Below are 115,343 nucleotides of genomic sequence, written 5' to 3'. Positions count from 1 at the left end.
GATGGTCTCTTTTTTTGGCTTCTTCGATGAGGAAGGTATATTCATCTAACTGTTTTTTGGTGGGAAAAGACACACCGTAAATACGAGTGAGTTGTTTGTTTTTGGAATCTCCCTTCCAATAAGCACCAGAAATCGCAGTCAGTTTAAAAGCCTTCAGTTGGCCGGTTCTTGCGACGTGAGGTCCGCGGCAAAGGTCATACCATTCCCCTTGTCCGTATAACGAAACTGATGCGGAATCGAATCCTTGGATGAGTTCTACTTTATAAGGTTCGTTTTCTTTTTTAAACTTTTCAATGGCTTCTTCTTTGGAAAGTTCCCAACGTTTGACAGTTAGGTCTTCCTTTACGATTTTTCCCATCTCCGCTTCAATTTTAGGAAGGTCTTCTGGGGTTAAAATGGTAGTGCCAAAATCGATATCATAAAAGAAAAAACCAGGGCCATTTTCAATGACGGGACCTACTGTTAGGCGAGCCTCTGGCCAAAGTCTTTGGACAGCCATACCGAGTAAGTGAGCAGAAGAATGGTGAAAAACTTCTTTTCCTTCTGTGTCATCGAAAGTGAGAAATTTTACCGTGGTGTTCGTCGTAGGAATATAAGAAAGGTCAACGGTGCGACCATCAGACAAAACAACGGCAAGAGCTTTCTCTTTCAAGAAAGGCAGTTGGGCTTGGATGAAATCAGAAAAGGATTTACCGGATTCTAGTTCCTTGGAACTTCCATCAGGTAGTGTGATTGTAATTGCTGCCATAATTCTATACCCAGGTTTTCGGAGACACATTCTCCCGAAAAGTAAAGTTTTACCAGAGTCTGCCAGATTCCAATGATTCTGTTATTTTCTTAAAACTTTCTTCCACAGATTCCTTTCGGCCAAATCCACCTGCCTCTTCCAAAACAATAAATCCATGCAGGAGGGAACGTAAAATTCGAATCCTATGCACAGCGGTTTCATCCAAGTTCTGGAAACGAAACACCTCCATACAAATGGTCAAAATACGATCACCCAAGATTTTTAATTCTGGATCGGATTCTGTGGACTCAATGGTTAAGGGATACATATGGGGATGGTTCTTCGCAAAACTTCTGTAAGTATTCAAAAATTCAAAAATCCGTTCGGATGTTTGGTTTGTATTTTTTGATTTGAGAGCCAACCGATCACCTAATATTCGCAAGGATCTTCTTTTCATTTCCCGGCGAACATCTTCTAAGTCCTGGATATGGTTGTAAAGGGAAGGTGTCCGAATTCCTAAATTTTCGGCAAGTCCTGCCAAACGAAATTCGGAAAATCCAAGTTCCATAATTAAATCCCAAGCCGCATCCAAAACAAATTCTCTAGTGATTTGTGTTTGGCCTTTTTTTGGGCGGCCTGGTTTGTGTTTTAGTTTTTTTGCCATAAAAGTTTTACGTCAGAAAAAAAACGAGTGGGATCTTCTACAAAAGGATAGTGACCAACATCTTCATAAATTTTGTAAGATCCATCTAAGGTTTTTGTTATCCACTGGGCTTCCTCTTTTGGGGAATCAAAGTCAGGGTCTTTAGAACCCATGATGACAATTACGTTTCCTTTTGCAAGTGGCAACATGTCCTCACAATCTTTTTTGGAAGCAAACATCATAGATCTAACAGCTGCCATTCGACCATCTTCTTTTAAATTGGTTTTTAACTTTTCAGATCTTTCCTTTAAATCTTTGGGAGGATGAACCGGAAATAATGATTCATAGAAAGAAACCCAGGCACCCGCACCCCAGGGGCCTCGAAACACAAAATGGATTAAAGTTTTCATTCCGAAAGACATTGGTTCTTTATCTCGGACAAAAGGACCAGAAAGAACCAAACCCAAAACTCTAGATTTTTCTTTGGAACGAATGTAAACCGCCGATGCCGCAGTCATGGAATTGGCTATGACATATACATTCTGCAAATTTTTCTCGCGGATAAATGCTAAGATATCCTCTGCAGTTTCTTTGGGGCCATAAGAAGAAAAACTGACATCGGATTCTCCCATCCCTCGTAAATCAAAACGATAAACCGTATTGTCCTTTTCAAGAAGGAAAGCAAGCTCTGCATAACTTTCTTTGCGATCGCCAATCCCAGGAAGTAAAATCAAATTCCGTTTTCCCTTTCCGGTTTCTAAATACGCAATACGGCCTTCTTTCGTATGGAAATAGGATGTTTGTTTGGAAGGTTCCTTCGTTAGGTCTTCTCCCATAAGGAGGAAAGGAAATAGGAAGGAGAAAATGATAAAAATCGTGTGGTAGGTAGTTTTCATAAAACTAATACTATTAGTTTATTTAACTAATGCAATTAGTTTTTTAGCACTTTTGTCTGAAATAGATTTTTTTTCCTGATTTTTCTAATTTTCCGACTTGCCCTACCCTTTCTTAGCTCAGATCATTCAATTACCTGATACGAATTGGTGATCCATGTCCATTGTTACCTTCGAAGACAAAGAAAACTTCCCTTTAGAAACAAATAAACCGGGAGCCACTATCCTGGAAACTGCCCTAAAACATGAATATCCTCTCTACCATCTTTGCGGGGGAAATGCCAAATGTACAACCTGCCGTGTATTTGTGACAGATGGACTTCAGTTTCTTAGTTCTCGTAATGACAGAGAACAAACTCTTGCCGATAGAAAAGGTTGGCCATCCGAGATACGACTTGCTTGCCAAACAGAAGTGTTTGGAGATATATCACTACGTCGGATTATAAAAGATAATAAAGATTTAAAAACAGTAACCAGTGAATCGAAATCTTCCAAAACAGGTGAAGAGTGTTATGCGGTGATTCTTTTTCTGGATATCAAAGGTTTTACCTCTTTTACTGAATCAAGTTTACCTTATGACGTGGTTTTTGTTTTAAATCGATTTTTTCAAGAAATGAGTGAACCTATTTTGAATAATGGTGGGGAAATTGATAAATTCATTGGCGATGGGATCTTAGCTTTTTTCCAATTAAAAAATAAAGACGAAGTTACTAAAAACGAAGAAAGTTTAGAAAAAGCAAAACAAGAAACCATTCGTTCGGCTATCCGCGCCTGCCTTCGTATGTTTGATCAATTGAAAAAATTCAATTTAGAAATGAAAGATAGGTTTAATTTTACTTTTGACATTCGGATTGGGTTACATGCAGGAAATGTAATTTACGGAGACATTGGGCATTCCGAATACAAAAGCCAAACTGTGCTTGGTGATACAGTGAATGTGGCAAGTCGCCTTGAAGCCTTAAATAAAAAAACAAATACAAACTTTTTAATCTCCGATGAAATTTACAACCTAATCGGCGAAAACCTATCTGTGGATAAAAAAGTCATCACAAGACTTCGAGGGAAGTCTGAAAAAATGGCAGCGTATTCGGTTCTTGGATTTAAAAGTTCAGATCCTATTCTGCGCATTCAAAAATCTTTTGATCATGTTTTAGAAAACAATCCCCATTGGATAGAGAATTATATAGACAAATTAAAAAGTTTTGTGGAAGAAAATTTGGATAAAAAATTAGGGGAAACTGAAAACTCAATCACTCCACATGAGTTCTTAAATGCCATCGAATCTATCATCGAAAGATTAGGAAATCCTATATCTTTAAAAAAAGAAGTATCTAAACTGGGAAAGATTTATGAATCCCTTGGTATTTCTAAAAAAGAATTTCCAAAGCTAGTTCCTATCCTCATTTCCTCGATCAGAGAAAACCTCCCTTCACAATGGAATGCGGATTTAGAATCGATCTGGAATCAAGTATTAATGGATCTTACGATAGAAACAATCGAATCATAAAAACCTCCTTGCATTCAGTTTGAAACTCTGTTTCGATAAAAACTAAGAAATGCCTTTAGATAAAAACAAAAAAACATCCCAAAATTTGGCACGTTTAACAAATACCATACGGCAGTTAATTCAGTCTAAACAGGGCCCGGCCGCCATCCGTTATGGTGTTACCTTGGTAATACTTGTGATTTCCTTCAATGTATTTAATGTTTTGGGTAGTTATGTTGGTCGTGACTTTATCTCTTCTATAGAACAAAAAAATGCAACAGCATTTTATACGAATCTTATCCTCTATTCTATAGTCTTTATCATTTCATCAGGGATAGGTTCCGTCAATCGATATGCAGAAGAAAGACTTGGGATCCTATGGCGTGAACAACTTACTTGGAAATTTACTGCCAATTATTTATCGGAAAGAATTTTTCACCAAATCATTGGGAGTCCTGGAATTCAAAATCCTGATCAAAGAATTACTGATGATGTCAAAACTTTTACAACAACAACGATTTCCTTCACCTTACTCTTTATCGGTGGTATCTTTTCTGCGATTTCCTTTTCCGGAGTTCTTTGGAGTATTAACCCTATTTTATTTTTAGTCGCAGTAACTTATGCTTTTACAGGAACCTTATCTACCATCTTTCTTGGAAAATCTCTGATACGCCTCAATTACGATCAACTGGACATGGAAGCAAGTTATAGGGCAGATCTTTTACACATCCGCCAACATGCAGAATCCATAGCAGTCACTCATAGAGAAGCACGAATGTCCGTGAGATTAAAATCAAGGCTTCGTAAATTAGTGAATAATTTCCGGAAACTCATATCGGTAAACTTGCGACTTAGTTTTTTCACGAATAATTACAATTATTTTATTCAAATCATTCCAATGGTCATCATTGTTCCGAGTTATATGAGAGGCGAAATTGAATTCGGTGTAATCACACAAAGTGCTCTTGCTTTCACAACTCTACTCAATGCCTTTTCACTCATCGTCACACAGTTTCAATCCATCTCGGCCTTCTCTGCTGTAGTCAAACGTTTACACTCTTTGGAAACGGCCATGTTACATGCAGAGGCCGACGCAAAACAAAATAGAGAATCTAATTTTAGCTCTGATGAGATTAGTTTCGAAAACTTTACCCTGTATTCAAATGATAGATCCAAACTTTTAGTAGACAATTTAAATTTAAAAATCCAAAGAAAAGAACGCTGGCTTTTTACATCTCCCGATGAAATCGTAAAACTTAGTTTATTTAGATCCATTGCTGGGATTAGCAATCATTCAGAAGGCAGGATTAAAAAACCCAACTTCGAAGAAATTTTATTTCTACCCGAACAAGCGTATCTTCCTCCGGGAAGACTTCGAAATGTGATTGTGCCAGCATATTTAAACCTGGAAGTGTCAGACTCAGAAATCCTGGCAGAATTACAAAAAATGGGACTAGAAACTTTAGTTCGTAGGTATGGGGGACTAAGAACCTTGAAAGAATGGAACGAAGAACTATCGTTAGCTGAAAAATATAAAATAGCAGTCATCCGCGTTTTATTTTTAAAACCCAAATTTTTGGTTTTGGATCGACCAGGATCTAGTTTGGGTAAATTTGAAATCTCTAAAATTCTAAAACTCTTTCACAAATTGGATGTGACAACGATTGTCATTGCCAAAGACGAAGAAACTGTTTTGGAGTATGACTACCATCTCAATATTTCCCATTTTGGGAAATGGAACTTAAGTTCCTCCCATAAGGTTAACAAAGAATGATCCAATCAATCCAAAACGAATCTGGGCTCAAATTTCAATTTTTATCGAACGGGAATGTACATTCCATTCGTTTGAATGACTTACTTGTCAATTTGTATCTTGGGAACGAGATGGAACCAAGTATTAGTAATCTTTATTTAAGAATCCATTCTCAAGGTGAGTTGGTTTTACATCCATTGTTTGGGCCTAAATCCAATTCCCATTTTCAAATTTTAGAAACTTCTTATAGTTGCCAAGGAAGTTGTTTCGGCCTAGATTATACTTTGTATTTGGAACTTCATCCAAACCTATATGCATGGCGATACAAAATCCAAGTCACAAGCAAAACCAAAGAGACTTTGGATTACGATTTAGTATATATTCAAGATATTGGAATTTGTGATTACGGCGCAGCAAGGTTAAATGAATTTTTTGTTTGCCATTATATCCACCATGAACCAATTCTCACAAAAGAATTTGGTTATGGAATTCTTTCCAGGCAAAACGAACCTGTAAGAGAAAAACATCCCGCCACTTTCTTATTTAGCTCAGATTTCATCCAGTCTTATGCAACAGATGGTTTGGATTTATATCCACATGGTGTGTATCAACCGCTTGCCACAAAACGAAGACAAGGTGAACATTCCGTTTTGGGTCTTGAAAGAAAAAAGCAAACTCTATCTCCGAACGAAATGTCAGAAACATTTTTTTATGGATATCTATTTCCCCATTTGGAAACATTAGGTTCTTTTCCTGAGGTTCAGGGCCTCATCCAAAAAATTTCTACTGGTTGGGACAAAACTCCCAAATGGGGAACAAACATTTCCCAAACCCAACAGAGCCTCTTTTCTAATGGTAGCAAGAAGGAAGGTGATATACTAACAAATGATAGTTTAAAAATTCTTTTTCCCAACGAATGGAGAGAAGTCGAATTTTCAGCATCCGGAGAAATCCTTTCTTTTTTTACAAATAAGTCCACCCATGTGGTGCTAAAAGAAAAAGAGTCTCTCTGCCTCCGCCCACATGGACAAATCATAAGGACTGGGAACTCTAATGTTCCTGACGAATCTTCGCTGACTGCCACCTGTTACTTTAAAGGCATTTTTCTATCCCAACTCACAGAAGGCCATACAAGTATCAACCAATACATATCACGTAACCATAGTTACCTGAATTTCTTTCATTCTTATGGATTTCGTATCTTTATAGAAGAGAATTCTGTTTTTAAACTTTTAGATTCACCTTCTTTACTCCGAATGAAACCAAACCTTGTAGAGTGGATTTACCAATGGGGACAAGAAGTTCTACGAATCCAAGTGGAAACAATCGGAAACCATAAAATCCAGTTCCAACTCTCCACAAACAAACAGAAGGTGCAAAACTTTCTTTTATCCTTCCACATTGCTCTCGACGGAGATAACGGTGCTTTGGAAATGCCACCGGTTATCACCCAGGTCGAGTCAAAAATAGAAATCCAACCAAACCAAAACTCTCCTTTATTCAAAAGATTAGAAGGAAGGGGATTTCAAATTCATCCAGATGATCTTAAAATATGGAAAGTTTCGGATGATCGGATTTTATTTGCTGATGGAATCTCAAGAAACCAACCCTATCTCACGGCAGTTGTGCCTGTAAAATCGATTTTGCAATTTTCCATCCAAGGAAATTTTATATCTTCCCCTACTGAAAAAGAAACCAAACAAGAACAAACATCAATTGTATCTCACATCAAAAATCATTATAAGGCAAAGATTGAAAACTCTGCATCACAATCCATTAGCCAAATCATAGAAATCCTTCCTTGGTTCGAACAAAATGCACGAATTCATTATTTGAATCCAAGAGGGCTTGAACAATATTCGGGAGGAGGTTGGGGAACAAGAGATGTATGCCAAGGTGCCTTTGAATATTTACTTGCCATAGGTGAAACTGAATCTTGCCGATCCCTACTTTTTAAGGTCTTCGAAGAACAAAATGAAGATGGGGATTGGCCACAGTGGTTTATGTTATATCCCCGAGATAAAGAGATTCGGGCCGGTGATTCCCATGGAGACATTCTCTATTGGCCACTACTCGCACTCTCTACTTATTTAGAACGAACCAAGGACATCAATTTTTTAGAGGAAACAACAAAAGGAATTCACCGGAACAAACCAAGAACCATAAAAGAAGCCATTGAAAAAACCGTTTCGCTCATAAACAAACGTTTGGTGGAAGGAACAAAACTTCCTACTTACGGACATGGAGATTGGAATGATTCCTTACAACCAGTCAAAGATGAATTTCGGACTCATGCAGTCAGCACTTGGACTGCTGAATTACAATCTCTCACCTATGATGCTCTGATTCAAATTTATCACTTAATTGGCGATTTAGAAAAAGAAACACTCTATCAAAATGAATTAAAAATCATCAAACAAAATATCAAAGAACATTGTATGGCTGACGGAACCCTAACGGGATTACGTTATTTCGGAGAGGAAAAATCTTTAAAATTTTACTTACATCCAAAAGATTCCAAAACAGGAATTCATTACAGTGTCCTTCCGATGATTTATGGAATTTTATCTGAAGTTTTAGATTCTAAAGAAGCAGAAACACATTTAACCATTATCAAAAATTATTTAACAGGCCCCGATGGAGTCCGCCTATTTGATGCACCCATTCCTTATACAGATGGAACTAGCAAAGAATTCAAACGAGCGGAGACTGCTAGTTACTTCGGCAGAGAAATTGGACTTATGTACACTCATGCCCACTTACGTTATTGCGAAGCATTGGCTTATATGGGTAAGTCCGAAGAATTCTTTTACAACTTAAACTTAGTCAACCCCATCGGAATCCAAAAAAAAATCCCGGCAAGTCGTCGAAGACAATCAAACTGTTATTATTCAAGTTCTGATGGTTTGTTTTTGGATCGTTATGATGCCGGAAAAAATTATAAAGAATTATTGGTAGGAAACATTCCTTTAGAAGGAGGATGGCGGGTGTATTCCAGTGGCCCCGGAATTTATCTCAAACTAGTTTATGAATCTTTGTTTGGAATTCGTTTTTTTCTGGATGAGATGGAACTAGATCCGATCCTTCCCCAAGGATTAGATGGTTTAGAATGGATTATCCGTTTTAAGGAAATAGATTTTCGAATCCTCTATCATGTGGAATCAACAAATGCAAGTCTAGAATCAGTGTTACTGAATGGTATCCTTATTCCTTTTCAAAGAAAAACGAACCATTATCGTAGAGGTGGTGTAAAACTGAAATTTAGAGATTTTGAATCATACCTAAAAGACGGAGAAAACCATTTAACATTAATTTTGCGATAAACGTAAAAAACGTGTAGGGAAAAATTCCCCCACACGTTTTCCGATTTTTCCTTTGATAAAGGAAGTTTTAAATGGCGCTTTTTCCTTTCTCGCCAGTTCTAATTCGAATCACTTCTTCAAGAGGAGTGATGAAAATTTTTCCATCACCGATCTTTCCGTCGCCACTTTTTGCTGCTTTCAAAATAGCATCAACAGTTGGTTTTACGAATTCATCGTTTACGGCAATTTCCAATCGAACTTTTCTAAGTAAATTTACAGTGTATTCGTGACCACGAAATACTTCTGTTTTACCTTTTTGTTGTCCGTAACCTTGAACGTCAGATACTGTTAGACGATAGATTTCGTTTTTAGTTAATTCAGCCTTAACTTCTTCCAACTTATGTGGTTGGATGATTGCAATGATCATTTTCATAATGTTATACTCCTATTCCCTTAACCACGAGCTCGGATATTGAAATCAGGGTAAGCTTCTGCTCCGTGTTCCCCAAGATCCAAACCACTAAGTTCTTCTTCTTCACCCACTCGGATTCCACCAGCAAGTTTCAACACATACCACAATGCAAAAGAAACTACAAATGTGAAACCACCGATGGCAAGGATTCCATAAAGTTGAGTTAAAATGGAAGGAACTTCGACTCCAGCAGGGGCACCTTCATATCCGAAGATTGCAACTGCCAATGTTCCCCAAATACCACAAACTAAGTGAACAGAAGTTGCACCTACAGGGTCATCAATTTTGATTTTGTCAAAGAAAAGAACAGATAATACAACGAGAATTCCTGACACGGCACCAATGATGGCAGCAGAAGTAGGACTCACGATTGCACAAGGTGCAGTGATACCAACAAGACCAGCAAGTGTTCCATTTAAGATCATACCAAGATCAGGTTTTTTCAAAATAACCCAAGCAGTTACAGTAGATGCAAGTGCACCAAGAGCTGCAGAAATGTTAGTAGTTACAATTACGTGAGCCATAACACTTCCGTCACCAACTCCCATAGTAGAACCAGGGTTAAATCCAAACCAACCGAGCCAAAGGATAAGTGTTCCAAGTGCTGCAGATGTCATATTGTGACCAAGGATTGGTTTAATTCTTCCGTCTGGTAAGTATTTCCCTTTTCTAGCTCCAAGAACTATGGCACCAGCAAGAGCAGCCCAACCACCTACGGAGTGTACTACGGTAGATCCAGCAAAGTCATGGAAACCAAGTGCTGAAATCCATCCACCACCCCATACCCAGTGACCAGTAAACGGATATAAAAATGCTACTAGAATGAAGGAGAAGATAAGGAAGGAATGAAATTTAATTCGTTCTGCCACAGCTCCAGATACGATGGTTGCTGCTGTTGCGGCAAAAACCAATTGAAAGAAAAATTTCGCAAATAGAGGAACACCAGTCCAATTCATAGATGAATATACACCTTGGTATGCATCACCAATTGCTGGTGAATTATCAGCTCCACCTAAGAAAAATAGACCTTCACTTGCTAAATAAGGAGATCCATCACCAAACATCAAACCCCAACCGATTGCCCAATAGGAGAAAGTTGCTGCAGCAAAAACAATAAAGTTTTTAGCGAGGATGTTCACGGTGTTCTTTGACTGAGCAAAACCCGATTCAACGAGAGCAAAACCGGCATTCATAAAGAATACCAACATACCAGCGACTAAGACCCATAAGGTGTCTAAACCAACTGTTAAAGTTTGGATTGCGTTTGCGGTTTCCTCTGCTGGAGTTGCGACGGTTGCAGCTTCATCTGCAAAAAGGAACATCGGAACAACCAGGAGCAGGAAGGCGATTGATTTGAAATACTGTTTCATATTACCATGTTTCCTTTCCATGTTATTTGTTTAGAAACAGTGCAAGATTGGTACCCGGAGTGAATTCAAGGGCAGGAGAAATGAAAAAAAATCATATAATGCCTAGAAACCCTCCATTTTGTATAAATTTATTATGAAATGGGAATGAATTCTTAGGAACCAAGCTCACAGTCCTACAACATTTTGCTCACAATGAGGACATATAGTTCGTTTTTTAAGCATGTCCTTTCCTGGAACTCAGCAATCTCGATAAAAAAACCCAATCCAATTTCCAGGAAATCCCCTCTAATAGAAGTGACTGAAGAAAGAATTCGGCCCTGCAATGAAAAACCTATAAATCCTAGCGGACAGTATGTCCTCTATTGGATGCAAGCTTATCGTCGTTTTGATTCTAACCATGCTTTTAGTTATGCCGTAAACTTAGCAAAAAAACATAACAAAGAACTGATTGTTTATGAGGGACTACGTTCTGATTATCCTTGGAATTCAGAAAGAATCCACAGATTCATCATCGAAGGGATGTATGACAACCAAACAAGGGCAGACGAACTAAATATCAACTATTGGACCTTTGTAGAATCAAAATCGAATCCGGCACGTGGAATTTTAAAAGAAATATCCAAGAATGCAGTTGCCATAGTCACAGATGACTTTCCTTGTTTTATCATCCCAGAACAAACTGCCAAACTTGCTAGTAAGGTGGGATGCCCCCTTTATGCAGTGGATAGTAATTCCCTACTCCCACTCTCTCGGTTTGCCAAAGAAGCCAGTGCCGCAAGGATTCTACGAATTTGGATTCATAAAGAGTTTTTAAAAGGTATACCTGAAAAGGCCAAACCAAAATGGAGAAAAGAAGATTTGGCGGACTTAAACCAAAATTCCAAACCACCAAAGGGATTTGGTTTACCAAAAGATTTGGATTCATTTTTAAAAACTTTTGAATTTAAAGATTTGGTGCCTCCCGCCAAAGGAATGAAAGGTGGTCGAAACGAAGCACTGAAAATTTTAAAAACCTTTGTCACAAAAAAACTAGACGAATATGAAACAGGTCGTTCCAATCCCAATCGCCCTGATTTAACAGCCACCAGTGGGCTCTCTCCCTATCTCCATTTTGGACATATTGGCATTGAAGAAATTTTCGACTTAGTATTACAAACTGCAACAGAAGGAAAATGGAATCCGGAAAGGATGAGCCACCAGAAACCAGGTGATCGTGAACATTTTTATTCAGAGTCCTCGTCCGTAGGTCACTTCCTAGATGAACTGATTACCTGGAGAGATATAGGTTATCTATTTTTTTGGAAGGACAAACCACATCATATCAATTTAGAAAATCTTCCGGATTGGGTGAAAACCAATTTCAACAAACATAAATCCGATACAAGAGAATATCTTTATACCTTAGATGAGTTTGAATCTGCAAACACACATGATGAACTTTGGAATGCAGCACAAACCGAACTTGTGAAAACAGGAAGGATGCATAACTATATGCGAATGTTGTGGGGTAAAAAAGTAATCGAATGGACAAAAACCTACGAAGAAGCCTTTCAAATTTTGGAACATCTGAATAATAAATATGCTTATGATGGAAGAAATCCCAATTCTTATACAGGGATTTTATGGTGTTTCGGATTATTTGATAGACCTTGGTTTCCTGAACGAAATGTCTTTGGAAACGTGAGGTTTATGTCCTCCGATTCGACAAAAAAGAAGTTTAAAATGAAATCCTATTTGGAGTATATTGGTGAACTGAGCGGAAACTCCGACTCACTTTTCCATGACTGAAGAAAACTTACCGACTACATTTGAAGAAACAAAATCTAAGTTCGATTCGATTTACTTCTACTTTGTAATTTTATTCAATGATTCCATTCATGAATTTTCCTATGTAGAAGATTGTTTGATGAAACTTTGTTTCAAAACAAAAAAGGAAGCCAAAAAAATTGCAATGGAAGCACATACCAACGGTAAGGCTGTTTGTTTTCAAGGGAGTATGGAAGAATGTGAAACGGTTGCTGAAAATATGACAACTGCCAACTTAACTGTCATACTAGGCGTATAAAAGTTTCGTTGGCAAACGCCTCATGATTTAAATTAAAGGCCAGGTCTTGGTTTTACCTTTGTAACAAAGTACACTTTGACCGGTTCCGCTTTCCCTTTTAGGATCAGTTCTTTGGTGTCTTCGTATTCAATGTATTCACTCCCACCCGCAGCAAGAAAGGCAGCTTCTGAAACCGCAACTTTTCCAGGAATTCCATGACTTTCGAGCCGAGCCGCAGTATTCACCGCATCCCCAATCACAGTGTAATCCATTCGTTTTACTGAGCCAATGTTACCGACAATGGCTTCTCCAAAGTTGACACCAATGCGCAGACGAAAGGTTCCCGATGGAAGGCCAAGGTCACGATTGATTTCTTCCATTTTTTTCTGCATATCCACAGCGCAGGCCACAGCTTTATATGCATCTAGTTCTGTTTGTTTAGGTGCACCCCAAAATGCCATAATAGCATCCCCGATGAATTTATCCAAGGTAGCTGAATAATGAAAAATTAAGTCTGATAAGGATTCAAAAATTGTATTTAGGTTTTGAAGGACAACACCTGGTGGATTTTTTTCGGCAAAGGTAGTAAACCCAACAATATCAGAAAATAAAGTAGCAATCTCTCTTTCTTCGCCACCTAACTTTATATTGTCGGTAACTATGGTTTCCATGACAGCGGGTGAAAAATAACGAGAAAGCCTGTCTTTTTCTTCTCTTTGTTTTTCCACAAGCCTTCTAGAATCAATCATGTTTTTAACAATGGAAAGTGCTACCGAAACAGAAAAAGCGGCAAAGGCATAATCTTTTAAGAAGGTATGACTTGGATACCATTCCCATTGCATTTCCACAAAGATGTCATTCAGAATGAGAACAATAAATGCAAAAAAACCAAGAGAAACGGTTCCCATAGAAGGAACCTTTCTTCCAAGGAAAATAACATAAAACAATGCTCCTCCAAGTAAAATAGTAACAAAACTCCAGTAGAAGAAAAACTTAGAAAGAAATAGAAAGTTTGGAGATAGAAGGACCATGATAATGGAAATTAAACCAGCGAAATCAATGTATCGATTGGTAATTTTGATCCAACCTTGTCTGACATGGGCAAACCTAACGATAAAATTAAAAAGTAAATGAACAAGACCAATCCAACCTACATACTCTATTTTTTTAATCCAAAATCCATCACCTACCACTGAATAAATGATTTGACTTTGAAACAAAGTATTTAGTGCCATAAAAATGGAACCTAATGCGAAATAAACGGTCGCATCATCTTCATTTCGAAACAAAAACTGCCAATACAAATAAAAACTTCCAAGTAACAAAGTGAGTACGATGACAAAAATCTTTTTGAAGTCATTCCAATACTCAGCTCGTTCAGAATATTTCACAGATGATACGTAAAACTTATCGTGGGAAAGTCCAGGGCTCAGTGGATATTTAGCATAAACTCTAACAGCAAGGACATTGGGTTCATCTGTTTTTAAACTGTCGATGGGGATTTGGTAAAAACGAATTTTATCACTATAGAGAGATTTGTCTTCTAATTGGCTGTTTTCTTCTGTATCCAAAAGAAGACCTGTTCCACCGATAAACTTTCCATTCCAATACACAGCATCTGCTTGGCTGATTTGTCCTAATCGCACAGTTAGGTTTCGCGATTTAAATTTAGTGCGTATGTCTTCTTCTGAAATTTGAATTTCTGTCCGATACCAAGCATAACCTTTGTAAGTTTCCATATACTTATGAAAGTCAGGAAAATATAATTCTCCATCCCCATCCTTCACTTTGTTCCAGGCGGTTTGAATTTGAAACCCTGAGATCCATCCATTTCGAACCGATTCCCCTAAACTATTTTGCGCATGGGCAAATCGTAAGGCTCTTGTTTGTCCGTTTTCTTCATCCAAATACAGATCGTCTTCCTTTGATTCTGTGACTAGGGGGGAGTCACCTGGTTTGAAACTCCATTTATGGACGGATTGGCCAAAGGAAGTTTCTGACCTTAGATCCAAAATTTGGTTGGTGAGGAGGACTTGGGCCGATAGGCTTGAGAGAAATCCCGAAAGAAAAAGGAACGTATACAGGAAACAAAAGAGTCTTTTCGAAAAAACCATGTCGGAAATCGTATAAAAATCAAAAGGAACTGGCAAGTATAAAACATTGGATAAAGTCATCGTGGAAAGTTTAGATTCTGATTTTTCTGGAATCGTCACTGCACCTAACGGAAAAAAGGTGAATATTTTTTTTGCTTATCCCGGAGACGAACTCACAGTTGAGTATGTCAAACGTAGGCCAAGACAAAGATCTTTACGAATCCATGAAACCATCCGTCACCACGATTGGAATTTAGTGAAGTGTGATGTGTTTGGAGAATGTGGAGGTTGCACCGGCCAACATATAGACTACGAAAAACAATTAGAACTTAAATTTTCACCCATCCTCGAATCCTTCAAAAAAGATTTGGGAATTTCCATCACTCCCCTTCCTAGTTCTAAAATTTACGAATACCGCTCGCGAATGGATTTTTCTGTTTTCCCCGGACCAATCATTGGGCAAAGACAAAGGGGAAATTTTAGAAAAGTAGTTCCTATTACTTCCTGTTCTATTCAATCCCAGTGGGCCAACGATGCTCTAAAAGATGTACAATCTGTACTCAACCAAATCCCTGACGTGATCTGGGACAGGAGAAGCGAAGAAGGTGGACTCAAATACCTCACCATTCGGAAAGCACAAAATACAGATGACGGAATATTAATTTTTACTTTTACCGAAGGATATGAATCTCATCCATCAATGGAAAAATTTCGTAACCTTTGTTTGGCGTCTTTAAAACAAGAGTCCTTACTTTTTTGTTACAATAGACCCAAGTCAGAAGTTTCTGCTTCCGGTAGAGCCGAGGTTTTAAGAGGTAAATCTACATTTACGGAACAAGTCCTGGGGGAAACTTTTCAGATTCCTTTTGATTCTTTTTTCCAACCTAACCCATCGGGATTTTTACCTATCCTTTCCTTTATCAAGGAACGATTGCCACAAGCGGGAAAAAACCTAATCGATTTGTTTTGCGGGAATGGATTCTTTTCTTTGTTATATGGTGGTTCATTTCAGAATGTGGATGGTTATGAACTGACTGAGTCCTCCATCGCCATTGCATCCAAAACTTTTGAAGGTCGTTTTCCAAACAAATCTCATTCGTTCCAAATAACAAACCTCTTTATGTCCACAGACCTTCTAAAAGAAAAAGAAGATGCCACTCTCATTTTGGATCCGCCAAGGGCTGGGGCAGGAAAATTGGTAAGCCAATGGATTCGTGATTTTGGACCCAAACATTTGTTCTACGTCTCCTGTAACCCGTATTCCCAAAAGGAAGATGTATCTACTTTCCTTCCCAACTACGATTTTATGGATGGAATCCTCATTGATCCCTACCCACACACTCCCCATACGGAATCCGTACTTTTCTTTCAAAGAAAGTCGATATAAATCCCTTCACCAATTTCGAATTTTCTCCGAAATTAGAAAAGAGGGTACTATGAAGATTCAAAAATCGATTTTATTTTTATGTTTGGCCATTTTAGGGCAAATCGGTTGTGCGAGTGTGATGGTTACCAACTGGACACCGGAAGATTCTGGTTTTAAAACGAAACCAGTTCGTGTATTACTTGGTCATGCAACAGATGAAGAAGTATTTAAGTCCTCAGGGGAAATCATAGTAAGAGATGCAAACGACCTCACTATCAAAAGAGCATATGATTTTTTATCTTTAAATCCCACAGTTTTGAAAGCACCCATTTCAATTCAAAGTAATTCCGAATGGATTGAATACAAAGGTGTGAGTTATCGCGGAACCATCCTACTCAAACCTATCGATGGAAAAGTTTATATCATCAATTTAGTTCCTGTGGAAGCTTATCTGTTATCAGTCGTTCCTTCAGAAGTGAGTGCCTCTTGGCCCAAAGAAGCACTGAAAGCCCAAGCCATCTGTGCAAGAACCTATGTAGTCAGAGAAATGTTAAATCGCAAAAAACAAGAGTTTGATGTGGATACTTCTACCAATACACAAGTTTACAAAGGAAAAAACAAAGAACACCGAAATACTTCTGAAGCAGTATTTGAAACAGAAGGTCTTATCCTCATTCACAAAGGCCAACCCATCCAAAGTTTTTTCCATTCGAATGCTGGTGGTTACACTGAAGACCCAGCCAATGTTTGGGGAAGCCCAGTGGAATATTTAAAACCAGTTCCATCAGAATATGATAAAGATGGTGACCAGTATTCCTGGGAAGAAAAATGGAAAACAGATTTTGTAAATACAAACTTACGCGACTTAGGTGTAGGTGAGATCCAAGATATTATTGTTAGTAGTCGGTTTCCCTCTTCACGTGTGAATGAAATTGAAATCATCGGAGCTTCTGGATCCAAAAAAATCAAAGCAACTGAGTTTCGAAAAAAATTGGGAGCAACAAAATTAAAATCCACTCGGTTTGGAATTCGTAAAGAAGAGTCGGGTGATTTTTATGTGAAGGGACTTGGTTCTGGACATGGAGTTGGTATGTCACAATGGGGTAGTTTTGCTATGGCAAAAAGTCAGTTCAATCACAGGGAAATCCTACAACACTACTTCAAAGGAATCGAATTCGCAAGGATTGTGGCGCGGTAATTTTCACCGTTTTTCGGTTTCCCTCGGTTCCTAGTTTTAGAATCTGACTTTAGGTTCTAAATCCTATGGCTACAGTTGAAGAATACCTCTCCCAAATCAAAGACCTGACGATTGTACCGCCGGTCTTACTTTCCGTACTTTCCCTAGATGACGACAACGAACTCTCCTTTGGGGAATTAGAAAAAAAAGTCCAATCAGACCAAGTGTTAGTAGCAAGACTTTTGAAACTTGCAAACTCACCTTTTTTCTCTAGAGGAAATCCAGTAGCTAACATGAAACAGGTGATCACTCGCCTGGGTTTCAAAACAGTTAGGAGTATGGTGGCGATGTCTATGACAGACTCGTTATTCAGCCAAGGTAATTATAAAAAATTTCGAGATGAAGTTTGGGATCATTCCGTTGCCAAAGGAATATTTGCTCAAATTCTTTGTGAAGAGAAAAAATTCAAAAAAGAGGCAGAACTTGCCATCACTTGCGGACTCATGCAAGATCTCGGACGAATTGTACTCAATACCATTGATCGAACAAAATATGTAGAAGTGCTTACCGAATTTCAAACTTCCGATCTCAGTTTGATTTCCTTAGAGAAAAAATTCTTTGGAGTAGATTCTTTTGAAATTGGAAGTGCGGCAGCAAAACTTTGGAAGATGCCAAGTATCATCATTTCTTCTATTGAAGATTTGTCCAAACCTGCTGCAGAACAATCAACACTCGGCCAAATCATTGGATTTGCAGGAGTGATCGCAAAACTCACGGGTCATGGCAAACAAGAACCAGGAACAACAGAGAAGTTTGAGGAATACAAACAAATCCTAAACCTTGAAATAGAAGACCAAAAAGTATTTTTAACAGCTAAAGACGAAAAACTGAAAACAAACGAACTGTATCAGTTTTGTAGTACACTTTAAAAGTTTTTCCGGGAAACTAAACTTATCTTATGCGAGGGGTTTTACACTGAGAATTCTGTGTAACCCTTCTTTTCCTTTAATTTTTACAGGTTCCAATTCTTCATAACGGTATTTATTCGCATAATCTTCTGGAAGGAAATTGTATAAACCTTCTGAAACATAAACATGCATTGGTTTGGCAATGGATTCCAGTCGGCTTGCCATATTCACGGTGTCTCCAACGGCTGTATAAGAAAGTTTTTGAAAGGAACCAACGTTTCCAACAATTGCTTTTCCTGAAGCCAAACCAATTCCGATTTCCGGAGTGAATCCATAAATCTGTTGCCATTTGGGTTGCCAAAGTTCAAACACTTGCACCATTTCCACGGCACAATCCAAAGCATTTTGTCTATGGTCTTCCTGGAAAACAGGAGCACCAAACAAACACATGATGGAGTCACCGATGTATTTATCGATCATACCACCATATCCCAAAATGACTTCTGTCATTGCAGTAAAGTATTCATTTAAAAAAGAGATAACCTGTTCAGGTTTCATTTTTTCAGAAAGAGTCGTATAACCACGAATGTCTGAAAATAAAACTGATACTTCTTGTTCCTTTCCTTTTTGATCCAGAGAAAGAGTGTTATTCATCAAACTCTCAACAATGATGGGATCAACATACATACCGAAAACATTTTGCATTTTCTTTTTTTCGGTTTCTAAATTTAACTTTTCTTCGTATTCTTTTTCTAATTCCTTTTTGAATTTTTTAACCATCGTATTCAAATCTTGAATTTCAGACTGGTTCATTCCATACAAATCCTGGAATCGTTTCAAACTATCATCCATCTGGATGGAAACTACTTTTTTGCGGTAAATTTCTCGGAACAAATTTCTGAATCGATGTTCCAAAACATTTTTCTTTAACCGGCGTTTGCTGAAGTATTCATTGATTCCCAGTTGGAAGGCATGGATTGGAAGTTGTTTTCCTTCGGCTTTTGTAAAGACAACGACAGGAAGTTCCGAGGGACCAGCTAAATCCATAATGGTTTCCAAAACAGATTCAGAGGAATCCTCTACTTCGGGAAATTGAATTTCAGTAATGAGTAAATCGTACTCGGCTTTTTTGATTTCTTCGGCCCCGTTTTCAAAAACGGAACGCCAAACGAGTTCAATATAATCACCAAACCACTCCACAAGTAGTTGGGAAATGGTATCATACGATTTTTTCTGAGGCTCTAAAACCAGGACACGAACGATTTCTTCTTTTTCTAAATCCACGCGCCTTATTATCCATTCTCTAAAATTTTGTGAAGCGCCTCTTGAAACCGGAAAGAAAATCTTCCCATTAAAAGTCGAAATCCTTGCAAAATCACGTCAGGCCTAGGGGGATCTCCTGAAATATAGAGGTCTGGCTCCGCAGGCCTTTTGCCCATGGGATACAATCCCCCACTCACAGCCTCTGTCCCACATGCAATGAGTGCTTTTGGTTCTGCGATCACATCCCAAGCCGTTTCCAGTGGAGCCACCATATTCTTTCCTACTGGCCCTGAAAATACAATGGCATCGGCATGTTTGGGGCTCGCGACACAACGAACCCCTTCTCTTTCCGAATCAAAAACCGAATTAAAGGAAGCATTCAATTCCGATTCCACAGTGTTGTTTCCTGCGGCCGCAACCTCTCTGTAAAGGAATCCTCTTTTTTTGGTTAATTCCCTGAACTTCTCTTGGTTTGCTGTCAATGGAAAAGGTAAGTCACTTACTTTTTCCATTCGCCCAGAAATGTAAGTGACTTTCAATTCCTCACGATTTAAGGCAAAGGTATAAATAAATCCTGAGTTCCGTAGTTTCCCATCCGAACATTCTGTACAAAGTCCACATTGCAAACATTTACCATAGTCAAACTGAACTTCTGAATCCGATACAATGCGTATGGCCTTTGTTGGACATACTTCTGCTGATTCCGATAAGGAAGTACTTCCCTCTTTCAATTTAGCCGTAGGAACGGGAATCCCTCGACTTGTGGGATGGACTGGAGATGCTGTATTAAAATTTAATACATTTTTAGGAAAAATAAAACTTTTAAGTTCATATAAAAAATTCATAAATCAAACCCAACATAACTAAGATTAAACGATTTATTGTTCAAAGGAAAATCACCAATTTGTTCCCCACGAACAGCAAGTTCCAAAGCATGCCAATTTAATACAGATGGATCGCGGATATAAGAATTTTTTACCAATCCATTGGTATCAAAAGCCAATGAAACAAGGACTGGGCCTCGCCATGCTTCTACACTAGCCGTAAATATTCCCGCTTTTGGTTTCCATTTTTTCCACTCATTTGGTTTTATAGCAGAATTTTTTTCCGACCATAAAAATTCAAAATCCAAATCATCTAAATGTGTTTCCATCCATTTTAAGGATTGTTCAATTTCCGTATAACGAATGTACATACGTGCCCAAACATCACCATTATAATGATGGTGTTCTTCCTGAAGTGGTAAAGGAACCCAACCTGGATAATCGGGGTTACCTATTCTTAAATCATCACCCACTCCCGCCATCCGAGCAACCATACCAGAAAATCCATGTTTTTCTACATCCAACTCGGAGATAAAACCACAACCTTGCATCCTTTCTTTTAAGGTAGAAACAGAAAGTGCTCGTAAAATTTGAGGACGGATTCGTTTAAAATAAACTTTTTTTAGATTAAAAAAAGCATCTTTTGCTTGTTTTGCGGTGATTCGTCCATTGACACGAACTCGTCCTGGGCGAACCGCTGCTTTTCCAAATCGGTTCCCTGTCCATGTCTCCATAAGACCAAGGGCTGCCCCACGATCCGTCACACAAACACCATACAGCGGATAATATCCTATATCTTCCGAGATACCACCTAAGTCACCGATGTGAACAGCGATTCGCTCTAATTCCACTAAAAATGATCGAAATAAGGTAACATCTTTTGAGATGGGTATTCCATACATTTCTTCGTAGATTTTGCTAAAGGCAACCGCATAACCAACACTAGTGTCACCAGAGATAGTTTCAGAAATGGGAAGAATGTCCATAACAGACTTACCAATCATTTTTTCACGAATGGCTCTGTGTTGGAATCCCAACCGAATCGTTAGATGACGAATGACTTCTCCTTCCACCACAAATCGGAAATGTCCAGGTTCAATGATCCCTGCATGGATTGGACCTACTGCATGAGAATAAGTTCCCTCATGAAAAGGAACATGTAAACCGTGATAGGCCAAGTCCCTAACTACGCCTGTTTTTTGATGGAGTGAGAGAGTTTTTCCTCTGTTATCAGATAAATAATCTTCTTCTTTTAGTTCAGAATAATCCTCAAGTCCCATATCTTGTCCAAAGGCATGACGGACAAGCCACACTGGATAAATAGGATCTAATAAAAAATCGATATTACTTTTTTTAGAAACAACTTCTTCCCGAATCATTTTTTGATCACGGATTACATACTGGTGATAAACACCATCAAAGTTAGTAATGCCTGTTATTTTTTCCATATATATTCTGCCATTAAATAGGTTAATCCGTATGTCCCAACAGATACGGTGAATAAAAAACTAAACCAAAAGAATACCAAACGTGTTTGTAAAATTCCATAAAGACTTGTTTCAAAATTTCGATTTGGCAAACGAACAAGCGTTAACACTTTATTTAGAGCTATAAAGAAAAAAATAGCTCCCATGATTGGAAATAGAAACAAAAAGAACATCTTCTGTTTGATGGCAATCTCAATGACTTTTAAATCCAAAACAAAAACTGGTGATAGAGGGAATACAAAAGCAACAAGGAGTGCCAGTAAATACATATACAATGCTTTATGACTGAGAGAAGATGTTTCCAAAATCTGAGAAATATTTCTTTTACCAGCATCCATTCGCAAAATTCCCATGGAGATAAAAACCAAAAGTTTTACGAGAACCGTTGTTGATAACAAAAAATAAAACATATCATCAGATACATCTAACCATAAAAACAAAGTTAACATCCCTGTATGAAATAGGGCCACTTTTGCCGATATCCTGCGAATGTCTTCCCTGGAAAACAACATCAAAGTTGAATACAGTATGGTCAATACCCCAATAAATAGAATTCCATTGGCTGCATTGATCATATGTGGGTTAATTTCCCTTTCCAACTGGATGAGAGGTCGAATGGCAAGAACCACACTCACTGGAACAAAAGACGCGATGAGAGATGATATTTGACTTGGACTTTCCGCATACGTATCCCCCACCCAAAAGTGGTTTGGCACAAGCCCGAGTTTGCCACTATAACCATAAACAGTCAGTAAAATTCCCGTTTCGATCAGTAGCCCACTTTGTCCCACTAACCCTTGTTTTAAGGATTCAAAATCTAAGTTTTCTAATGGTGTTGATGCAAAAAGTAAAATCACAATTCCTAAAAATGCCAAACCAAGTGCATAGGAATTGATGAGTAAAAACTTCCAACCTACATGAAAGGATCTTTCCGTTCCGCTAGAGGAAATGAGTAAGGCACCAAACAAAGTGGAGGCTTCTATCAAAATCCATTTAAGGACAATATTGTCAGTAAACCAAGAATAGAATAAAGAAACAAAAAAGCCAATTTTCAAAAGACTCCATAACCAAATTCGAGTTTGCCCTTTTGTCGGAGCAAAAATCGAAACAAAAAAGATTACCAAAAAAGCAATTACACCGGAAAGATAAAACAATTCCTTCATCATAGTTTTCTCTCCTTAGTATGCATATGTGGAGAAAGTTGCAAAATTCCACCGGAAACAATCACAAGAATTGCATCTAAGAAGGAACCAAACTCAAGCCCAACAGGAAGGCCTTTATCCAAAACCATGGTTAGAACAAAAATTCCATTTTCAAATACACAAAATCCTGCAATGAGGGCAAGCCAATTCCGCCTAACAACAAAACAAAGAATACCAACATACACGAGTAAAATTACATAAATTAATCCAATTTTATGGACAGGAATGGAAAGAACAGACACTCCTTCTGTAATTTTTACAGCAAGTACAAGTCCAAGTACCATAAAAAGTAAAGTTGCCAAGTAGCCAAATCTTGGGGCCGTACTTTCATTCATTTTGGATTTATTTGCTGTCCAATTCAATACCCAAGGAGTGAGGATTCCTTTAAACAAAACAACCATTACAATCAATGAAATTGCATGTTTTAATTCTCCCTCATGAGTTTGTAACACAGGAAAAATTAATAAAAAACCTTGTGCGCTTAGAAAGAATATAATCCGACTGAGCCGGTTCTCAACGAGAACAACAACACCAGTGAGGAGTAACAATAAATAGATAAAATCGTATGCCATATTAACCCCTAAGACAATTTAACCAATGTACCCAATATCAAAATTGCGATGAAGGTAAGGCCCATAAATTCAGGAATCCAAGTCCATTTCCTTCTCACACTATTCGATTCCCAAAACCCCAGAATGATCGCAAGTAGGATCACTATTGGTGCGATCAAAAACTCCCTAGCATAAATATCCAATACTTCGTTTTTAAATAACTTTGAATGTTCCAGCGCCAACTTAACCAAAAAAACGAGTAAAGTTGATAGTTTGATTGAACTTGCCAAATCAAAAAGGCCTAACTGTTTTCCTGAAGCCTCTAAAATCATAGCTTCGTGAACCATTGTTAATTCTAGATGTGTTCTAGGATCATCAAATGGAGGTTTTGCGAGCTCAGCAAGTATGGCAACAAAAGACAATGAGAGGAATAGTAATCCAATGAATGCACCTTGCAAACTAACGGAAATTTCAATATGAGACTGGGCTGCAAGAATCATCAAAATAAAAGTGGGCTCAGCCATAACAGAAAGTAAAATCTCGCGACCAGATGCCATACCTCCAAAAGAGGATGCCCCTTCCATCGCAAAACTTACATAAGCAAACCGGTAAAGTGCTAGGAAAAAAGGAATTAAAATGAAGGGAGCCCATTCAAAAAGTACGATTGTCCAAACCATCATTGCTGAAAATAACGCCACTCTCGGAGCCAAATGGGTAAAATCAGATAAATTAGTGTGTGAGATTGTAGTTTTTCTTAATGATTTTTCCACTTCCCAGAAAAATTGAATTAATTTTGGCCCACGTCTTCCCTGGGCATAAGCCCTTACCTTTCGAATAATCCCTGTTAGAAGAAATGGAAGCACCAGAAACAAAATGACCAAATAGAGATAATATAATGTTATTTCCATCTATAAACCCCCAAAATCACCTAATATCAAAAGTGAAAATATAAAAATTAAAAACATAGAAGAAATAGCCAAGTATTTACTCACATCTTCATCTTTCGGATGGTTTGTTGCTGAAACAAATCTGGTTCCGAGAGTAAAAAAATAAGTGATCCCCTTGATTAAAAATGTATCTACCTTGGATTCCCCAAGTTTATTTAAAAAATAACGACCTAGAGAATTTCGTAAAGGTTCCGAAAAGACTGTGGTTGGAATCGAAAGTTCATGACCGCTGTATCCCCCACCACAGTCCCAATTTTTTGTTTTTGGTATTCCATTCTTTTTAAGTTGGTAAAAATCAAAAATTCGAAAGCTAAATATAACACCAATAGTAATATAAGACACTATGGAAATTGTCCAAAACCATTCGTTTAACATTTTGTCTACGAACGGACTTAACATAGGCAATCGAACAAAATAGGGTAATACCAGTGGAAAAATAAAGATCACTAGGGCCAAACTAAATAAAGAAATAGTTACCCATGCCCTTTGTTTTGGACCAAAGGGTTGGATATTGATGTCCTTACTTGGAGTCGACAAAAACAAACTCATAAACAACTTGATATGAGCAAATCCACCCAGAACAATTCCAAAGAAAATAAAAATCATAGAAGGGAGTAAAAATACAGAACGTCCAATCGGTAGATCTAAAATCCGAGCATTGAGATAGAAGTAAGTTGCTTCTGAAACAAATCCCAATGTCCCAGGAAGGACTGCATAACTAAAAGTACCGGCACCAGCTAACAATGGTGAAATACCCAGTAACCTACCAATTCCTTTTAATTCATCACTAGAACTCGAGTTTTTTAATCGGGCGACCATTCCAATAGAAAACAATTGAAAGGTTTTTGAAAAACAGTGATGGAATAAACTTAGGAAAAATAAAATTCGAAAGGAATTACTTAAATTCATGAGCTCAGAATCAATGGAAAATTGAAACATTCCAGCGATGATAAGACAGAGCCAAAGAAAGTTTATGGATTCCACGGAACTATATGCGAGTGATATTTTTGGATCTTTATGAAAGAAACTAGTGATCCCTCCAAAAAATATCCCAAGAGCAGCAAGCGGAAACAAAATCTGATAAATGATGGGATCCAATTGGTTTGGTAAAACATAACGATAAAAAAGTAACAAGGGGAAAACTTCCAAAACTCCAGCAAAGGATCCCAAAGCATGGGAAGGACCACCTTCATTTACCTTTGGTATCCATAAATGAAAACCGGAGAAACCAGACTTAATCAAAAGTCCAATCAACAAAAGTAAAATTCCAATGGGATCACCATCGGGTAACATAACCCAGGCGGAGAGAAATAAAGCAGCTATACCTGAAGCCAGTAACAAAGAACCTAAACTTTCAATTTGTTTTTTTCCAAATTCAGTGCCCGAATAAATGAGAATGGTAGAAAACGAAGTTACTTCCAAAGCAATAGGAAGGATGAGAGATTTGCCTGATAAATAACACACACCTAAGGCAGACCAAAAAATAATATAACCGACAGTGACTTTGTTTTTTTCTTTCGGCTCATACGACTGAACCAACATAAAGGAAGAAAATCCAATATAGGCCTGAATGACAAGTCCAACTAAAATTGGGAAATCTACGGACAATATATCATAATTAGAAGATAAGAATATACATAAGGGTAACAGAGCGGAAATACCCACCAAAATTGACCGGAAGATTGATTTTTTTTCATCTTCTAACATAACTACCTCAAAATAAAATTTTTAAAGAAAAACTAAGTTTTAGTCAAATGAGGTGGACCACGACGGTCAGGAAATTTAAACGGGAAAAAATGAAAATTACGATGTACTGAAACTAATAAAAAAGGTGAAAGAGTGAGAGAAATGTAAACAGGTGTAGAAGAAATAAACAAAAAATTCTTTTCTTCCCCCGAAGGTTCTTCTAAGTTTTTTTCGCAGGAAAAAATTTCTCCAGATTCGGTAGATTCAAAAACAGAAACCAAGGTTTGTGATTTCCCGATGAACAAAACTGATAGGAGCAGGATGAAAAATATACGTGCTAACAATCAGTGAATCCTCTATCTTGATATTCTCTACGGTCTGATATCTGGGAAGTTATTTTTAGTGAACACTCAAAAAAAAGAATTATACTCAATTCCTGTCATCAAAATGGAACATGTAAACAAAACGTACAACCAAGGTGAACTTACCTTTCCCATTCTGAATGATATCTCTCTTGAAATCGCCGAAAAAAAACTAGTTACCTTAATGGGTCCATCCGGAAGTGGAAAGTCTACTTTACTGAACATTCTATCCGCCATCGAAACTGCCGATTCCGGCAAAATCGAAGTTTTTGGAAACCAATTATCCCTGGCAACAGAAAAGGAACTTACCAATTACAGACGAAAAACTATTGGAATAGTCTTTCAATTTTTTCATTTATTTCCTTATTTATCAGCATTGGATAATGTAGCTCTGCCCCTACATCTTTCTGGAATTCCAAAATCAGTGGCTAAGAAAAAAGCAAACGAAGTTCTTTCGTTAGTTGGGCTTGGCCACAGAAAAGAATTTTCTCCCAAAGAAATGTCGGGAGGCGAAAAACAAAGAGTGTCCATTGCCCGTGCCCTTGTCCACGAACCAAAACTCATTCTGGCAGATGAACCAACGGGGAACTTAGATTCTTTAACTTCGGAGCTGATTATGAAACTCTTTGAAACTTGTGTGAAAGACTTAGGTATATCGGTATTTCTTGTAACACACAATGAACAGATTGGCGAATCTGGGGACATCAACCTTCACCTGTTAGATGGTAAAATCCAAACCAAATGAAAGAGGTATATTATTCTTTTATTTTTGGTTATTTCAAAAACCATTTTCCTAAAATCATGTTATCAATCCTTGGTATTAGCCTAGGAATTGCACTGTTTGTCAGCACACAAATCAATGCTTGGAGAGCCGAACAGACAGTCGTTGACCAAATGATTGGGTATTCTTCGAAAGATTTCATTGGAAGGTATGTGGCAAACAACCAAACCGAGGGGGCGACGGATCGTTTTCTAAAAACACTTGAATCCGTAACACCAGAAGAAATCAATCTAGAACCAGAATTCCAATCTAAGGGAATTCTAAGTTTAACTAATAACCAAATCATTAGCATTCCAGTCATCGGAAAAGACATTCTACTTTCTGGAACTATTATCGATACAGAAAATAAAATGGGAAAATTTCCCAAATATTTAATTAGCCAAACTCTCGCAGACAAAATCCAATTTTTAGGAGGTAAAGCTTCCATATCTATTTGTTCCAGTGATCTTACCCTTCAAAAGGATGATTTTTTAGTCCTACCTGCCGAGGGTTTATTTATAGTAATGGATATTGTTAGACTCCAATCCCTCTGCCATCTTTCTTCACAGTTAACTTCCATTAGATTAACAAAAACTGGCAAAACCATTTCTACCTCTACCTTAATACCCGTCGTTTCCGAACAATGGGTTTATGAATCAAAAGAAACTTTAATTGAAAGGGCAGGACTAGCCTTAGGTTCTTTAAAAATAAACCTTACTATCGTATCTTTGGTCTCTGTTTTAATTTCATTTTTTATGGTTTCCAATATGTTTACGGGACTATTCCTCGCAAGAAAACATGAATTTGGAATTTTACTATCCATTGGATCCAACAAAACAACAAACTTTATGTTATTTTTGTCGCAAGCCATGATCATTGGTTTTTTTGGTGGACTCCTAGGAATTGTGTTTGGAATTTTTATTGCAAACACAAACCTAATCTCCACTGTTAATACAGTAACAGACGCTAACCAAATTCAATCTTACAGAAATATACCAATCTCCATTATTTTTATAGGATTTATCATTTCAATTTGCGGATCAATCATCGCATCTATTTACAATTCCTACAAAACATTTCAAATCCTTCCCATTGACCTCATTCGAGAAAGAGAAACAGAAGAAAACTTAACAATTTTAGGTTTTTCGAAAACAAAAATTTTATACCTCTCTTTACTTACGATTCCTTTAGGCTTTGGTTTAGGATTGATTCGTTTTGCAAAACAAATGGCTCCAGGAATGATTGGAGTTGGGTTCGTCATCCTTGGATTTGTTTTACTTATTTTTCTATCAATCCCCATTTGTATAAAATTATTAGATAGAATTCTTTCGAAATTCAATGTTTCCCCTAGTATTGAAATTGGGTTAAAAGAATTGGCAACGGAACCATGGAAGTATGGACTCACAGCCTCTACGATCATGCTTGCAACCTCCCTTGTTTTTACCTTAACTTGTCTAACCGATAGTTACGAGAAGTCTCTTGTTCGCTGGGTGGACGAAGAAAACAAATCCGATTATTCCTTAATCAATGAAAAGAAATTGAATACGGGAGAGTCAGGTGTTCCTGTTTTCGTTTTTGAAGAGATGGAAAAAGATCCAAATTTTTTCAAAGTAGAACCATTCTACATTGATTCTAAGTTCGTGGTGAATGGAAAATACTACACTTTACATGTATTATCCTTTCCTCCGTCCTATGATAAAAACCAATTGATTGTATCAAAAAATTTATGTTTTTTGGATCATATTTGCACCGGAGATTCAATAACCATCAGTACAAATTTTAATTCACTTGTTTCCATAAAAATCCAAGATGAAAAAGAACATTTTTTTTCAGAAAGAGGAACTATCATGATGGATTATTCCTTTTTTCGAAAAAACTATCATACAAAATTTTTAAGTTCCATTCGAATATTTAAAAACAAAAATCAGAGTGAGGAGGAAACCATTCAAAACCTTCAAAAAATATCTAACAAATATGATTTAAAATACATAAATTTAACCGAACTAAAAAAAATCTATTTAGATGGAATGAACCAAGTGTTTTCCATTTTAGATACATTAAAAATTTCAGCACTATTCATTTCAATACTTGCCCTCTCTACCTCACTCATTTATTTTATCAAAGAAAAATCAAAAATTCTGGCAGGCCTAAAAGCAATTGGAATGGACTCATTCCAAATATTTCAACTGATATATTCCCAAGCCCTCTTCCTAGTTACCCTTGGATTTTTTGCCGGTGTTTTAAATAGCCTCATTCTCTCCCCTATTGTCATTTTTGGAATCAATCGAAATGCATTTGGATGGATACTTAATTTCCAATACCCAATCCACTTTGTAGTAAAACTCCCGATACTAATCCCTCTCATTAATGTCCTCATTTGCCTCATACCATTTTATTTTCTAGAACGAATGAGAATTTCAAAAGAATTGAAATATGAATAATTCTTTACCGAAAAAGCACTACTAGTAACCTCTATTCATGGCCGGAAGTATCAAAGTCTGTTTGGAACTTGCAGATTTGATTCGTAAAGAAAACCTCGAATCAAGAGAAAAAATCCCAACATCAGATACACATTTACGAATTTGGTCTTCCCAACTATCGCGAACCGAAGAGGATCTTAGAAAATTACTTACCGCTTTGAGAGACAGCCATTATATTTTCATTGTATCTGTCGTAGCTCCCGATCCAAATTTATTTGTTTATGGTGAAGATGCTTATGTTTTTGCTGAGCCGTTCATTTTGAACGAATTAAAAAAACATTCTGAAGAATCACTGGAAAAACTTTACGAGGCCAGCAACTACAAACGAAAATCTGCATTTCAAATTACACGAGAATTATTTCCAAAAATCAAAGAGTTTAACAACACTCCACTTGGCCGATCTATCAACGTTTCCGTTATGTTAGAAGAATTCCAAAGAATGTTAACCGCCCAAAGTTACGAATATACTGACCAATGGCGAAGGAACAAACTTCAAGAAATTTTCAAAGATGAAATCAACGCTGCAGATGAGTTGGCAACAACAACCAGAGACTTTGACCCAACCAAACGGGCAGTAGACCAACTCAAAGAACAAGGACCAAAGGAAAAAGTTGACCAGAACTGGATAAAAGCCAAAGAAAACTTTTCTACCGAATTTTTACTAAGAGTTCATTTTAGAAAATATGAGTTTGATATCGTAAAAAAACTAATCCAGTCCGGAAAACTAAAAGAAGAAAAAGATATTAAATACGTTCGTGATACGCTTCAACTGATGGAAAACCGATTGGATCAAGACAACCTTCTGAAAAGATATTCTGCAGAGATGATCGAACTCAGAAGGTATGCCCAAGCAAAACTCAATATGCTTAGGCAAAGTGTTGGATCAAAACAAGAAAACTAATTTATAGAAAACTTAACTTTTAAACCAACCTGATTTATCCAACTGGATGTAAACCTGGAAGAAAAACACAACTAAACTAATAAAAATCATCCTTCTTTTCAATGAAAACTGACTGATTGTATGATTTTGTTTTTCTGGAATGTAAAGCAGGTAAATGATTAAATTCACGTTAAAAAATAATCCCAAAAACTCTGGGGACAAAATAGAAAATTTTTCCTTAAGCGCTGGAATATAAAAGGCAGCTAAAACCAAAATACTTGGAATAAAGTATAAAGGAGATTTTAAGTTCCACAACTTATCTTCTGTTGCATCAACATTATGTTTGATTCCCGTTTCTTTTTCCAAAATAGAAACCAATTCTTCTCGGGAAGCAAGATTCACAATGGGATGAATTTTTTCTTTTGTTTCTAGTACTATGCGATCATATCCGCGAAATTTATCAGTAGTGATTTGCTCTAAATCTTTGATCCGAATGGTAGCACAATTTCCATTGGCATCAAATTGTTTGAGGGAACCACCATCCAGTTCAATTCGTCCGGAAGAAAGGATTTCCACTTGTTTTAAAAAGTTTTTCCTTAAAAACCAAAAGAACAAACCAAGTAAAGGAAGGAAAATTGTTAAAAACTGAACCCTACCTTCTTTCGGCACCTGCAGACTGTTATAGGAAACAAAAATTAGAAATAGAACAATGACTGTCCAAGTCCTTTTTAATAATTTACTCCGAAATAAATTTACATCATAAAGAAATATCTTTGGGTTGCTCATTAGAAAAACTCACTTTTGCGAAAGATAGACTCCATTTGGATTCCTGATTTTTCTAAATTCTCTGCACCACCTTCTTCGCGGTTTAAAATACAGATTCCTTTAGTCACAGAAATTCCAGCCTCTCTCAACACTTGGACTGCTTTCAAAGTGGATCCACCAGTAGTAATTACATCATCTAGAACCAAACAAGACTTTACTTCTTTCCAGAATCCTTCGATTTGTTGGCCAGTCCCATGACCCTTTGCCTCTTTTCGAACCACCAAAGGGTAAATGAGTTTCCCTTTCCTCTGGTATGATAAAGCGATAGAGTATGCTAGTGGATCCGCACCGAGAGTGAGTCCTCCGACGGCTTGGAATTCAATACCCAGTTTAGGAATGATTTCCTCAACAAAACACTCAGCCAAAATGGCAAGGCGTTCTGGATGGAGAGTGACTTCCTTACAATTGAAATAATGGTTAGATTCTAACCCACTCGCCAGCTTAAAACTGGTCTCAGAATAGCGGTAAGCGTATGATTTCATCCAAACGAAGAGTTGTTCGCGGTACTTTTGGGACATATTCCAATTATTTTTCCAATTCCACTCAGGAAAGTATATTTTTATCTTGTTGTGATTAAATAAGTGACTAAAAAAGGTAAGTGACTTACTTTTTACAGTCACTTTCTAAAGTAACTTACTATATTTATATAGTGACTTTATTTAGTAACTAACTGTATAAATAAACTCACTTACCTAAATTAGCAGCCTTATTTAAAGGATTTCGAATTTCTCACAAAAACTATGCACCAAGGAACCAAAAAAGGAAAGGTAAACCTCTATGGAAACGATGATCATGAGAATGCCGTTACGAGAACGTAAGAAACAAGCGATTCAGAACTCTGTTTTACAAGCTGCAAAACAGTTATTTCGGGAAAAAGGATACACAGCAGTTACCGTTTCCGAAATTGCTGATTACGCCGATATCTCTGTGAAAACACTATTTACCTACTTTCGATCGAAGGAAGACCTAGCATTCCAAGACGAAATACTATTTTGTAATGAGTTGATCCAATGCCTACTGGGACGGAAGGAAGAAGATTCAATTTTCGAAGCCTTCAAACACTTCCTTTGGAATTTGATCCAATCGATCGATCCAGAGGAATTAGTGGATTCGCTTCCCGGTTTCCATCCTTGGATGGACAGCCCAGAATTAGAACAAAGGTATTTATTGCTTTGGGAGCACTACGAACTGAGATTAGCAGACGCCCTGCAATTAGAAAGGGGAACCATTGAATTTAATCCTATTCTTAGAGTGGTAGCAGGCCAAATGGTCTCTGTACTGCGGATATTAGGTTCGAAGGCTTTTAAGGAGTATCTAAAACCAATACCGATCGCTCTCAGACACCGTGCTTTAGAAAAATGGTTACTTGGATCCCTCGAAATGATATCGGGAATCCAAGGTTATTCACAATTAATGAAAATTCATTAATTGAGTCATTAATCCACTCGACTTTTATCAGATAAAGTGCCGAGAAAGAGGACTATTTTTTTGGTCTCTTCATCAGAAAGATCCAAACCAAGTTGGTGGAAAGCCATCTTTTTTACGGCTTCCTCCAAAGTTTGAACCGCACCATCATGAAAGTATGGGCCAGTGAGAGCGATGTTTCGAAGGCTAGGCACCTTAAAGAAAAACTTATCTTCTACTTTTTTGGTTACATTATAGAGTCCAAGGTCAGCCGTTTTGTATTCATTCACTTGGCCAATCTTTCTATAAGAGTTCCCACCGAGTAAATTGCCTGAATGACAAGATGTACAACCAGCTGCTAGAAAACTTTTGAATCCTTCTTGTTCTTCTTTGGAAATACTTTTATGGTCACCGTTGATAAAATCATCAAATCGAGAAGATGTCACAAAAGTTCTTTCAAAGGCAGCAATTGCCCCAGCCAAATTTTCGTAAGTCACTGGAGTTTTTTCATTCGGGAAAGCTTTTGCAAACAATCCTGGGTAATCTGCATCTTCGTTCATTCGCTTTAAAACTTCTTTCTCGGAAGGCATTGCCATTTCTACAGGGTTCAAGATAGGCCCTTTCGCCTGTGCTTTCAAATCTGCAGCTCGACCATCCCAAAATTGAACAAAATGAAATCCTGCATTTAGAACCGTAGGAGAATTTCTATCTCCATTTTTTCCAAAGGCACCTGGAGAAGTGGAAAGGTTATCCACACCGGCAGCCTTGCCCTCAATGTTGTGACAAGAGTTACAAGATTGAGTTTCGTTTAGGGATAATTTCTTCTCAAAATATAGTTTTTTCCCAAGGGAAATTAGTTCTTCAGTATCGTTTTCAGACCCAGGCATTTTTGCCGGTAACGCACCAATGATTTGTTTTGCTTTCACTTGCAAATCTTTGGTTTCCTGAGAAGGCCCGCAATTTGCGAATGATAGGAAGAGAAGGGAAAGAAGAAAAGGTGTAAATATTTGTTTGAGCATATCGATCCTCTAGACGGATATTCCCAGATTTTACGCAGAATCGGCAAGTTAGAAATATTATACAATGAGTCTAAACTTAGAATCATATTAATTGTATCCAAACTATACAATTTGAGTGGTTCTAACCCACAGAAAAGTCTAGGTCGGTCTTTGGGCCAACAATTTAAGGCAAATGAATGTCTTCTCTGTTTGAGGCGGGTGACAAACTAGGAAAAGTAACCTACTTTCGATTTTGGCACGATTTATGCTTATAGTTCCTTTAGAATTTTAGGAGCTGTCTATGTTGAACACAAGAAGAACGGATCGCATTGAATCATTGGATTGGGACGATTTAGTTTTGAAACTTTTTTCAATCAATGAAAACCCCGAGTTCCTGATCGCAAGAATTGGTAATATTTCGGAACTGGGTGTGAGTGGGAATCTAGACCAAGAAGTCCGTCTCGATGACCGTGATTTTGTTACCGGAGTCATCGAAAGTGATTTAACTCGGTCAAGAATTTCCTTCAAAGGCAAAATTGCATGGATCAAAGAAACTGACCAAGGCAGGCATTTCGGGATCAAGTTTTTGGAAGAATTGATTTTACCAAATTTTATCATCGCAAGATCCATTGCAGAATCGGCAGCCTAGACACTAAAAAAATCGGGATTCGGACTCTGTTTCTCACTAGAATCCCTCGATTTGGTTCTTAACCAAGCCGATATTGGTAGGGAAGCTATGTCCCAGGTTAAACATTTGATATCTTGGCAAGATTGGAGTGATGGAGAGATCCAAGAACTTCTTGAATTTGCCGTTTATGTAAAGAAAAATCGAGTTTATTTTTCCGGACATATGGCCGGTCGTTCCCTTGCCATGTTATTCCAAAAAACATCTACAAGAACTCGGGTTTCCTTTGAAGCTGGGATGACTGAACTTGGAGGACATGCCATATTTTTGGATTGGATGGCATCCAATTTTCTTTTATCTGATATTGATTTTGAAGGCAAATATTTATCCAGCAACGTGGCCGTCATCATGGCTCGACTCAAAAAACACGAAGACCTACTCGTTTTAAAATCAGGATCAACAGTTCCTGTAATCAATGGATGTTGTAATTTATTTCACCCCTGCCAATCACTTGCTGATATACTTACTATTGTTATGGACTCACCTAATGACTGGCAAAAGAAAAACTTATGTTATATTGGTGTTCATAATAATGTTGCGAACTCTTTAATTGAAATAACAGCTGCTCTTGGAATTCACCTAACACTAGTAACACCTATTGCTTCGGATGAATCAATCGTTAAAGCATCCATTGATAGAGCAAAGAAAAAAGCAACTATCTCCTGGGAGACGGATGTCAAAAAGGCTGTATCCAATGCAGACTATGTTTACACAGATACCTGGGTAGATATGGAATTCTTCAACGATCCAAAATTTCAAAAAGAAAAAGAAGAAAGAATTCAGTTGATGATGCCATACCAGGTAAATGCAGAACTTTTAAAAAACACGAAAGCAAAAGTAATGCACGATATGCCCATCCATGCAGGTTATGAAATTACTAGAGATATGGTACAAAGTGAACGTTCGATTATTTTCACACAGGCTGAAAATCGCTTAGATGCTCAAAAAGCAATCATAATCAAATTACTAGAAAACCATAGTTAAAACGTAGAGCCACAATCAAAACCATTTGATAAAATAGATTGGAGGTTTTGTTTTCCGTTAATTTTTGATCAGATAAACTTGGATCATTGCATTTGCTTTTGTTTCGCCGCTTTGGTCTCGATCTCCGATGATAGGCAGAACGGAATGATCGTCAATTGACTCTTTTGCTAAAAGAGATTTGATTTCGTCGTATCTCCGCTTTAGAAGTCGAACTTGAAAACCTATATCTCCCGTTGTGTTCACTTTACCGAACAATACAATTTGCACTTTTTCTTCTGATTTTAAAATTTTTTGGCTTAGTGCGGATCATTTATTTTGTGAATCTTCGGTTAACCTATGATCATCTGGCTCAAAGGAAATAGACTCGATTGGCTCTGGATTTCCGACTGGTTTCCAAAAAGTTAATTTTGACTTCGTTAAGTTCCCATCTCCATCTCCAGACTTAACCGATTTTTCTATTTGATCCCATGAACAAGAAAATAAAGAAAAACATAGAACAGAAATAAAAAATTTTTGAATCATAAAACCCGCGAGTCGAGTATCTATATCATATACCAAGCGTTATATTAATTCAGACACGTAATATTTAAAGAATTGATTATGATAGATCTAATCATAACACTTGATTCTGATTCAAATTACTTTTGCGAAACAATCATTCCATAACAGAATCTTTACGGTTGATCATCCATCCGCTAAATCCGTCTAAAAAATATAAAAAGTCAATTTTATCATCATGATCAAAATCAAACTTTTGTAAGGCTTCATCATAACAGCGAAACCAAACCGCCCTTTCCTTTTCAGAAATAGGGAACACAAAATGCCGCATTCGCATCCGAGCGGGGCCCCATTTTTCAACGTACAAGCTAGGGCCACCTAACACCTGGATTAAAAAATCTGCCTGTTTCTCTTTTGCGAGATTCCAATCCCCTTTAAACATCCATTTGATTTCCGAACTCGCCACCAGATCATAAAAATCAGAAACAAGTTTGCGAATTGCTACCTCACCCCATTTTTCAAAAAGAAATTTAACGTTCGGGCTAGGGGGAGGTGGTCCACCGGGGGGAGTGTAAATATCATTCGGATCCAAATCGATAGTCAGTATCGCGAAAGGGACAGGAAGGGGAAGTCGAATTTTCGACCGGAGCCGAAGGCGGAGCCCGGGCTTGCCCGGCCCCGAGGGACGAGGGGTTCGCCCCCCAAAATCCAAAATAAATCATCTAAGTTTCTATGGGAACCAGCTGTAAAAAGTAACTGGCTTTCCTTTTGTGATTTCGAAGAGGAGAACCTCTATCCGGATTTGGTATTAATTCCTGGACGATAGGTAAAATTCGCAAAACTTGGTAAAAAATTCCGAAAAAGGTATACTAAATGGCACTGACTCACCCGCAATCCGCACTCTTTGCAGGAGAAAAACCTTTCCCTATCATCCCTGCTTGTGAACACTTCGCTGGATCTGAAAAACTCATCACGAAAGCTCTCGAGTTACAAAATAAACTCGGTGGACTTTTCGATATCACGATGGACTGCGAAGACGGTGCCCAAACTGGGAAAGAAAAAGAACACGCAGAAATGATTGTTCGCATTCAAAATTCTGAACTCAACAAACACAAAATGAGTGGTGTTCGTATTCATGATTATACTAACGAACATTGGCGCGGTGATGTTGATATCATTGTTCCAGGTGCAGGAAATGTAATTGCTTATATCACCATTCCAAAACCGACAAAAGCAAGTCAGGTAAAAGAACAAATCACTTACATCCAAGATGCTTGTAAAAAAGCAGGGATCAAACGCGAAATTCCAATCCACGTTTTGATTGAAACTCACGGTGCATTGAATGAAGTATTTGAAATTGCGGCTCTTCCTTGGTTACAAGTTTTGGATTTTGGTCTAATGGACTTTATTTCCGGACACCACGGTGCAATTCCAGCATCTTGTATGAAGTCTCCTGGTCAATTTGACCACGAACTCCTTCGCCGTGGAAAAGCAAACCTAGTGGCAGCTGCCCTTATGAATGGTGTGATTCCGGCTCATAACGTAACCCTAGATCTTAAAAATATCTACCAAACATACGCAGATGCGAAACGTGCACATGATGAATTCGGTTTCTTACGTATGTGGTCCATTTATCCTGCACAAATCCAATCGATTTTGGATGCAATGGCTCCTAACTTTGCTGAAACTCTCACTGCTTGTGAAATTCTCATCAAAGCTCAAGACGCGGAATGGGGACCAATCCAACATGACGGGGATTTACATGACCGTGCGACTTATCGTTATTTCTGGGAACTAGTCCAAAAAGCGAAACTCACAGGACAAAAACTTCCAGAAGAAGTAGAAAAAAGATTCTTCTCTAAGTAGTCGATAAAACTAACCGCTCGACTTGGTAAGTTAGTTACTTTGGTGACTGGCTTACCTTTGGAAGTCCGTGTAAAAGGTAAGTGACTTTACTAAGTAAGCGACTTACCTTTTACACCTAGTTACCTTTCTTTCCGCATCATCAGTCCCACACTATGACCTCCCCCTGACACCATTACTCTTCCCACTCGCGCGGAACTGGATCTGAACGAATCTCTAAATTAACAATTTCTTAATTCACATTCAAACTTTCTCATAATCACAACGAGTGGCGTTTGATCCAAGAGACAAAAACAAAATCCCGATACGGAATTCTCATCAGAATGGAAAATCCTATCCTCCCATCCCAATAGAATCTTAGGCAAAGCAGCCATTTTCCCGAATTTTCTAGTCAATGACGCGAGGAAATACTGGAAAAAGAAGTGATAGAGATTAATATCACAGCAAATTTTCCAATTTTACGGATAATATATCTAATATAATGATTTTATGTTTACAATAATGGAATTGGATTAGTTACTATCCTCAATTATGAGCAAGCGAATATCCAAATCTAAACCCTTTCTTTCTCTCGTTCTTTTCCTTACCTTCGTAGGTTCAGGAACTGCAATTTATGGCCAAACAGAGCAGGCGACAAATCCCAAAGTGGATGCCGCTCTAGAACCCCCTCCCCTTCCTCCACAAGCCAAAGAGGAAAAAAAAGAAGGGTATGTCAGTCAGCAAATTGGAAATCTTTCAGGAGAATATCTACGAACTTTGCAGGTAACCAGCAAACAAAGAAAGTCGATCCAAGAGAATAAAGGACTTTGGTTTGCTGATAAGTTTCGCGTTGGATTTGGAATTCGTCCTAAGGTAGATTCACTCAATAATACTGATTTTGATAAATCTACTGCGGACAATAGAAACAGCACATTAACTCAAACTCAGTTTTATCTATTAGGAGATATCAATGAGAATGTTTTATTCAAAATCACACTACAAGATGTGCGCCTATGGGGAGGGGAAGTAGTATCAAATGGAACTGCTGACCAGAAGTATGGTGCCATTGCAAATGCCGGAACTACCATTGACACCACCAAACAAAAAGATGTTGCATTGAACAATTTTACTGGCCTAAGAGAAGCTTTTTTAGATTTAAAAACAGCAAATCAAAATTTCCGATTACGGACAGGGAGACAAATTTTAGAGTTTGGAGACGGACGTATTCTCGGAGCAAGAAATGATAGTTTGAATGGAAACTCATTTGATGCACTTCGGTTCACTGGAAAAATCAGTAATCATACATTGGATTTATTTGGATCTGTGATTGGAGCAGAGAACAACTCCAATAGTATTGTTTCAAACAACTCAACTAAGTTAGGTGGAATTGGCGATTCCTATTATGGCGGAGCTCATTATAACTGGAAGGTAGCCGATTGGTTAGGTCTTGACTTATACAATTACAGTTTGTTTAAACAACAAAAAAAAGCAACGGCACCATCGCCTCTTTCTGAAACAAGAAGTTATCGTGGTGATGATCAATTAAACACCTCAGGTTTTCACCTCACAAATCGAACCAAAAATAATGCATTACCGGATACCACAGGAATCGACTGGATGGTTGAAGCTGCATGGCAAACAGGTTTTACCGGGGAACGAGTTACACCCGATTGGTTGAATCAAAACGGAACTTATTCAACCAATCAAAAAACGGGAGAACCACCTCCTTTATCTGAAGCAGTAAGATACAAAGCCAATTTAGTTGCCGTACAACTTGGATACACTCCTGTAAAAGAATTTCGTATTGGAGTTCAATATGTCCAAGCATCTGGAGATCCAAATCGGAATGATTCTAGTGTAGGAACTTATAATCCCCTATTTGCAACGAGAAGGATGGCAGGAGGTTCCCTACCTTTTGCAGGAAACGGAAACTCTGGACTTGTTTTTTGGCAAAACATTAAAGATTATTCATTACACTTAAAATACGAAACTTCTAATTATGGAACTTTTATTTTAAATCCACACTGGTATTATAAAGTTAAGTTACAAGATGGATATTATGATAATAATAACTACGTCGCTGGTAGCAAAGCGACAGGTGAAACTGCTTCTACGGAAGATTATTATAATACAGATGCTTATAACGTAAACAAACCAAAGTTAGGAAAACTTGTAGCAACTGAGGTTAACTTTATTTATATCATCACTCCATTTGAAAACGTTTCGTTTTGGTTTGGTGCCACTGTGATTCGTGCTGGAGATGCGATCCGAAACCAAAAGAACAATCCGAATGAACCAGATCCTCTCCATCGGTATGATTTGAGTCCAACGGCAACGATGGTTACATTCCAAACTGTTTTTGCGATTTAAAAATTTAGAAAATAGCGACGGTATATTCTATAGAACCAAGGCCAAAATGTCAGCCTTGGTTCTATTCGAGAGAATTTATTTTAACTTAAACCTTTCTACTTGGGTGGAAAGATAAGATGCCTGTGAGGCAATTTCAGAAGAGACAATGGTCAACTGGTCAGATCCTGTAGCAACATCTTGGGTTCCATTAGAAATACTGATGATAGTTTTTGAGATTTCCTCTGTGGCTCTTTTTTGTTCGAAAACTGCATCTTCAATTTGTAGGTTTAAATTAGTTAACAAATTAGAGTTTTGAGCAATGTCCTTTGCATTATTTTCCTGCAAAAGAACAGAACCTAACACTCTAGTTGCGGAAGTTTCGAATTCTTTCACTCGACTGTTCAGCAAATTCAAAACTTGTGCTGCTTCCGTTACTTTTTTGTTTCCATTTTCCACAGCGGAGTTAGTGGAAATTACAAGATCACCAATTTCTTTTACAGAAGCCCCGGTTTGTAGGGCAAGTTTCCCAATTTCTTCTGCAACGACAGCAAACCCTCTACCAGCATCCCCTGCTCTAGCTGCTTCGATCGCAGCATTTAACGCAAGTAAGTTTGTTTTTTCTGAGATTTCAGTAATGATATCTAATACTTCACTAATTCGTTCTGCCTTTTCACCAATGTCTTCCATCGCTCGAGTAGACTCGTTCATAGCAGTTTCACCAACGACAGCATGTTCTCTGGATTCCGAAGCGAATTTAGCAAGATATTCCATCTCTTTGTTGATATTCTGAACTTCTTCCCTTAAGGTCAAAACGGATCTATCGATTTCTTTCATCTTGACTACGGCTTCCTCCATTGACTTACCAACGTTTTCGGCAGATGCAGACAACTCTTCTACTGCCGCGGAAGATTCTTCTGCAGCAGATGCTTGTGTTTGTGAAGTGTCTGATAGGTTTTGTGAAGTGGAAGCCATGGTATTGGATTGATGGCCCAACTTCTCTACAGTATGTTTGATATCTCCAATGATAGAAACTAAACTATTTTTCATTTGGTTCATAGAATCTAATAATGTACCAATTTCATCCTGGTTGATTTCTTCCGCGCTGATTGCCAAGTTGCCGTTTGCGATTTGAGAAGAAAATTCCATTGCTTTTTCCAAACGCAGACTAATTTGTTTTTTAAAAACAAAATTTAAGAAAAACAAAACGACAAATAAAATCGCAACTGAAATCAAAACAGAACTAAGAACCACTTTAGTGATTTGATCACTAAAAATAGAATCAGGAATACTAATTTGAAGTGCCCAAAATTGTGGATCTTTTCCGATATGGAACGGAGAAAAATAATGAGTGTAACCTCCATCTTGAATCGTGAACATTTTTCCCAATTTTAAATTTTCTAAATAATACTTTAAATGTTCTGGATTTTCTATTTTTTTACCTAATTTGGATTTGTCTTGCCCATACATTACATAAGTTCCGTTAGATGACAAAAAGGCAATATGGCCTTGTCCTCGAAATGGTCGAGTGTCTCCGATTTTTTCCTGTAAGGTACCTACATCCAAATCAATTCCGGCAGCTCCCATAAATTTACCCTTAGGGTAAATCGGAACCACAAGGGAAATCATTTGAATTTTTTTTCCACCAGCTAAATACTCGTAAGGTCCAAAAACCTTCGCTTTATTTGATTTTTTAACTTGGAGATAATAATCACCTGCCCCTTCCGGATTATCATAATCTACTAACGGTTCTAATTCGATTTTACCTTCTGAATTTCGATGTAAATAAGGAATGAATCTACCTGTTTTATCATGTCCAGGTTTTCCAACGAAAGCAACATCTCTCCCTTCATAACCGTTAGGTTCGTAACAAAGCCATATAGCAAAAATATCATCGTTACGTTCCAGAATTTCTCTCATACTACTGATCATGGATTCCCGAGGAGGTGACGCATAAAATAAGGCAAAACGAAAACCACGAATCACGCCCATCATCGCGTTGAGATGTTCCTGAATTTCAAATGACCACTTTTCAGAAGTAATTTTCGAATTTTCTTTAATTTCGGCGTTAAGGTCTGTGATTGTACGATAGATTTGAAATGTAGTTAGTATCAGAAATCCAATAAATAAAATACCTGCTATAGATAAAGAGACCCTTTGGCGTATACTCATAAGGATCGATCTTATGTTTAATAAATTTTTTGTAAATATATTACCGCTTCCGGCACTGAAATCTCGGTTTGATGGATCAAGAAATTGACTAACGTGTCGAAGTGAACGGCTGTGGATTGGGTGGTTTCACTAAGGAAACTCGACATCTTTCAGGATCTCGAGAAAACTAACCTGAATTTGTCTCATTTGAGTTAGGACAGAGAGCAAAAAAGAACGAAAAGGAATTCAGGATTCGTACAATCTGAATTCCTTTTATGACCAATGTTATCTTTTCGCTCTTGTTTTGACTTTGAAATTTCTGTATTCCACGTATTCGATATCATCCACCGATAGTTGGAATACACCTTTTGTGGAGTGGACAATGAATATATCGCCTAACTGGGCAACGACAGCACCAGAAAGTACTTCTCCATTTGCTTTATGGATCGTCTCCAAAACACTGTAATGGCTATGGATTTCTTCTTCATTGTCTAACCCTGTTTTTTCCGCTTCGGATGCGATTCGATTCAGGGCTTCAATTCGTTTTTCACTATGTTCTTTTTCGATTGTCTGAGTTGTTACGTCTGTGTTATCCGCGTTTTGTGAATCAATTTGTTTTTGGATGGTCTCTCCGGGAATGGAAACCAAAGTTTCTACTTCAGCTTTCTCTTGTGGAGACACAATAGCATTTACCTTCGATAGACCATTCTCAAAGTCAACAAATCCGGACAATTCGTCACCTGTCAATGCACCAGTAGCTACCTTTGCATTGATCAAATAGACTAATTCATTCAGATTGGGATTTACTTCTAACTTTTCCCCTGGTTCCAAGACAACCTCGTTTTCTTCCAATGTTTTCACCAAACGAGTGTAATTTTCCTTGGAAAGACCTTCGTTTAGTTCGATTAATTTCGGCGAAGTTTTAAAAGCGACAGAGACAGCACCTTCGTATACTTTCACTTTTGGCACAGATCCTTTTTCTAATTCAAAGGAAAACACCGTACCACGAACCCCTGCCACCATCGTAGGAGAAGTGACAGAAAGATTTTGCCCCGATTTTAATTTTACTGATTTAACGAGAAGATTTCCAGTCCATAAATGAATGTCCGTATTTTGTCGACTCGCACCTGCAATGTCACGAAACAATACATCAGAGTTGTCTTTAATGCGAATGACCTCTCCTCTATAAGTTTGTAAATCTACTCTACCTAGTTTAGTAATGATGCGGTCACCTGGACGAATGACATCCCCAATTTTTGCTTTGGATTCCTTACCTTGGGTCGTGATGAAAATGTTTCCTTGGAGAAAAGTGACAACAGCCCCTGCTTGGTCATCCTTTGTTTGGTTAGAACCAAATTGGAAACGATCGCATTGTAATGATAGAAGAAAGATGGTAAGTACTGCAATGAAGGTTTTCATATATTTTTCCGAATTTATCCCTGTAAAAGAAAAAACAACTCAGAGTGACTGGATTTTCAAATTTGTAAAAACAAAACTTAGTTTTTAAGAAATTAAATAGGATTTTGCCCAGTTCCAAAGATGAGAATTTTTTTCCCATCTTTTAAATGGATTTCTAGATCAGATGCAGAAAAACCGCTGGAACTGACTCCCGTCTTTTGTCTACCTGCACCTTGGTAATTGTATCCGATTCTTTCGATCTCGGTAAGAATCAATCGATCTTCTGAACTTTCTGTGAATTGTTTACGGATGATTTTACATTCCCTTGGATCACAACTCAAACGGGCTCCAATCCCACTGAAATAAAATAAAACGATGGGAAAAGTTAGAAGTAAAAATCCAACGATGCTTTGTTTCCATAAAAATGATTTTGAATTTCGATTCTCAGCTAACATTCGTTTCTCTTTTAAAAAAAATTACTTAAGAAAAAAATAGAGCAATGAGAAATTTAAATTATTTTTTCAATTCGGAAATTTTTTTACCAAAATCAGAAACCTGACTAAAAGGTTTTGTTTTGCCAATGATTTGCGATTGGTAAATGCTCGTATGACCAGAGGAAATGTAAGCAAGACCTGTAGTTAAGATAAAAAAGATCCCACATTCCCATCCAAAAAGTTCCATTCCCATAATGGCACAGGCTAAGGGAGTGTTAGTCGCACCAGCAAAAACAGATATAAATCCAATCCCAACAAATAAGACTAAATGAGAAGGATCAAAATATCCAAACAGATTTCCAAGACTCGCTCCAATAAAAAATAAAGGTGTTACCTCACCTCCCTTAAATCCAGAGCCTATAGTAATGACTGTGACCAGAAATTTAAGAAAAACAGTTTCCGATGGCAATAAGTTTGTAAAAGATAACTGTAGTGTAGGAAGGCCAAGTCCTAAATAACTGGGACTAAGTCCCGATATAAAAAACAAAACAAGGATGGCTCCACCGATAACAGGTTTCAAGGGCGCAAACAGAATCCATTTTTGAAAAAGTTCAGAAAGTTTGTGTAAACTCATACTAAACAATTTTGCAACCCATCCAGAGAGAATCCCCAAAGCCACCAAACAGAAAAATACGGTTCCTGAAAAAACAAAAGGAATTTTGGGATAATGTGAATGATTCACACCCCAAAACAAACAAACCCAATGCGCCATGTATGCAGTTAGAAAAGCTGGAAAAATCGATCGCACACGATAACTTCCGATACGAATGACTTCAATCGCAAAAATGGTCGCTGCCAGTGGGGTTCCGAATACAGAGGCAAAACCTGCGCTGACTCCTACTATAATCAATGTTTGCTGTTCTTTTATCGTCATTGGAAGGAAACGAACCAATTGGTGGGCAATCGATCCTCCCATTTGGACGGCGGTTCCCTCCCTGCCTGCGGATCCACCGAATAAATGGGTCACAAGAGTTCCCAAAAAAACAAAGGGAGCCATTCGGATTGGGATGATGGAGGTGGGGGAATGGATTTCTTCCAATAATAAATTATTCCCCTTACTTACATTTTTTCCGTAATAAAAATAAAACCAACCAATGATAAAACCAGCAAAAGGTAGGAAATATACAAACCAGAGATTGGATTCTCGTAACTGACTTACTTTTTCCAGGGATACGAGAAAGAAAGCGGATGCAGAACCAACCAATAGGGAGACCAATCCGAGAATGAGCATCCATTTGCAAAAGAATGGAAGGGAATTCGAAAGGGGTAGGATTTCGAAACTGGCTTTCGTTGGTTCGGGATTGGAATTTTCCATCAACTTACCTTTCCATAAACAGAAATCGCTGCTTACCGAAAACTAACTTTTGCCCAATTTCAATACTTAGGTGTTGACCTAAGTATTGAAATCCAGTACAATGCCAATATGGTCAAAAGAACCTACAATCTGGATGTTGTTTTACAGGCCCTCTCCGATCCAACAAGAAGACAGGTGGTGGAACGTCTAGGCATCGGACCTTCGAGTGTCAGCGATTTGGCGTCTCCGTTTTCCATGGCGATGCCGTCCTTCATGCAACATTTGGATATTTTGGAGTCAGCCCAGCTGATCTATACGGAAAAAGTAGGAAGGGTTAGAATTTGTTATCTCAATCCAAATCCATTTTCAGTGATGGAATCTTGGCTACAGGTTCAAAAGTCTTTATGGGAAACAAGGTTGAATCAATTGGACTCATTTTTATTAAAAACAAAGGGAAAAACATGAATCAAGAATCAAAAGAATCGTTCAATCCTGAATTGGATTTGGTGTTGGAAAGAATTGTGGAAGTGCCAGTGGAGTTAGTTTGGAACGCTTGGACAATTCCAGAGCAAGTCAAACAGTGGTTCACACCCGTGCCGTGGAAAACAATCGATTGTAGGATTGATCTAAAACCAGGTGGAGAGTTTTATACAGTAATGGAATCTCCAGATGGGAATAAATTTCCAAATAACGGCTGTTTTCTGGAAGTAGAACATTTAAAAAAATTAGTTTTTACAGACAGTTTGCTTCCTGGATATAGACCATCTGGGAATAGTTTTATGACTGCTTTTGTCACTATGGAATCAATAGGTACAGCGACAAAATACAAAGCAGTAGCAAAACATAAAGATCCAGAAACAAAAAAACAACACGAAGATATGGGATTTTTAGAAGGCTGGGGAACGGCCCTTGACCAACTTGTTGCCTTTACCAAAACCTTATCCAAATAACAACGAATCAATGGTTTGCCGTTTACTTAAGTTAATACGGCAGACCTCTCCAAAGTCTCAATTTCATTTTTTTTATCTTTCATTAGTTTTTCTGCAGCAGAGAGGTATGTTTCAAAAGTATCGTAGTCTTTTGCTTTTATGGATCCGCAAAACTGGAAATAAACAGTTTTAGACTTATTTAAGTTAGAGTATTCAGATAAACTCGAATATCCCATCATTCCGCTCACAACAAATACATCTAAATCCACATTAAATTTATAGGCGATCTTCATAACACCCGTTTGAAATGGTTTGATTTCTTCTGTAAAAGTTCTTTCGCCTTCTGGGTATAAAAATATGGATCTTGTTTTTAAAACTCGAAGTACATCGGTTTTGAAATTTCGAAAATTTGGTTTTTTTTCTGAATAAATAACAGCTTCCACAATTGTTTTGTGCATCATGAGTGGAATGATTTTATATCTTTGAATGATATCACCCCCTAAGTAAGAAAGTTTTACGTCCTTTGATTTTGATAAATAAGGGAGAGCTACAATCAGAGGAACTTCCATCGCATTGGTATGGTTACAAATCAAAAACCGATTGTTTCCATTTGGATTCCAATCTCCCTGTTCAAACTGTAACTTTCTACCTGTTAAAAGGAAAAAAGAACGATACCAAAAATATCCTAAATAGTTATTGATTCGATTGGAAGGACGGTCGAGGCCTATGATTTTAAAGATATACGAAAATGACAGCCCAATGGGGAAAAGAATTACAATGAATGGAATTGCATAACATAATACAACAAAGAATTGGAGTTGGCCCATGTGAGAATAGGAGCCGAAGCCCAAGTATGGTAAACAATAATTCTAAAGTCTCTGCCTTAAATTTAGAGAATCTTCAGAAAACTTACAATGGGTCAAACAGCAAATTCCAAAAGGAATATGGAAGAAGGTTGTCTAACGATGCTAATTTTACCTTCAATTTGATCGACAAGCATTCCAATGAGTTGTAAACCAAAACCAGGGGAATTTTCAAAGGATACTGATTCAGGAATTCCCAATCCATTATCAGAATATTCTAAATAAAGTTTTTTATCCTCACGAAAGATCCTAAGTTCGATCACTGCATGATTGATTTCATTAAACGCATGTTTCATTGAATTGGTAATGAGTTCATTCAGAATGATTCCCAATGAAGAAAGTAATTTGGCATTTAATTCGATCGGTTCCTCTAAAATATTCATTTTTACTTCTACACTTTTAGGAAAAATCGAAACGATTTCGTTAAAAATAGCAGGAAAATAATCCTGCAAAGAAACAGTATTGTCCGTTTCTGAATGATAAAGTTTATCATACAAAACAATCATACTTTTAACTCGCCCAGCAGCTTCATAAAGAATTGTTTGCAAAGAACTTTCTGACTGTGCCCTTGCCTGTAGAGTTAACAAGGTAAAGATAGAACTCATGTTATTTTTGACGCGGTGGTGGATTTCTTTAAGAATATTTTCTTTTTCGAGTAAAAGTTTTTGGATTTTTGATTCCGAAAGATTCCGAACACTCACATCTCGTAAAATTACAGTAAATAACTTTTCTTCTTTGACAGAAATCTGAGAAATTGAAGCCTCGATAGGAAACTCTTCCCCATTGGATCGAAGTCCTCGAATCTCTCCCAATGCACCCATAGCACGACGACTAACACCTGTTTTTGAAAAAGAATCAATATTGTTATCATGTTGGCTACGAAAATTCATTGGGATCAATTGGTCTAAAGGTTGGCCAATAATCTCCAATGATTGGTAACCAAACATCTTTTCCGCAGCGCCATTAAAGAGTATGATTTTTTTAGATTGATCAATGCTGATGATAGCATCCATTGCTGATTCAATGATCTCAGTCAGTTTGGCTTCCGATTCTTTGACACGTCGCAGTGCATTCAATCGATCAGAGATATCTCTACCAACAGCAATGTATCCAATAGGCAAATCACTTTCATCGTCGAGAAGAACCTGGTTTACCTCAATGTTTCGAATACTTCCATCCTTAGCATATTGGACTACCTCACCAATGAAACTTCCATCCAAGTTCACTCTTTGCATCACTTGTTCACTAGAAAGATTGATGTAGTCTGTTTTTAAAACTTCCATCACAGACTTTCCAATGACTTCTTCTGATTTCCAAAGATAAATTTTTTCTGCAGCTTTGTTCCAATAATTGATTTTATGACTAAAATCAGTACCAATCACTGCATCCAAAACGTTATTCAACATATTTGCTTGTTTGGCAATATGACTTTGAACATTATATTCTGCTGTGATGTCACGAAAAACAAGAACAACACCTCTTGTTTCTCCATTTAAATCTTTAATGGGAGAACCCGAATCAGAAATTTGGTATTCCGATCCATCCCGAGAAAGTAAAACTGTGTGATTTGCAAGGCCAACAATGGAATTAGTTCGAAGAACAATATCTACAGGATTTTCTACCAAGGCACGGGTTTTCACATTCACTATATTGAACACATCTTTGATATCAAGTCCGACACCTTCATCATGAGTCCAACCTGTCAACTTTTCCGCAATCGGATTCATTCGAATGACTTTTCCATCGCTATCAGTTGCTATGACACCATCACCTATCGAATGCAATACGGTCTCTAAATGTTCTTTTTTACTTTTAGTGAGTTCGTTTGCTTCAAATAATTTAAAAGCCATTTTGATCGAAGCATCTAAGACAGTAAATCCTGAGTTTTTTACCACATAACCATAAGAGGTGATACTTTCTGTTTTTTTGACAATTTCACGTTCAGTATGAGAAGATAAAAAAACTACGGGAATTTCTTTATGATTTAAAATTTCTGTGGCGGTTTGAGTTCCATCCAAACCTTTTCCTAGATCAATATCCATGAGGATCAAATCGAAAGGTTTATCTGCTTGGATGATTAATTGAATCGCATTTTCCCCATTATTAACATGAGTTACGCTGTATCCACCATCTTCCAATTGTTTTTTTTCAAACATGGCAAGGATGGCCTCATCCTCAACAAGCAAAATGGATTTATCAGCGACTGAAGTCATCAAACCATCCTTTGCGAAAACCTAAAGAAGGAAGGTTCAGGAATTCACAAACATCAAATTCTGACAGAAGCAAAATTTAATTCAATCAAATATTTAGAAATTTTCTAAATAGGAGAATGTTTTGGTTATTTTATCTGCACACGAATCTCTGTTAGTTCCTGGATTTTAGTACAAAAACCAGAATTAAAATCCCAGAAAATAAAAAATAAAGAATCCCTAGGCCAACAACCCAATTTCCAAATTTCCTGTATAAGGTAAAAACAGGGACAATCGGCACGGAAGCGACCAGCACTCCATCATTTTCTTCGTAGTAATCGAGGGTTCCTTTTGTTCGACCATATGCATCATAAATACCGGACAGACCACCACGAGTGGAACGAACAATAGCGGTTCCGTTTTCAATCCCGCGAAGGGCTGCCATTTCCGTATGGAATGGATTGATTCCTTTCCAGTCGGAGGCGGCAATGAAACTAATGGCTGTTCCTAATTCCGCATGTTTCTGAGTTAGTTTGAGACTATCAAAATCATAACAGATTGCTGCTGACATTTTAATGCCGTCGACATCGATCACTTTAATTTCAGATGGAATTATGGAAACAGGTTCCCCGGGAGGAATGAATTGTTTGAAATAAATTTGACGAGTGGATCCATCCTTACCGATCCAACGAAACTGATTGTCCAAAAAAAATTCTTTTTCCTTTATTGGAACAACATAGGCAGCGATGATTTCGATTTGTTTGGTTTTTGCTAAATGGGATACCTTTGTCAAAAAAGATTCCTCTTCATTGCGATTTACAATCACTGCTCCTTCGTTCCAAACAACTACCTTTGCACCCTCATCTGCTGCTTGTTTGGTTCTAGATAAAACAAGTTCTGTATTCATTTGATTTTGAATGGGATTATTCCAAATATTTTGGATTTCCATTTTGGATGTCACTGTCCCGACTTTAATACTTTTTCCCTCAATCGGAACGGTGAGCCGAATGGCACCGTAAAAATAGACTCCGACGATTAACAAAAAACAGGTGAAAAGAAAGTAGGCCGAATTTTTTGATAACTCGGAATTAGAGATAAAATCGGACAAGGACTCTTCAATACTTCCACCTACCAAATAAATGATAAAACTAATTCCAGTAGCTCCAAATAATGATGCCGATTGTAATACAATCAAATTGTTTAATTGGCTATTGGCAAACATCCCCCAAACGCCGAGACCAGAACTATAACCACCGATCCATTCAACGATGGTAAATAAAAAAGCGAAACAGAGAATGGATGATATTTGACCAGAAAATTGGATTCGGAGCCAATTCCATATCCAAAGTAAAATTGTAAAAACAATCCCTCCTTGAATTCCCGAAATGATCGCAATCCAAAGATGAAATGGTTCCGATACAATACGCATCGTAGAAAGAATTTGGATGAATATTAATGAAAACAGAAGGATCCATACGGAATGACCAAGTCGGACGTATCTTAAAAATGGAACCATGGCTATCCAAGCAAAGATAGGAATATTCCAATTCATACCGGTGAATCCGATGAAAACACCTCCGATAGATAACAAAAACCATTTTTGATTTAAATAATTCATTAATATAATCTTATATACTTATATATAAATTCTTTAGGAGAATTTACTCTTTGGTAATTCCACCAGCGCCTCTCCACAAATAAGAGAGAGAATCTAACCAAAGTTTTTCCAAGTTTTGATTTAGTTGGAACGCTAAGATAGGAACACCAAAAAAACAAGATCCCAAAACCATACCAAAGGATTTCCAATCAGTAGATTCGGAAAGTTCCCCATTTTTAGCAGCAATGGATAATGCATTTTGAATGATCCCCTCCACACCATCGGCATTCAATTCTTCGATACCTGCAGTGTTTGGAAAAAGTAACACACGTTCCGCGCCAGTTAATTTAGATTGTTTTAATGTTCTTTTATTTTTTGCTTGGAACGAAATAATCTCGAGTAAGATTCGGGGATTTTTTTTGGATTCTTTTGCCGTATATCGAAATAATGCAGAGAGTAACCCCCACCCAGATTCGGACAACTTCATCTCTTTAGCAAATGCTGAGACTTGCAAACCCCAAATCTGAATGTAATGGAGGAGTAAATCACCCTTCTCTGAAAAATAATTGTAAAACGTTGGTTCTGACACTTCAGCGATTTCACAGAGGTTTTTGATTTTTATGGAATCGAAATCCTTGGATTCAAACTCCGACAGGAAGGCTAAAACCAAATTCGTTCGAGTTTTCGCGAATTTCCTCTCCTTTAAAGGGAAACGAAGGAGGGAATCGGATGGGTATTTACGTTTTGCAGACAAGGAAATAATATAGCTTACTTATTTTTTATAGTCAACTATATTATTCAAAAAAAGAGATGAAAGTATGAACTTAACTTAAGAAATTTTTGGGTTTGGCGATTGGGGCTTGATGGGATGAGTTCGTTGTGGTAAAGGGAAACCATTGGGCGGCGGGTCTAGTTCCCCTCCCTATATCAGGGCGGGGTGATCCTATCCGCGCGCAAAACCTAAATCCAACTCCCTACTTCTTCGCGTGCGGATGAGCATTCCGATACACTTCCTTCAACCGGTCTCTTGAAACACTCAAATACACTTGTGTAGAAGACAAAGAAGCATGACCAAGTAACTCTTGTACGGCGCGAATGTCAGCACCAGCATTCAAAAGATCAGTTGCGAAGGTATGGCGAAATTTATGAGGAGTGATGGCTTTTTCCATTCCCATCACCGACCTCCGTTCCGAAAGAATATAACGAATTCCACGTGTCGTTAGTTTTCCGCCTCGTTGGTTTAGAAAAATTTCTTCCGGTCCAGTAGTCCCTCTTTCGTCTAAGTATTCACGGAGTGCATTTTGTGCTTCCTCACCAATAAATACAAAACGTTCTTTGCGACGTTTCCCCATCACTTTGAGGGAAGTTAATTCATGATTGAGATCACTTAACTTGGCATTGACTAACTCAAATACACGAAGGCCTGTACTATACAAAACTTCGACGATGGCTTTATCCCTCTTTCCAAGCACTTCTGCTTTTTCACCATCTTCATAATCAAGGATGTCTTCTGTTTCGATGGGTGTGAAGTTTTTTGGTAACTTCTTTTTTGTTTTGGGAAAACTCACTTGTAAGATGGGATTGGCACCAATCTTTTCTTCGCGGAATAAAAATTTATAAAAAGTGCGAAGCGAAGAAAGTTTGCGACTCTGAGTTCGTTTATCTTGTTTTTTCGTGGATTTTAAATCAGCAAAGTAAGCCCTTACATCCAAAACATCGACTGTCAGAATGTCGATTTCCTCTTTCAAACAAAACTCAAAGAAAAATTTCAAATCTCGTAAATAGGCAAATAATGTATGTTCCGAATAGTTTTTTTCAATTTTGAGATAGGTTCGATAACTGCGAAAAAGTTCAACCATGGCTTGGGGAAAATGGTCGGGGATTTGGACTTCAAGAGCTGGCAGGGTCATACAGAGAAACTATCGGCAAAGTTTTCTTTCTCCTACGGGAAAAAAACACTATACAAGTACTTACATTTTGTTTAGTGTTGAAAACGATAAAAAAAGACATAATCCAGAAAAAATTCCCTCATCTCTCTAATTTGTCCCAGGTCTCATACATACTGGAGCTAGTCCGGAAGAGAAAAAGAGTGGAATTCGGAAGGGATGGGTTCATCCTTGAGAGAGTCGGTTCAGAAGATTTTTTTAGAACCAACGAACCCAGTCCCCTACCTAGTCTTTCGGAACACCGATTTTAGGAGAACGTTTGATTCATGAAAAAAGAGAAAGCTGACAAGGCTCAAGAAAAAGAAACCGACCAAAGAAAGCAGGCCATTGACGCTGCCCTAGGCCAAATCGAAAAACAATTCGGTAAGGGTTCCATTATGCGCCTTGGTGCAGATACACGTATGGCTGAAATGAACGTGGTATCCACAGGTTCTTTGGATCTAGACATCGCCTTGGGGATTGGCGGATTTCCTTCTGGTAGAATTCTTGAAATCTACGGACCAGAATCTTCTGGTAAAACCACACTCACTCTTTCTGCGATCGCAGAAACGCAAAAAAAAGGAGGCATTGCTGCCTTTATCGATGCGGAACACGCTCTCGATCCTGCTTATGCTAAAAAATTGGGAGTCAATGTAGACGACCTACTCGTGGCCCAACCTGACAATGGAGAAGAAGCACTAGAAATTTGTGAATCTCTCGTTCGCTCCAATGCAATCGATCTCATTGTCATCGACTCTGTGGCTGCTCTTGTTCCGAAAGCCGAGATTGAAGGTGATATGGGAGATTCTCATATGGGTTTGCAAGCGCGACTCATGTCCCAGGCCCTTCGTAAACTCACAGGAACCATTTCCAAATCCAATACCACAGTTATCTTTATCAACCAAATCCGTATGAAGATTGGAGTGATGTTTGGAAGTCCAGAAACCACTACAGGTGGTAATGCATTAAAATTCTATGCATCCATCCGATTGGACATTCGTCGTATCGAAACTCTGAAAGAAAAAGAAGAACCTGTAGGTAACCGCGTTCGAGTGAAAGTGGTGAAAAACAAATGCGCTCCTCCTTTCCGACAAGCAGAGTTTGACATCATGTATGCAACCGGAATCAACAAAGAAAGTTCCCTCATTGATCTTGCCGTTCGCCATGACCTCGTGGGAAAAGCGGGATCTTGGTATTCCTATAACGGAGAGAAGATCGGGCAAGGAAAAGAACAAGTCAGAAATTTCTTTCTCGAAAACCCAGACATCGCATTTAAAATTGAGAACCAAGTTCGGGATCTCAATGGACTTCCTTTGGTAGACCAAGCAAAGATCCAAACCAGAGAAGTAAAATCCATTGAAAGGGATCCAAAAGAAACTAAAGAAACAAAATCAAAACAACCTGTTAGTTTCTCAACCGAAGCAGACGGAGACGTGGCAGTCGGAGAATAAACAAAGACGGCTTTCTTTTTAGGAACCATTGACCGGTTCGGGGTTTCCCGGGCCGGTTTTTTTTTACTCAGACAAATAGAGGTGATCAGTCGTTCCACTGAAAGTTCGTTCCCAACATTTGGTTCACGGCACCAACAAGCCTCTCCGGTTCCCAGGGCTTCGATAAAATGATACTGTTTTTATCCGATTTATAAACAGAAAGAATATTTTCTTTTGTGGCAAACCCAGTCACCACAATCACCGGTAAATCAGGATAAAGTTTCTTTACCGCTTCCACTAACTTATCACCCGTTAGGTACGGCATCTTAACATCAGAAATGAGAAGATCAGGTCTACTTTTTTGCAGGTATTCATATGCAATTTCTGGATCCTGGATGTCTACAATAGACAATTTAACATTGTCTAATTTACGAGCAACAAAGCTTAACTCTCGTTTCATGGAAGATGAAATGGATTTGATATCATCAACCATAACTATTTTATAAACTTTCCCGTCTTTTGACACGTCAGTTACCTGCGACTCTACTTCTTGTATCAATTGGTCTATACTACTCGGAACCATACTAGTCCTCCAGATTTGTTGGTAACAATATCGAAAACGTTGTTCCTTCACAACGTACACTTTCTAAATCTATTTTTCCTTTATGTTTTCGAATGATATCCATACTGATGGACAAACCAAGTCCAGTCCCTTCACCAGTTTCTTTAGTTGAGAAAAATGGATCAAAGATTCTTGACTGAATGTCTTCAGGAATTCCAATCCCGTTATCTTTAATCTTAATCTCAGCAAATTGTTGGTTGTTTTCAGAACAAATACATCTAGTTTTAATTTCAATTTTTCCCGGTTTTTCGCCCTGAGTATCAGGAAATAAACCATGACTTTTCTTTTCTTCAATTGCGTGGCCAGCATTCACAAGTAAGTTAATGATCACCTGACCAATCTCTTGTGGATGACATGGTATTTCAGGAAGATCTTTATCAAAGGAAAATTCAACCACACTATCATATTTTATATTATGATGGCTTATATTAATGGCCGAAGTAATCACCTCATTCAAATTACACAAAACCAAACTTTCTTCTTTATTTACATGAGCAAAACTTTTGATATTACGAACAATATCAACAACACGACTAGCACCGTCAATTGACTCGTCTAAAATATCAGATGTATCCAAAAGAACGTTAGATAGATCATAACGTTCCCAATCAGTTAGAATTTTTGAAATCTCTGGATCCATATGATTTTTCTTAAGCACTGAATGGACATTTGCCATTACTACAGCAAGCTGTTTGTGATAGCGCTTCATCGTTTCCAAATTACTAGAAATGAAAGCCATTGGATTATTGATCTCATGAGCCACTCCCGCAGCTAATTGGCCGATCGTTGCTAACTTTTCACTTTGTAACAATTGTATTTCTGTATCTTTTGCCTTGGAAAGATCATTTAAATAAACTAAAATAGAAACTTCTCCATTATATATGATCTCTATTGCCCAAAAACTAATCCATTTTTTTTGACCATTCGAAAGGATTATATTTTTTTCTACGACATTTTGATCAGGAGCAAATCCGTTATTTGATAAAGATTGAATGAAGTCAAAAGGATCTTCCCCACTTAAAAAACCGAAAACTTCAGACACTTTTTTATTTCTCATTTGATTTTTGTTTTGTAAGAGGAGGATTTCTGAACTTCGATTATAAAATTGAATATTACTATCAACCAAAATCAATATTCCATTCGGAGAACACTCAACGATTGATTGTAGATTCCACTCGCTTGCTAGAAGTAAATCCTCCGTTCTTTTTCGAATGAGAATTTGAACCAATTCAGTACCAAGCAATTCCACTTCCTTAAAATCAATGCTTTCATACTCAGTTCTTTTATTAAAGAGAGTTAGTTCAAGAGATTCATTATCTTTCAAATTAAACTTAAGAGGTAATTCTCGAATGGTGTGAGGCAATGTAGTTGCGGAATCTATGGGAACAAATACAGAATTAGATTGGTCTCTCTTTGTATATAGGCCAGATTCTCGAATAGCAACTCCATCACGACAAATACGAACAAAACCCCAATAACTTTCTGTTAGCTGCAAAGAATACTTTAGAGCCAAAAGTAAAATACTATCTTCTCTTTCCATAAGAGAACTTTTTTGGCCGATACCTATCACAGCTTCCGTTCGAATCTCTGTTTTTTTACGTTCTGTTATATCAATATGCGTTCCAATCACTCTCACTGGTAGATCATTTTCATCTCTTTCTACAACCTTACCACGACTCCAAACCCAGATAGTTTTTCCTGATCTTGTAAACATTCGAATCTCTAAATCATGAGAATCAAGGGAACCGTTGAGATAGTTTTCAAATAATGATCGAATTTGTTCACGATCTTCCCAGTGGACTAAAGTCTCCCAATGAGAAAAATTTTGCGGGAAACGTTCCGGTTCAAACCCTAACATCCTAGCATATTCAGGGCTAAAATAGGCCTTCCCTAAACGAAGAGAAAAATCCCAAACCCCACTCTGCCCACTTTCTAAAGCTAATTTGAGTCGTACTTCTTCTTCGCGATTTTCTGGAACGCGGATTGTATCTAAATTTACAATATAAACAACAATCCGATCTTCAGAGATGGATTGAGAAAGAAGCTGAAAGGAACCTTCCAAACGAGAAAGGATTACCGGAAAAGAAGACTTTTCTGACCTACGAACTAAGGAGTTTCGGATCTCATCTTGGATTTCTTCTTTCCAAAATAGTCCAACGAAATCGTTACCTAAAAGATGAAAAAAAGATGTCTGAAAAAGTTCCGTTGCAGAAGCATTGCATCTGAGGATCTTTAGATTACTGTTTAAAATAAAAGAAGGTAATGGATTCCCGTCCCAGGCAGCTTCCAACTCCTTCTTTGCATTTAGTACTTTATCGATAGCCTCGCTGATTTCCATACAAACCTACCGACAAGATATGACGAAGAAACTAATTATTTGCTTACTTTTTTTAACCCTCCAATGCCAATTTCAAGAAAAGAAAACAGAAGTCGCTATCATAGAAACTCCTATTTATGATGAATGGGCAGGTCTTAGTGAAACAGACCCTCTTCATAAAAACGAAATGGACCTCAGTTGGAAAAAACTAATCCAAACGAGTGACACGATCAAAAGTTATCTCAAAGGTAAAAATTACCAACCGAAGGTCAAAACTGTTGTCTATCCTTTTAGTGGAATCGATGTACTAAATTTATTTTCTTTTTATCCAACTTGCGAACGTTATATTCTTTTTGGATTAGAAGATCCAGGTTATCCCAACCAATACAACTCTCTCTCGGAAAAGGAAAAACAAATCGTAAAACAAGGGATACGAAACCTCTCCGATCATTTGGCAGGAAGGAACTATTTTACTTATCGTAAAATGAAAGAAGAAACCAAAAAAAAGGAACTAAACGGTGCTTATCCCGTATTTGTAGCTTTCCTGCGTAGAATGGGAAAAGAAGTTTTAGACTCAAAAGAGGAAGTAATAGCCGGAAAGGGTATCACATACAAAGGGTTTACCCTTTCTCTATATGATACCAAACTAAAAAAACAGGAATCACTTACGTATTTTAAAATATTCTTAATTGGCAATGAAGGTATTCCTGGTGATGGTTTATATGAATATTTTTCAGAATTAACAAACGTAGGAATATTTACAAAATCTGCAGAATATTTATTTCATGGTGAAAAAAGAAAGTTAGTCAGAGATCTTTTGTTAAAAAATGCCGAATTTGTCGTGCAGGATGAATCGGGTTTTCCACTTCGTTTTTTTCCAGAAGACAATTGGAATCGAAATATCTTTGGAAGGTATGAAAGATCTTGGAATCTTTCTGGAGCAGTCATTCCAGAAATCCAACCAGAACTGAAAAGTTTAAGTGAATCTACAAACGATTCCATTCTACCTTTCCCGTTTGGTTATGGATATTTGGGAACCAAGGACAACCGTCAATCGGCAGTCCTTGTTTTTTCTAAAAAATAAATCAAAAAATAAGTTTATCTCCCGGGATCTTTCAGTCCACAGTGGTGGGATCCCAACAAGTTCGGAAGTTTTCATTCCAACTAGAAATTTCTTTCATATCTGCTTCGGATAAATTAAAATCAAATACATCTGCATTCTCACGAATACGATCTGGATTTTTGGATTTGGGAATTACTACGTGGCCCGCTTGCAAAGACCAACGAATCAAAATTTGTGCATTTGATTTTTTATAGCGCTTGGCAATCTGCGTAATTCGAGGATCTTCTAATTTTTGTCCATGTGCCAGAGGACTATAAGCTTCTAACAATATTCCTTTTTCTGTACAATACTCTTTTAGCTCTTTGTCCTGTAAAAATGGATGGTATTCCACTTGATTCATCGCAGGAATTGTTCCTGTTTCTTTTAAAAGTTCCTCTAAATGCGAAACCATAAAATTACTGACGCCAATTGCTTTTGATTTACCTTCTGCTTTTATTTTTTCCAAAGCCTTCCAAGATTCATTACGTTTTCCAGAAACTGGAAAGTGGATCAAATACATGTCCACATAGTCAGTTCCTAATTTTTTTAAGGATACGTCTATCGCCCGTAAGGCGGAATCGTATCCTTGGTCGGCATTCCAAAGTTTAGTCACGAGAAATATTTCACTACGAGGGATTCCACTTTCTTGAATCGCAGCACCAACATCTGCTTCATTTCCGTAGATAGCGGCAGTATCGATGTGGCGGTATCCGAGTGACAAGGCTGATTTTACAGCTTCAAAACATTCTTTCGGACGTGATTTCCATACACCAAGTCCTAACTGTGGAACCGAGATGGATTGATTTGATTTTAATGTGGATGTAAGATTCAAGTTTGACATAAAGTAATCCTTAGACTAAAAAAACCAGCCATAGGAAAACTATAGCTGGTTCCATTCAGTAATTTTCCAAATTTAGGGTTTGGATCCGGCAAATTCAGGGATCGAAACAAATTGTAATTGTTCCCCATTCCAATCGGCTCTGTATTTACCTTCCGCCAAAACACCAGAAAGAATTTCTTTTGCCAAAGGTCGGTTCACAACACGATTAAAAACACTCGCGAGCGGCCTTGCTCCAAATTTTGGATCAAATCCTTGTTCTCTCAAAATATGTTCTGTACTTTCAGAAAGTTCGATCACAATTCCTTTGACCTTTAACCTTTCGTTCAACTGGCGAAGTTGTTTTTCAATTAGTTTTTCCATGATGGAAGAATCCAATGAATGATAAGTCAAAATCGCATCAAGTCGCCCGAGAACTTCCGGTTTAAAATCTCCTTCAATATTTTTGGAATTGGTAGTCAGAATCACTATCGTATTCTTAAAGTTAATGGTTCTTCCTTTGTTATCGGTAAGCCTACCATCATCCAAAATTTGCAAAAGGATATCAGAGAAATCCGGATGTGCTTTTTCCACTTCATCAAAAAGAACCACAGAATAAGGTTTTCTTCGAATAGCTTCTGTTAGAATTCCACCTTCATCATACCCGACATACCCCGCTGGCGCACCAATCAGTTTGGCAACAGAATGTTTTTCAGAATACTCGCTGAGATCTAGCCGAACCAAATTTGTTTCTTGATCAAATAAAAATTTGGCAATGGCTTTGGCAGTTTCTGTTTTTCCAACACCAGTAGGCCCTTTGAGCAAAAATGATCCGAGTGGCCTTGTTTCCGAGGAAATACCTGCGTAAGAAGTGAGAAGTGTATCAGCAATTTCCCGAATGGAATCCTTTTGACCATAAACAACAGAATTTAAATCATCTTCCAAATGAAGTAAATTGTCTTGTTTTGTTTTCAAAATTTTTTCAGAAGGAATTCCTGTTTGTCTAGAAATAACAGCCGCTATATGATTTCTCTCTAAAATCCAACTGTTCTGAAATTTGTTCAATTCTTTTTCCAATTCAGGAAGGACAGCATACTTCAGCCGAGAAGCCTCTGTATAATCAGCTCTTTGTTGGGCTGCATCCAAATCAAATTTAACTCTATCAATTTTATTTTTGATAGATGCGATTTGTTTTAAGGAATTTACTTCCTTTTCCCAAACAACTTTCCCCGCTTCGAATTTTTTTTCCAAAACCTCAATTTCCTTTAAGATTTCTTCATTTTTTTTCTCTACCTGAGCAAAGATTTTTTTGGATCGAATTTCACTTTCTAGTTCTACAAGTTCTGTTGGCATAGCCTCCGCAGAAAGTTTTAAAGCTGAGGCAGCTTCATCAACCAAGTCAATGGCTTTGTCTGGTAAAAACTTATCTGTAATGTATTGGTCAGACAAAAGCACTGAAGCATAAATTGCCTCATCAGAAATTTTAATTCCATGATGGATTTCATGTTTGTCACGAATCCCCATAAGAATTTCGATCGCATCTTCTTTGCTAGGTTCGTTGACTGGGACTGCACGAAATCTTCTTTCCAGTGCTTGGTCACCAAGAATGTATTTTTGAAATTCATCCTGTGTTGTGGCTCCAATACAATGTAATTCTCCTCGTGCTAAAGCCGGTTTCAATAAATTGGCTGCATCCATTGCTCCGTCGGTTTTCCCTGCCCCTACCAATTGATGGATCTCATCGATAAAAAGTACGGCCTCACCTGATTGTCCTTTGATATAACGAAGCATAGCTGTTAATTTTTCTTCAAACTCACCTCGGTATTTTGTTCCGGCCATCAATAAACCCATATCCAATGAATAAATGGTTTTCCCTTTTAATACATCGGGAACTCGGCCCTTAACAATTTGTTCTGCAAGTCCTTCGACGATTGCCGTTTTACCAACACCTGCACTACCAACTAACACTGGGTTATTTTTTGACCGGCGACCCAAAATTTCCATAACAGAACGAATCTCTTTACTCCTTCCAATCACAGGATCAAGTTTTCCTTCCCGAGCTAGATCGTTTAAGTTTACAAGAAAGTTCGGCACTTCCTCGTCCGTCTCTTTCACTTGTAGATCTTCATAATTAATTTTGAGTTCGGGAAGGACTTGTGGTAAAAATTTAAGGAAGTCCGCCTCCTTTAGCTCTTCCCTTCCATTTTCCGCTGCCCTAGACGAAGCCATCGTGAACCACTGGGCTAATTTCGGCGAAGTCCGGAGGGACTCAAAAGGGATCTCACCTGACGCCCTTGCCTGTTTCTTCAAAAATTCATCCACTGTAGATTTATATTTAATTAATGTTTTGCCCGAAACAGAGGTCGGTAGGGTCATAAACCCCCAAACCAAATGGTAAGGAGTGATTTCTGTATTTTGTCTCCTCATTGCTTCTGTCTGCGCGATGTCCAGGGCTCCTTGGACGTTGGAATCATATTGTTTCATAACATTTCCCCTATATTAGCACTCTATCGATTAGACTGCTAATTTTGCGTTCTTCCTACAAGTTTTTTTAGGAAATTCACTTTCTTTTCCCCGTTCTCGTCTTATTATAGTGCGGATGTTTCGAAACTGGCTTACTTTTTTCCATTCCTTACCTGTTTTTCACCGAGGTCTCACAGAGAATCCGGTTCGAAAAATACAAAAAAGGAAATAGGAAGTTTATGAAAATTTCTCAACCTTTGTTTTCTTTTTTTCTCAGCGTTCTCCTTCTTTCTTCTCCTCTTTTCTCTTTTCCTCTATCCATAGAAGAATCCAAAAACTATCGAGATATCGGGAAATACTTTGAATATGTAATTGTACCAGAAAAAGATTCCAGTTTAGATCGGATCCTAAGAGAAGATACTCTCTGGAGGCCAAACCCAAAAGCCACAATTTCTTTTCCGCGCACCAAAGATCCGTTATGGATCAAAATTACTCTCATCCATTATGGGAATTTACCTCATACATTTTTTTTACATTTTTCCAGTCCAGTGATTGATGTGTTTGAGTTACACACGCAGGTCAAAGGGAATTGGATCACTCAAGTTTCGGGAGAACAAGTTCTACAAAGTAATAAACCCATCTACTCTCATATCCCAGCCTTTCCTATCACACTTTCACCAGACGAAACAAGAACCATCTATGTAAAAATTTTTTCAGCAAATCCAATTTTTAATTTTGTTTCGATTTATAACTCGAGAAGTTTCATTGCATATTCAAAGAAACAAGATATATTCTTTGCCGCTTACTTCGGCGCAGGATTTATGATGTTTCTTTTTAGTATCTTCCTTGCTCATACCTTACGATATAAAAAGTTTTTCTATTATTTCTTTTATCTGGCTACCATTCTTTTAATTAATTCATTTTCCACTGGATTTATGCAGTACATTGAAATAGGAAATAATCACACCTGGAAAAACTATCTTTTTCCAATAACAATTTACCTTACATCTGTATTCGGTTTGTTGTTCACCATAGAGTTTTTGGAAACAGAGAAAAACTTTCCGAAAACTACGAAACTAACCGAAGGATTTATATTATTATTCATAACATTGATTTTTTCTCTATTTTTCTTAGAACTTAAAAACTTCATCCAATTAGGACTAACTCTTGTTATTATTCCTATTTTATTAGCACTTACTATTTCAACTATGGCATTTTTCAAAAGCAAAAGGAAACTGGAGGTTATCTTATTTCTATTTGCTTTTGGATCAATTCTTATCGGTGGTGCCCTAAACACACTCACAGTCCAGGGATGGATACGACCAGTGCACTTATCATCGTATTCATTGCCACTAGGCTCAGCGATAGAAGTATTTTTCTTATCAATGGCATTGGTTTTAAAAGTATCCGATTATAGAAAAGCAACAGAGGAGAAACAAGAATTAGACCTACAATTAAAAATCGCTCAAAAACTTCAAAACGGGCTCCTTCCACAGAAAAGAAGCCATGCCAATGGACATGCCTTAGGATTTAGATATTCCCCTGCTTCCGATATTGGCGGTGACTTTGTTCAGATCATTGTTAAAGAAAATGAAATTGGTTTATTCTTATGTGATGTTTCTGGACACGGAATTCCTGCTGCCATGATTGCATCCATGACGAAGGTATCTTTACAAATTTGGGATGATTCACTAGATAAACCTTGTTATGCTGCCGAACGAATTCGGTTGTCCTTACTTAGTTCTCTTGCGGGTCATTTTTTAAGTGCCTTCTTTGTTTATATCAACCAAAAAGAAAAAATAATAAAAATTGCAAATGCTGGTCACCATCCTATGATTTATCTAGATCGAAATGGGAATATAGAACATATTACAAGTCCTGGTAGAGCCATGAATGAATATGTCGAATCCAGACTGATTGAAAAAACGTTACCTTTACCAAACTCCGGAACTTTGATTCTATATACAGATGGTGTTATTGAAGCGAGGAATACAACTCATGGGGAACTTTTCGGTGAAGATCGATTTCATTCTTTATTGCAAACTTTAGCAAAACAAAATCCGCAAAGTATTTGTGATCAAGTCATAACAGAAGTTGAAAAATTTCAAAAGTCTAAACGATCCGACGATGACGTTACAATTCTTGCCATTTCTTTGGAAAAAGAAATCTAATCTGGCACCCAATTTAATAACTTCTGGTATAAATCATTTGGATAAAAAGGTTTGGAGATAAAATCGTTCATTCCGACTGAGTGAATTTTTTCCTGTGTTTCTAATTGAGCTGATGCCGTCAGAGCAATGATTGGTATTTGACTCCACTTTTCCGTTTCACGAATTTGTTTTGTCGCCATATAACCATCAACATTCGGCATATGTAAGTCCATAAGTATCAAATCAATTTTTCCATTGGACAACTTAAGTATGACTTCCGCGCCGTCGGTAGCTTCTTCATACTCGACACCCCAACGTTTGAGAAAACGAATCACAATCGAGCGATTGATTTCAATATCATCAGCAATCAAAATTCTTTTTCCAACTAAATCCTTGGTTTCCTTTAATAAAAAAGTATTTGGAGAGGATTTAGAATGACCTATTTTACAAGGGAAAGTGAATGAAAATTTAGATCCTTTTTCTAGTTCCGATTCCAATTCCAATTTTCCTTTCATTAACTCCACAAGGCCTTTTGAGATCGCAAGACCAAGTCCAGAACCACCGTATTTTCTGGTAGTGTCTTGGCTTGCTTGAGTGAATTTTTCAAATACATATTTGAGTTTATCTTGTGATATACCAATACCAGTATCCACCACCTCAAAACGAATCAAAACATCTTCTTCTTGTTTCTCTAATAACAATACACGTAGAGTAATGGAACCTTCCTTAGTAAACTTAATTGCATTGGATAATAAATTATTCATCACTTGCAACATTCTTGTTGGATCAAAACGAATGAATTCAGGCAGATTTGGATCGATCTCTTCTCGAAACAATAAAAGTTGTTCTTTCGCTTTAACTGCAAAAGATGTAGAAATAGAACTTATAAACTCTTTTAAACTAAAATCAATTTCTTCAATAATAATCATATGTTCTTCGATTTTATTAAAATCCAAGATATCATTGATTAAAGTAAGAAGTGTTTCGCTGGAGAAACGTAAGTTTTTTAGATATTCAACCTGTTCTGGTTTTGGATTTTCTTCCATAAGCAACATAGAAAGACCAATGACGGCATTCAGTGGTGTCCGTAATTCATGACTCATACTGGAAAGAAATTCAGACTTCGCACGGTTTGCATCCTCTGCTCGAACCCTTGATTCAATCAATTCTCTTTCGTATTGAACCATCTGAGAGATATCAAGTAAAACAGACCTGGATCTGATCATTTCATTGTTTTTTGAATAAATAGCAGTTGCAGAAAGATTTAAAAACAAAGAACTTCCATCTTTACGTAATACTTCAAATCTTAAGTTTTCAATGTTTCCCGCCTCTTTAAATACCGGAAAGTTTCTCTGGAAGGTCTCCCGACTTTCCTCTGTTAAAATATCAGGCCACCTAACTTTTCCAATTAATTCCTCTGCTGAATAACCCAACCAATCACATTCTGTGTGATTGACTTTAACAAAGTATCCATTAGCATCTAAACTATGAAACCCAACAGGTGAATTGTGATATAAGTCATCTATTTCATAGAGACGATCTTCCACCAACTCTTTCTCTACTAAAATTTGTGCATTTCGTTTTAATACAAAAATCATCCACAAGATAAGTATGGACAGAAGAAAGAAAAAACCGCCTGAAACTGCGACCAATCGAATTGTAAATTTACGAGCCTTTTCATTTTCAATATTTTCTTTCTCTAACTTTTTATTAAGTAAGTTTTTGACTGCTGTACGAAAGACGTTCATACGCCTTTTACTTTCTAAAAAATCAGCCTTATAAAATATTTTTCTGGAATAATTACTTACATATCCATGTATAAATTCCATTTTGGATTGATTGGCCCGGATGATCAAATCAAGGTCATCTTTATAAATATCTTCGCATCCAGCTCGAAGGTCTGTTTCGAGTTTAGCTAGTAAAATAATCGCATTTTTATAAGGTCCTAAAAAATCGGGGTCACCCGTAAGAAGATATCCTCTCCCACTAGTCTCTGCATCTTTTAGATAAGAAGCATAATCATTTAGCTGAGCATTCCAACGACTTTTATCTTCAAATGAAATTCGATCCATTCGACTTTCATACACTTGATAGAAGAAAAAAAAGGAAGAAAAAAAAAGCAATATGAGTAACCCCCATAGGAAACCTATGTAGAGTGACTCAAAGCGTTTTCTTAGGAAATAACTCACGGAATCATGAAATAGGTAACCGAATAACAGGAATTTGTCAATAGATTAAAACATAGTTCGCCATGCGGGAAAATACAAATCAAACTCTGTTCCCACCCCCAAACTGGAGTTAACTAATATGGTTCCACCCATTTTTACCATAATTCCATATATGATGGGTAGTCCCAGCCCCGTTCCTTTGCCTCCTTTTGTAGTAAAAAAGGGGTCAAAAATTTTTTCGATAATTTCAGGAGCAATTCCTGAGCCGTTATCTGCAAACCCCAATTTCCAATATTCTGTATTTTTCATAAATCCAACATGTAATAGTTCCGATTTTTCGTAGGACACCTTGGAAAGAGAAATTGTAATTTTAGGGTCTGGATTCTCTTGTAACGCAAACACCGCGTTTTCATAGAGATTGGAGAGGATTTGAAAAATTTGAATGGGGTCGGCATTTACGAAAGCCGGTTCATTTCCTAAATCAGTAGACAAAACGATTTGATTCGAAGATACAACTCTTACTTCTTGTAATACCTGCAAAAGTTGTTCTCTTAGATCCAATTGTTTGGAAACGGAATTATCAATTTTGGAATAAGTAAGAATTTGTTGGATCAAATTTTTAGCACGATCCAAAGATTTAGAAATTCCTTCAATCGCCGGTAAAGATTTTTTAATAGATTCGTCTGTATCGTTTTTAGACCATTCAGAATTCAAATACGAAACATAAGCCATCATTGGAGTTAAAAGGTTGTTAAAATCGTGGGCAATCCCACCGGCAAAGGTACCGAGTGCTTCCAATTTTTGTGACTGTGCATAAGCCCGTTCCAATACTATTTTTTCTGTAATATCTTTTGCTTCTAAAACTATATAGATAATTTTTCCAGATGGATCCGTAAGAGGGTAAAAGTCGCAGTCAAAATATTTTTCTCGTCCATCCGACAAACTATACCTTACAAATACTTCAAAACTTTGGTTTTTTAACGAAAGTTTCATCCCATAAGTCAGTTTTTTTATCGATTCTTCATCCGAATTGGAAAATACAGAGCGAATTAGCTCCAATCCTTGAATGTCCGTTTCATCCCGTTCAAAGGACAGTACAGCATTACGATTCATTCGAATGACATGACCCTGTAAGTCTAAAAGAAAAATTGCTTGAGAAGAATTATTAAAAATACCTTTAAACAGCTGTTCGTTGACTTGAATCGAATGTTCCAATTCAGAAACATCGGATATATCATGAATGGTTCCAAAAATCCTGTATCTAAAATCGTCAAATCGTTCCGCTTCCAACCATAAGTTAACTTTTTTCCTACCAAGTTTGGTATTTAATGTAACTATCATTTCTTTAGAATGATTGTCTTTTAAAAGTTCTTCCCAAACTACTTTGATATGATCGTGTTCCGGTTCATCTAACAATGACCAAACCTTTTCCATCAGCGGGATTTCACCGAAATCAAATCCCAAAATTCTATACAATTCCAAAGACCATAAGGTATTTTTTTCAGGAAATATAACTTCAAAATGTCCTAAATGAGAAATTCTTTGAGAACGAGTGAGAAGTTCTTCTCCGTGAACTAACATATCCCAAGCTTTTTTTTGAGATACCTTTAACCTATAGGCTTCTAATTCACGATTTACGACAAACGGAAGTTTGATGATTGACGATTTGGGTAAAAACTCGGATGCACCTAAATTAAGAAACTCGGATCCCGCTTCTTCTGGCAAAAACTCTGTTACAAGAATCACTGGTAAATCAGGATTGACTTCTTTGACTCTGGTAATCACATAACGACCGTCAAAATCAGGAAGATAAAAATCAGAAATAACAATATCCCATTTTTCATCAGCGATTAGTTGTTCAAACTCGGCTTTCCATTCAGCTCTTTCTGAAAAAATTGAAAACCCGAAGTTTTGAAGTACAGAAACAATTGCTTTGTAAGAAGTAACTGAATCTTCAACAACAAGTACATTGAGTTTCTTTTGGATGTCCATTGGTTCCTTTATTGATTTAAAAACCCGAAAATAGGAAGTTCCAAATCACCTAAAATTTCTGCTTTATGTCTGTAGGCCGTCCCTCGACCTTCAGCCAGAGCAAATTTCCCTTTTGAAAAATCATTAGGCGATAAATAAGGAGTATTTGTTTCCAGACGGATTAGTTTTTTTCCTTTTTCTTTTGCTAAGAGAGATTTTAAATCTTCTGTTTCTGATTCAATGATTTGTACTGAAGCATCTAATGCTCGCTTCATGGTGTTTCGACTGAGTGGTCTATGATTATTGATTTGATGAATGACAATTCTATCGATACTTGGGTCTAAAATTAATTCTTTGATGGGTTCACCATCGCCAATCCCACCATCTAAAAATTCCTGGCCTTGAAATTCCTGCACTTCATACAAAAAGGGAAATGCAATGGATGCCATTACCGCATCAAGAACGTTGCCTTCCGTAATAAGTTCTCGTTTATTTTTGGAAAGATTAGAAACAGCGATTCCAAGTTTAATGGGTAAGTCGGAAAACTTTTGATTACCTAGGTAAGGATAAAGAATTTTACGTGTGGCCTTCCCAGTAAGAACACCACTGTAACCATTCAAACCTTTCCGTAACAAACGACCAAACATAGTGATTGAATTTCCTTCCCAAAAATCCTTTTTCTTTAATCCCAAAACTAAGGATTCAAAGTCCACCATTTCACGACCCGTCGCATACAAAGCACCGATCATTGCCCCCGAGCTGGAACCTGTGACAATTGCTGGTTTAAAGCCAATTTCTTGTAACCCACGAACAAATCCAGTATGGGCAAAAAAACCAAAAAAGGCAGATTTCAAACAAAGAGCAGAATACTTTTTGGGAAAGAAGAGTTCTATCATAAGCTTTTACTAAGTTTGGAAATAGACTCCATGTATGTCAGCCACGAAGTAATTTCGAAACTAAAAGTTTTGTCATATCGTAGAACAATACTCCCACAAATGCAACCAGTATCGCCGAGAATAATTGCAGAAAATTGAGTGGGACAAATCGAAACATGGCATTCATCCCGGGCAAATATATGGACAATATTAAAACAGCGATCGTTCCCGCAAAAACATATAGAATGATTGGGTTAGGAACCCGCATCCGGCTCCACATAGATTCGTGTAATGACCGATTGGCCAAAATTAAAAATAAATTCGAGAATACTAATGTAACGAAGGTCGCCGTACTCACTACTTGGGGCGGAGAATTTCCCTTCAAAAACCATTCGGTGATCCAGTAGGAAGAAACTACGGAAATCAAAGAAATAGCACCTTGGATCAGAGAATTGATAAACAATTCCCGATCCAAAAGGGGCTCAGATGTTTCTCTCGGTTTTCGTTTCATCAAATCAGATTCTGCGGATTCCTTTTCAAATACAATTGTACAAGTGGGATCAATGACCATTTCCATAAAAACAATATGGATGGCTGATAACACAATGATAGGCCAATCGAAGAGGATCGGAAAAAACGTAATCCCAACAATCGGAATATGAACGCCAATTATATAACCTAAGGCTTTCTTTAAATTATCAAAAATCTGTCTACCAATCCGAACCGATTCTAAAATTGATGAGAAGGAATCATCTAACAAAACAATGTCGGAAGCTTCTCGTGCTACGTCAGTTCCTCTTTCCCCCATGGCAACACCTATATTTGCAGTTCGCAAAGCTGGGGCATCATTCACACCATCCCCAGTCATAGCGACTATCTCACCATCAGCTTTTAACATGCGAACAATCTGCCATTTGTCTTCGGGACTAACCCTTGAAAAAATATTACAATTGCGAATAACAGATAACATTTTTTCTTCACTTAAATTCGAAAAATCTTTTCCGGTATAAACTATCTCCGGATTCTTTAGTCCGATTTGTCCTGCAATGTTTTTAGCAGTCTCTGGATAATCACCCGTAATCATAATCACACGAATCCCAGATTCATAAGCTGTTTTGACAGCTAAGGGAACAATCTCTCTGATCGGATCTAAAAATGCCAATAGACCATAAAACAAATATTCACAACCATCTCTATCTTCAGGGATTTGACTCAATGGTGATTTTGATTTTGCGACTCCCAAAACACGATATCCATCTTTTGCCAGTTCATTGGTTTTATTTGTCCAAAACGTAGACTCCGATGGATCAAACTGACAAAGTTCAAAAATTGCTTCAGGAGAACCTTTGGCATAACTAATATACGAATCCTTTTCTTTTAGTACACGAACCATTGTTAATTGGACAGGAGTTAAAGGAAAATCGCGAACAGAAATAAGGGCCGAATCATCCACTTGGTCATATAAATGCAAACAATCGGAAATTGCAATATCCATAGGGTCAAAACTCGGATGTTTGGATGCAGAATGAGCAATTTGAAGTAAATCTTTTGTAGCCTCCGAGATCTTCAAATTGGGGTTTAGTTCCACTTTTTCCGATTTGGTCAAAACGATCCCGACTTTCATTTTGTTTTGTGTGATGGTTCCTGTTTTATCAGAACAAAGCACAGTGGCTGCACCTAACGTTTCGATAATGGAAGAACGTCTAACTAAAACGTTTTTTGTACTCAGCCGAAAAGCACCTAATGCAAAAAATATTGTTAGTACCAAAGGAAGTTCCTCTGGCATCAAACCAATCGCAAGTGTCAAACCTGAAAGTAATCCTTGTAACCACTGGCTTTTGGAAATCCCAAAATAAAGGGCAAGCACAACACATAAAGTAGCTGCTACGATGAATAAATTACGAACAAGCCTTGCGACTTCTAACTCCAGTAAAGTTCTTCCTACTGCTTCATCTGCAATCTTTCGGCCAATTTTTCCTATTTCTGTATGGTTTCCAACGGCTCTAACACGACAAACACCTTCACCACTAACAACTAACGATCCACAATAAACTACTTCCGATTGCGATTTAGAAACGGGAACAGATTCTCCCGTTAACAGAGATTCATCACAAGAAAACATCCGATCCGAAATCAGTTCTGAATCGGCAGGCACCCTATCCCCTTCGTTTAAAATTAATAAATCACCAAACACAACATCTTTACCTTCGATACGAATGATTTGTTTGTCGCGAATGGCATTGGTTCTGGGACTGGCAAGGGAACGGAGAGCAGAGATAGCCGTTTCTGTTTTTTTCTCCTGAATGAAGGTAATAGTAATGATTCCAATAACTGAAAACAAAAGTAGGATTGCTTCCCCAAGATCCCCTAAAAGTAAATAAACAATACTTATGGAAATGAGAAGCAAAATCATTGGTTCGGTGACAACCCCAAACAACATCAAAAAAATCCCTTTCTTTTGTGAGGAAATGATTTCATTGGCACCGTATTTGTTGCGGTTTTCTTTGACTTGTTCTTGGGTTAAACCCATAAGAATGAATTCTGAAATTTGTTTTGGGATGGAAGGCATATTCTTAATTGATTTGGTCTTGTATTTTGAAAGAAATCTGTTTAACATTCTAGAATGTGCGATACCTCCCTTGCCACTGAAAAATTTACAAGTACACAAAAAAGAATCTTTTCCAAAAACTCAGATCGAGAACCAAACGAAGCACAATCGATCCTCCATCTCCCACGGATGGAATATGGGAAAGGAAGTACGGTAAGAACGACATACATAGAAATTCCGCAAAACCCTATTACTTACGAAGTATTTTTAAGTAAGCCCTTTCATATGTGGGGGGCTGAAATGGGAGTCAATGAATTTGGCCTCTGCATTGGAAACGAAGCCGTTTTTACAAACTTAAAAATAAAGAAACAAAACAATGGTTTAACGGGAATGGATTTAATCCGCCTGGCTTTAGAAAGATGTAAATCTGCAAAAGATGGATTATTCCTCATCACAGAGTTATTGGAAACCTATGGGCAAGATGCCTGCGGTGGTTACGAAAACCGCTCGTTTTTTTACCATAATAGTTTCATCATCGCAGATAGAACCGATGGTTATGTTTTAGAAACAGCTGACAGGTATTGGGTAGCAAAAAAAATTGATTCGTTTTATGCTATATCCAATGGACTAACGATTGGATCAGATTTTGAATACTCGTCTTCAAACTTAATTGATAAACTAAAAGTAAAACAGGGAAAAGAATTCTCTTTTAAAAACCATTTCAGTGATCATTTTTATACTTATATGAGTCATTGTAAAGAGAGAAGGAAATTACACGAAAAAACCGCAGAAAATTTAGAAAAGATTAACACTCATTATACAATTAAACAAGCGATGGAAACTTTAAAAACTCATCCAATAGAAACTGATGAGTTTGAACCATCTTCCTCTTCAATGAAATCACTTTGTTTACATGCAACGGGACTTGCAACTCCCAACCAAACCAATGGAAGTTTAATTGTAGAATGGGATACATCGGAGACAAACCAAGATCCACTTCGTATATTTTATACAGGAACGTCCTCACCTTGCCTCAGTCTTTTCAAACCTTTCTTTTTCGGAACAAAGAACTTTATCGATTCATCGAGCCTAATCTCGAATTCAACTTATTCAGAAACTTTATGGTGGTTACATGAATCAGTTGCTAGAAAATCAAATTTTGATTACCAATCCGTTCGATCTATCCTTGTCCCTGCACTCACCGGGTTACAAGAATCAATTTTAAATTTGTCAAAAGAAAAGCTTTCTCTTCCCAAAAAAGAAGAAACTCAATGGCGATTTTTAAAAGATCATGTCAATATATTAAAAAAAATAGATGAAGAGTTGTTACAGGTAAAAATAGGAAGGAGCAGATGGCAAAATCCATTTTTCCAAATTTATTGGTCAGGACAAAATAAAAAATCAAGAATTCCTTTCAGCTAACAAAAGAATGATGATATCATTAACATTGGTTCCCGTGGCACCAGTAAAAAGCAGTGCATTTGAATCTTTGAGGATTGGATAGGAGTTCGAACGCATTAGTTCTGCTCTAGGATCCCATCCTCTTTTTATCATCAAATCAAAACTATCTGGCCCAATGATTCCGCCTGCTGCATCCGTTGGACCATCGGTTCCGTCAGTGCCACAAGATAAAAACAACCACTCCCGATCGATTTTTAAAGAAGACGAGAGTATCGCCATTCGTAACGCGGCCTCTTGGTTACGCCCCCCTAACCCATCCCCAAAAACTGGACAAACTAATTCTCCACCGAACAATATAACCTGTTTGTTAGGATTTGAGTTGGCTTGGATTAATTCCATAAACGCTCGTTTTGCGGTGTCTTCACTGGACTTATCCCACGAATCAGAAATCGTTTTTACTTCGTAACCTAAATCCATTGCCTTTTTTTGAATTGCAGATAGAGAATTGGATAAATTCCCCATAAGATAGTATTCACTTCCAGGATAAGTTGGGGCCGAAGCAATGACGTTGGGATCATCACCTAAAACATCTGATATCACAAAAGTATATACTTTTACAAGAGGATTTAGTTTCCCAAGTAACTTACCCGCTTTTACTGCTGAAAACTCTTTTCTTCTTCGATTGATTTCTTGGATAGGAAGTCCTTCTTTTAACAAGGCTTGATTCAGTTGGATCAGGTTTTCTAAATGGAGTCCAGATTCAGGAATCTCAAATAAACTAGAACCTCCTCCTGACAACAAAACAATCAATTGGTGGTCTTCACCAAGATCCATCAGTTCAGATAAAACTTCGCGAGAATATTTTTCTGAATTGTAATCCGGAATGGGATGAGCCGCCTCCCTACATTTTAATACTCCCATTTGTCCTTTAGATCTGACTTCATCCGGAAGATGATTGTATTTTGTAAGAACAAAACCGGCATCCACAGGAAAAAAATCCAAAAACGACAAAACCATCGAATGAGCTGCTTTGCCCAAAGCAAAAACATAATTCTTTTTTTTGGGGTTGGAAAATAAATCACATAAATGAGGATGTTCCTTCCAAAAGGAATGGGAAAGGTATTCGGGCGTTGCGGCCCTGACTCCCTCCCAATATAGAAACTCTATATCGTCCTTTAGACTCACAAAGGATTATTTCCTTAGTTTGGCTTGAATGGAATCATAACGAATGCCAGAAGATACAATTTGTCCAAATTCCAAAACGTCAGTTGGACACAAAGAAACACAAGCAGAACAACGTACACACTGCACGCTATCTAAAGGAATTCCCCTACTTGCATAACCCATAACATCAATCCCTTGATGGCAATTTTTTGTACAAATATTACAAGAAATACATTTTTTTTTCTCAGAGAAAATACGAAACCGGCTAAACTTCGCATAGATGTGCATGAGTGATGCCAATGGACAAAACATTCGACACCAAATCCTTCCAGAAAATAAAAAATAAAATCCAACACCGACAACACCGGCAAGTCCTATGTCAACCACCAGATCATAAATCCATTTGACGGAATCAGCAATGGATTCACTGATCTCAAGTCCCGGATGAATGGACTTACCGTAAACTCCCAAAAGTTTTAATGTTGTTACTAGAAAAGCGACTAGAAGGATGTACTGGCCCGAATGTTCTAAGCGGTAAGCCCACTTCCCATGCGGCATCTTTTGTCTATGTTCATCTCCCAAAGTTTCTGCAAGGCCGCCGCAAGAACAAATCCAACCGCAATAGGCTCCTTTTCCATAACGATAAACCAAAAAAGGGATGACTCCAAACGTAAAGAATAATCCATAACCTAACCAAAAATTGGTGATTCCACCGTCATACAACACACCCATACTCAGTGGCCAGGCTAAAATAAATCCATAAGCCTTCCAGTAGGCATCGTTTGGAAAAATTTCCTTACGGATATATCCATCAGGACTACCTAAATAACCCATCTCACCTAATGCCGGCAAAATGAGTTCAGGCAAAAGAAACAAAAAGAAAATTTGAACAAAGATCAAACTAAGCGTTTGATAAAGTATATAATCTGTTTTTCGAACGATAATCCTTCGAATTCCAAAAACCAAAATGGTAAGTGAATACAACATGGTGTAGTGAAAGGAAGGGTATTTACCAAATAAAAGATAACCGAAATACGTAGCAGATAAATAAACAAAAAGAAAGTAAAAGAAAACTCCCAAAAGATAGGTATTACGAATCAATAACCATGTTTGAAAATTTTTTACGCCACTTTTCCACTTTAAAAACAAAAAGGAAATTAGGCCCAAAATTGCCAAACCACCAAAACCTGTGGCGACGGGAGAAAACCAACCTGGCCCGTAAAAGGATGCCTTTCCTAAATAAGCAAGACCAGCAAATGAAAAAAGTGTAACAAAACCAATCCAATCAGAAATTGATTTTTCATTTTGAATTTTGATTCCTATTTTTTTAAGAAAAGATATAGGAGCTAAATTTCCAATTAGAATATAAACCAAATCAGCTTTACGTTTGTTAGATGAACCAGGAGACCGCACAAACACATTTTGTTCGTTAATCTCAGTCACTTCAGACTCCAATAGAAGTTTTATTTTTCCCTCATGTACTTTTTTCTCTAAAAGAATTCTGTTTTCTTCTTTGGGTCTTTGGAACTCTTTCCCTCGATGAACAATGGTGACTTCGTTTGCAAAATCGGAACAAAGGATGGCAGCTTCGACCGCACTGTCACCACCTCCGACTATCACTACTGATTTGTCTTTTGAATCATAAGGATCAAAAAAACGATAAAATACATTGGAACTTGACTCACCCTTAACACCTAATCGTTTAGGATCTCCCGATTTTCCAATGGCAATGACCACTGAGTGGGTGGTATAAGAATCTCCTGATTCTGTTTTGACGGTATAAAGAGAACCATCCGATTCTATAGAGGAAACCCGTTTTCCAATTTGTAATTCAATAGGTTCCTTTTCTAGTAAGTGATTTAGATACTCTAATAAGTCTTCTTTATTCGAATCCCCAATTTTAATTTTTGATTTGGTTAAAGTTTCTTTGGGTTCAGCAAAGATAGGTTTTTGTTTTGGATAACTTTGAATGGTTTGGAAGGGAAGGTTTGCCTCAAGAACTACATATTTTTTATGTAAGCGGCTTGCTTCGTAAACACAAGATAATCCTGCAGGACCTGAACCAATGATCACAACATCCAATGCGTTTGTTTTATTTTCTCGAATGTGTTTCCAAACCTTCACTCCACTTTCTGCAGCGAGTTTGAGTAAAGGAACACCCGTTAGGTCTCCAATAATAAACACATTAGGAAGATTTGTTTCATAAGAATCAGAAATTTCGGGATAAATTTCTACTGCACCCGTTGGTACGGATTTGGTTAACCATTGGAAATAAAACTTCGGCCACATAATTTATGATTCAAACACAGGTATAAAAAAAAGAAATGAATTTAACGTTTTAGAGGTAGTTGGATGAAAATTTTTGTTCCGAGATCAGGAAGACTGACCACTCTAAGAGAACCACCTTGTTCTTTTAACAATTCCATACAAACTAAAAGCCCAAGCCCTGTTCCTTTTTCTCCCACAGTGCCAAATTCAGAAGTAAACCGTTTGCCTTCGATAATTTTTTCCAAAAGATCACTTGTCATTCCAATTCCTTGGTCTAACACTTGGATTTCCATAAATGAGGATACATGTTTTGCTTCAATGACCACCTTACCTTTTGGATGCGAATATTTTATGGCATTAGATAAAATATTGCGCAAGACGGTTGATGTCATCCTTTCATCACAATAAATTGAATCATCATTCGGAACTTTTGTTTCCCAAAGAATCTCTTTGTTCGTTGCTTGAATATTTAGTATATCCATTGTACTTTTTAATAGAACTGAAAAATTCAAATTTTTCGGATTACATTGTGTTTTCTTTGTTTCGTTTTGCACCCAATCAAGTAAACTTTCTAAAACCAAATAAGATTGGTTGATACTTTTTTTAAGTTCCTTTAGTCCCATAACCAACTCCTCCCTTTCGGGTAAGGAACGAGTCAAATAACCTAAATAATTACTCATAGTTCCCATCGGACCTTTTAAATCATGGGCAAGGATGGAGAATATACGGTCTTTGTGATCGTTAATTCGAATCATTTCCTTTTGGATTCGATTGATATTCCTTAGGAAATAAAACATAACCAAGGCTACAAAGGACAAACAGGAAACAACAGAATTCACTCGAAACAAATCTTGAATATCTTTGCGATATAAAAGAGTCCCTTCTCTAAATACACCTGGACGGCCAAAAAACTCGAACCAAACATAAAATGAGGTATTCATCAAAAACAAAAAGAGAATCCACCACTTATCATCGTAGGAAAAAAGAACAAAGGGAATGATAGCAAAAACAAGAAAGTAATAATAAAACCCACCAGAGGTTCCAAAACTAAACGTTGAAACACATAAAAGTGGCACTGAAATGATGAATACTAAAATGAATTTTGAAAGAGCATACCGACCCTTTAGATTGAAATAGAAAACCATAAAAAAAACAAAAACAACAATGGTATGAACAAAATTCATCACCTGATAATAAGGAGCTTCGGCGATAGTGAAAAATATGGAATATTGAACGTTCGAAAAAATTCCCAAAAAAGCAATTAAATTAGAAAGTTGAACTCGAACAGAGGACTCTAATCCCAATTGTTCCGTAACTCCTAAATTCAATAACTTTCTGATGCCTAACCTTTCCAGTAAAACATTCATTTGATATCGATTGTAAAGTAAGTTACATCATCTGACAAACGAAATGCAAAATTCCGAATGTCCTTTTTGATTTTTTCGTTGAGATCTTTTGGAGGAAGGTTCAAACCCGCAGCCAACTGTTCCTTCAGTCTTAATTCTCCGTATAATTCCCTATGTCTATTTTGACTCTCGGTAATCCCATCAGTATAAAAGAAAAAACGATCTCCTGGTTTTAAGTCCCTTGTGAATGTTTCCACAAACACATCCTTTTTCCAACCCATGATTGGCCCACGCCCCCCGAGAGGAGTTAAGGAGTTCGAAATGACATTCATCGAATAAGGACTAGGATGGCCCATCAATGAATATTTTAATATGGATTTTTCTAAATCAAAATGACTAACAACAGCGGTGATATAATTTTTTTCAACTACAGGTAACATCTTTAAATTTAACTCTGACAAAAAAAGAGCAGGGTCTTTTTCTTTTGGCGCAATTTCTAAGAAGTTTACCTTTAACATACTCGCAATTAAAGCCGCTGCAATCCCATGCCCTAAAACATCGCATAACAAAAAAGTAATGGATCCATCTTTATGGATAAAGTAATCAAAGTAATCCCCTCCTATTTTTTCCATAGGCATAAAAACAGAGGCCACACTAAGGGTATTGTGTTTGAATTCCATGGGAGGAATGAGTTTTGATTGTAAACCCGCTGCCATTACCAAATCATCATGTAAAAGTTTATACTGTTTATGTAACTCTTGCGTGCGGAGGGTGACTAACATTTCCAAAGATTCATTTAGATTTCGGAGTTCCTTTCTTGTCCTTGCACTTTGTAAGGCAATCGCAAACACTCCCGTAAATAAAAAAGTTAAGATCCCATATTGAGTTAAATAAGCATTTTTTCCTGTTAATACATCGGTAATGACATCTGCAATTCCAAAAAAAGTTGCCACAAGTGCACCTAAGGAAACAACAATTGCCTCCGCTGTTTTTTTATAATTTTTGATAAGTAACTGAATGAGAATCGGAACCTTTATCCCAAGCAAAAGATACCAAATATAAACCAGATAAAAACGACTATCTGGATCCATAGAAAACAACTGAAACAAGGCAAGCACTGTATCCAAAAAGAAAGTGATCACCGCAAGTTTAGTGATACGACGATCAAATAGGCTATGGACAAACAACATAATAAAAACAGGAAAGATAAATTGACAAAAAAACAATAACCGAACCAGAACTTCAGGTTCAATCAACAGGAAGTGAATTTTATTAAGAACAGGCAATCGCCAACCAACAAAAAATACAGCCGTTCCGGCAAGATACAATCCAGATTTGGAAGAACGATTCAATGCATACCCAATGGCTTGTTGTAAAAAAATCCCAAAAAACAGAGCAAGTATCAAGATTTGATTTACATCTTCAAAAACCATTTTGTCTTTGATTTGGTCTTGAGATCCAAAGATTGGAATGGAACGAAATATTCCGCACCTAAACTGTGTTTCACGGCATTCAATATCAACAGTCAGTTCATTTTTTCCTTCCCTCACAAAAGAGATCGGAATCTCATAATATCTAACTTTATGCCAATAAGGATAATAGTCTGGGGAAAAACTTCCAATGGAACCAATGGATTTTCCATTCCAGAATGTTTGATCGGCGGAATGAATTCGATCCATATAAATGGCAAGCGAGGACTCCGGTAAAGTGGGAACCAAAATTTCCAATCGATACTTGCCACGTAAAGGGACTTTGTATCCTTGGTTGACCAAAGGGACACCGACTGACACCGGTTTAGGATTCATTTCCCCCTCGGCTTGAAATGTCCAACCCGATTCTAATGATAGAACCTCTGCACTGAGTGATACAGTAGAAAGAAACACCAATGAAAAAACGAGTTTCATGGAATCTGCGTAGAACACCGAAAGGATTGAATAGAATCTCCAAAGAAGTGCAAGGATTTTTTCAGAATGATTGGTAAGAGAAAACCCTGCCCACCTTGGCAGACAGGGTTACCGGCCTAAACTCCGGCTTTTTCTGCGATTTTTTTTCCGTATTCAGGATCACATTTAGTAAAGTGTTCCACGTTCTTTTTCACCAAATCCTTGGGAATCCCTTTCATGGTTCCAGCAATCACAGAGGTGAGTCTTTCTCTTTCCTCTGGTTTCAACATTCGATACAAATCACCCGCCTGAGAAAAATCATCGTTCTCCTTATGGCTATTGTAGCGATCGGCATCACCGGATATTCGAAGTGGAGGTTCACTGATCTGTCCATCCTCTTCTGCTCCAGAAAAACCATTTGGTTCATAATTATCATACGAAGGATTCTCCTCTGAACGATATCCATCCATTTGATAATTGTTTGTAGGACTCAAAGATCGATTTACGGGGATTAGTTGGTAGTTTCCCCCCAACCTGTATCTTTGTGCATCAGGATAAGCAAATAACCTACCTTGCAACATTTTATCAGGGGAAGCTCCAATCCCAGGAACTAAATTACTTGGACTGAAGGCCGCTTGTTCCACTTCAAAAAAGTAATTTTTGGGGTTTCGATTCAATTCAAGTTCACCAACTTCAATCAAAGGATAATCTTTATGTGACCAAACTTTTGTTAAATCAAAAGGATTTACTTTGTAGTTTTCGGCTTCTTTTTCAGGCATAATTTGTATACAAACCTTCCATTTCGGAAAATCCTTTTTATGAATGGATTCAAACAAATCTCTAGTTGCATAATCAGGGTCGGATCCCGCAAGTTCACTAGCCTTTTCAGGAGTTAAATTTTTAATCCCTTGTTTGGATTTGAAATGAAACTTAACCCAAAATCTTTCGGACTTTTGATTCCAAAAACTAAAAGTATGAGAACCATATCCATTCATAAACCGGTACCCATCAGGAATTCCACGATCACTGAATAAAATCGTAATTTGGTGCATGGCTTCAGGCGCTTTTGACCAATAGTCCCACATCCTCACAGGATTTTTATATCCAGTGATAGGATCTCTTTTTTGTGAGTGGATGAAGTCTGGAAACTTCAATGGATCTCTTTCAAAAAATACAGGAGTGTTATTACCAACAACATCCCAGATCCCATCTTCGGTATAAAACTTCACTGCAAATCCCCTTGGGTCACGTTCCGTATCTGCAGAACCTTTTTCACCAGCAACCGTAGAAAATCGAAGAAATAGTGGAGTTTCCTTTCCTACTTTTTGAAAAACTTTTGCGATGGTGTAATCTGATAAATCTTTTGTTAGACGAAAAACTCCATAAGCACCTGCACCTTTCGCGTGAACCACTCTTTCTGGAATTCTTTCCCGGTTGAAATGAGCTAGTTTTTCTATCAAATGAGTATCCTGGATGAGAACAGGTCCTCGTTTTCCTGCAGTTACGCTGTGTTGGTTACTAGAAACAGGTTGTCCACCTGCTGTTGTTAGTTGTTTTTTGCTCATACCTGAGCCTCCTTTTTATTTTTTAAAAAATGATTTCTGAAAATTTTGGAGAGATACTGAATCCAAAGTCGCAATCTCTTGTTTTTGGTTTTGGAAATGTTGGATACCTTAGAATCCAAAATCGAAATTACCTTCCCCCTACCAAACATTGTGGCATAGTCAAGAGCAGTGAACCCTTGGGGATTTTTATAATTAGGATCTGCGCCAAAGTTCAAAAGTAAGGAAACAACCGCTAGGTGCCCTTTAAAGGCAGCTCCCATAAGAATGGAATTTCCAGAATGATCGTTTTCATTGGGGTTAGCACCCCATCCAAGTAAATGAGAAACGAAACTCTCGTGACCGTGGTAAGAAGCCAACATCAAAAGGGAATTTCCCTTCTCGTCCCTCCAATCCAAGGCTTCCGGTAAAGGGATTTCTTTGGAAAATCCCTCGAAATCTCCCATCCGTGCAAAACGAAAGGCAGTTTCTTTTTCCGGATCTAACCCAGGAATCGTTGATTGAAATTCCTGCCAGGCCAACGACTCAGTTTCTTGCCAGTGACTTTCTTTTTGCATCCTTTCCCTCTATCCAAGAGATTCGTTTCTCGAATCCAATAATTAGACTTAATCTAACTTGATACCAAATCTAATCAAATGATTTTTTAGACTTAGTCTAATTATTGACAAAAAAAAGCATAAGGAGAATTTGAAACTGAGATGGACTTAAGTTACCAGAAAACCAAGGAACTCCTAGAATCGCACGGGATTCGACCGACCTCGCAAAGATTGGAAATGGCACACCTACTTTTGGAACGCCACCAACACCTTTTTGCGGAAGAAGTCTTTCATTTGGTGAATTCTCATTTCCCTCATGCATCGCGGGCGACGATTTTTAATAACCTCAAACTTTTTGCGGAAAAGGGAATGCTCGGGACATTGGAATTAAAAAATGGTGTGACTCATTTTGATTCTAACATTGATCACCACCACCATGCTTTGAATGAAGAGACCGGAGAAATCACAGATGTTGAAATGGACGAAGCACTAGAATCGAAAGTTCTAGATGAACTGAGAGAAAGTTATTTCAAAAAAACCGGAAAAAAATTAGATAACGTAAAACTTATCATCACACTTAGAGGAAAATAAATTCCTCTAACCTCTTCGATTTGATTCTAATGATTTTGTTACGGATGTAAACCTAGGTTCATTGATAAACAAATGCAAAACACATTTCCTACCATTGCCTTTAGTGGAATAGGTTCCGTAACAGTAACCATCATCCATGCATTTTACCAAAACCAGGTTCCTTTTAAAATTCTTTGTAGGAATCCAGATAGATTTCAATCCTTAGGCAAAACACCGATTCGATTCCAAGGCCCAAATGGAAAAATAACTTCCATAGATTTAAAAAACCATCTAACACTTGCTGATACAGAATCAGAAAAATTCGATTATATATTGATTGGCTGTAAAAATCAAAATCTCAAAGAATATTTAGAAGAAACAAAACCTTTCCTTTCGCCAAAAGGAAAATGGATCCTCATACAAAATGGAATTCCAGAATCCAACTTTAAATCTTATCAAAATCAAATCATCGGTGGGGTTGTTGGGTGGAACACCCAAACACTTTCCGATGGATTGTATTACCAATCCAATGTGGGTAGCCTTATCTTAGGCGAAATGTCTGGAGACAAACCAAATCCCATTTGGAACCAAATCCTTCCCCCTCATTTACCTGTGATTTTAACAGACAAACTCAATGGATTTCGTTGGCATAAACTAGCAATTAACTCAATCATTAATGGCCTTGCTGCTTCCAAAAGGCAAAGTTTAGGAGAACTATTCCTGAACTACCAGTCGAGAAAAGAGGCATTGGAAACACTAACAGAAATCAAAGAACTCATTCAAAAATTAAATATAAAAGAACAAGTAGTCCCTGGATCATTTCCCATTCAAAAGTTAGGTGGTGGGAACGGGGCATTACCAAATTGGATTCGTCACCTAATCCTTATTATTTTAGGATTAAAGTATTTTAGAATCCGCACTTCAATGGTTCAAGATTTAGACAATGGTAGAACCACAGAAATTGATTTTATCAATGGAGAGGTGGTAAAAACTGCAAAAGAACTAGGTTTGCCCGTTCCGAAAAATGAATGGATTGTATCCAAGGTGAAAGAACAGACAAACAAAACAAATTAAATCGTTTTTTTACTTTCCTAAACTTAAAAGTTCCAAAATGGAATGGTTGGATTCTAAGGGATGGCGTAACTTTTGTTCCGTTTGGATGAGATATTGATTTCTACGTCCATCCTTACTCTTCTCTAAAATTTCAGCGTCTGCCAAATCTTTGACAATGGTTTGCACTGCCCGTTCTGTGATTCCCACAAGTTGAGCAACATCTTTCAGCCGCATTTCAGGGTCTTTACTCAAACAAATCAAAACATGAGCATGGTTGGAAAGAAAGGTCCACTGTCCGTTTTTTTTTGTAGATTCAGGAATTTTTCTTTTTGGCTCTTTTGTCATTCTATGATTCACAGCACTTAGGATTTTATATTTTAGACATAAAAATTGAAATTTAAGCTGGCTCTTCTGAGAATTTAAAATCCCGAACCGCCCATGCCCAATAAATAAATAAAAACTGAATGGGAAGCCGCGCATACAAAGCCCAAATAGGAACTCCATAGTCCTTACCTTCTAAAGCTGTTAACAACATATTGATGTTAGCAGGATAAATGGCGAGTAACAGAAGAATGATCCCATAACAGGTTATCTTACGCATCCTTTCATAAAGAACCAGGGAACCAAGAGTAATTTCTGCAAGACCACTGGTTACATTCAAAAGTTCGTGAAAAGGAAGGTAATCTGGCATCATTTCCAAATAAAACTCAGGGGAAAAAAAGTGATTGATTCCCGCTGTAATATAGAACGCACCTAAAGAATACACGAGAAATTTTTTCATCACCGAACTAGAACACAAAGAGAAAAAAAAATCATTACAAATTTTTCTAAAGAAAAAATTTCTAACAATTTTCTTATAAATTAAGCCACAATTTGCCCTTCTTTGGATTTATAATGGCCCAATTTTTCTTCTAAACGTTTGCGACTTTTTATGGTAATGCGGTTTGGTTCAATGACCAAATTGGTATCACCGAGGAACTCCTGGATACTTTCAGATTTAACCTTGATGATTCCGCACATATTACAAAGTTCTTCCAGTTGGATATAAATGGTATGTGCATTGGCCAGGCTCTCATCTAAATTTCGGCCCAACCGAATGTCCTGGTCACGGATGGAATTATACAGGTAAGCATACAGTCGAATCACTGGAGTTTTCAATCGAAGGATTACCAGACGTTGGTGTGAGAACCAAATTCGCCTTGCGATGCTTTCGAAAATTTTTTGTAATAAAGAAGGTCCCACTGATTCAAATAAATTTTCTGCGGTCACTCGAAGGATTTTACTTTTGGTTTCTGTGATGGCAGAAGCCATCCTTGGAGCATTATCAATTAGAGACATTTCGCCAAAAATTTCTCCAGGCCCAAGAACATCGATTACGTATTCAAAACCGCGAACAATTCCGAAAAGTTTGACATTCCCCTCTAACACCACATAGATTTCGTTACTCTTTTCACTTTCGACAAAAAGAATTTCGCCAGCTTCCAAACTAGCTTGCATACCTTCCCATTGGAAAGGTTTGTAGTTGGAACCAAATGATTTTAGTAAATCCGTAGCTTCTGTTAGGTTTTCTGTAGAATGATTTTCTTTGGACCAATTCAAAAAACTTTGAATGGAATATGCAGCTAAGTTTGGCTTTTGCCAAGATAAATAAGTTTTAGCATTCTGTACCAATCGTTCTGGGTGGTATTCTCGGTCTGCTGGTCTATTGGCTTTGGAAAGATGTTTTTGTAAGGTTCGAAGTTCCCTAGAATAAAGACCCAAAATCTTCATCGCAAGTTCTTTTCTTTCTTTCAGATAAGATCCTAAAAGTCGAATAGGAATTTGAACTAATTCCACATCCGTATCAGCAAATAATGTAACCAAAAACCGATGTTCGGTGAGTGCCGATACGAGGCCAAAACTATCCCCTGCTTCATAAAACGCAAGTTCATGATCGACAACAATGTGTTCGGAATCAACGGAAACTCGACCAGACCTAACAATAAAAAAATTCCCTGTATTGATGGAATTCTGCACAACAATGGCAGCACCTTTGGAAAAATTAACAACTTTGATTTCTTCTACAGACACTGAATTAAAAATATTGGTTTTGAATGGAAACAGTCAAACATTTATTAAATCTTTGAAGTCATTTGATCCCAAATCAAATCGTACACTTTATTAGCAGAAATTTCTTTTTCAGAGTATTGACTTTGAGAGGAAAAAATGGGATAAAACTCCCTTTGTTCATGGATGGCCCCATGAGAGCCTTTTACCAAATTAGCATCCAAAGGAATCACATCCATAAGGTAACGGAACCCTAGTTTTTTACGGAGTAATTTAAAACCTGCCCGGAGTCGGATCCCCAGTTTTTTAGGATCCATAAACATTTCGCAAGGATCATAACCTGGTTTTCTATGAATATCCACCAAACGAGCATAATCTGGAGCGTTTTTGTCATCCAACCAATAATAATAGGTAAACCAAAACTTGGGATCAGCGACGAGAACGATGTCACCAGAACGTTTGTGATTGATATGGTATTTTTTTTGTGAATTTTTATCTAAAACAAGAGCAATACCGTCAATGTTTTGTAACAAATTTGTCACTCGGTTTTTAGTTTTAGAATCCTTACAATAAATGTGAGCGACCTGGTGATCCGAAACAGCAAAAGCAGACGAAGCCCCTGGATCAAGAAGTTCATACCATCTTTCTTTACGAACATTAACTAGACCTTCTTTTCTAAGAATTCGATTGATATGAATGGGGTGAGAAACAGGAGTAATTCCATATTCTGATAACAAAATGATCTTTGTATTTTTGTTTTCATAGTATTCGATCAAGTCTTTCAGAATAGAATCTATTTCCAAAAGTTCTTTTTTGATTTTAAGAAGGTTTGGTCCATACTTTTGAAGGCAATAGTCTAAATGAGGAAGATAAACTAATGTAAGAGTAGGATCATATTTTTTATCAACATAGATGCTAGCGTCCGCAATCCACTTTGTTGATTTGATATTTGCATTGGGTCCCCAAAAATTAAATAAGGGGAACGAACCAAGTTTTTTTTGCAACTCATCTCTAAGTTCCGGTGGATTGGAATAACAATCGGGAGCTTTTACACCGTCTGCATGATATTGAGGTCTTGGTGTGACAGAATAGTCAGCGCTAGAGTACATATTGTACCACCAAAACATCTTGGAACAGGTAAAATTAGGATCTAGTTTTTTTGCTCGTTCCCAAATTTTTTCCGCCTCTACCAAATGGTTGGATTGTTTCCAAAATTTTATTTCTGCATCTTCATGATCATACCAACCATTCCCCACAATCCCATGTTCATTTGGCCATTTTCCCGTCAGATAAGTCGATTGAGAACTTGTTGTAAGAGCAGGTAACATTGGTTTAATGAAGAGAGTGTGTTTTTTTTGCAAATATTGTTTAAGAAATGGAGTAAATTCTCCCACCAAAAAAGAACTAAGTCCTACAACATCAATTACAACTGTCTTTTGAAAGGTTATTTGCTTTGGCATCGGTTTCTGATCCTACTAATTACGACTCTGTTTCTAAAACTGACAAAACCCAATCCAATTCACGAACGATAGAGTCTGACATCGGCATTTGTAATTCTTTAGGCAAAACTCCCCAGGTATAAGTTTCTATTTCTAAAGCATTGGTAAAAAGTTTTTTTTTCTGTAATTTCAAAAGATCTAAAATTTCTTTCCTCGTGGAAGATACAAGTCCATAAGTATCCAAAAATACAGGAACATGAAAATGGATTCTCCATTCATCATTTGGTTCTAACTTACTTTGTAATGCCTCGGGTAAATCACGGTATGAAATGATTTTTGAAGAAGGTTTTTTTGCGACAACTTGATGGAGGTAAGTTGGTTCGTCAAAGTTAGATAATAAATTTAGTTTCTCTTCGATATTTTGGTCAAAATTTACCTTTAAAGCGGAACTAATTTGGATTCGACCAACTCGAATGGAATTTTCCAACAAAAGATTAACAACCGCTTGGTTATCTTCGAAACTGACAGCCGAATGACAAATATCCAAACAAATTCTAATATGATTTTTAACTTTCTTTTCCGTATCTTCCCTGGAAAACCCGAATTGGGTTTGTACTTTTGGAATGGCCAGTGGCAAAAATAAATCCAAATACCAATCCACAAAAAGTTTCACATTCCCTAAAATTCCATCAGGTTCTGGCTCTATATCTAGATGTAATGTTTTCCCAGTTGCTATTTGAATTTGAATGAGATGTATTAGAATATTGATTATGTTTTCAGTGGCAAGAGAGATACGTTTGTTTAAATCTAAATCTGTAGAATCAAAAAACTGATAGGATAGAGGTGGCGTTGAAACACCTCCTTCCATCCCCATAGGCAGTAACTTAGATAAAATAGAAAACAAACGAATTGTATATTCCTGCCGTTCTTTAGTTGCCCAATCAGGATTGTATACGTTTCCTTTAACAGTAGTTCCGTGGAAGTTTCCATACGGAAACCCATTGATTAAAAAAACATAAAAACTTTCTTTTTTTAACCAAGTTTGGAATTCTTCCAAAACTTGTGGATTCAAAAGTTCTACCGAGGCCTCATTTGCCAATCGAAGTCCTAAACCCATTTCTGCATTTGGTGATACTTTTTTACGAATTTTGGGAAGGTTTTCTTTAAGCTGGTAAAAATGATCCTTCCAAGTTTCACCAGGATGGATATTGGAACAATACGTTAGGTGACCATATTTAGTTTCCATAAAACTTTTCCAAAAAATCAACCGAACGAACAACGGCACCAAAGTCTATTTCATGGGCTTCTTTAGAGAAACCAATCCCAGATAACAACGTTATGGTGAGTCTTCCTCCTAAATGTTCTCTAAACTCCTGTAATCCTAAATACAAATTCTTTTTTTCACCTTCAGATAGTTTAGGATGATACAAAGAAAATCCAATTGTTTTCAAAAGGGAGTGAATTCGATTTTTATCTTTTTCTGATAAAAGAAAACTTTGGAAGGAATATTCGGTATCTAAAGCCATACCGATCGCCACTGCCTCGCCATGACGTAAAGAAAACTCTGTGAGGTATTCTAGTTTATGGGCTGCCCAATGTCCGAAATCAAGTGGTCTGGAAGATCCGAACTCAAAAGGATCTCCTTTTGCAATATGATCCATATGTAATTTGGCGCAGGTATGGATCAAATAAAACATCTTATCTAAATTACGATCGCGAAGTGCTTCGGCATTGGCCTCTATCCAAAGAAAAAAATCTTTATCCTTGATGAGTGCTACTTTAATTGCCTCTGCCATTCCGGAAAGCCAATCGCGATCATCCAAACTTTCTAAAAACAAAAGATCGTTAAACACGGCAACGGGTGGTGCAAAACTACCTAAAAAGTTCTTTTTACCTTGAAAATTGATTCCATTTTTAACACCCACACCAGAATCATTTTGGGAAAGGACAGTTGTCGGAATCCGAACCAAACGAATCCCTCTATGCGAAACTGCCGCAGCGTATCCAACCAAATCAAGAATAGCCCCTCCCCCAATGGCAATAATATAGGAATGACGATCGATTCCATACAAATCAACAGCATTCACGAGTGAATCCCAAAGTTTGGGATCGTTTTTGCAATCCTCTCCACCGGGGATTACCATTATATCATCCGTTAGCTGGATACATGACGTCAAATTTTGAAAATAAGATCGAATTTCATAAACTAAGTTGGGATGGTGCGAAACCAAACCTTGGTCAATAACAACTAAAGCTTTCTTTATATTTCCTTCTTTTTTTTCAGAAAGAAAAAAATCAGATAAACAAGAATTGTTAGAACCAAAAATTCCCTTGGTGAACTGGACTGTATAACGATAGTGAACTTGGAATTCAGAAAAAAGAGGAGGAAAAAAATCTTCTATCATAAGATGCTCTAGGTAACAGAAAAATATTTAGACAAAAGTATGGAAATAGGTAACAAACAAAGGACAAGAATTGCCAAAGGGAAAAAACCAAAACTTGCAGTAAAACTTGCATCAAGAAGGATGAGTGAAATCACACCTGCCTTCACCGCCTTACCAATATTTGATCCAATGGGATTTTTGTAGGCTTTTAAAAGCGGAGGAAAAACCATTCCCGAATGTAAAATAACAAAAGGAAAACTAAAAGACAAATTCCCTAATCGATACGAAATCAAAGATAAAAACAAAAAAACAGTTAAATAAAAGATTCCGGCAAATACCAATGGTGTTTTTTTACCACCATGGACTTCATCTCGGCTAATCATTGTAATGGCTGCAATGTAAAGGATCGGGAAAAAAGAAAAAGCCAGGTTTGATACGTGTAGATCCGCAACCAAACTCATCCCTAAAATCAAATTCCCTCCCCTACACATTCCCATCACTATGGGACCAAAAATCGAACTATGTTTCGCAAAACGATTGTAAGTAAGAACCAACAAAACAATTACAAAAGCAATCCATCCACTTTGAATATGATAGAAAAAGGCAAAACCAACACCAAAACAAAGAAGAATACTTCCAAAAATTAGGGCCGAAGTTCTAGATACCTTCCCACTGGGAATGGGACGTTCTGGTCTTTCTTTTGTATCAATGTTTGTATCAAAATAATCATTCAAAACCACACCACCACCATACAAACAAATGGTGGAAACAAGTAAAAAGACGGGAGTGTTGTTTTTCCAAACAAAACCGACAATTGCCATCCCGGCCAGAATATCAGCTACCGCAGTGACTAAGTTAGCTGGCCGGAGTAAAGTAAAATAAGCTTTCAGATTCATCTATTGGATTAACAAAGAATTTTTATTCATTACTGGTTGTTGGCCACCGCGAAGGATGGAATTACCGTGAAACTTGGCACTTGGATCTGGCTTTGATTCTGTTTCAAAATCGGCGACATCAATTTGTCCACTTTTTGCAAAGGCATCAATGGCATTTTGATAAGTGACTTTACGGATGACATCCAAAGGAATTCCTCTTTGTTTCATCAGAGCCGCTGTTTTTGGGATGGCGAGTGGATCAGAGATTCCCCAATCTGCACTTGAGTTGATCATAATCCTCTCTGGTCCATACTTCTCAACAACAGCAACCATTCTTTCATTTCCCATTTTAGTGAATGGATAAATAGTAAATGCAGCCCAAAAACCTTGGTCTAACACTGACTTAACGGTTTCTTCATTATTATGATCCACAACAACAAAGGAAGGATCTAATCCATGTTCTAAAGCAATGGACATACTCCTTTCTGTTCCTCTTTTTTTATCTCTGTGTGGGGTGTGGATTTGTACTGGTAAATTTGTTTTTTTGGCAAGATCAAGTTGTAATCTGTAGTATTTTTCCTCTAAAGCTGTTTGGTCATCAAAACCAATTTCACCGATACCAACAACTCCCTCTTTATACGCAAAAAGTGGTAAAATCTCCATCACTTCTTCCGCAAGACGTTCGTTATTTGCTTCTCTAGAATTTAGACCCATTGTACAATAATGTTTGATTCCGAATTGAGAAGAACGGAACCTTTCCCAACCAACAAGGCTACTGTAATAATCTTTAAAACTAGCAAGACCGGTTCTTGGTTGGCCCACCCAAAAAGCAGGTTCAATGATGGCAACAATACCAGCTTTTGCCATCATCTGGTAGTCATCGGTAGTTCTGGATACCATATGAATATGTGGATCAAAGAATCGCATATCTTTGATTAGGTTTTGATAATCCTCCCACAACAAATCCCTATGTGTTGGAGATTCTTCGGTTGCATCTATCGATTCAAAATGAGAAGGATTTTTTGTTTGATTGTTTGGGTTTTGGCACATAGAAATTTTATTCAGGGATGGACTGTAGTTTAGACCAATCCAAGTCTTCATTTTGTATCGATAATTCTAAGTCAGGATACTTTGTTAACAAAGAACGAATTTTTGGCTCTTTTGATTCATAACAGACCAGAGCCGCTGCTTGTTTTTCTGTTTGGATCTCGGATTTAAACATAAGAAACAATTTGGGAACCATCGACTCCAATGTAAATCCGCTGATCAACATCCAAACGGAGATAGGAACATTTCTTCCCGCCGCAGAACGTTCGCTGATAAAATCAAAAACGGCAATGGATAAATCCTCGTTCCTCCTACGATTGATTCCGTAAATCCTATGGATTGGTTTTTCATTAAAAATGGTTTTGAGTACGAGTTGGTTCCATGCAGGTTCTGGGAAATAAAGTTCGGGATAGGGATTTTGTAAGGCAATGGAATCAAATACAAAACCCATATTGGAACGAACGGCATCGGTGGCCCTAGGTAACCACTCTGTAGGATAAGACAAAAGAGGCAAAGCGGAGTATAACGCCACCAATTCATTCAATTCTGCTGTATCAAATAATGTTTCAATATTTTTTATATATTGTTCTTTTGGTTCTGAAGGCAAATGTAAAAGCAACCAAACTCTCGCTAAACGAACCAAATTCCATCCGTTTACTTCGAAACTTGTTAACTCAGGAATTAAACTTCCTCTAGACTTAGAATCATAAGAAATATTTTTTTTAGATAAAAACCGTGGAGCAGCAACAAAGGCTGTCATCAAATCTAAAAAATTCGATTTAACTTTTTCTTCTAACCATTCACGTTCTTTATTTGTACATTGTTCAAAAAGGAATTGAGAAAAATTTGTGGAAAGATTTGCCATAAGGAACTAATAATTGAAATCTTTTGGTTTGTATCTCACCCAGTAAATCAAATATTCCAACCTCGTCCATCTTTCCGAATCAATTCGATTGATTTCTTATGATTTTTTTTAAAATCCTGCCCACACGATCAGAACTTAGCTTACATTCCCTTCTACAAAATAGATGATGGTAATTCAAATATAGAAAAAGAGAATTTTTGGAATGCCCAAAGAAACAGCAAAAGATACCGAAGACATCATTCTCCATGAAACCAAAGAATGGATTTTAAAAGCTGTGATCGGTTTAAATCTTTGTCCTTTTGCAAAACCAACCTTCCAATCGAATACAATTCGTTATACGATTAGCAAATCAAAAAACGCAAAAGACTTACTTTTTGATTTAAAATCTGAATTATTATTTTTAAAAGAAACAAATCCAAAAACCACCGAAACTTCCTTACTCATCCACCCTTATGTTTTAAGTGATTTTTTAGACCAAAATGATTTTTTAGATGATGCTGATTTACTTTTAAATCAATTAGAGTTAGAAGGGATCATCCAGATTGCAAATTTCCACCCGGAATTCCAATTCGCAGGTAAAAAGAAAAACGACATAACTAATTTCGTGGGTAGATCTCCTTATCAAACATTACATTTGTTACGCGAAGATAGTATCACTCGAATTGTGGATTCTCACCCTAATATTGACAGTATTTTCAAAAACAATAGGAAAAAATTAAAGGAATTAGGCCTCGAAGGTTGGAAAAACCTTGGACTACCTTCCTAAATAAATGCTTACAAAACGTACAGAACCTTTTAAAAAACTAGGATTCCTACCAATAAAGAAATATAAGATTTGAATCTTATACAAGTATATGGTCACTGGCTGAATCACAGGTGGTATAAAATGTACGCTTACAATCAGCGAATGGTAATGGGTCTTGTGTCGCTAGGGTTTTTCTTGTTTACTTCTGCATTGCCATTGGATGCTCAGTTCATCACTCCGGTAAAAAAAGAAGTTCCTGAAACTCCCCCACCTCCTCCGCCACAACAACAACCGCCTCCACCTCCCGTTCCTCCAGAAGAACCGGCAGAGTATGTCAGCCCACTCAAGGGAAATTTAACCGGAGAATATTTAAAAAGTATCCAGGTTACCGCCAAACAAAGAAAGGCGATACAAGAAAATACGAATTTATGGTTTGCGGATCGATTCCGAGTTGGATTTGGAATTCGACCCAAAGCGGATTCCCTTTACAATACGGACTTTGATCGATCTACACCGGACAATAGAAATACTGTCACTAACCAAACTCAGTTTTATCTAATCGGAGACCTATCGCCTAACATTGCATTCAAACTAAGTTTTCAAGATGTTAGATTATGGGGAGGAGAAATTGTCAATGGTTCTGCCGATCAAAAGTATGGTGTGATTCCTAACTCCGGGATTCTGATAGATACCTCCAAACAAAGAGAAGTCGCTATCAATAATTATACGGGATTCAGAGAAGCATTTTTAGATTTAAAAACAACCAACCAAATGTTTCGAGTGAGAACTGGCCGACAAATTTTGGATTACGGAGATGGTCGCATATTAGGTTCGCGTAACGATAGTTTGAATGGGAACTCTTTTGATGCCATTCGGTCTACAATTACAGTACAAAAACATAGTTTAGATTTTTTTGGAGCCATCATTGGATCAGAAAATAATTCCAACAGTATGGTATCAAATAATTCCACTCGAGTGGGTGGAGTAGGAAATGCTTCTTATTATGGAGCCCATTATGGATTCAAACCATGGGAATGGTTGGGAATCGAAGTTTATAATTTCACTCTTTACAAACAAAAACAAAAAGCCACAAATACAACAGTAAACTATGGATCCGATATTTATTACCGAGGTTCTGACCAACTGAATACTTCTGGATTTCGCCTCACCAATCGCACCAAAGGAAATATGATCACAAGCGAAACAGGAATCGACTGGATGGTAGAGGCCGCTTGGCAAACTGGTTTTACAGGTGAAAGGTCATCTCCTACTTGGATCAACGAAAAAGGTACATTGACCACCGACAAAAAAACGGGAGAACCACCTCCCCATTCTTCACCTGTCCAATATAAGGCGAATATCGTTGCGGTACAACTTGGCTATACACCCGTAAAAGAATTTCGGATTGGAATCCAATATGTCCAGGCTTCGGGAGATCCCAATCGCAATGATGGGAGTGTGGCAACTTACAATCCACTTTTTGCTACTAGAAGGATGGCGGGTGGAGGATTACCTTTTGCGGGAAATGGAAATTCGGGGATGGTATTTTGGCAAAACATCAAAGATTATTCCGTCCATATTAAATACGAATCATCAAAATGGGGAACCTTTATTATAAACCCTCACTGGTATTATAAAGTAAAACTCCAAGACGGATACTACGATAACAACAACTATGTAGCGGGGAGTAAAGCAACAGGAGAAACAGCATCCACAGAGGATTATTTCAATACGGAAGCCTACAATCCTAATAGACCGAAACTAGGAAGACACGTAGCAACAGAAATCAATTTCATTTATATTGTCACTCCGTTTGAAAATGTTTCCTTTTGGTTTGGTGCCAGTTCGCTTTATGCAGGTGATGCCATTCGCAATCAAAAAAACAATCCATACGAAACTGATCCTTACCATAGATACGATTTCAAACCAAACTCGAGTTATTTTACTTTGCAAAGTGTATTTGCTATTTAAAAATAATTTAATATTTCTAAAAACCGGAGAGCTTTTTTCCGGTTTATCTTATTATTTTTTTAATCAATTGCCGAATCAAACCAGAAATTGGTTTTTTGGCTAATCTATTGTTTCGCGAAGCCTACCCAATCCATCCAAAATTAAATTTAAACCAAACTCAAAGTCATGTAACCCATTGTATTTTCCAGAAACAACTTCTTTGGTTAAATTAGTTAGATGAGAAAAGGGACTAAGCTCCAATGCGGGCAAAAACCCTTCTGCCTTTTTTGCATAATTTTCTGGTTCAATGGGGAAATTCAGTTCTTGTAAAACGTATCCATAAACATGACTATCAATTGTATTGATGATGTGATCAGCTGCTTGTAAACTAAATCCTGCAGAATGTAAACATCCCAGTGATCTATCAAAATAGGTTAACATTGCTTCACCAACATTCATTCGAGATACAACAAGTAAGGTCACCCAAGGATGTAAAATCAAAATCTCACGGGCAGACTTAGCCCTTTTTTTCATTTCCGATTTCCAATCGCCACCTATCTTAGGTAAGTTGATCTTTGAAATCACAAAATCAACCATCTTGTCCAGAAGTTCATCCTTATTTTTTATATGGTTGTACAACGACATTGCTTCCACACTCAAACTCAATGCTAAGTTTCTCATGGACAATTCTTCGATTCCAAACTCATCGGCAAGCCCAATAGCAGCTTCCAAAACAACTTCTTTCGAGAGGGTTTTTCTCTTTCTTCCTTTCTTAAAAAGTTTCGCTGAACTCATCTTTTGTTTCTTCTTTTTATACACTTCCCCTCCTTAACTCATTTTCTATCATAAATCCGATGAGTTTTCTATTGTTTTCTGTGACAAAAGAATGAAATAAATTTCCTTGACATACTTACAGTGTAAGTTAAATTAGTGATTCAGGAGTTAAACCTTTGAAAGTCATCACTTGTAGAAATTACGGAGCCTCCGAAGAACTCCAATTGGAAGACTGGGAAATCCCTACCCCAAAAGAGAATGAAATTAGAATCAAAAATTATAAAACTTCAGTGAACTCGGGAGACTGGCGCATCCGAAAACCAGATCCTGAAATTGCCCGTTTGTATTTTGGACTTACCAAACCAAGGCAACCTGTCCTAGGAATTTCTGTTTCCGGAGTAGTGGATGCCGTTGGAAAAAATGTAACAAAATTCAAAGTAGGTGATCGAGTTTTTGGTTCAAGCGGAATGAAAATGGGAGCCTATGCGGAATTTGTTTGTATTCCAGAATCCGCCGTGATCACAATCCTTCCGAAAGAAATTTCCTTTTCCGAAGGAGCTGCCTTACCTTTCGGAAGTTTGACTGCTCTCGACTTCATTCAAAAATGTAAAATTAAAGAAAACCAAACCATAATCATTTATGGTGCTTCCAGTTCTGTGGGAACTTCTGCCATTCAATTGGCAAACTATTTTGGCGCAAATGTAACAGCCGTTTGCAGCAAAGGTAATTTTAAACTGGTAGAATCACTGGGTGCCAAATCTGTAATGGACTACGAAGAGTTCCATTCAGAATCCCATAAAAAAAACTATGATATTGTTTTTGAATGTGTAGGTAAGTCTACGATCAAATCCAATTTAAAAGTTCTCGCCAAAGGTGGAGTTTTGGTACTAGTGGCTGCCCTGTTTAAAGAAATGTTCCAAGCAGGTTTGTTATCGCTCACAAAAGGAATTAAAATTAAGTTTGGACCAATCGCTGAAACCATAGAAAATTTAGAACTACTAACTAAATTAACCAAAGAAGGAAAGTTCAAAGTGGTCATTGATAGATCTTATCCATTGGAAAAGATGGCGGAGGCTCATAATTATGTAGAAGCTGGCCATAAAAAAGGGAATGTAGTGATTGATATTTTAGACTAATTATCAATAGGTGAGTAATCAAAAAAATATATACAACAACAAATTGTGGTATATATTTCAGTTTATAACTCGTGGCTTCAAATGTTTTCCTTACTCTTTGTGTCACCACAAAAAGATAAGTGAATTTTATTGAGATACAAAAAATTAACAAACAAAATTTTTAATTTGGGATCGGAGGTATGACATAAAACAAAATTGCAAAAAAATGACAAAGACTACCAGACAAAACAAACAAATGCCAGATAGCATGGTTAAAAGGCAAACTATCCCATAAATAAAAAATCACACCAAAAGTATAACTAAGACCACCAGCAACTAACCAGGAAATCCCTCCCAAACCAATGGCTGTTCGGATGTCTTTGACTACAAAAATCGCAAGCCAACCCATAAGGATATAAACCACAACTCGTGCCCCACTATACTTCCCAGGAAATAGAAGTAATAACAAAACTCCAATGAAAGCAAGGGCCCAAATGATGAGAAAAAGAGTCCATCCCCATTCGGAATGTTCGCGCAAACTAACAAGAGTAAATGGGGTATAAGTTCCCGCAATGAGTAAATAGATTGAGGCATGATCAATGACTTTAAAGATACGTTTTGTAGCCGTATGATAAATAGCATGGTATAAGGTAGAAGCGAGATACAAAATGATAAGGGTAGCGCCATAAATGGCGGAACTGACTACATGCCATACATTCCCATAAAGAACTGCCATAGTCAAAAGGAGAGACAAACCTGCAATACTTAGGCCCCCCCCAATTCCATGAGTGACCGCATTCGCAATTTCATGACCAATCGAATATTCGTGAATGGTATCGATAAGTTCAGCGACAGAATGATTTGATTGTGAATCCAATGGAATTTCTAATTCCCTAGACCTAAGTTTAGAAATTGTATTTTTTTTAGAGGAAGCAGTCGGTTTCTTACTTTGTTTTTTGGCTAAAACTGACTTTTTTCGCGGTTGGGATTTAGATTTTTTCGCGTTCATGGGTTGATTCTCCATAAGAGAAGAACAGTCTGTTCATGTCGTCAATCGAAAGAAATCTTAGGATTGACGTTAGTGATCAAAAGAACAATTTTTAAAGAAACAACTTATCCTCTCGCGTTCTTATTTGAGGTTCCTTTATGCAAACTAGATCAAATCCCTCTCCTTGGTGGCAAATGCCGATGGAAGAAACATTAACATCACTAGGTGTGGGAACCTCTGGTCTAAATACAGAAGAAGTAACCTCAAAACTCAAACAATTCGGTGCCAATATTTTTATTGATCCTAAAACAAAACCATTATGGCAAAAACTTTTATCTCGGTTTAGAAATCCTCTAGTTCTACTTCTATTATTTGCGAGTGCCGTGTCGGCGTTTATGGGAGAATTTTCTAATTTCATCATCATTACCGTTTTAGTTTTTATTAGTATTATTCTAGATTTTATCCAAGAACACAAAGCGGGTAAAGCAGCAGATAGTTTACGCCATTCAGTATCCGTTCATACAACAGTAATTCGTGGAGGATTACCCACCGATACTGCTATTTCAAAAATTGTTCCTGGTGATCTTGTATTACTTTCTGCAGGTGATTTAGTTCCTGCCGACGGACGGGTGTTAGAGGCTAAGGATTTTTTTGTCAAACAAGCGCTACTTACTGGTGAAACTTATCCTGTCGAAAAACATCCAGGGGAATTGGAATCAGTATCTAATGACATTACGGATGCATCAAACGCGGTTTTTATGGGAACCTCTGTGATTAGCGGGAGTGCTAAAGTTCTAGTAGTGAATACAGGTTTGAATACTGCGATGGGCGCCATTGCAGACAACTTAAACCTTTCTCCACCACAAAATTCTTTTGAACTAGGCACTGAAAAATTTGGAATTTTGATTATGAGAATGACCATTCTTCTTGTACTTTTTGTTTTATTGGTAAATGCAATTTTACATAAACCTTGGCTTGATTCTTTTTTATTCGCAATTGCTTTAGCAGTCGGATTGACACCAGAGTTACTACCAATGGTAACTTCGATCACACTCTCTCGTGGTGCCATTTTGATGGCAAAAAAGAAAGTCATCGTAAAACAACTTTCGTCCATTCAGAATCTTGGTTCCATGGATACACTCTGTACGGATAAAACGGGAACTCTTACCGAATCAAAAATCAAATTAGAAAAACATGTAAACATTAACGGAGAATCCAATACACGTGTATTGGAGTTGGCTTACCTAAACAGCTTCTTTGAAACTGGATTAAAAAGTCCCTTAGATGAAGCCATTTTAGAACATAAAGAAATTCAAACAGACCGTTGGACAAAAATAGATGAAGTACCCTTTGACTTCGAACGCCGAAGAGTATCGGTTTTATTGGATCCTATGGATCAAAAAAACCGAATGTTGGTTGTGAAAGGTGCTCCTGAAGAAATCATCCAACTCTGCACTCACTATGAAACAGGAAAAGAAACTATTGAACCCATAAACTCGATTGTTTTAGAAAAAATTCGTTCAGTTCACTCTTCCTTAGAAAAAGAAGGATTCCGAGTTTTAGGAATCGCCTGGAGAGAAGAAACAAAAGAACATACTCATGCAGTTGTAAGTGATGAAACGGAATTAACTCTTTCAGGATTTGCAGCCTTTTTAGATCCACCGAAAGAAAGTGCCAAGACCGCCTTATCTGCATTAAACGAATTCGGTGTTTCCGTAAAGGTTATTACTGGTGATAGTGAACTAGTCACCCAACATGTATGTTCTGAATTAAAAATGCCAGTCAAAGGAATTCTCACAGGCAAAGAACTGGATCAAATGGATGATTCGGCACTTAAGTTTCATATAGAAAATACAAATCTGTTTTGTCGCATGAACCCATCACAAAAAAACAGAATCATTTTAGCACTTAAAGAAAACGGTCATGTGGTTGGATATTTAGGTGATGGTGTCAACGATGCACCTTCTTTACACTCTGCAGATGTAGGATTGTCTGTGGATTCCGCAGTGGACGTCGCGAAAGAAGCCGCGGATATGATTTTATTAGATCACGATTTACATGTATTGTATGAAGGAGTGCTGGAAGGTAGACGAACCTTTGGGAATATCATGAAATACATCATGATGGGAACAAGCTCCAATTTTGGAAATATGTTCAGTATGGCAGGTGCCGCTTTATTTTTGCCTTTCCTTCCCATGTTACCTACCCAAATCCTTCTCAATAATCTTTTGTATGATATTTCTGAAATACCTATCCCCTTAGATGAAGTAGATAAAGAAGAACTAAATTTCCCGAGAATCATGGACATTACTTTTATTCGAAACTTTATGTTAACGATAGGACCAATCAGTTCTGCTTTTGATTTTTTAACCTTCTACGTTATGTTGACTCTATTAAATGCAAACGAAGCGTTATTTCAAACTGGTTGGTTTGTAGAATCACTCTGTACCCAAGTTCTTGTAATCTTTATTATCAGAACACGAGGCAATCCAATTAAAAGTAGGCCAAACAGGATTCTTGCAATTGTATCAGTCAGTATTGCTGCCATTGGTGCCTTGTTACCATTCACATCCATCGGATCTTATTTTGGACTGGTTCCCCCGCCAATGGAGTTTTATGCCATCTTAGCTTCTATGATTGTGATTTATTTGATTGTGGTAGAATCGGTGAAACGGATTTTTTATAACTTTCAATATAGAAAATAGAATCCAAGCGCCAGGGAATGGAGACCAACTCATTTTCTCCATCCCTAGTTTAGATATCGTGATTGTCACCACTGTCGGTGGTTACGGAGATCCGACCGCAATCCAAAGGATTTTGGACTCAGTCGAAAAAAAACATAACAACCGCTAAGTGAAACTTTATATCCTCTGTTTATCCAAAATTTTGAATTCGATACAAACAGGACTGTGCAGTGGCGGCACTATCAATGCCATAAGCCTTGCAATCTTTTTCCCAAGTTTCTTTAACTTCAGAATCCTTGATTTTAGAAATAGACTTTTCGTATAACAAACTACAAATGTAACGAGTCATTTGGATCATTAGGTTTTCTGCCACCGTTTCTTTTTTTACTTCTTCCTGAATGTTACGCATCACTCGAATGGATTCTTCCAACACTCGTTCCTGTTCCAAAAGAAAGGCGGAAGGAGAAGGAATTTCTGCTTTCAAAGAATTTAGATACTTTCGAAAGTTTCCATCTCCAGCCATACCCGCGAGGATGGCACCTGTCGCTATACGAACATGGATTTGGCTTGTGCCTTCATAAATGGTATTGATACGTGAATCTCTAAACATACGAGAGATATCGTAATCTTCAGTGTAACCAGCACCACCAAACACCTGCACTGCTAAGTTTGTACATTTATGTCCTTCTTCGGAACTATAATACTTTGCCATCGGTGTGAGTGTGGAGGCAAGTGTGGACCAATATTTTACCTTTTCATCTTTTCGGATTTCTCTGTCTTCTTTTCCAGCTTTTTCCATACGGATTTGGTGGTGTTGGTACATATCAATCACTCGAGCGGTCTCTAAAGTGAGAAGACGCATAGCGTTTGTTTCCCGTTTGATTTTATGAATCATCTCTGCCACGGCAGGAATTTCACCAATAGGTTTTCCAAATTGTTTTCTTTCCTGTGCATACTTTACACATTCAAAATAAGCAGCAGCTCCCCCACCACATCCACCGGAAGCACTCACAAGACGCATAAAGTTTGTCATACCCGCCGTATAACGAGTGAGACCAAGCCCTTCTTCCCCTAAAATTTCTCCGTATGTGTTTTCATAAACGATCTCACAAGTAGGAGAAGCATGGATTCCCATCTTTTTTTCGATTCCTGCAACAAATACATCTTCACTTTTGACAATGAATACAGATAAACCTCTCGCTCCGCCCTCTGATTTTCCAGTGCGTGCCAAAGTAAGTAGTAAAGCAGGATGGTCACCCAATCCACAACCTTGGGAAATGAATCGTTTGGTTCCTGTTAAACGGTAACTTCCATCTTCTTGTTTGACTGCAACCGTTCTTACATTATTAAGATCTGATCCGTAATCAGGTTCCGTGAGTGACATGGCAAACAAACATTCACCATTGGCAGCCTTTGTGGCATAGGTTTCTACTTGTTCTGGAGTTCCAAACCGGTCTACAATTTGTGCTAAGTTGAGTAAGGTGGTTGTCATACAAAATGCAACATCGGCTCTTGCCATAAGCATGGCATAAAGTGCACCAACAGTTGCAGGGAAAGCAAGACCACCCGCTTCTCTGGAAAGAGAATATGCCATAAGGCCAGTGTTACGAAATTTTTCATAAATCTCGATAGTTTCTTTTGGAAATATCACCTTTCCATTGGAATACTTTAGTTCATTCCGATCCATGGTTTGAGATTTTTGAGAGACATCGTTTCCAAAAAAATCGCCCATTGCATCCAAACTGGAAGTATATAACTCGAAGGCTTCTTCTTTGGTGGACGGTGCCATTTCATAACGAGGGTTATTTGTTTTTACAAATGTTTGGTGGTCAAAAAAAACTTCCCCTTCGGTTTCTTTGATGATGGAGTCCCAATCCAACAGTTGGTTAAAAATTACCTGTAAATCTTCGTCTTCTGAAAAATAGTTATTTGCGATCATGTTTTATCTCCTAATGAATGCTATGCGCAGCTTCTAAACCTTCTAAAAATGCCCTTTTGGCATCGATGTTCCTTGGATCTTTTGCCCCACCAATCACGATAGTTTGTTTGTTTGGGTATTTGGTTTGGTATTCTTCTAAAACAGAAGATTCCTTTTCCTGACCAACACACAAAATTAGAGAATCACAAGGATACAAAAATTCCTCTCCGTTTTTTAATTCTACTTTTAAACCCTCTTTTGTGACCTCTTTGTAAGTCAGTCCATGATAGAACTCAACTCCCACAGACTCTAACTCTTGTTTGAGTGCCCAAAATGTTGTTGGCCCAAGACCCGCTCCGTGTTTTCCATTTCTACGAAACACAGCTACATCCCGGTGTGCTTTTTCTTTTTGAACCACCGCATTGGTAAAAGAGCTGATATTGTATTTTTTATCATATGAAATTAAAGTAGGATCTTCCTCTTCTGTCAACCTATGAGCTACATCCACTCCAATCCCTCCTCCACCAATCACTGCCACACGTTTGCCTGGTTTGAATTTTCCCGTGAGATATTCAGTATAATTTCCAGACGGAAGATTTTCTAGTCCTTTTAAGGAAAACTCACGCGGTTTCACACCACTGGCAAAAATCGTTACATCAGGATTTTCTGTTTCTAACAATGTTAAGGTTGCATCTGTATTCAAACGAATGTCTACACCAAGGGCAGGAAGTTCATTGCTAAAATAACGAATGGTTTCTTTAAACTCCGACTTACCTGGAATGTTGGATGCTAGTTGGAATTGCCCACCAAGGACATTTGCTTTTTCTACTAAAGTGACTTTATGTCCAAGACTGGCACTGGCACGTGCTGCTTCAAGGCCGGCGGGTCCTGTTCCAATCACCAAAACTTTTTTCGGATCCTTTGTTTTTGATTTCGAATATTCTAATTCATGTACAGCTTCTGGATTTACGATACAAGATACAAATTTTTCTTGGAAGGCATGATCAAGACAGGCTTGGTTACAAGCCACGCAGGTGTTGATTCGATTTGACATTCCCTCTTGGAATTTTTTTACGATGGCTGGATCGGCAAGAAATGGCCTTGCCATAGAAATGATATCGGCTCTGTTTTCATCAAAAACTCTTTGCATAGTAATCGGATCATTGACGCGGTTGGAGGCAATGATAGGAACACCCGGTGTATTTTCTTTGATACGACTGGCAATAGAAACCCAAGCCCCTCTGGGAACTAATTGGCTAATGGTGGGGATTCTTGATTCATGCCAACCAATACCGATATTGAGTGCAGAGACTTTTTCATCTCGTAAAACTTGCGCTAGCTGAACTACTTCCTCAAAACTTGGATTTCCTGGGATAAGGTCAATTCCCGACATTCGAAAGATCACGGGAAAACCTTCAGGTAATTGTTTTTTTACAGCACGAAGGACTTCTATGGATAAGTTCATCCTTCCTTTGGAATCACCACCAAAATAATCATCTCTTTGGTTTGTCACTGCTGAAAAAAACTGGTTTAAGAGATAACCTTCGCTTCCCATAATTTCGACGGCCCCAAACCCAGATTCACGAGCCAGTTTTGCCGCAAGTCCAAAGTCTTCGATGGTTTTCCAACACTGGTCTTCTGTAAGGGCTTTTGGCACATAACGATTGATTGGTGCTCTAATGGCCGAAGGTGCCACACAATTTCTGTCCGCGGCATAACGTCCCGCATGAAAAAGTTGTGCACACATAGTTCCTTTGCCATGAAGGAGTTCGTTCATACGTTTTAACTCTTTGGCGTGGTCTGGATTTTGGATGTTAAAAAAAGTACGAGATCCTTTTCCTTCCTCATTCACACTGATCCCACCAGTAACAATGAGAGAAACTCCCCCCTCAAAACGTTTGCCATAAAAGGCAGCCATTCTTTCGGCAGTTCCGGTTTCTCCTTCCACACCCAGGTGCATGGATCCCATAATAAAACGATTGGGGAGAGTTAAGTTTCCAATGGAAATAGGTGAAAATGCTGTATTCATACTCGTAAAAAATCCTTAAATCGGAATAATTTACCATTGGTAATATTTTATCCAACTTAGGCAAGCCGTAAAATTACCACCGGTAATTAACACTAGTCAATAAAAGACTGAAACGTAGAATTGGGGAAATGGCGGTTTCGAAAAAAAAAACAAGTCCCAAAAAACCAAAACCAGTGGGTCGCCCTTCCAAAGAAAATGGTCTCAATGTCCGTGAGGCTCTGATCCACGCGGGAGTGGAACTTCTCGAAAACACATCACTAGAAGATATATCTTTACGCAAAGTGGCCGCAAAAGCCGGCGTGAGTCATGTCGCCAGTTACCATCATTTTGAAAATAAACATGCCTTATTTGCGGCGATTGCGGAGATCGGATTTCAAAAGTATTTTGAAACCTACCAAACCGAATTACAAAAAACGGATAAAGACTTCAAGGGCAGATACCTAGCTCTTGGTTGGACCTACTTCCAATTCATTATGACCAATAGACAGTTCGCAAGGATTATGTTTGGTGGGACAGGAGTGGATGTAAAAACCCATCCCAGTTTACTCGCAGTATCAAGAAGAACCTATCGGCAGTTACACGAAATCATTCGCATGGGCCAAAACCTAGGGCATTTAGAAAAAGGAAATACAAGAGAAAAAACCCTAGCCTCTTGGGCCATGATCCATGGAATCGCCATGTTGTTTTTGGAAGGTCGTTTGCAGATGAAAAACGATTTAAAAGAAATGGAAAAATTCATCCAAACCGTAACAGAGTATGCTTACGTAGGAATGAAATCCATATAACCCTTTACTTTTAGGATGTAAATCCCTCCTATTTGCGAACAGACTGCCCAAACTCAATTGATAAATAAATTGCCTGATTGACAAAATAAGTTCCTCAAAACAACTTTGGTTAGTTATGCGAAAATATAGAAAAAACGGAAGAGTCTCTTTTCTATTTGTTTTCCTGCTTATCTGTTTCCAATTCCACTGTTTATTAAACCCGATAGTTCGGGAACTTTTAGAACTCGACCCATCTAAAAAAAATGACAAACTTTTCCAATTAGGTATCCTTCTCGGTTTGTATAGGGGCCCAACTGCCACCATCACTCCGTCTGTGGGATTTGTCATTCTTGCCAATACACAAATCCGAGTGGTTTTCAATCGGAGTATGAATCCGGCATCATTGTCTGCTAGTTTGGGTATTCCGCTTAGCCAATCTTGGTCAGATACGTATACGACAAATGATACGGTGACTCTTTCCGGTTCCATCCCAGTGGGAACAAATACCTTTCAGTTGGATGGTGCGGATGCTAATGGTTTTCGTTTAACTACAATTATAGGAAGTTATACCGTTCTAACTTCCAATACAAATTTATACTATGTTAGTCCCTCTGGCAATAATGGAAATTTAGGAACTACGCCAGGAACTGCCAAACTCACAATTCCTTCTGCCATCACAGGAGCAACCGCTCCCGCAGCCATTTTAGTTTCCGAAGGAATCTATCCTGTGGACAGTGGACTTGGAACGCAAGTGAGTTTGGTAAATAATGTTTCGTTATACGGTGGGTTTAGTTCTGATTTTTTAAATCGAAATTCCAATCTTTATATCGCAAAGATTACAGATACAGCAACGGCAAATGCTGATAGCATTGCAGTGAATGCTGGGGCTACAATCACAACTTCAACAGTAGTGGATGGATTTACGATTTTAGGGGCATCTAACACCAATGCACCGACAGCATCGATAGCCTTTAATTGTTTCTCTGGGTCTCCCTCAATAACAAACAATAGGTTGTTAGGAGGTGTTGTCAGTATTGCCAATTCGATTGCCATTAATCTTTCCGCATCTTCCGCATTCATTTCCAATAATACGATTCAAGGAGGAACTTCTTCGGCTTCTTCTTCTTTCGGAGTTTATATTCTAAATAATTCCTCTCCGAGTATTGTTTCTAATACCATCCATGGGGGTGATGCACCTAATGCTTCTGCACATGGAATCTACAATGCACCGCAAACAAATACTCCATCCATCATAGGGAATACTTTTTTTGGTGGAACGGGAATTATTTCCTATGCATTGAATACAAGCCCGCCTTCCAATCCAACGGTGACGAACAATCATATGGATGGAGGAGCAGGGATTACGAGTAGAGCACTCTATTTTCCAAGCGGTGTGGGGAATTTGGGCAATTACCAAAATAATATACTTTTTACTTCTGGGGGAACCAACCGGTATTGTGTGTATGAAGCGGGAGGAACCAATCCCCTCATTTTCAACGGAAACCGTCTCACTGATTGCCCGACGGCTCTTTACTTTGACGAAGGCACTACAGTCATTACAAATATAGGAACCGTGAATGGTGGGACTGTGAATGGTTCCACCTATTCAGGCAATTATGAATAATACCTACTTAGGTTTGCAAACTTCCGGTAGATAATTTTTTAAATACGAGATCGTTGCTTTTTTCGCTTCTCCCACCATCCAAGGTGTAAAGTCCCCATAAGTTCTGTAAGAGAGTTTTAATAATGAGTCAGCAATGGAAAAGGCAACCGCAAAGATAGGATCTGTATTTTCAAAGGTTGGTAGTTCGAACCGATCCATCAGTCCCAGTTTGGCAAGGTTTGCTAGTTTTGCATCTAACTCTTGGCCCACTTGGCGCATCTCAGGGTTACTCATCCTGTATCCATAAATCAAACGAGGAAAAGCAATTTCTTTATTTGTGACTTCCACTGCCACATCGATCGAACGTTCAATGTATTGTTCCCAGGATACAAAAGTTTCTCTTCTTAATAATAATGATTTTTCAATCAGGCTTTCCGAGTGTAATAACCGGATTCCATGAAAGATGGCTTCCACATTGGGAAAAAAATGGTAGGCGGAAGGTCTAGGGATTTTTGCCTCTTTGCAAATATCTGCAAAACTAATTTCTTCCGGAGATTTTTCCCTGAGGAATTCCAAAGCGATGGTTAACAAACGTGTACGTCTACTCCTCCCTTGTTTACTTGTAAACTTAAAAGGCCTAGAAGCGAGGTCGGGGGATAAGGATGCGTCGACCAATTTATCCATAGTACGAGCCTTCTAGGAAATGATACCTAGTCAATCCCGTTGCAAAGAAAATACCTGACCTTTTTTAAGGGTCAGGTGAGTGAGTGTTCAGATATTACTGCACGGTGAAATTATTTGTGACTCCTTGGTAAGCGCTGATGGCTCCCGTCCAACCACTTTTCCAGTGGCCACGGTGGCGGATGCGATAAGTTCCCGATGGGAAGGAACTCGTTTTCCAAGTGACAGTGACTTTGGAATAAGCAATTCCATCTCTTTGCCATTTGTAAGTAGTGGAAGGATCATTGTCTCTAGCCACCACAGTCCAAGTAGATCCATTTTGTTTTTCCACATCCACAAAACTACTTCCGATGAGCATATTGTTTTTAGGATGGGCGCCCCAAAATACAGCGCTCACAGTGGCTCCGTTTGCATAAGAAGAAGCCGGTTGTGTGAAAACATTTCCAAAACTTTTAAACAGAGGAATATCATCAAAGACAACGCCAGTTTGAAAAGTTGCTTGGTAGTTTGTTAGATCCGCAGGTGTAGGTCCAGCGGGGGAAACACTTCCATTTCTCAAAGCACTTGCTAACTTACCAAATTCCTGTTCATAACCGACAAGTGTGTTTGGTCCAAATTGAGTGGAGGCACCTTCGTATTGTTGGGAAGAGTATTCTTCTCTTGTTGTTAGATACGAAGTGTACGAATTGGAAAGACCGGCAATCACAGTGTAATCATTTGCCAAAATATTTTTCACAAGAGAACGAAGTCTACGTCCAGCCATCGTTGATACCTCCGCAGGGATGGCAAGAATCGCTAAGTTACCAATTTTAATGATTTGCATTGGGATGACAGGAGGTGTCCAAGGATTCCCATCAAAACTAGCAACCCCTGTAGGAATGAGGACAGGTTTTTCGGCATGGCAAAGTTTGTAAGCTTCACTTGTAGAAGCTGGCCAAAGAACACCGAGGGCTCCACCCAGAAAACTAGACTTAAACGCATCCGCAGCATTGGTATTCCAATCCAAGGAATCGACTGTAGTCCCTTCATCGAAAAAATCAAGAGAGACAGCATTGTCTTCCACACTTCCCGCAGAAAAAGATGCTCCCATCCCCGCTTGGCAAGTAGTAGTTCCCACACTACTCACATAAAGATTAGAAAAGTTAACAAACGTGTGGCGAAAGTCAACGGATCCTGAAAGTTGGGTTGTGGCAGATGAATATAGAGATTGAGCTTTATTTAGTTGTTTTTCGGCTATGATGTTTAGTCTCGCATAATCATTCACCCCATCAGCAGGTCCCCAAAGGTTAGGAGTGACATCTCCTGAATTTGTTTGGGCAAATGCAGCCACAAAGGTTTGGTTTGCTGAATAATTAGTTCCTTTTGATTTTTCAAAAAGATAAGAAGCGAGACCTTTGTTATCTCCACCAATGAGTTTGTTTGTAGGCCCAACATTTGTTGGATGTACAGCAAACCAATTGAGCATCCCAAGTTCACGACCATCCGCCGCAACCAACTTCAAAAGAGTCATCGTTTGGTCTACATTGGAAGAATAAAAATTCCTTTCAGCAACAGGGTTTTTATCATAAGCTGCCACCGAACGGTTTTTACTCGCATCTGTTAAATTTCCTTGGTTGATATAAACATTACCTGGAACTAAATTCTGATGAGCGAGTTTGATGGACTTATAAATTCCATCGACAATGACATCAAAGTTTTCTTTGATAAAACCTGAAGTTGTCGCGTTATATAAAAAATAATGAGAATACCCACCAGGCCCACTATGTGTATGTGTCGCGGAAAGAAGAACATTCGCCTGATTGTAATAAGGTGATAGTTCTGCATCTAAGGCAATTTTTTTACTCACTGCTTGTTTGATGGATTGAAAAATCATCCCTAAGTCAGCACTGACAAAAACCACTCGTTTGGATGCATCCCCAATGATATAGGCCCTTGACCAAAGGCGCATATAAATCCCTTCTGTTTTTTGCGCTGTCTCCGCAAACCCCATCATCCCTACTTCGGCAGCAGGTCCAGTAATATCATAAATCCCTGCACCCACAAGATACGGTGACGAACCAAGACTTGGTGCTACAGCCCGGCTCACACCGGAAGAAGCGAATGCGGAACTAGAACTATCAGTAGCACTAGAATCCACCAAACCGAGGATTGGCGAAGGGGAAGATTTCTCGTCTGAACAAGTCAAAACGAAAAAACAACAAACAATGGTAAAACCCAAGCGCACTCGGGATTCTCTTTTGGAATTCATATACTTTCTCCGAATCTAAATTTCTCAATCAAACGGTTTTTCGCATCCTCAACCAACCATAGGGCAAGAGGTAAATTTCGGAATATTAGCCTAAACGATGTTAAAAATAAGGCAAGTAGAATAATCGACATTTGTCGGTTTTTATAGACCAGCGTTCAGGATTTGACTACAAAGGAGTGGAGATCTCCGCATAAATCTGACAAATATAGAAGGAAATGAGCTTTATTTTTCTGAAATTGGCAAAAAGTAACTCACTTTCTTTTTCTAGTGACTTTCCTTTTTCAGTAATGAGATTTCTAAATTCCATATTTATGGAAATTTGGTGTCAGTTTTTTAATCGACAATTGTCGGCTAGTATGTAGCAAGTGACCGTATCTCCTAATCTCAAAAGGAAACGGGAGCGAGGTACTATGAAAATTAAATCGAAAACCCCAACCGTTTGGCTGGTTTCTGCCATCCTATTTCTGACAGCGAGCTCTTGTGCTCCCACCAAAGAATCGCCAACGACTTTCCTTCCCTTACTATTGCCTAGTGATGGTTTGTCGTCGCAAACCAACGGCTCTTCATCAGAAGTAAGGGCTCTCACAGTTACCAACTCACTTCATAATTTAGATTATAGTACCTCTTCTGGTGACAGAGAGATTTTTATTTCTGAAAAGACAAACAACCAGTTCACAGACCAAATCTTTGTGGATGGGCTCGGACGGGAAGTCAGTTTCCGTGGATTTAATATTTCGGGAAATATGAAACTGGCTCAACATGGATTCAAACCTTTTGCAAATGAATCCGATGCGGAACTTGCCTTTGGTAGGCTTGGCAAAACCACAGGATCAAATATCATTCGTTACACGATTGCTTGGGAAGGAGTCCATCCAGCAGTTGATACCATCGATTATAATTACTTAGATGCCATCATCGCCCAAATGAAAAAAGCAACCGCCAAACGAATGTACATCCTTTTGGATTACCACGAAGATTTATTTTCTCGCCATCTCTTTAATAAAAACTCTTGGCATACAGGAAATGGAGCTCCGGCCTGGATCACCAAAGGAGGAAGTTATCCTACAGAATATTGTGGAATCATTTGTGCCAGTTGGAGTCAAAACAATTTAACCAATGAAGCCGTGCGCCGAGCATTTCGTAATTTTTGGAACAATGCCCCCTTATCTACAAGTCTTGGCACAAGAAATATGCAAACAGAGTTTCTTTGGCAAATCGCAAAAACCTCTGCGTACATAAAAGAGAAATTGAGTGCTGAAGAATTTTCCTATGTACTTGGCCTTGATCCATTTAATGAACCTGTGGATGGAGGAATGGAAGGTTTAACACCTGCTCAGTGGGACAATCAAAAACTTTGGCCTATGTACAAAAAAGTCAGAACTATACTAAACCAAAATGGTTGGGAAAATAAATGGGTGTTTGCAGAACCTCTAGTATTCTGGAATACAAACATTGGTTCGGCGATTGCACCTGCCACAGGAGGAGGTCATTTATTGTCTCCACCAGGACCAGGTTTTGTTTTTAACTCCCACTTTTATGATGCTGGTCGAATGGGAACCGATCTTACGGGAATCGACAATGCTACTTATTTCAAATACCTAGATGAAATCAGAAAGGAATCTAGATTTTTAAAAATCCCTGTTTTCCTTAGTGAATTTGGTATGTGGTTAAAAGGAACTGGTGCAAAAGACACACCTCGAATGATCAATGCAGTTTACCAGGCCATGGAAGTCTCTGATGGAAACCAAACTTCAAAATCTAGGTTCGCCGATTTTTACAATCCGATAGTTTCCGGAACACAATGGCATTGGGATTATTATTATAACAACCATGCAGAGTATATGAATGGAAATCCTTCCAAACTCATCACAACAAAGGATGCATGGAATGAAGAAGATTTTTCTGTGGTTGGTAATTATGGAACTAGTTTCAATTTAAACAACCATGTGATTGAACGTGGGTATTTGCGAAAAAGCCAAGGTCGTTTGATGAGTAGTCATTATAACGCTGTTGGTTCAGACACATGGAATAAAGTATTTTCTTGGGCGGCCATCAAACCTGGAAATACAGAACCAAAATATTTTGCCGACAAAAGATTCCAACTCGTGATTTGGAAAGGAAGATTTTCAGATGCTCCCACTGAAATTTATCTACCTCCACACTTTGATCCATCAAAGGTAATTCTAATCTCAGAAAAAAAGATTTATAACCAATCCGTTCCGAAAACTCCCATCCAAGAAACAAACGAAGCGATCATCATTGCAGATAGAAACAGAGAGACTGGTTCTGGAAACATTTTGCATATCTGGGATGATTTGGATGTGGAGGAAAATCCAAATTCTTCTTACCATTATGTTTTGGTTGTGGACGGGGCAGGTGCATCCTATTCATCACAAACCTTACAAGAGATCCAATCCAAGTTAAACACTCGGATTCTTTTGGAACAAAAAAGTCCGATCTATTTAATAGGGAAAATGACTTACAGCGGGTATCCCGCGGAACAGTAATTAGAGATTGGTTCGATGGTTTTGAAAAAACCCTTAACCTAATTTCAAAATTCCATAAAAATCTCACTAGGATTCGTTTTTCTCAGTGAGATTTTATGAACCAATTGACGCGAAGCCAAGTTTAGTGAATTTCTGCCGGCATTCCCTGAAACACCGGTTCCAATGGAGAATTAAACACTCGGTTGGGAAATTTTCCAAATTCCAGATTTGGCTGTTTCTTTCACGTAAGTACGGAAGTCTTTTGGTTTTCTGCCAAGGGCCAATTCCAAATCATTCACAAGAGATTCGTTGCGCCCATCAAGAACCGTTCTAAATAAATAATCAATTAGCCAAGTTACATTTTCTGGAACTCCAAAACCTTTGAGCGTGGAGATATATTCATCTAAAGGCATTTCTTCAAAGGGAATGGTTTGGTTTGTGACTTCGGCAATGAATGCAAATGCCTCACGGAAACTCCAAAGTTCAGGGCCTGTGAGTTCGTATAATTTGTTACGATGTTTGTCTGTAATGAGTGAATCCAAAGCCAAATCAGCAAGGTCGTCAAGATCCACAAACGGTTCTTTGGTGGTGATTTGAGGAAATAAAACCGTTCCTCCCAAAATTTGTTCTTGGAACATTCCTTCGCTAAAATTTTGGTAGAACCAACTGGCACGAAGAATGGTCCATTCCAATCCAGATTTCTGTACAACTTGTTCGCATGCGCGAGCCTCTGGTTCCCCTCTTCCGGATAATAAAACCAGTCGTTTGACTTTATTTTTTTTACATACATCCACCAAAGTTTGAATTGCCTTTAGAGAAGAAGGCACTGCCAAATCCGGTTGGAAGCTGATATAAACTTGATCCACGCCCTGGACGACAGATTCCCATTCTTCCGGTTTTTCCCAGTCGAAGGCGGGTGTAACTTTTCTCGATCCCAATCGCGCAGGATAACCCGCGTTTTCTAGCCTTGATAAAATTCGTGATCCGGTTTTTCCACTGGATCCAATGATTAATGTTTTAGGTTTCATGAATTTTAGAATACAAGAAACTAAAGGATATAAATTGAACAAACCCGACAGGAATTATATTTTTTCTCGAAAACGAAATGGTTTTTGTTTGGTAAAGGATTTGAACTGACGAATGAAATGAGACTGGTCTGCATACCCGCTCATATAAGCAACATCTGTCAACTTAGACTTTGATTCACTATTTAACTCATTTAAGCTGGATTGAAACCGAATGATGGTAGAAAATTGTTTTGGTGTGAGACCTACATAATTTTGGAATCTTCTCTGTAAGGTTCTTTCCGAAAGACCCAATTTTTTTGATAACTTTCCAATTTCGCAATTTCCTTTTTCTTCCAAAATCTCTTCTATACAAATATGCAAAATAGGATCTGGACGAAACTTACTACCCTTTTTCATAATAAAAGTCATCAAGGCATCCATTGCTAGAGAAGAAGAAAACTTCTCTCTCGATAACTCAAAGTTAGGTTCGTCTATCCAATTAGACTGCGGGATAGTAAAACAAGAATTGGTCAGCTCCACTACAGGAATTCCTAATGATTCTTCCACGACAGCTGGGAAAAGTTGTGCCATCACAAAGAAAAATGGGCCTTCGATTTCGATTCGAATGGGTTCGATTGTTTGTCCATAAACAAATACCGGATCCATCACCTTGGATTCCGATCCCACATAAACGGTTACAGGCTTTTCTGAGTGAAAAAACACAAGCCCAGGAAACCCATCTGCATAAAAGGGAAGATTTTGTTTTTCTTCCGTATCTGATTCAAAAACAAATACAGATTGTATGAGTGATTTGAATTCTAAATTTAAATCAGGTTTCCAAACTTTCATTTTATCTTTATTCAAACTATCTTAAGTATCAATATATGACTTTGTAATTTTTAGTCATTTCTTGCTTCAAAATACAAAAACGCATTTGATTTCCAAAGCACTTAGACTTTTAGTTTCAGGTTTTAGTTGATTTTTTTTAAGAAATTTTAAATTCAATCTTTCCTTCACACATAACAGTTGTATTCGAATTTTTAATCAAAACATGATTTTATTTTTTTTACACATTTACACCGGAGAGGTGGAAAAGGGAATGTGTTCCTAATGGCAAAACTTTCGATTCTCGATTTAGTATTTATCAATGAAGGGAACACAGCTACTGATGCCCTAAACAATTCGGTGCGAGTAGCAAAGGCCGCGGAAAGTTTGGGTTACCATCGCATCTGGGTGGCTGAACATCATAATTTCCCTTCCATCGCGAGTGCTGCTACCTCTGTTGTCATCGGTCATTTGGCAAGTCATACAAAATCTATACGAATTGGAGCCGGTGGGATCATGTTACCCAACCATTCCCCACTGGTCATTGCAGAACAATTTGGAACATTAGAAAGTTTGTATCCTGGTAGGATTGATTTAGGGCTTGGACGGGCACCAGGAACCGACCAGCTCACCTTACGAGCATTACGCAGTGATCCAATGAGTTCTCAAAACTTTCCAGAGGATGTAAAAGAATTACTTACTTACTTCGAAGACGAAGGGAGCCAATCACAAATCCGTGCCATTCCTGGAATGGGAACTCATGTCCCTGTTTGGATTTTAGGATCCAGTCTCTTTGGAGCGCAACTGGCAGCAATGCTCGGTCTTCCCTATGCCTTTGCTTCTCATTTTGCACCAGCGGCACTTATGGAAGCCATCTCCATTTATAGAAAACAATTTAGACCATCCAAGTATTTGGACAGACCTTATGTGATGGTGGGTGTCAATGTGATTGCAGCGGATACGGACAAAGAAGCTAATTTCCTATTCACAAGTTCACAACAATCCTTTACTCGCATCCTTCGCAACCGAAGAGGGACTTTCCCACCACCAATTGAAAATATCGAAACCTATTGGAGTCCCGAAGAAAAACAGTTCGCCTCACAAATGTTATCTTATTCTGTAGTGGGTTCACCTGAATCCGTAAAAGTCGGAATTACTAAGGTTTTAGAAGAAACAAAGGCCGATGAACTGATGACTGTGACTTCTGTTTATGACATCGATGCTAAAATTCGTTCCCTAGAAATTCTTATGCAATTGGAAATAGAAACAACCACTCATAGATAATCAGATTTTTTTACTAATATAGATTGGAATTTTATTTTATCTCTACATCAGGGAACTTTTTTTATCAGTTTTAGGTCATATCGGAGAAACCTATACGTAAGGAAAAACCATGAAATATAAATTTAAATTTTTATCTATTTTAGTTTTAAGTCTTATCTTTTTTTCCACAGAGTCTTGCTCTCGTGGTTGGTTGCGTTCGAAAATAAAAGAAAGATTCCAAACGCGAATGGAAGAAAAACCGG

General features: G+C 37.8%; 93 protein-coding genes (2 of these 93 cut by a window edge). 33 read left to right on the top strand and 60 right to left on the bottom strand.

The genetic code is table 11. The features are described from left to right. The 3 genes in view from thrS to EHQ24_RS00850 are tightly spaced (at most 49 nt apart) and all read right to left on the bottom strand, a layout consistent with a single transcriptional unit that may run on beyond the window. Nucleotides 1–748 carry the beginning of a threonine--tRNA ligase gene (gene thrS, locus EHQ24_RS00860; RefSeq protein WP_135599827.1) on the bottom strand. 1,166 nt of this gene lie to the left of the window's left edge, so the window shows 748 of its 1,914 coding nt (coding positions 1–748); it begins with the start codon at nt 746–748; its stop codon lies off the left edge, out of view. A gap of 49 nt (nt 749–797) precedes the next feature. Continuing rightward, nucleotides 798–1,391 carry a TetR/AcrR family transcriptional regulator gene (locus EHQ24_RS00855; RefSeq protein WP_135599826.1) on the bottom strand — a complete coding sequence of 198 codons (594 nt, stop codon included), beginning with the start codon at nt 1,389–1,391 and terminating at the stop codon, nt 798–800. Next, a complete protein-coding gene (locus tag EHQ24_RS00850) occupies nt 1,376–2,266 on the bottom strand; it encodes an alpha/beta fold hydrolase (RefSeq protein WP_135599825.1) in 891 nt (296 codons plus the stop codon). Before EHQ24_RS00850 ends, EHQ24_RS00855 begins: the two co-directional genes overlap by 16 nt. 154 nt (nt 2,267–2,420) lie before the next feature. Between EHQ24_RS00850 and EHQ24_RS00845 the strand changes: the two genes are divergently transcribed. Genes EHQ24_RS00845 through EHQ24_RS00835 form a run of 3 tightly spaced genes read left to right on the top strand, consistent with a single transcriptional unit; the run spans nt 2,421 to nt 8,825 of the window. Continuing rightward, nucleotides 2,421–3,770 carry an adenylate/guanylate cyclase domain-containing protein gene (locus tag EHQ24_RS00845; RefSeq protein WP_135599824.1) on the top strand — a complete coding sequence of 450 codons (1,350 nt, stop codon included), beginning with the start codon at nt 2,421–2,423 and terminating at the stop codon, nt 3,768–3,770. Nucleotides 3,771–3,819: 49 nt separating this feature from the next. Further along, the gene (locus EHQ24_RS00840; RefSeq protein WP_135599823.1) at nt 3,820–5,523 is read left to right on the top strand and encodes an ABC transporter ATP-binding protein/permease; all 1,704 of its coding nucleotides are present in this window, start codon (nt 3,820–3,822) and stop codon (nt 5,521–5,523) included. Then, entirely contained in the window at nt 5,520–8,825 is a 3,306-nt protein-coding gene (locus EHQ24_RS00835; RefSeq protein WP_208725677.1) for a GH36-type glycosyl hydrolase domain-containing protein, read from the top strand. The genes EHQ24_RS00840 and EHQ24_RS00835 overlap by 4 nt, the downstream gene beginning before the upstream one ends. 67 nt (nt 8,826–8,892) lie before the next feature. Here the strand turns inward: EHQ24_RS00835 and EHQ24_RS00830 are convergent, their stop codons facing one another. Further along, nucleotides 8,893–9,237, bottom strand: coding sequence for a P-II family nitrogen regulator (locus EHQ24_RS00830; RefSeq protein ID WP_015678663.1), 345 nt, complete (start codon nt 9,235–9,237; stop codon nt 8,893–8,895). Nucleotides 9,238–9,257: 20 nt separating this feature from the next. Next, nucleotides 9,258–10,646: an ammonium transporter gene (locus tag EHQ24_RS00825; RefSeq protein ID WP_135599822.1), complete on the bottom strand. Its 1,389-nt coding sequence runs from the start codon at nt 10,644–10,646 to the stop codon at nt 9,258–9,260. A gap of 294 nt (nt 10,647–10,940) precedes the next feature. Between EHQ24_RS00825 and EHQ24_RS00820 the strand changes: the two genes are divergently transcribed. Together EHQ24_RS00820 and EHQ24_RS00815 are read left to right on the top strand one after the other, a co-directional pair. Next, nucleotides 10,941–12,434: a deoxyribodipyrimidine photolyase gene (locus EHQ24_RS00820; RefSeq protein ID WP_208725675.1), complete on the top strand. Its 1,494-nt coding sequence runs from the start codon at nt 10,941–10,943 to the stop codon at nt 12,432–12,434. Next, nucleotides 12,427–12,711 (top strand): ATP-dependent Clp protease adaptor ClpS, encoded by a 285-nt coding sequence (locus EHQ24_RS00815; protein WP_135599821.1) that lies wholly within the window; start codon nt 12,427–12,429, stop codon nt 12,709–12,711. Before EHQ24_RS00820 ends, EHQ24_RS00815 begins: the two co-directional genes overlap by 8 nt. A 32-nt stretch (nt 12,712–12,743) precedes the next feature. On the opposite strand, the gene EHQ24_RS00810 is transcribed toward EHQ24_RS00815, so the two are convergent. Further along, complete coding sequence (locus EHQ24_RS00810) at nt 12,744–14,804, bottom strand: adenylate/guanylate cyclase domain-containing protein (protein WP_135599960.1); 2,061 nt, start codon at nt 14,802–14,804, stop codon at nt 12,744–12,746. Between the two features lie 61 nt (nt 14,805–14,865). Between EHQ24_RS00810 and EHQ24_RS00805 the strand changes: the two genes are divergently transcribed. The 3 genes from EHQ24_RS00805 (at nt 14,866) to EHQ24_RS00795 (ending at nt 18,255) form a co-directional block, all read left to right on the top strand. Then, nucleotides 14,866–16,170, top strand: coding sequence for a class I SAM-dependent RNA methyltransferase (locus tag EHQ24_RS00805; protein WP_244310249.1), 1,305 nt, complete (start codon nt 14,866–14,868; stop codon nt 16,168–16,170). A 49-nt stretch (nt 16,171–16,219) separates the two neighbouring features. Beyond that, nucleotides 16,220–17,347, top strand: a complete 1,128-nt coding sequence (locus tag EHQ24_RS00800; RefSeq protein ID WP_135599819.1) for a SpoIID/LytB domain-containing protein — start codon at nt 16,220–16,222, stop codon at nt 17,345–17,347. A gap of 65 nt (nt 17,348–17,412) precedes the next feature. Continuing rightward, a complete protein-coding gene (locus tag EHQ24_RS00795; RefSeq protein ID WP_135599818.1) occupies nt 17,413–18,255 on the top strand; it encodes an HDOD domain-containing protein in 843 nt (280 codons plus the stop codon). A gap of 27 nt (nt 18,256–18,282) precedes the next feature. On the opposite strand, the gene EHQ24_RS00790 is transcribed toward EHQ24_RS00795, so the two are convergent. Genes EHQ24_RS00790 through EHQ24_RS00755 form a run of 8 tightly spaced genes read right to left on the bottom strand, consistent with a single transcriptional unit; the run spans nt 18,283 to nt 26,538 of the window. After that, nucleotides 18,283–19,518 (bottom strand): adenylate/guanylate cyclase domain-containing protein, encoded by a 1,236-nt coding sequence (locus EHQ24_RS00790; RefSeq protein WP_135599817.1) that lies wholly within the window; start codon nt 19,516–19,518, stop codon nt 18,283–18,285. A gap of 8 nt (nt 19,519–19,526) precedes the next feature. After that, the gene (locus tag EHQ24_RS00785) at nt 19,527–20,342 is read right to left on the bottom strand and encodes an NADH-quinone oxidoreductase subunit B family protein (protein WP_135599816.1); all 816 of its coding nucleotides are present in this window, start codon (nt 20,340–20,342) and stop codon (nt 19,527–19,529) included. Then, a complete protein-coding gene (locus tag EHQ24_RS00780; RefSeq protein WP_135599815.1) occupies nt 20,339–21,769 on the bottom strand; it encodes a hydrogenase large subunit in 1,431 nt (476 codons plus the stop codon). The genes EHQ24_RS00785 and EHQ24_RS00780 overlap by 4 nt, the downstream gene beginning before the upstream one ends. Beyond that, entirely contained in the window at nt 21,757–22,974 is a 1,218-nt protein-coding gene (locus tag EHQ24_RS00775; protein ID WP_135599814.1) for a proton-conducting transporter transmembrane domain-containing protein, read from the bottom strand. The genes EHQ24_RS00780 and EHQ24_RS00775 overlap by 13 nt, the downstream gene beginning before the upstream one ends. After that, nucleotides 22,971–23,582 (bottom strand): formate hydrogenase, encoded by a 612-nt coding sequence (locus EHQ24_RS00770; RefSeq protein WP_135599813.1) that lies wholly within the window; start codon nt 23,580–23,582, stop codon nt 22,971–22,973. The genes EHQ24_RS00775 and EHQ24_RS00770 overlap by 4 nt, the downstream gene beginning before the upstream one ends. A gap of 8 nt (nt 23,583–23,590) precedes the next feature. Further along, complete coding sequence (locus tag EHQ24_RS00765; protein ID WP_135599812.1) at nt 23,591–24,469, bottom strand: NADH-quinone oxidoreductase subunit H; 879 nt, start codon at nt 24,467–24,469, stop codon at nt 23,591–23,593. Next, nucleotides 24,470–26,215 carry a proton-conducting transporter transmembrane domain-containing protein gene (locus tag EHQ24_RS00760; protein ID WP_135599811.1) on the bottom strand — a complete coding sequence of 582 codons (1,746 nt, stop codon included), beginning with the start codon at nt 26,213–26,215 and terminating at the stop codon, nt 24,470–24,472. It lies immediately after the preceding gene. A gap of 32 nt (nt 26,216–26,247) precedes the next feature. Next, entirely contained in the window at nt 26,248–26,538 is a 291-nt protein-coding gene (locus EHQ24_RS00755) for a hypothetical protein (RefSeq protein ID WP_135599810.1), read from the bottom strand. A gap of 58 nt (nt 26,539–26,596) precedes the next feature. Between EHQ24_RS00755 and EHQ24_RS00750 the strand changes: the two genes are divergently transcribed. Genes EHQ24_RS00750 through EHQ24_RS00740 form a run of 3 tightly spaced genes read left to right on the top strand, consistent with a single transcriptional unit; the run spans nt 26,597 to nt 30,697 of the window. After that, a complete protein-coding gene (locus EHQ24_RS00750; RefSeq protein WP_425270062.1) occupies nt 26,597–27,301 on the top strand; it encodes an ABC transporter ATP-binding protein in 705 nt (234 codons plus the stop codon). After that, a complete protein-coding gene (locus tag EHQ24_RS00745; RefSeq protein WP_135599809.1) occupies nt 27,298–29,757 on the top strand; it encodes an ABC transporter permease in 2,460 nt (819 codons plus the stop codon). The genes EHQ24_RS00750 and EHQ24_RS00745 overlap by 4 nt, the downstream gene beginning before the upstream one ends. 37 nt (nt 29,758–29,794) lie before the next feature. After that, entirely contained in the window at nt 29,795–30,697 is a 903-nt protein-coding gene (locus EHQ24_RS00740; protein ID WP_135599808.1) for a hypothetical protein, read from the top strand. A 12-nt stretch (nt 30,698–30,709) separates the two neighbouring features. Here the strand turns inward: EHQ24_RS00740 and EHQ24_RS00735 are convergent, their stop codons facing one another. Together EHQ24_RS00735 and pyrE are read right to left on the bottom strand one after the other, a co-directional pair. After that, nucleotides 30,710–31,462, bottom strand: coding sequence for a hypothetical protein (locus EHQ24_RS00735; RefSeq protein ID WP_135599807.1), 753 nt, complete (start codon nt 31,460–31,462; stop codon nt 30,710–30,712). Continuing rightward, nucleotides 31,462–32,019 (bottom strand): orotate phosphoribosyltransferase, encoded by a 558-nt coding sequence (gene pyrE / locus EHQ24_RS00730; RefSeq protein ID WP_135599806.1) that lies wholly within the window; start codon nt 32,017–32,019, stop codon nt 31,462–31,464. The genes EHQ24_RS00735 and pyrE overlap by 1 nt, the downstream gene beginning before the upstream one ends. A 259-nt stretch (nt 32,020–32,278) precedes the next feature. Here pyrE and EHQ24_RS00725 point away from each other — a divergent pair, with 259 nt between their 5' ends. Beyond that, nucleotides 32,279–32,929 (top strand): TetR/AcrR family transcriptional regulator, encoded by a 651-nt coding sequence (locus EHQ24_RS00725; RefSeq protein WP_135599805.1) that lies wholly within the window; start codon nt 32,279–32,281, stop codon nt 32,927–32,929. Between the two features lie 8 nt (nt 32,930–32,937). Here EHQ24_RS00725 and EHQ24_RS00720 read toward each other — a convergent pair whose 3' ends face one another. Next, on the bottom strand, nt 32,938–33,924 hold the full coding sequence (locus EHQ24_RS00720) for a cytochrome-c peroxidase (RefSeq protein ID WP_135599804.1): 987 nt from the start codon (nt 33,922–33,924) through the stop codon (nt 32,938–32,940). A 280-nt stretch (nt 33,925–34,204) separates the two neighbouring features. Between EHQ24_RS00720 and EHQ24_RS00715 the strand changes: the two genes are divergently transcribed. Next, entirely contained in the window at nt 34,205–34,552 is a 348-nt protein-coding gene (locus EHQ24_RS00715; protein ID WP_135599803.1) for an LEPBI_I2431 family sigma-54 regulated protein, read from the top strand. An 87-nt stretch (nt 34,553–34,639) separates the two neighbouring features. Next, a complete protein-coding gene (locus tag EHQ24_RS00710; RefSeq protein WP_135599802.1) occupies nt 34,640–35,572 on the top strand; it encodes an ornithine carbamoyltransferase in 933 nt (310 codons plus the stop codon). Between the two features lie 57 nt (nt 35,573–35,629). Here EHQ24_RS00710 and EHQ24_RS19290 read toward each other — a convergent pair whose 3' ends face one another. From EHQ24_RS19290 to EHQ24_RS00700, 3 genes are all read right to left on the bottom strand, one after another. Next, the gene (locus EHQ24_RS19290; protein WP_208725673.1) at nt 35,630–35,839 is read right to left on the bottom strand and encodes a hypothetical protein; all 210 of its coding nucleotides are present in this window, start codon (nt 35,837–35,839) and stop codon (nt 35,630–35,632) included. A gap of 39 nt (nt 35,840–35,878) precedes the next feature. Continuing rightward, nucleotides 35,879–36,094 carry a hypothetical protein gene (locus tag EHQ24_RS19285; RefSeq protein ID WP_208725672.1) on the bottom strand — a complete coding sequence of 72 codons (216 nt, stop codon included), beginning with the start codon at nt 36,092–36,094 and terminating at the stop codon, nt 35,879–35,881. 133 nt (nt 36,095–36,227) lie between these two features. Then, the gene (locus EHQ24_RS00700; protein ID WP_135599801.1) at nt 36,228–36,662 is read right to left on the bottom strand and encodes a globin domain-containing protein; all 435 of its coding nucleotides are present in this window, start codon (nt 36,660–36,662) and stop codon (nt 36,228–36,230) included. A 281-nt stretch (nt 36,663–36,943) separates the two neighbouring features. Here EHQ24_RS00700 and EHQ24_RS00690 point away from each other — a divergent pair, with 281 nt between their 5' ends. Then, nucleotides 36,944–37,936, top strand: coding sequence for an HpcH/HpaI aldolase/citrate lyase family protein (locus EHQ24_RS00690; RefSeq protein WP_135584633.1), 993 nt, complete (start codon nt 36,944–36,946; stop codon nt 37,934–37,936). Between the two features lie 528 nt (nt 37,937–38,464). After that, nucleotides 38,465–40,282 (top strand): alginate export family protein, encoded by a 1,818-nt coding sequence (locus EHQ24_RS00685; RefSeq protein WP_135599800.1) that lies wholly within the window; start codon nt 38,465–38,467, stop codon nt 40,280–40,282. Nucleotides 40,283–40,357: 75 nt separating this feature from the next. Here EHQ24_RS00685 and EHQ24_RS00680 read toward each other — a convergent pair whose 3' ends face one another. The 4 genes from EHQ24_RS00680 to EHQ24_RS00665 form a co-directional block, all read right to left on the bottom strand. Beyond that, nucleotides 40,358–42,430, bottom strand: a complete 2,073-nt coding sequence (locus EHQ24_RS00680) for a methyl-accepting chemotaxis protein (protein WP_135599799.1) — start codon at nt 42,428–42,430, stop codon at nt 40,358–40,360. Between the two features lie 264 nt (nt 42,431–42,694). Further along, complete coding sequence (locus tag EHQ24_RS00675) at nt 42,695–43,828, bottom strand: FecR family protein (RefSeq protein ID WP_135599798.1); 1,134 nt, start codon at nt 43,826–43,828, stop codon at nt 42,695–42,697. Between the two features lie 92 nt (nt 43,829–43,920). After that, on the bottom strand, nt 43,921–44,262 hold the full coding sequence (locus tag EHQ24_RS00670; protein ID WP_135599797.1) for a hypothetical protein: 342 nt from the start codon (nt 44,260–44,262) through the stop codon (nt 43,921–43,923). Between the two features lie 58 nt (nt 44,263–44,320). Continuing rightward, a complete protein-coding gene (locus tag EHQ24_RS00665) occupies nt 44,321–45,616 on the bottom strand; it encodes a chloride channel protein (protein WP_135599796.1) in 1,296 nt (431 codons plus the stop codon). A gap of 108 nt (nt 45,617–45,724) precedes the next feature. On the opposite strand from EHQ24_RS00665, the gene EHQ24_RS00660 reads away from it, so the two are divergent. Next, nucleotides 45,725–46,060, top strand: a complete 336-nt coding sequence (locus EHQ24_RS00660; RefSeq protein ID WP_135599795.1) for an ArsR/SmtB family transcription factor — start codon at nt 45,725–45,727, stop codon at nt 46,058–46,060. Continuing rightward, nucleotides 46,057–46,545, top strand: a complete 489-nt coding sequence (locus EHQ24_RS00655) for an SRPBCC family protein (protein WP_135599794.1) — start codon at nt 46,057–46,059, stop codon at nt 46,543–46,545. The genes EHQ24_RS00660 and EHQ24_RS00655 overlap by 4 nt, the downstream gene beginning before the upstream one ends. A 26-nt stretch (nt 46,546–46,571) precedes the next feature. Here EHQ24_RS00655 and EHQ24_RS00650 read toward each other — a convergent pair whose 3' ends face one another. From EHQ24_RS00650 to xerA, 5 genes are all read right to left on the bottom strand, one after another. Further along, nucleotides 46,572–47,351, bottom strand: a complete 780-nt coding sequence (locus EHQ24_RS00650; RefSeq protein ID WP_135599793.1) for a 1-acyl-sn-glycerol-3-phosphate acyltransferase — start codon at nt 47,349–47,351, stop codon at nt 46,572–46,574. A gap of 92 nt (nt 47,352–47,443) precedes the next feature. After that, nucleotides 47,444–49,600, bottom strand: coding sequence for a PAS domain S-box protein (locus EHQ24_RS00645; protein WP_135599958.1), 2,157 nt, complete (start codon nt 49,598–49,600; stop codon nt 47,444–47,446). A 151-nt stretch (nt 49,601–49,751) separates the two neighbouring features. Further along, the gene (locus EHQ24_RS00640) at nt 49,752–51,194 is read right to left on the bottom strand and encodes a nitrilase-related carbon-nitrogen hydrolase (RefSeq protein ID WP_135599792.1); all 1,443 of its coding nucleotides are present in this window, start codon (nt 51,192–51,194) and stop codon (nt 49,752–49,754) included. A 43-nt stretch (nt 51,195–51,237) separates the two neighbouring features. Further along, nucleotides 51,238–51,843 (bottom strand): TetR/AcrR family transcriptional regulator, encoded by a 606-nt coding sequence (locus tag EHQ24_RS00635; RefSeq protein WP_279633537.1) that lies wholly within the window; start codon nt 51,841–51,843, stop codon nt 51,238–51,240. A gap of 304 nt (nt 51,844–52,147) precedes the next feature. Then, complete coding sequence (xerA, locus tag EHQ24_RS00630) at nt 52,148–53,083, bottom strand: site-specific tyrosine recombinase/integron integrase (RefSeq protein WP_135599790.1); 936 nt, start codon at nt 53,081–53,083, stop codon at nt 52,148–52,150. Nucleotides 53,084–53,385: 302 nt separating this feature from the next. Between xerA and recA the strand changes: the two genes are divergently transcribed. Further along, a complete protein-coding gene (gene recA, locus EHQ24_RS00625) occupies nt 53,386–54,549 on the top strand; it encodes a recombinase RecA (protein WP_135599789.1) in 1,164 nt (387 codons plus the stop codon). Nucleotides 54,550–54,634: 85 nt separating this feature from the next. Here the strand turns inward: recA and EHQ24_RS00620 are convergent, their stop codons facing one another. Both EHQ24_RS00620 and EHQ24_RS00615 read right to left on the bottom strand, forming a co-directional pair. Next, on the bottom strand, nt 54,635–55,111 hold the full coding sequence (locus tag EHQ24_RS00620; RefSeq protein ID WP_135599788.1) for a response regulator: 477 nt from the start codon (nt 55,109–55,111) through the stop codon (nt 54,635–54,637). Nucleotide 55,112: 1 nt separating this feature from the next. Beyond that, nucleotides 55,113–57,488 (bottom strand): ATP-binding protein, encoded by a 2,376-nt coding sequence (locus EHQ24_RS00615; RefSeq protein WP_135599787.1) that lies wholly within the window; start codon nt 57,486–57,488, stop codon nt 55,113–55,115. A 19-nt stretch (nt 57,489–57,507) separates the two neighbouring features. Between EHQ24_RS00615 and EHQ24_RS00610 the strand changes: the two genes are divergently transcribed. Next, a complete protein-coding gene (locus tag EHQ24_RS00610) occupies nt 57,508–58,551 on the top strand; it encodes a hypothetical protein (protein WP_135599786.1) in 1,044 nt (347 codons plus the stop codon). A 31-nt stretch (nt 58,552–58,582) separates the two neighbouring features. On the opposite strand, the gene EHQ24_RS00605 is transcribed toward EHQ24_RS00610, so the two are convergent. Beyond that, a complete protein-coding gene (locus EHQ24_RS00605; protein WP_135599785.1) occupies nt 58,583–59,410 on the bottom strand; it encodes an aldo/keto reductase in 828 nt (275 codons plus the stop codon). Nucleotides 59,411–59,482: 72 nt separating this feature from the next. Continuing rightward, entirely contained in the window at nt 59,483–61,870 is a 2,388-nt protein-coding gene (locus EHQ24_RS00600) for an ATP-dependent Clp protease ATP-binding subunit (RefSeq protein WP_135599784.1), read from the bottom strand. Between the two features lie 218 nt (nt 61,871–62,088). Here EHQ24_RS00600 and EHQ24_RS00595 point away from each other — a divergent pair, with 218 nt between their 5' ends. Continuing rightward, a complete protein-coding gene (locus tag EHQ24_RS00595) occupies nt 62,089–64,020 on the top strand; it encodes a SpoIIE family protein phosphatase (protein ID WP_135599783.1) in 1,932 nt (643 codons plus the stop codon). Here EHQ24_RS00595 and EHQ24_RS00590 read toward each other — a convergent pair. The 4 genes from EHQ24_RS00590 to EHQ24_RS00575 form a co-directional block, all read right to left on the bottom strand. Further along, nucleotides 64,017–66,071, bottom strand: coding sequence for an ATP-binding protein (locus EHQ24_RS00590; RefSeq protein ID WP_244310247.1), 2,055 nt, complete (start codon nt 66,069–66,071; stop codon nt 64,017–64,019). The two genes, EHQ24_RS00595 and EHQ24_RS00590, sit on opposite strands and share 4 nt — an antisense overlap. A gap of 162 nt (nt 66,072–66,233) precedes the next feature. Further along, the gene (locus tag EHQ24_RS00585; protein ID WP_135599781.1) at nt 66,234–68,159 is read right to left on the bottom strand and encodes a hybrid sensor histidine kinase/response regulator; all 1,926 of its coding nucleotides are present in this window, start codon (nt 68,157–68,159) and stop codon (nt 66,234–66,236) included. Between the two features lie 8 nt (nt 68,160–68,167). Next, nucleotides 68,168–69,034, bottom strand: coding sequence for a patatin-like phospholipase family protein (locus EHQ24_RS00580; RefSeq protein ID WP_135599780.1), 867 nt, complete (start codon nt 69,032–69,034; stop codon nt 68,168–68,170). Nucleotides 69,035–69,071: 37 nt separating this feature from the next. Then, nucleotides 69,072–71,582, bottom strand: a complete 2,511-nt coding sequence (locus tag EHQ24_RS00575; protein ID WP_135599779.1) for a cation-translocating P-type ATPase — start codon at nt 71,580–71,582, stop codon at nt 69,072–69,074. 54 nt (nt 71,583–71,636) lie between these two features. Here EHQ24_RS00575 and EHQ24_RS00570 point away from each other — a divergent pair, with 54 nt between their 5' ends. Beyond that, nucleotides 71,637–72,983 carry a C69 family dipeptidase gene (locus tag EHQ24_RS00570; RefSeq protein ID WP_135599778.1) on the top strand — a complete coding sequence of 449 codons (1,347 nt, stop codon included), beginning with the start codon at nt 71,637–71,639 and terminating at the stop codon, nt 72,981–72,983. Here the strand turns inward: EHQ24_RS00570 and EHQ24_RS00565 are convergent. The 6 genes from EHQ24_RS00565 to EHQ24_RS00540 all read right to left on the bottom strand — a co-directional run bounded on the left by EHQ24_RS00565 (nt 72,963) and on the right by EHQ24_RS00540 (nt 81,742). Further along, the gene (locus EHQ24_RS00565; protein ID WP_135599777.1) at nt 72,963–74,147 is read right to left on the bottom strand and encodes a glycerate kinase type-2 family protein; all 1,185 of its coding nucleotides are present in this window, start codon (nt 74,145–74,147) and stop codon (nt 72,963–72,965) included. The genes EHQ24_RS00570 and EHQ24_RS00565 overlap by 21 nt on opposite strands. Before the next feature lie 6 nt (nt 74,148–74,153). Then, nucleotides 74,154–76,415 carry an NAD(P)-binding domain-containing protein gene (locus EHQ24_RS00560; protein WP_135599776.1) on the bottom strand — a complete coding sequence of 754 codons (2,262 nt, stop codon included), beginning with the start codon at nt 76,413–76,415 and terminating at the stop codon, nt 74,154–74,156. 41 nt (nt 76,416–76,456) lie between these two features. After that, complete coding sequence (locus EHQ24_RS00555) at nt 76,457–77,761, bottom strand: sensor histidine kinase (RefSeq protein ID WP_135599775.1); 1,305 nt, start codon at nt 77,759–77,761, stop codon at nt 76,457–76,459. Beyond that, nucleotides 77,758–79,644 (bottom strand): PP2C family protein-serine/threonine phosphatase, encoded by a 1,887-nt coding sequence (locus EHQ24_RS00550; RefSeq protein ID WP_135599774.1) that lies wholly within the window; start codon nt 79,642–79,644, stop codon nt 77,758–77,760. The genes EHQ24_RS00555 and EHQ24_RS00550 overlap by 4 nt, the downstream gene beginning before the upstream one ends. Before the next feature lie 116 nt (nt 79,645–79,760). Next, on the bottom strand, nt 79,761–81,188 hold the full coding sequence (locus tag EHQ24_RS00545; protein WP_135599773.1) for a catalase: 1,428 nt from the start codon (nt 81,186–81,188) through the stop codon (nt 79,761–79,763). After that, on the bottom strand, nt 81,185–81,742 hold the full coding sequence (locus tag EHQ24_RS00540; RefSeq protein ID WP_135599772.1) for an ankyrin repeat domain-containing protein: 558 nt from the start codon (nt 81,740–81,742) through the stop codon (nt 81,185–81,187). Before EHQ24_RS00540 ends, EHQ24_RS00545 begins: the two co-directional genes overlap by 4 nt. Before the next feature lie 141 nt (nt 81,743–81,883). Here EHQ24_RS00540 and perRA point away from each other — a divergent pair, with 141 nt between their 5' ends. Then, nucleotides 81,884–82,312: a peroxide-responsive transcriptional repressor PerRA gene (gene perRA, locus EHQ24_RS00535; RefSeq protein WP_135599771.1), complete on the top strand. Its 429-nt coding sequence runs from the start codon at nt 81,884–81,886 to the stop codon at nt 82,310–82,312. 72 nt (nt 82,313–82,384) lie between these two features. After that, nucleotides 82,385–83,365: a ketopantoate reductase family protein gene (locus tag EHQ24_RS00530; RefSeq protein ID WP_135599770.1), complete on the top strand. Its 981-nt coding sequence runs from the start codon at nt 82,385–82,387 to the stop codon at nt 83,363–83,365. A 9-nt stretch (nt 83,366–83,374) separates the two neighbouring features. Here the strand turns inward: EHQ24_RS00530 and EHQ24_RS00525 are convergent, their stop codons facing one another. The 9 genes from EHQ24_RS00525 to EHQ24_RS00485 all read right to left on the bottom strand — a co-directional run bounded on the left by EHQ24_RS00525 (nt 83,375) and on the right by EHQ24_RS00485 (nt 92,000). Continuing rightward, nucleotides 83,375–83,689, bottom strand: coding sequence for a winged helix-turn-helix transcriptional regulator (locus EHQ24_RS00525; protein WP_135599769.1), 315 nt, complete (start codon nt 83,687–83,689; stop codon nt 83,375–83,377). A gap of 52 nt (nt 83,690–83,741) precedes the next feature. Continuing rightward, on the bottom strand, nt 83,742–84,125 hold the full coding sequence (locus EHQ24_RS00520) for a DoxX family protein (protein ID WP_208725670.1): 384 nt from the start codon (nt 84,123–84,125) through the stop codon (nt 83,742–83,744). A gap of 80 nt (nt 84,126–84,205) precedes the next feature. After that, nucleotides 84,206–85,414 (bottom strand): Crp/Fnr family transcriptional regulator, encoded by a 1,209-nt coding sequence (locus tag EHQ24_RS00515; RefSeq protein WP_135599767.1) that lies wholly within the window; start codon nt 85,412–85,414, stop codon nt 84,206–84,208. Nucleotides 85,415–85,458: 44 nt separating this feature from the next. Then, nucleotides 85,459–86,850 (bottom strand): alkaline phosphatase family protein, encoded by a 1,392-nt coding sequence (locus tag EHQ24_RS00510; RefSeq protein WP_135599766.1) that lies wholly within the window; start codon nt 86,848–86,850, stop codon nt 85,459–85,461. Between the two features lie 19 nt (nt 86,851–86,869). After that, nucleotides 86,870–88,075 carry a metabolite traffic protein EboE gene (gene eboE, locus EHQ24_RS00505; RefSeq protein WP_135599765.1) on the bottom strand — a complete coding sequence of 402 codons (1,206 nt, stop codon included), beginning with the start codon at nt 88,073–88,075 and terminating at the stop codon, nt 86,870–86,872. After that, nucleotides 88,065–89,234, bottom strand: coding sequence for a 3-dehydroquinate synthase (locus EHQ24_RS00500; protein WP_135599764.1), 1,170 nt, complete (start codon nt 89,232–89,234; stop codon nt 88,065–88,067). The genes eboE and EHQ24_RS00500 overlap by 11 nt, the downstream gene beginning before the upstream one ends. 8 nt (nt 89,235–89,242) lie before the next feature. Further along, nucleotides 89,243–90,109, bottom strand: a complete 867-nt coding sequence (gene eboC / locus EHQ24_RS00495; RefSeq protein ID WP_135599763.1) for a UbiA-like protein EboC — start codon at nt 90,107–90,109, stop codon at nt 89,243–89,245. Beyond that, entirely contained in the window at nt 90,110–91,138 is a 1,029-nt protein-coding gene (locus tag EHQ24_RS00490; RefSeq protein WP_135599762.1) for a TatD family hydrolase, read from the bottom strand. It lies immediately after the preceding gene. 7 nt (nt 91,139–91,145) lie between these two features. Continuing rightward, complete coding sequence (locus EHQ24_RS00485) at nt 91,146–92,000, bottom strand: EboA domain-containing protein (protein WP_135599761.1); 855 nt, start codon at nt 91,998–92,000, stop codon at nt 91,146–91,148. A gap of 202 nt (nt 92,001–92,202) precedes the next feature. Between EHQ24_RS00485 and EHQ24_RS00480 the strand changes: the two genes are divergently transcribed. Both EHQ24_RS00480 and EHQ24_RS00475 read left to right on the top strand, forming a co-directional pair. Then, on the top strand, nt 92,203–92,766 hold the full coding sequence (locus EHQ24_RS00480) for a DUF1415 domain-containing protein (protein ID WP_135599760.1): 564 nt from the start codon (nt 92,203–92,205) through the stop codon (nt 92,764–92,766). 120 nt (nt 92,767–92,886) lie between these two features. After that, nucleotides 92,887–94,716: an alginate export family protein gene (locus tag EHQ24_RS00475; RefSeq protein WP_135599957.1), complete on the top strand. Its 1,830-nt coding sequence runs from the start codon at nt 92,887–92,889 to the stop codon at nt 94,714–94,716. Between the two features lie 99 nt (nt 94,717–94,815). On the opposite strand, the gene EHQ24_RS00470 is transcribed toward EHQ24_RS00475, so the two are convergent. After that, the gene (locus tag EHQ24_RS00470) at nt 94,816–95,490 is read right to left on the bottom strand and encodes a TetR/AcrR family transcriptional regulator C-terminal domain-containing protein (protein WP_208725669.1); all 675 of its coding nucleotides are present in this window, start codon (nt 95,488–95,490) and stop codon (nt 94,816–94,818) included. A 155-nt stretch (nt 95,491–95,645) separates the two neighbouring features. Between EHQ24_RS00470 and EHQ24_RS00465 the strand changes: the two genes are divergently transcribed. Then, complete coding sequence (locus EHQ24_RS00465) at nt 95,646–96,605, top strand: NAD(P)-dependent alcohol dehydrogenase (protein WP_135599758.1); 960 nt, start codon at nt 95,646–95,648, stop codon at nt 96,603–96,605. Between the two features lie 160 nt (nt 96,606–96,765). Here EHQ24_RS00465 and trhA read toward each other — a convergent pair whose 3' ends face one another. Continuing rightward, a complete protein-coding gene (trhA, locus tag EHQ24_RS00460; RefSeq protein WP_135599757.1) occupies nt 96,766–97,593 on the bottom strand; it encodes a PAQR family membrane homeostasis protein TrhA in 828 nt (275 codons plus the stop codon). Between the two features lie 137 nt (nt 97,594–97,730). Between trhA and mgtA the strand changes: the two genes are divergently transcribed. Continuing rightward, entirely contained in the window at nt 97,731–100,277 is a 2,547-nt protein-coding gene (gene mgtA, locus EHQ24_RS00455; RefSeq protein WP_135599756.1) for a magnesium-translocating P-type ATPase, read from the top strand. A gap of 169 nt (nt 100,278–100,446) precedes the next feature. Here mgtA and EHQ24_RS00450 read toward each other — a convergent pair whose 3' ends face one another. Then, entirely contained in the window at nt 100,447–102,195 is a 1,749-nt protein-coding gene (locus EHQ24_RS00450; protein WP_135599755.1) for an acyl-CoA dehydrogenase family protein, read from the bottom strand. A gap of 10 nt (nt 102,196–102,205) precedes the next feature. After that, nucleotides 102,206–104,203 (bottom strand): oxidoreductase, encoded by a 1,998-nt coding sequence (locus EHQ24_RS00445; protein ID WP_135599754.1) that lies wholly within the window; start codon nt 104,201–104,203, stop codon nt 102,206–102,208. Between the two features lie 128 nt (nt 104,204–104,331). Here EHQ24_RS00445 and EHQ24_RS00440 point away from each other — a divergent pair, with 128 nt between their 5' ends. Together EHQ24_RS00440 and EHQ24_RS00435 are read left to right on the top strand one after the other, a co-directional pair. After that, nucleotides 104,332–104,988, top strand: coding sequence for a TetR/AcrR family transcriptional regulator (locus EHQ24_RS00440; protein WP_135599753.1), 657 nt, complete (start codon nt 104,332–104,334; stop codon nt 104,986–104,988). Nucleotides 104,989–105,103: 115 nt separating this feature from the next. After that, nucleotides 105,104–106,591, top strand: coding sequence for a hypothetical protein (locus EHQ24_RS00435; protein WP_135599752.1), 1,488 nt, complete (start codon nt 105,104–105,106; stop codon nt 106,589–106,591). A 3-nt stretch (nt 106,592–106,594) separates the two neighbouring features. Here EHQ24_RS00435 and EHQ24_RS00430 read toward each other — a convergent pair whose 3' ends face one another. Both EHQ24_RS00430 and EHQ24_RS00425 read right to left on the bottom strand, forming a co-directional pair. After that, the gene (locus tag EHQ24_RS00430) at nt 106,595–107,254 is read right to left on the bottom strand and encodes a TetR/AcrR family transcriptional regulator (RefSeq protein ID WP_135599751.1); all 660 of its coding nucleotides are present in this window, start codon (nt 107,252–107,254) and stop codon (nt 106,595–106,597) included. Nucleotides 107,255–107,348: 94 nt separating this feature from the next. Further along, the gene (locus tag EHQ24_RS00425) at nt 107,349–109,499 is read right to left on the bottom strand and encodes a neutral/alkaline ceramidase (RefSeq protein ID WP_135599750.1); all 2,151 of its coding nucleotides are present in this window, start codon (nt 109,497–109,499) and stop codon (nt 107,349–107,351) included. Nucleotides 109,500–109,909: 410 nt separating this feature from the next. On the opposite strand from EHQ24_RS00425, the gene EHQ24_RS00420 reads away from it, so the two are divergent. After that, nucleotides 109,910–112,006: a glycoside hydrolase family 5 protein gene (locus EHQ24_RS00420; protein ID WP_135599749.1), complete on the top strand. Its 2,097-nt coding sequence runs from the start codon at nt 109,910–109,912 to the stop codon at nt 112,004–112,006. A gap of 170 nt (nt 112,007–112,176) precedes the next feature. Here EHQ24_RS00420 and EHQ24_RS00415 read toward each other — a convergent pair whose 3' ends face one another. Together EHQ24_RS00415 and EHQ24_RS00410 are read right to left on the bottom strand one after the other, a co-directional pair. Next, entirely contained in the window at nt 112,177–113,013 is an 837-nt protein-coding gene (locus tag EHQ24_RS00415) for an NAD(P)H-binding protein (protein WP_135599748.1), read from the bottom strand. A 54-nt stretch (nt 113,014–113,067) separates the two neighbouring features. Further along, nucleotides 113,068–113,841, bottom strand: coding sequence for an AraC family transcriptional regulator (locus EHQ24_RS00410; protein ID WP_135599747.1), 774 nt, complete (start codon nt 113,839–113,841; stop codon nt 113,068–113,070). Nucleotides 113,842–114,102: 261 nt separating this feature from the next. On the opposite strand from EHQ24_RS00410, the gene EHQ24_RS00405 reads away from it, so the two are divergent. Together EHQ24_RS00405 and EHQ24_RS00400 are read left to right on the top strand one after the other, a co-directional pair. Next, the gene (locus tag EHQ24_RS00405) at nt 114,103–115,101 is read left to right on the top strand and encodes an LLM class flavin-dependent oxidoreductase (RefSeq protein ID WP_135599746.1); all 999 of its coding nucleotides are present in this window, start codon (nt 114,103–114,105) and stop codon (nt 115,099–115,101) included. A gap of 109 nt (nt 115,102–115,210) precedes the next feature. Continuing rightward, nucleotides 115,211–115,343 carry the start of an extracellular catalytic domain type 1 short-chain-length polyhydroxyalkanoate depolymerase gene (locus tag EHQ24_RS00400; protein WP_135599745.1) on the top strand. The gene runs 896 nt beyond the window's last position, so only the first 133 of its 1,029 coding nucleotides appear in the window; it begins with the start codon at nt 115,211–115,213; its stop codon lies beyond the right edge, outside the window.

It is taken from the genome of Leptospira noumeaensis (genome assembly GCF_004770765.1).
GTDB lineage: Bacteria > Spirochaetota > Leptospiria > Leptospirales > Leptospiraceae > Leptospira_A > Leptospira_A noumeaensis.
This window is presented reverse-complemented; position numbering and strand designations above follow the sequence as displayed.

Excerpts from the sequence above, each read along its gene's own strand:
- EHQ24_RS00855 (WP_135599826.1), bottom strand. The coding sequence starts at position 1,391 with ATGGCAAAAAAACTAAAACACAAACCAGGCCGCCCAAAAAAAGGCCAA.
- EHQ24_RS00850 (WP_135599825.1), bottom strand. The coding sequence starts at position 2,266 with ATGAAAACTACCTACCACACGATTTTTATCATTTTCTCCTTCCTATTT.
- EHQ24_RS00845 (WP_135599824.1), top strand. The coding sequence starts at position 2,421 with ATGTCCATTGTTACCTTCGAAGACAAAGAAAACTTCCCTTTAGAAACA.
- EHQ24_RS00840 (WP_135599823.1), top strand. The coding sequence starts at position 3,820 with ATGCCTTTAGATAAAAACAAAAAAACATCCCAAAATTTGGCACGTTTA.
- EHQ24_RS00835 (WP_208725677.1), top strand. The coding sequence starts at position 5,520 with ATGATCCAATCAATCCAAAACGAATCTGGGCTCAAATTTCAATTTTTA.
- EHQ24_RS00830 (WP_015678663.1), bottom strand. The coding sequence starts at position 9,237 with ATGAAAATGATCATTGCAATCATCCAACCACATAAGTTGGAAGAAGTT.
- EHQ24_RS00825 (WP_135599822.1), bottom strand. The coding sequence starts at position 10,646 with ATGAAACAGTATTTCAAATCAATCGCCTTCCTGCTCCTGGTTGTTCCG.
- EHQ24_RS00815 (WP_135599821.1), top strand. The coding sequence starts at position 12,427 with ATGACTGAAGAAAACTTACCGACTACATTTGAAGAAACAAAATCTAAG.
- EHQ24_RS00810 (WP_135599960.1), bottom strand. The coding sequence starts at position 14,804 with ATGGTTTTTTCGAAAAGACTCTTTTGTTTCCTGTATACGTTCCTTTTT.
- EHQ24_RS00800 (WP_135599819.1), top strand. The coding sequence starts at position 16,220 with ATGAAGATTCAAAAATCGATTTTATTTTTATGTTTGGCCATTTTAGGG.
- EHQ24_RS00795 (WP_135599818.1), top strand. The coding sequence starts at position 17,413 with ATGGCTACAGTTGAAGAATACCTCTCCCAAATCAAAGACCTGACGATT.
- EHQ24_RS00785 (WP_135599816.1), bottom strand. The coding sequence starts at position 20,342 with ATGAATTTTTTATATGAACTTAAAAGTTTTATTTTTCCTAAAAATGTA.
- EHQ24_RS00780 (WP_135599815.1), bottom strand. The coding sequence starts at position 21,769 with ATGGAAAAAATAACAGGCATTACTAACTTTGATGGTGTTTATCACCAG.
- EHQ24_RS00775 (WP_135599814.1), bottom strand. The coding sequence starts at position 22,974 with ATGATGAAGGAATTGTTTTATCTTTCCGGTGTAATTGCTTTTTTGGTA.
- EHQ24_RS00770 (WP_135599813.1), bottom strand. The coding sequence starts at position 23,582 with ATGGCATACGATTTTATCTATTTATTGTTACTCCTCACTGGTGTTGTT.
- EHQ24_RS00765 (WP_135599812.1), bottom strand. The coding sequence starts at position 24,469 with ATGGAAATAACATTATATTATCTCTATTTGGTCATTTTGTTTCTGGTG.
- EHQ24_RS00760 (WP_135599811.1), bottom strand. The coding sequence starts at position 26,215 with ATGTTAGAAGATGAAAAAAAATCAATCTTCCGGTCAATTTTGGTGGGT.
- EHQ24_RS00745 (WP_135599809.1), top strand. The coding sequence starts at position 27,298 with ATGAAAGAGGTATATTATTCTTTTATTTTTGGTTATTTCAAAAACCAT.
- EHQ24_RS00740 (WP_135599808.1), top strand. The coding sequence starts at position 29,795 with ATGGCCGGAAGTATCAAAGTCTGTTTGGAACTTGCAGATTTGATTCGT.
- EHQ24_RS00735 (WP_135599807.1), bottom strand. The coding sequence starts at position 31,462 with ATGAGCAACCCAAAGATATTTCTTTATGATGTAAATTTATTTCGGAGT.
- pyrE (WP_135599806.1), bottom strand. The coding sequence starts at position 32,019 with ATGTCCCAAAAGTACCGCGAACAACTCTTCGTTTGGATGAAATCATAC.
- EHQ24_RS00725 (WP_135599805.1), top strand. The coding sequence starts at position 32,279 with ATGGAAACGATGATCATGAGAATGCCGTTACGAGAACGTAAGAAACAA.
- EHQ24_RS00720 (WP_135599804.1), bottom strand. The coding sequence starts at position 33,924 with ATGCTCAAACAAATATTTACACCTTTTCTTCTTTCCCTTCTCTTCCTA.
- EHQ24_RS00715 (WP_135599803.1), top strand. The coding sequence starts at position 34,205 with ATGTTGAACACAAGAAGAACGGATCGCATTGAATCATTGGATTGGGAC.
- EHQ24_RS00710 (WP_135599802.1), top strand. The coding sequence starts at position 34,640 with ATGTCCCAGGTTAAACATTTGATATCTTGGCAAGATTGGAGTGATGGA.
- EHQ24_RS19285 (WP_208725672.1), bottom strand. The coding sequence starts at position 36,094 with ATGATTCAAAAATTTTTTATTTCTGTTCTATGTTTTTCTTTATTTTCT.
- EHQ24_RS00690 (WP_135584633.1), top strand. The coding sequence starts at position 36,944 with ATGGCACTGACTCACCCGCAATCCGCACTCTTTGCAGGAGAAAAACCT.
- EHQ24_RS00685 (WP_135599800.1), top strand. The coding sequence starts at position 38,465 with ATGAGCAAGCGAATATCCAAATCTAAACCCTTTCTTTCTCTCGTTCTT.
- EHQ24_RS00680 (WP_135599799.1), bottom strand. The coding sequence starts at position 42,430 with ATGAGTATACGCCAAAGGGTCTCTTTATCTATAGCAGGTATTTTATTT.
- EHQ24_RS00675 (WP_135599798.1), bottom strand. The coding sequence starts at position 43,828 with ATGAAAACCTTCATTGCAGTACTTACCATCTTTCTTCTATCATTACAA.
- EHQ24_RS00670 (WP_135599797.1), bottom strand. The coding sequence starts at position 44,262 with ATGTTAGCTGAGAATCGAAATTCAAAATCATTTTTATGGAAACAAAGC.
- EHQ24_RS00665 (WP_135599796.1), bottom strand. The coding sequence starts at position 45,616 with ATGGAAAATTCCAATCCCGAACCAACGAAAGCCAGTTTCGAAATCCTA.
- EHQ24_RS00660 (WP_135599795.1), top strand. The coding sequence starts at position 45,725 with ATGGTCAAAAGAACCTACAATCTGGATGTTGTTTTACAGGCCCTCTCC.
- EHQ24_RS00655 (WP_135599794.1), top strand. The coding sequence starts at position 46,057 with ATGAATCAAGAATCAAAAGAATCGTTCAATCCTGAATTGGATTTGGTG.
- EHQ24_RS00650 (WP_135599793.1), bottom strand. The coding sequence starts at position 47,351 with ATGGGCCAACTCCAATTCTTTGTTGTATTATGTTATGCAATTCCATTC.
- EHQ24_RS00645 (WP_135599958.1), bottom strand. The coding sequence starts at position 49,600 with ATGACTTCAGTCGCTGATAAATCCATTTTGCTTGTTGAGGATGAGGCC.
- EHQ24_RS00640 (WP_135599792.1), bottom strand. The coding sequence starts at position 51,194 with ATGAATTATTTAAATCAAAAATGGTTTTTGTTATCTATCGGAGGTGTT.
- xerA (WP_135599790.1), bottom strand. The coding sequence starts at position 53,083 with ATGACCCTGCCAGCTCTTGAAGTCCAAATCCCCGACCATTTTCCCCAA.
- recA (WP_135599789.1), top strand. The coding sequence starts at position 53,386 with ATGAAAAAAGAGAAAGCTGACAAGGCTCAAGAAAAAGAAACCGACCAA.
- EHQ24_RS00620 (WP_135599788.1), bottom strand. The coding sequence starts at position 55,111 with ATGGTTCCGAGTAGTATAGACCAATTGATACAAGAAGTAGAGTCGCAG.
- EHQ24_RS00615 (WP_135599787.1), bottom strand. The coding sequence starts at position 57,488 with ATGGAAATCAGCGAGGCTATCGATAAAGTACTAAATGCAAAGAAGGAG.
- EHQ24_RS00610 (WP_135599786.1), top strand. The coding sequence starts at position 57,508 with ATGACGAAGAAACTAATTATTTGCTTACTTTTTTTAACCCTCCAATGC.
- EHQ24_RS00605 (WP_135599785.1), bottom strand. The coding sequence starts at position 59,410 with ATGTCAAACTTGAATCTTACATCCACATTAAAATCAAATCAATCCATC.
- EHQ24_RS00600 (WP_135599784.1), bottom strand. The coding sequence starts at position 61,870 with ATGAAACAATATGATTCCAACGTCCAAGGAGCCCTGGACATCGCGCAG.
- EHQ24_RS00595 (WP_135599783.1), top strand. The coding sequence starts at position 62,089 with ATGAAAATTTCTCAACCTTTGTTTTCTTTTTTTCTCAGCGTTCTCCTT.
- EHQ24_RS00590 (WP_244310247.1), bottom strand. The coding sequence starts at position 66,071 with ATGGATCGAATTTCATTTGAAGATAAAAGTCGTTGGAATGCTCAGCTA.
- EHQ24_RS00585 (WP_135599781.1), bottom strand. The coding sequence starts at position 68,159 with ATGGACATCCAAAAGAAACTCAATGTACTTGTTGTTGAAGATTCAGTT.
- EHQ24_RS00580 (WP_135599780.1), bottom strand. The coding sequence starts at position 69,034 with ATGATAGAACTCTTCTTTCCCAAAAAGTATTCTGCTCTTTGTTTGAAA.
- EHQ24_RS00575 (WP_135599779.1), bottom strand. The coding sequence starts at position 71,582 with ATGCCTTCCATCCCAAAACAAATTTCAGAATTCATTCTTATGGGTTTA.
- EHQ24_RS00570 (WP_135599778.1), top strand. The coding sequence starts at position 71,637 with ATGTGCGATACCTCCCTTGCCACTGAAAAATTTACAAGTACACAAAAA.
- EHQ24_RS00560 (WP_135599776.1), bottom strand. The coding sequence starts at position 76,415 with ATGTGGCCGAAGTTTTATTTCCAATGGTTAACCAAATCCGTACCAACG.
- EHQ24_RS00555 (WP_135599775.1), bottom strand. The coding sequence starts at position 77,761 with ATGAATGTTTTACTGGAAAGGTTAGGCATCAGAAAGTTATTGAATTTA.
- EHQ24_RS00550 (WP_135599774.1), bottom strand. The coding sequence starts at position 79,644 with ATGAAACTCGTTTTTTCATTGGTGTTTCTTTCTACTGTATCACTCAGT.
- EHQ24_RS00545 (WP_135599773.1), bottom strand. The coding sequence starts at position 81,188 with ATGAGCAAAAAACAACTAACAACAGCAGGTGGACAACCTGTTTCTAGT.
- EHQ24_RS00540 (WP_135599772.1), bottom strand. The coding sequence starts at position 81,742 with ATGCAAAAAGAAAGTCACTGGCAAGAAACTGAGTCGTTGGCCTGGCAG.
- perRA (WP_135599771.1), top strand. The coding sequence starts at position 81,884 with ATGGACTTAAGTTACCAGAAAACCAAGGAACTCCTAGAATCGCACGGG.
- EHQ24_RS00530 (WP_135599770.1), top strand. The coding sequence starts at position 82,385 with ATGCAAAACACATTTCCTACCATTGCCTTTAGTGGAATAGGTTCCGTA.
- EHQ24_RS00525 (WP_135599769.1), bottom strand. The coding sequence starts at position 83,689 with ATGACAAAAGAGCCAAAAAGAAAAATTCCTGAATCTACAAAAAAAAAC.
- EHQ24_RS00520 (WP_208725670.1), bottom strand. The coding sequence starts at position 84,125 with ATGAAAAAATTTCTCGTGTATTCTTTAGGTGCGTTCTATATTACAGCG.
- EHQ24_RS00510 (WP_135599766.1), bottom strand. The coding sequence starts at position 86,850 with ATGCCAAAGCAAATAACCTTTCAAAAGACAGTTGTAATTGATGTTGTA.
- eboE (WP_135599765.1), bottom strand. The coding sequence starts at position 88,075 with ATGGAAACTAAATATGGTCACCTAACGTATTGTTCCAATATCCATCCT.
- EHQ24_RS00500 (WP_135599764.1), bottom strand. The coding sequence starts at position 89,234 with ATGATAGAAGATTTTTTTCCTCCTCTTTTTTCTGAATTCCAAGTTCAC.
- eboC (WP_135599763.1), bottom strand. The coding sequence starts at position 90,109 with ATGAATCTGAAAGCTTATTTTACTTTACTCCGGCCAGCTAACTTAGTC.
- EHQ24_RS00490 (WP_135599762.1), bottom strand. The coding sequence starts at position 91,138 with ATGTGCCAAAACCCAAACAATCAAACAAAAAATCCTTCTCATTTTGAA.
- EHQ24_RS00485 (WP_135599761.1), bottom strand. The coding sequence starts at position 92,000 with ATGGCAAATCTTTCCACAAATTTTTCTCAATTCCTTTTTGAACAATGT.
- EHQ24_RS00480 (WP_135599760.1), top strand. The coding sequence starts at position 92,203 with ATGCCCAAAGAAACAGCAAAAGATACCGAAGACATCATTCTCCATGAA.
- EHQ24_RS00475 (WP_135599957.1), top strand. The coding sequence starts at position 92,887 with ATGTACGCTTACAATCAGCGAATGGTAATGGGTCTTGTGTCGCTAGGG.
- EHQ24_RS00470 (WP_208725669.1), bottom strand. The coding sequence starts at position 95,490 with ATGAGTTCAGCGAAACTTTTTAAGAAAGGAAGAAAGAGAAAAACCCTC.
- trhA (WP_135599757.1), bottom strand. The coding sequence starts at position 97,593 with ATGAACGCGAAAAAATCTAAATCCCAACCGCGAAAAAAGTCAGTTTTA.
- mgtA (WP_135599756.1), top strand. The coding sequence starts at position 97,731 with ATGCAAACTAGATCAAATCCCTCTCCTTGGTGGCAAATGCCGATGGAA.
- EHQ24_RS00450 (WP_135599755.1), bottom strand. The coding sequence starts at position 102,195 with ATGATCGCAAATAACTATTTTTCAGAAGACGAAGATTTACAGGTAATT.
- EHQ24_RS00445 (WP_135599754.1), bottom strand. The coding sequence starts at position 104,203 with ATGAATACAGCATTTTCACCTATTTCCATTGGAAACTTAACTCTCCCC.
- EHQ24_RS00440 (WP_135599753.1), top strand. The coding sequence starts at position 104,332 with ATGGCGGTTTCGAAAAAAAAAACAAGTCCCAAAAAACCAAAACCAGTG.
- EHQ24_RS00435 (WP_135599752.1), top strand. The coding sequence starts at position 105,104 with ATGCGAAAATATAGAAAAAACGGAAGAGTCTCTTTTCTATTTGTTTTC.
- EHQ24_RS00430 (WP_135599751.1), bottom strand. The coding sequence starts at position 107,254 with ATGGATAAATTGGTCGACGCATCCTTATCCCCCGACCTCGCTTCTAGG.
- EHQ24_RS00425 (WP_135599750.1), bottom strand. The coding sequence starts at position 109,499 with ATGAATTCCAAAAGAGAATCCCGAGTGCGCTTGGGTTTTACCATTGTT.
- EHQ24_RS00420 (WP_135599749.1), top strand. The coding sequence starts at position 109,910 with ATGAAAATTAAATCGAAAACCCCAACCGTTTGGCTGGTTTCTGCCATC.
- EHQ24_RS00415 (WP_135599748.1), bottom strand. The coding sequence starts at position 113,013 with ATGAAACCTAAAACATTAATCATTGGATCCAGTGGAAAAACCGGATCA.
- EHQ24_RS00410 (WP_135599747.1), bottom strand. The coding sequence starts at position 113,841 with ATGAAAGTTTGGAAACCTGATTTAAATTTAGAATTCAAATCACTCATA.
- EHQ24_RS00405 (WP_135599746.1), top strand. The coding sequence starts at position 114,103 with ATGGCAAAACTTTCGATTCTCGATTTAGTATTTATCAATGAAGGGAAC.